Source organism: Providencia sp. PROV073 (assembly GCF_033688125.1).
Lineage (GTDB): Bacteria > Pseudomonadota > Gammaproteobacteria > Enterobacterales > Enterobacteriaceae > Providencia > Providencia hangzhouensis.
In genome coordinates, this window is sequence record NZ_CP096353.1 from 865,073 (window position 1) to 980,415 (window position 115,343).

109 protein-coding genes, 1 tRNA gene and 6 pseudogenes (1 of these 116 cut by a window edge) are annotated in these 115,343 nt (G+C 38.2%); 41 read left to right on the forward strand and 75 right to left on the reverse strand.

Translation table 11 applies throughout. The features are described 5' to 3' along the window. Both mltD and gloB read right to left on the reverse strand, forming a co-directional pair. A protein-coding gene (mltD, locus tag M1F17_RS03700) for a murein transglycosylase D (RefSeq protein ID WP_094962148.1) crosses the window boundary here: on the reverse strand, positions 1-1,116 show its 5' portion. It extends 255 nt beyond the left edge of the window; 1,116 of the gene's 1,371 nt are visible here — the first part of the coding sequence; its start codon is at positions 1,114-1,116; its stop codon lies off the left edge, out of view. Between the two features lie 81 nt (positions 1,117-1,197). Then, positions 1,198-1,953, reverse strand: a complete 756-nt coding sequence (gloB, locus tag M1F17_RS03705; RefSeq protein WP_318837240.1) for a hydroxyacylglutathione hydrolase — start codon at positions 1,951-1,953, stop codon at positions 1,198-1,200. 40 nt (positions 1,954-1,993) lie between these two features. Between gloB and M1F17_RS03710 the strand changes: the two genes are divergently transcribed. After that, positions 1,994-2,728, forward strand: coding sequence for a class I SAM-dependent methyltransferase (locus M1F17_RS03710; RefSeq protein WP_318837241.1), 735 nt, complete (start codon positions 1,994-1,996; stop codon positions 2,726-2,728). Here M1F17_RS03710 and rnhA read toward each other — a convergent pair. Further along, positions 2,725-3,195, reverse strand: a complete 471-nt coding sequence (gene rnhA, locus M1F17_RS03715) for a ribonuclease HI (protein ID WP_318837242.1) — start codon at positions 3,193-3,195, stop codon at positions 2,725-2,727. The two genes, M1F17_RS03710 and rnhA, sit on opposite strands and share 4 nt — an antisense overlap. Positions 3,196-3,249: 54 nt before the next feature. On the opposite strand from rnhA, the gene dnaQ reads away from it, so the two are divergent. Beyond that, positions 3,250-4,011 (forward strand): DNA polymerase III subunit epsilon, encoded by a 762-nt coding sequence (gene dnaQ, locus M1F17_RS03720; RefSeq protein WP_094962150.1) that lies wholly within the window; start codon positions 3,250-3,252, stop codon positions 4,009-4,011. 153 nt (positions 4,012-4,164) lie between these two features. Then, positions 4,165-4,241 (forward strand) — tRNA-Asp (locus M1F17_RS03725). A gap of 273 nt (positions 4,242-4,514) precedes the next feature. Here the strand turns inward: M1F17_RS03725 and M1F17_RS03730 are convergent. The 9 genes from M1F17_RS03730 to M1F17_RS03770 all read right to left on the reverse strand — a co-directional run bounded on the left by M1F17_RS03730 (position 4,515) and on the right by M1F17_RS03770 (position 13,813). Beyond that, positions 4,515-4,796: a helix-turn-helix domain-containing protein gene (locus M1F17_RS03730; protein ID WP_004905402.1), complete on the reverse strand. Its 282-nt coding sequence runs from the start codon at positions 4,794-4,796 to the stop codon at positions 4,515-4,517. 560 nt (positions 4,797-5,356) lie between these two features. Beyond that, entirely contained in the window at positions 5,357-5,851 is a 495-nt protein-coding gene (locus tag M1F17_RS03735; RefSeq protein ID WP_004905400.1) for a FidL-like protein, read from the reverse strand. Then, entirely contained in the window at positions 5,844-6,569 is a 726-nt protein-coding gene (locus M1F17_RS03740) for a winged helix-turn-helix domain-containing protein (protein WP_164564619.1), read from the reverse strand. The genes M1F17_RS03735 and M1F17_RS03740 overlap by 8 nt, the downstream gene beginning before the upstream one ends. 525 nt (positions 6,570-7,094) lie before the next feature. Then, on the reverse strand, positions 7,095-7,772 hold the full coding sequence (locus tag M1F17_RS03745; protein ID WP_094962152.1) for a fimbrial protein: 678 nt from the start codon (positions 7,770-7,772) through the stop codon (positions 7,095-7,097). 94 nt (positions 7,773-7,866) lie between these two features. After that, positions 7,867-9,483 carry a fimbrial protein gene (locus M1F17_RS03750; protein WP_318837243.1) on the reverse strand — a complete coding sequence of 539 codons (1,617 nt, stop codon included), beginning with the start codon at positions 9,481-9,483 and terminating at the stop codon, positions 7,867-7,869. A 25-nt stretch (positions 9,484-9,508) separates the two neighbouring features. Further along, positions 9,509-12,004, reverse strand: a complete 2,496-nt coding sequence (locus tag M1F17_RS03755) for a CS1-pili formation C-terminal domain-containing protein (RefSeq protein ID WP_094962154.1) — start codon at positions 12,002-12,004, stop codon at positions 9,509-9,511. A gap of 19 nt (positions 12,005-12,023) precedes the next feature. Next, positions 12,024-12,707 carry a hypothetical protein gene (locus M1F17_RS03760; RefSeq protein ID WP_094962155.1) on the reverse strand — a complete coding sequence of 228 codons (684 nt, stop codon included), beginning with the start codon at positions 12,705-12,707 and terminating at the stop codon, positions 12,024-12,026. Positions 12,708-12,801: 94 nt separating this feature from the next. Continuing rightward, positions 12,802-13,410 (reverse strand): common pilus major fimbrillin subunit EcpA, encoded by a 609-nt coding sequence (gene ecpA / locus M1F17_RS03765; protein WP_004905392.1) that lies wholly within the window; start codon positions 13,408-13,410, stop codon positions 12,802-12,804. Between the two features lie 97 nt (positions 13,411-13,507). Then, positions 13,508-13,813, reverse strand: a complete 306-nt coding sequence (locus M1F17_RS03770; protein WP_004905391.1) for a helix-turn-helix domain-containing protein — start codon at positions 13,811-13,813, stop codon at positions 13,508-13,510. Positions 13,814-15,530: 1,717 nt separating this feature from the next. Here M1F17_RS03770 and tkt point away from each other — a divergent pair. From tkt to fbaA, 4 genes are all read left to right on the forward strand, one after another. After that, positions 15,531-17,525: a transketolase gene (gene tkt, locus M1F17_RS03775; RefSeq protein ID WP_112307854.1), complete on the forward strand. Its 1,995-nt coding sequence runs from the start codon at positions 15,531-15,533 to the stop codon at positions 17,523-17,525. Positions 17,526-17,837: 312 nt separating this feature from the next. After that, the gene (gene epd / locus M1F17_RS03780) at positions 17,838-18,857 is read left to right on the forward strand and encodes an erythrose-4-phosphate dehydrogenase (RefSeq protein ID WP_004905387.1); all 1,020 of its coding nucleotides are present in this window, start codon (positions 17,838-17,840) and stop codon (positions 18,855-18,857) included. A 92-nt stretch (positions 18,858-18,949) separates the two neighbouring features. After that, on the forward strand, positions 18,950-20,113 hold the full coding sequence (pgk, locus tag M1F17_RS03785) for a phosphoglycerate kinase (protein WP_004905385.1): 1,164 nt from the start codon (positions 18,950-18,952) through the stop codon (positions 20,111-20,113). A 59-nt stretch (positions 20,114-20,172) separates the two neighbouring features. Beyond that, positions 20,173-21,249 (forward strand): class II fructose-bisphosphate aldolase, encoded by a 1,077-nt coding sequence (gene fbaA / locus M1F17_RS03790; protein WP_094962157.1) that lies wholly within the window; start codon positions 20,173-20,175, stop codon positions 21,247-21,249. A gap of 65 nt (positions 21,250-21,314) precedes the next feature. On the opposite strand, the gene M1F17_RS03795 is transcribed toward fbaA, so the two are convergent. Beyond that, a complete protein-coding gene (locus tag M1F17_RS03795; RefSeq protein ID WP_206277868.1) occupies positions 21,315-22,196 on the reverse strand; it encodes a LysR family transcriptional regulator in 882 nt (293 codons plus the stop codon). A gap of 317 nt (positions 22,197-22,513) precedes the next feature. Here M1F17_RS03795 and M1F17_RS03800 point away from each other — a divergent pair, with 317 nt between their 5' ends. Beyond that, on the forward strand, positions 22,514-23,698 hold the full coding sequence (locus tag M1F17_RS03800; RefSeq protein ID WP_257468751.1) for a sodium/glutamate symporter: 1,185 nt from the start codon (positions 22,514-22,516) through the stop codon (positions 23,696-23,698). A gap of 54 nt (positions 23,699-23,752) precedes the next feature. Beyond that, positions 23,753-24,718 (forward strand): agmatinase, encoded by a 966-nt coding sequence (locus M1F17_RS03805; RefSeq protein WP_094962160.1) that lies wholly within the window; start codon positions 23,753-23,755, stop codon positions 24,716-24,718. A 57-nt stretch (positions 24,719-24,775) separates the two neighbouring features. Here the strand turns inward: M1F17_RS03805 and M1F17_RS03810 are convergent, their stop codons facing one another. After that, positions 24,776-25,126 carry a DUF4440 domain-containing protein gene (locus M1F17_RS03810; RefSeq protein ID WP_165879170.1) on the reverse strand — a complete coding sequence of 117 codons (351 nt, stop codon included), beginning with the start codon at positions 25,124-25,126 and terminating at the stop codon, positions 24,776-24,778. Further along, entirely contained in the window at positions 25,126-25,983 is an 858-nt protein-coding gene (locus M1F17_RS03815) for a LysR substrate-binding domain-containing protein (protein ID WP_172766826.1), read from the reverse strand. The genes M1F17_RS03810 and M1F17_RS03815 overlap by 1 nt, the downstream gene beginning before the upstream one ends. 84 nt (positions 25,984-26,067) lie before the next feature. Between M1F17_RS03815 and M1F17_RS03820 the strand changes: the two genes are divergently transcribed. The 3 genes from M1F17_RS03820 to M1F17_RS03830 are packed head-to-tail and all read left to right on the forward strand — an operon-like array spanning position 26,068 to position 28,399. Next, positions 26,068-26,754 (forward strand): ankyrin repeat domain-containing protein, encoded by a 687-nt coding sequence (locus M1F17_RS03820; RefSeq protein ID WP_318837244.1) that lies wholly within the window; start codon positions 26,068-26,070, stop codon positions 26,752-26,754. Beyond that, a complete protein-coding gene (locus M1F17_RS03825) occupies positions 26,754-27,221 on the forward strand; it encodes a nucleoside deaminase (protein ID WP_004905373.1) in 468 nt (155 codons plus the stop codon). Before M1F17_RS03820 ends, M1F17_RS03825 begins: the two co-directional genes overlap by 1 nt. Then, positions 27,218-28,399 (forward strand): cyanate transporter, encoded by a 1,182-nt coding sequence (locus tag M1F17_RS03830; RefSeq protein ID WP_096864804.1) that lies wholly within the window; start codon positions 27,218-27,220, stop codon positions 28,397-28,399. The genes M1F17_RS03825 and M1F17_RS03830 overlap by 4 nt, the downstream gene beginning before the upstream one ends. A gap of 290 nt (positions 28,400-28,689) precedes the next feature. Here M1F17_RS03830 and M1F17_RS03835 read toward each other — a convergent pair whose 3' ends face one another. From M1F17_RS03835 to M1F17_RS03975, 29 genes are all read right to left on the reverse strand, one after another. Beyond that, positions 28,690-29,082 carry a hypothetical protein gene (locus M1F17_RS03835; protein ID WP_096864805.1) on the reverse strand — a complete coding sequence of 131 codons (393 nt, stop codon included), beginning with the start codon at positions 29,080-29,082 and terminating at the stop codon, positions 28,690-28,692. Beyond that, complete coding sequence (locus M1F17_RS03840; protein ID WP_153673735.1) at positions 29,079-29,621, reverse strand: LemA family protein; 543 nt, start codon at positions 29,619-29,621, stop codon at positions 29,079-29,081. Before M1F17_RS03840 ends, M1F17_RS03835 begins: the two co-directional genes overlap by 4 nt. A gap of 1 nt (position 29,622) precedes the next feature. Then, the gene (locus M1F17_RS03845; RefSeq protein WP_318837428.1) at positions 29,623-30,663 is read right to left on the reverse strand and encodes a hypothetical protein; all 1,041 of its coding nucleotides are present in this window, start codon (positions 30,661-30,663) and stop codon (positions 29,623-29,625) included. Positions 30,664-30,692: 29 nt separating this feature from the next. Beyond that, positions 30,693-31,250 carry a LemA family protein gene (locus tag M1F17_RS03850; RefSeq protein WP_094962168.1) on the reverse strand — a complete coding sequence of 186 codons (558 nt, stop codon included), beginning with the start codon at positions 31,248-31,250 and terminating at the stop codon, positions 30,693-30,695. A 151-nt stretch (positions 31,251-31,401) separates the two neighbouring features. Then, positions 31,402-31,665: a helix-turn-helix domain-containing protein gene (locus tag M1F17_RS03855; protein WP_004905357.1), complete on the reverse strand. Its 264-nt coding sequence runs from the start codon at positions 31,663-31,665 to the stop codon at positions 31,402-31,404. Positions 31,666-31,714: 49 nt separating this feature from the next. Further along, the gene (locus M1F17_RS03860; protein WP_226617044.1) at positions 31,715-33,175 is read right to left on the reverse strand and encodes an O-antigen ligase family protein; all 1,461 of its coding nucleotides are present in this window, start codon (positions 33,173-33,175) and stop codon (positions 31,715-31,717) included. 18 nt (positions 33,176-33,193) lie between these two features. Then, positions 33,194-34,246: an adhesin gene (locus tag M1F17_RS03865; RefSeq protein WP_094962169.1), complete on the reverse strand. Its 1,053-nt coding sequence runs from the start codon at positions 34,244-34,246 to the stop codon at positions 33,194-33,196. A gap of 15 nt (positions 34,247-34,261) precedes the next feature. Beyond that, the gene (locus M1F17_RS03870) at positions 34,262-34,771 is read right to left on the reverse strand and encodes a fimbrial protein (protein ID WP_004905345.1); all 510 of its coding nucleotides are present in this window, start codon (positions 34,769-34,771) and stop codon (positions 34,262-34,264) included. A gap of 11 nt (positions 34,772-34,782) precedes the next feature. After that, positions 34,783-35,310 carry a fimbrial protein gene (locus M1F17_RS03875; protein WP_094962170.1) on the reverse strand — a complete coding sequence of 176 codons (528 nt, stop codon included), beginning with the start codon at positions 35,308-35,310 and terminating at the stop codon, positions 34,783-34,785. Further along, entirely contained in the window at positions 35,303-35,653 is a 351-nt protein-coding gene (locus M1F17_RS03880) for a hypothetical protein (protein WP_094962171.1), read from the reverse strand. Before M1F17_RS03880 ends, M1F17_RS03875 begins: the two co-directional genes overlap by 8 nt. Before the next feature lie 28 nt (positions 35,654-35,681). Next, entirely contained in the window at positions 35,682-36,410 is a 729-nt protein-coding gene (locus tag M1F17_RS03885; RefSeq protein WP_144141138.1) for a fimbria/pilus periplasmic chaperone, read from the reverse strand. A 13-nt stretch (positions 36,411-36,423) separates the two neighbouring features. Then, the gene (locus M1F17_RS03890) at positions 36,424-38,913 is read right to left on the reverse strand and encodes a fimbria/pilus outer membrane usher protein (protein WP_004905341.1); all 2,490 of its coding nucleotides are present in this window, start codon (positions 38,911-38,913) and stop codon (positions 36,424-36,426) included. Positions 38,914-38,947: 34 nt separating this feature from the next. Then, a complete protein-coding gene (locus M1F17_RS03895; RefSeq protein WP_144141142.1) occupies positions 38,948-39,517 on the reverse strand; it encodes a fimbrial protein in 570 nt (189 codons plus the stop codon). A 42-nt stretch (positions 39,518-39,559) separates the two neighbouring features. Further along, positions 39,560-40,111, reverse strand: a complete 552-nt coding sequence (locus M1F17_RS03900) for a fimbrial protein (RefSeq protein ID WP_004905332.1) — start codon at positions 40,109-40,111, stop codon at positions 39,560-39,562. A gap of 401 nt (positions 40,112-40,512) precedes the next feature. Then, positions 40,513-40,995, reverse strand: a complete 483-nt coding sequence (locus M1F17_RS03905; RefSeq protein ID WP_110592374.1) for a FidL-like protein — start codon at positions 40,993-40,995, stop codon at positions 40,513-40,515. Beyond that, the gene (locus tag M1F17_RS03910; protein ID WP_110592373.1) at positions 40,985-41,803 is read right to left on the reverse strand and encodes a winged helix-turn-helix domain-containing protein; all 819 of its coding nucleotides are present in this window, start codon (positions 41,801-41,803) and stop codon (positions 40,985-40,987) included. The genes M1F17_RS03905 and M1F17_RS03910 overlap by 11 nt, the downstream gene beginning before the upstream one ends. A 363-nt stretch (positions 41,804-42,166) precedes the next feature. Further along, positions 42,167-42,685, reverse strand: a complete 519-nt coding sequence (gene hpaC / locus M1F17_RS03915) for a 4-hydroxyphenylacetate 3-monooxygenase, reductase component (RefSeq protein WP_004905327.1) — start codon at positions 42,683-42,685, stop codon at positions 42,167-42,169. A gap of 19 nt (positions 42,686-42,704) precedes the next feature. Next, positions 42,705-44,267 carry a 4-hydroxyphenylacetate 3-monooxygenase, oxygenase component gene (hpaB, locus tag M1F17_RS03920; RefSeq protein WP_004905326.1) on the reverse strand — a complete coding sequence of 521 codons (1,563 nt, stop codon included), beginning with the start codon at positions 44,265-44,267 and terminating at the stop codon, positions 42,705-42,707. Positions 44,268-44,785: 518 nt separating this feature from the next. Further along, on the reverse strand, positions 44,786-45,676 hold the full coding sequence (gene hpaA / locus M1F17_RS03925) for a 4-hydroxyphenylacetate catabolism regulatory protein HpaA (protein ID WP_004905325.1): 891 nt from the start codon (positions 45,674-45,676) through the stop codon (positions 44,786-44,788). A 198-nt stretch (positions 45,677-45,874) separates the two neighbouring features. Beyond that, entirely contained in the window at positions 45,875-47,242 is a 1,368-nt protein-coding gene (hpaX, locus tag M1F17_RS03930) for a 4-hydroxyphenylacetate permease (protein WP_094962172.1), read from the reverse strand. A gap of 164 nt (positions 47,243-47,406) precedes the next feature. Further along, positions 47,407-48,213 carry a 4-hydroxy-2-oxoheptanedioate aldolase gene (gene hpaI, locus M1F17_RS03935; RefSeq protein ID WP_004905322.1) on the reverse strand — a complete coding sequence of 269 codons (807 nt, stop codon included), beginning with the start codon at positions 48,211-48,213 and terminating at the stop codon, positions 47,407-47,409. A gap of 10 nt (positions 48,214-48,223) precedes the next feature. After that, positions 48,224-49,027 (reverse strand): 2-oxo-hept-4-ene-1,7-dioate hydratase, encoded by an 804-nt coding sequence (hpaH, locus tag M1F17_RS03940; protein WP_004914311.1) that lies wholly within the window; start codon positions 49,025-49,027, stop codon positions 48,224-48,226. 120 nt (positions 49,028-49,147) lie between these two features. After that, the gene (locus M1F17_RS03945) at positions 49,148-50,611 is read right to left on the reverse strand and encodes an NAD-dependent succinate-semialdehyde dehydrogenase (RefSeq protein ID WP_094962173.1); all 1,464 of its coding nucleotides are present in this window, start codon (positions 50,609-50,611) and stop codon (positions 49,148-49,150) included. Beyond that, entirely contained in the window at positions 50,608-51,834 is a 1,227-nt protein-coding gene (locus M1F17_RS03950) for a Bcr/CflA family multidrug efflux MFS transporter (RefSeq protein ID WP_004905316.1), read from the reverse strand. The genes M1F17_RS03945 and M1F17_RS03950 overlap by 4 nt, the downstream gene beginning before the upstream one ends. A gap of 40 nt (positions 51,835-51,874) precedes the next feature. Beyond that, entirely contained in the window at positions 51,875-52,258 is a 384-nt protein-coding gene (locus M1F17_RS03955; RefSeq protein ID WP_004905302.1) for a 5-carboxymethyl-2-hydroxymuconate Delta-isomerase, read from the reverse strand. Positions 52,259-52,267: 9 nt separating this feature from the next. Continuing rightward, complete coding sequence (hpaD, locus tag M1F17_RS03960; RefSeq protein ID WP_164455016.1) at positions 52,268-53,149, reverse strand: 3,4-dihydroxyphenylacetate 2,3-dioxygenase; 882 nt, start codon at positions 53,147-53,149, stop codon at positions 52,268-52,270. A gap of 240 nt (positions 53,150-53,389) precedes the next feature. Next, complete coding sequence (gene hpaE / locus M1F17_RS03965) at positions 53,390-54,856, reverse strand: 5-carboxymethyl-2-hydroxymuconate semialdehyde dehydrogenase (RefSeq protein WP_094962174.1); 1,467 nt, start codon at positions 54,854-54,856, stop codon at positions 53,390-53,392. Then, the gene (locus M1F17_RS03970) at positions 54,856-55,635 is read right to left on the reverse strand and encodes a fumarylacetoacetate hydrolase family protein (RefSeq protein ID WP_318837245.1); all 780 of its coding nucleotides are present in this window, start codon (positions 55,633-55,635) and stop codon (positions 54,856-54,858) included. The genes hpaE and M1F17_RS03970 overlap by 1 nt, the downstream gene beginning before the upstream one ends. Next, a complete protein-coding gene (locus M1F17_RS03975) occupies positions 55,635-56,264 on the reverse strand; it encodes a fumarylacetoacetate hydrolase family protein (protein WP_112307868.1) in 630 nt (209 codons plus the stop codon). The genes M1F17_RS03970 and M1F17_RS03975 overlap by 1 nt, the downstream gene beginning before the upstream one ends. Before the next feature lie 431 nt (positions 56,265-56,695). On the opposite strand from M1F17_RS03975, the gene hpaR reads away from it, so the two are divergent. The 4 genes from hpaR to M1F17_RS03995 all read left to right on the forward strand — a co-directional run bounded on the left by hpaR (position 56,696) and on the right by M1F17_RS03995 (position 65,379). Further along, a complete protein-coding gene (hpaR, locus tag M1F17_RS03980) occupies positions 56,696-57,151 on the forward strand; it encodes a homoprotocatechuate degradation operon regulator HpaR (protein WP_004905292.1) in 456 nt (151 codons plus the stop codon). A gap of 522 nt (positions 57,152-57,673) precedes the next feature. Continuing rightward, positions 57,674-59,455: a ShlB/FhaC/HecB family hemolysin secretion/activation protein gene (locus M1F17_RS03985; RefSeq protein WP_318837246.1), complete on the forward strand. Its 1,782-nt coding sequence runs from the start codon at positions 57,674-57,676 to the stop codon at positions 59,453-59,455. A 24-nt stretch (positions 59,456-59,479) separates the two neighbouring features. Continuing rightward, the gene (locus tag M1F17_RS03990; protein ID WP_318837247.1) at positions 59,480-64,777 is read left to right on the forward strand and encodes a DUF637 domain-containing protein; all 5,298 of its coding nucleotides are present in this window, start codon (positions 59,480-59,482) and stop codon (positions 64,775-64,777) included. Beyond that, entirely contained in the window at positions 64,774-65,379 is a 606-nt protein-coding gene (locus M1F17_RS03995) for a hypothetical protein (RefSeq protein ID WP_094962178.1), read from the forward strand. Before M1F17_RS03990 ends, M1F17_RS03995 begins: the two co-directional genes overlap by 4 nt. A gap of 136 nt (positions 65,380-65,515) precedes the next feature. On the opposite strand, the pseudogene M1F17_RS04000 reads toward M1F17_RS03995, so the two are convergent. The 3 genes and pseudogenes from M1F17_RS04000 to M1F17_RS04010 form a co-directional block, all read right to left on the reverse strand. Beyond that, positions 65,516-65,782 (reverse strand): annotated as a pseudogene (locus tag M1F17_RS04000) (choline transporter); the annotation flags it as partial. 555 nt (positions 65,783-66,337) lie between these two features. Then, entirely contained in the window at positions 66,338-67,261 is a 924-nt protein-coding gene (locus tag M1F17_RS04005) for a tetratricopeptide repeat protein (RefSeq protein WP_094962179.1), read from the reverse strand. Between the two features lie 13 nt (positions 67,262-67,274). Beyond that, complete coding sequence (locus tag M1F17_RS04010; protein ID WP_004905280.1) at positions 67,275-67,580, reverse strand: hypothetical protein; 306 nt, start codon at positions 67,578-67,580, stop codon at positions 67,275-67,277. Between the two features lie 720 nt (positions 67,581-68,300). On the opposite strand from M1F17_RS04010, the gene M1F17_RS04015 reads away from it, so the two are divergent. From M1F17_RS04015 to M1F17_RS04025, 3 genes are all read left to right on the forward strand, one after another. Continuing rightward, positions 68,301-68,516: a hypothetical protein gene (locus M1F17_RS04015; protein ID WP_004905277.1), complete on the forward strand. Its 216-nt coding sequence runs from the start codon at positions 68,301-68,303 to the stop codon at positions 68,514-68,516. 9 nt (positions 68,517-68,525) lie between these two features. Next, the gene (locus M1F17_RS04020; RefSeq protein WP_112307870.1) at positions 68,526-68,921 is read left to right on the forward strand and encodes a hypothetical protein; all 396 of its coding nucleotides are present in this window, start codon (positions 68,526-68,528) and stop codon (positions 68,919-68,921) included. A gap of 109 nt (positions 68,922-69,030) precedes the next feature. Then, the gene (locus M1F17_RS04025; protein WP_094962182.1) at positions 69,031-69,360 is read left to right on the forward strand and encodes a hypothetical protein; all 330 of its coding nucleotides are present in this window, start codon (positions 69,031-69,033) and stop codon (positions 69,358-69,360) included. Between the two features lie 24 nt (positions 69,361-69,384). Here the strand turns inward: M1F17_RS04025 and M1F17_RS04030 are convergent, their stop codons facing one another. Further along, on the reverse strand, positions 69,385-70,344 hold the full coding sequence (locus M1F17_RS04030) for a hypothetical protein (RefSeq protein WP_036958546.1): 960 nt from the start codon (positions 70,342-70,344) through the stop codon (positions 69,385-69,387). Further along, positions 70,344-70,823 carry an Hcp family type VI secretion system effector gene (locus M1F17_RS04035; RefSeq protein WP_094962184.1) on the reverse strand — a complete coding sequence of 160 codons (480 nt, stop codon included), beginning with the start codon at positions 70,821-70,823 and terminating at the stop codon, positions 70,344-70,346. Before M1F17_RS04035 ends, M1F17_RS04030 begins: the two co-directional genes overlap by 1 nt. 484 nt (positions 70,824-71,307) lie before the next feature. Between M1F17_RS04035 and cdiI the strand changes: the two genes are divergently transcribed. Continuing rightward, a complete protein-coding gene (gene cdiI, locus M1F17_RS04040) occupies positions 71,308-71,430 on the forward strand; it encodes a ribonuclease toxin immunity protein CdiI (RefSeq protein ID WP_231665161.1) in 123 nt (40 codons plus the stop codon). A gap of 115 nt (positions 71,431-71,545) precedes the next feature. Here the strand turns inward: cdiI and M1F17_RS04045 are convergent, their stop codons facing one another. The 4 genes from M1F17_RS04045 to M1F17_RS04060 all read right to left on the reverse strand — a co-directional run bounded on the left by M1F17_RS04045 (position 71,546) and on the right by M1F17_RS04060 (position 75,222). Further along, positions 71,546-73,552, reverse strand: coding sequence for a BCCT family transporter (locus tag M1F17_RS04045; protein WP_094963056.1), 2,007 nt, complete (start codon positions 73,550-73,552; stop codon positions 71,546-71,548). Positions 73,553-73,975: 423 nt separating this feature from the next. Further along, on the reverse strand, positions 73,976-74,242 hold the full coding sequence (locus tag M1F17_RS04050) for a DksA/TraR family C4-type zinc finger protein (protein ID WP_036958544.1): 267 nt from the start codon (positions 74,240-74,242) through the stop codon (positions 73,976-73,978). A 75-nt stretch (positions 74,243-74,317) separates the two neighbouring features. Next, the gene (locus tag M1F17_RS04055; RefSeq protein WP_004905264.1) at positions 74,318-74,755 is read right to left on the reverse strand and encodes a GNAT family N-acetyltransferase; all 438 of its coding nucleotides are present in this window, start codon (positions 74,753-74,755) and stop codon (positions 74,318-74,320) included. 143 nt (positions 74,756-74,898) lie between these two features. Next, the gene (locus tag M1F17_RS04060) at positions 74,899-75,222 is read right to left on the reverse strand and encodes a hypothetical protein (protein WP_036958543.1); all 324 of its coding nucleotides are present in this window, start codon (positions 75,220-75,222) and stop codon (positions 74,899-74,901) included. A gap of 301 nt (positions 75,223-75,523) precedes the next feature. Between M1F17_RS04060 and M1F17_RS04065 the strand changes: the two genes are divergently transcribed. Continuing rightward, positions 75,524-76,210, forward strand: a complete 687-nt coding sequence (locus M1F17_RS04065) for a DUF421 domain-containing protein (RefSeq protein WP_004905262.1) — start codon at positions 75,524-75,526, stop codon at positions 76,208-76,210. Positions 76,211-76,259: 49 nt separating this feature from the next. Here the strand turns inward: M1F17_RS04065 and cptA are convergent, their stop codons facing one another. Beyond that, complete coding sequence (cptA, locus tag M1F17_RS04070) at positions 76,260-77,969, reverse strand: phosphoethanolamine transferase CptA (RefSeq protein WP_094963057.1); 1,710 nt, start codon at positions 77,967-77,969, stop codon at positions 76,260-76,262. 360 nt (positions 77,970-78,329) lie between these two features. On the opposite strand from cptA, the gene M1F17_RS04075 reads away from it, so the two are divergent. The 7 genes from M1F17_RS04075 (at position 78,330) to M1F17_RS04105 (ending at position 84,361) form a co-directional block, all read left to right on the forward strand. After that, complete coding sequence (locus M1F17_RS04075) at positions 78,330-79,508, forward strand: ion channel (protein ID WP_096864750.1); 1,179 nt, start codon at positions 78,330-78,332, stop codon at positions 79,506-79,508. Between the two features lie 32 nt (positions 79,509-79,540). Then, the gene (gene ccmA / locus M1F17_RS04080) at positions 79,541-80,173 is read left to right on the forward strand and encodes a cytochrome c biogenesis heme-transporting ATPase CcmA (RefSeq protein WP_004914240.1); all 633 of its coding nucleotides are present in this window, start codon (positions 79,541-79,543) and stop codon (positions 80,171-80,173) included. After that, a complete protein-coding gene (gene ccmB, locus M1F17_RS04085; RefSeq protein WP_272536619.1) occupies positions 80,158-80,823 on the forward strand; it encodes a heme exporter protein CcmB in 666 nt (221 codons plus the stop codon). Before ccmA ends, ccmB begins: the two co-directional genes overlap by 16 nt. Positions 80,824-81,270: 447 nt before the next feature. Then, complete coding sequence (locus M1F17_RS04090) at positions 81,271-81,555, forward strand: hypothetical protein (RefSeq protein WP_004905253.1); 285 nt, start codon at positions 81,271-81,273, stop codon at positions 81,553-81,555. 391 nt (positions 81,556-81,946) lie between these two features. After that, entirely contained in the window at positions 81,947-82,294 is a 348-nt protein-coding gene (locus M1F17_RS04095) for a thioredoxin family protein (protein ID WP_096864752.1), read from the forward strand. A 42-nt stretch (positions 82,295-82,336) separates the two neighbouring features. Further along, positions 82,337-83,131 carry a sulfite exporter TauE/SafE family protein gene (locus tag M1F17_RS04100; protein ID WP_004905249.1) on the forward strand — a complete coding sequence of 265 codons (795 nt, stop codon included), beginning with the start codon at positions 82,337-82,339 and terminating at the stop codon, positions 83,129-83,131. Positions 83,132-83,353: 222 nt separating this feature from the next. Beyond that, positions 83,354-84,361 (forward strand): LacI family DNA-binding transcriptional regulator, encoded by a 1,008-nt coding sequence (locus M1F17_RS04105; protein WP_004905247.1) that lies wholly within the window; start codon positions 83,354-83,356, stop codon positions 84,359-84,361. Positions 84,362-84,517: 156 nt separating this feature from the next. Here M1F17_RS04105 and M1F17_RS04110 read toward each other — a convergent pair whose 3' ends face one another. From M1F17_RS04110 to M1F17_RS04135, 6 genes are all read right to left on the reverse strand, one after another. After that, a complete protein-coding gene (locus M1F17_RS04110; RefSeq protein WP_004905244.1) occupies positions 84,518-85,489 on the reverse strand; it encodes an ABC transporter permease in 972 nt (323 codons plus the stop codon). A gap of 10 nt (positions 85,490-85,499) precedes the next feature. Next, positions 85,500-86,984: a sugar ABC transporter ATP-binding protein gene (locus tag M1F17_RS04115; protein ID WP_094963062.1), complete on the reverse strand. Its 1,485-nt coding sequence runs from the start codon at positions 86,982-86,984 to the stop codon at positions 85,500-85,502. 156 nt (positions 86,985-87,140) lie between these two features. Further along, positions 87,141-88,001 (reverse strand): ABC transporter substrate-binding protein, encoded by an 861-nt coding sequence (locus M1F17_RS04120; RefSeq protein WP_370661211.1) that lies wholly within the window; start codon positions 87,999-88,001, stop codon positions 87,141-87,143. 151 nt (positions 88,002-88,152) lie between these two features. Continuing rightward, the gene (locus M1F17_RS04125) at positions 88,153-89,226 is read right to left on the reverse strand and encodes an erythritol/L-threitol dehydrogenase (RefSeq protein WP_004905239.1); all 1,074 of its coding nucleotides are present in this window, start codon (positions 89,224-89,226) and stop codon (positions 88,153-88,155) included. Positions 89,227-89,960: 734 nt separating this feature from the next. Further along, positions 89,961-91,262 carry an anaerobic C4-dicarboxylate transporter gene (locus tag M1F17_RS04130; protein ID WP_094963063.1) on the reverse strand — a complete coding sequence of 434 codons (1,302 nt, stop codon included), beginning with the start codon at positions 91,260-91,262 and terminating at the stop codon, positions 89,961-89,963. A gap of 70 nt (positions 91,263-91,332) precedes the next feature. Further along, complete coding sequence (locus tag M1F17_RS04135; RefSeq protein WP_164455024.1) at positions 91,333-92,061, reverse strand: aspartate/glutamate racemase family protein; 729 nt, start codon at positions 92,059-92,061, stop codon at positions 91,333-91,335. A gap of 460 nt (positions 92,062-92,521) precedes the next feature. Here M1F17_RS04135 and hypT point away from each other — a divergent pair, with 460 nt between their 5' ends. Then, positions 92,522-93,430: a hypochlorite stress DNA-binding transcriptional regulator HypT gene (hypT, locus tag M1F17_RS04140; protein ID WP_004905229.1), complete on the forward strand. Its 909-nt coding sequence runs from the start codon at positions 92,522-92,524 to the stop codon at positions 93,428-93,430. 104 nt (positions 93,431-93,534) lie between these two features. Here the strand turns inward: hypT and M1F17_RS04145 are convergent, their stop codons facing one another. The 3 genes from M1F17_RS04145 to M1F17_RS04155 all read right to left on the reverse strand — a co-directional run bounded on the left by M1F17_RS04145 (position 93,535) and on the right by M1F17_RS04155 (position 96,494). Further along, entirely contained in the window at positions 93,535-94,248 is a 714-nt protein-coding gene (locus tag M1F17_RS04145; RefSeq protein WP_004905226.1) for an MgtC/SapB family protein, read from the reverse strand. A gap of 159 nt (positions 94,249-94,407) precedes the next feature. Then, positions 94,408-95,658 carry an MFS transporter gene (locus tag M1F17_RS04150; RefSeq protein WP_004905224.1) on the reverse strand — a complete coding sequence of 417 codons (1,251 nt, stop codon included), beginning with the start codon at positions 95,656-95,658 and terminating at the stop codon, positions 94,408-94,410. A gap of 14 nt (positions 95,659-95,672) precedes the next feature. Next, positions 95,673-96,494, reverse strand: a complete 822-nt coding sequence (locus M1F17_RS04155; RefSeq protein ID WP_206277949.1) for an MBL fold metallo-hydrolase — start codon at positions 96,492-96,494, stop codon at positions 95,673-95,675. Between the two features lie 342 nt (positions 96,495-96,836). Between M1F17_RS04155 and M1F17_RS04160 the strand changes: the two genes are divergently transcribed. Then, entirely contained in the window at positions 96,837-99,044 is a 2,208-nt protein-coding gene (locus tag M1F17_RS04160; protein WP_094963068.1) for an extracellular solute-binding protein, read from the forward strand. A gap of 625 nt (positions 99,045-99,669) precedes the next feature. Here M1F17_RS04160 and M1F17_RS04165 read toward each other — a convergent pair. The 6 genes from M1F17_RS04165 to M1F17_RS04190 form a co-directional block, all read right to left on the reverse strand. Further along, positions 99,670-99,891 carry a DUF987 family protein gene (locus M1F17_RS04165; protein WP_004917300.1) on the reverse strand — a complete coding sequence of 74 codons (222 nt, stop codon included), beginning with the start codon at positions 99,889-99,891 and terminating at the stop codon, positions 99,670-99,672. An 8-nt stretch (positions 99,892-99,899) separates the two neighbouring features. Continuing rightward, entirely contained in the window at positions 99,900-100,382 is a 483-nt protein-coding gene (locus M1F17_RS04170; RefSeq protein ID WP_014656726.1) for a JAB domain-containing protein, read from the reverse strand. A gap of 17 nt (positions 100,383-100,399) precedes the next feature. After that, complete coding sequence (locus tag M1F17_RS04175) at positions 100,400-101,221, reverse strand: DUF932 domain-containing protein (protein WP_318837248.1); 822 nt, start codon at positions 101,219-101,221, stop codon at positions 100,400-100,402. Between the two features lie 95 nt (positions 101,222-101,316). Beyond that, the gene (locus tag M1F17_RS04180) at positions 101,317-101,751 is read right to left on the reverse strand and encodes an antirestriction protein (RefSeq protein WP_004917455.1); all 435 of its coding nucleotides are present in this window, start codon (positions 101,749-101,751) and stop codon (positions 101,317-101,319) included. A gap of 378 nt (positions 101,752-102,129) precedes the next feature. Further along, positions 102,130-102,399 (reverse strand): GTPase, encoded by a 270-nt coding sequence (locus tag M1F17_RS04185; protein ID WP_413242984.1) that lies wholly within the window; start codon positions 102,397-102,399, stop codon positions 102,130-102,132. Positions 102,400-102,493: 94 nt separating this feature from the next. Further along, positions 102,494-103,651 (reverse strand): hypothetical protein, encoded by a 1,158-nt coding sequence (locus M1F17_RS04190; RefSeq protein WP_318837249.1) that lies wholly within the window; start codon positions 103,649-103,651, stop codon positions 102,494-102,496. 1,363 nt (positions 103,652-105,014) lie between these two features. Between M1F17_RS04190 and M1F17_RS04195 the strand changes: the two genes are divergently transcribed. Continuing rightward, positions 105,015-105,614 (forward strand): inovirus Gp2 family protein, encoded by a 600-nt coding sequence (locus M1F17_RS04195; protein WP_318837250.1) that lies wholly within the window; start codon positions 105,015-105,017, stop codon positions 105,612-105,614. A 102-nt stretch (positions 105,615-105,716) separates the two neighbouring features. Beyond that, complete coding sequence (locus tag M1F17_RS04200; RefSeq protein WP_240773144.1) at positions 105,717-105,929, forward strand: helix-turn-helix transcriptional regulator; 213 nt, start codon at positions 105,717-105,719, stop codon at positions 105,927-105,929. Between the two features lie 132 nt (positions 105,930-106,061). Here M1F17_RS04200 and M1F17_RS04205 read toward each other — a convergent pair. Beyond that, a pseudogene (locus tag M1F17_RS04205) lies at positions 106,062-106,205 on the reverse strand (transcriptional regulator); the annotation flags it as partial. Positions 106,206-106,286: 81 nt separating this feature from the next. On the opposite strand from M1F17_RS04205, the gene M1F17_RS04210 reads away from it, so the two are divergent. Next, positions 106,287-106,424, forward strand: coding sequence for a hypothetical protein (locus M1F17_RS04210; protein WP_181468800.1), 138 nt, complete (start codon positions 106,287-106,289; stop codon positions 106,422-106,424). A gap of 147 nt (positions 106,425-106,571) precedes the next feature. Here M1F17_RS04210 and M1F17_RS04215 read toward each other — a convergent pair whose 3' ends face one another. Continuing rightward, positions 106,572-106,787 (reverse strand): hypothetical protein, encoded by a 216-nt coding sequence (locus tag M1F17_RS04215; protein WP_080025647.1) that lies wholly within the window; start codon positions 106,785-106,787, stop codon positions 106,572-106,574. Positions 106,788-106,808: 21 nt separating this feature from the next. On the opposite strand from M1F17_RS04215, the gene M1F17_RS04220 reads away from it, so the two are divergent. The 5 genes from M1F17_RS04220 (at position 106,809) to M1F17_RS04235 (ending at position 110,369) form a co-directional block, all read left to right on the forward strand. Then, a complete protein-coding gene (locus M1F17_RS04220) occupies positions 106,809-107,342 on the forward strand; it encodes a hypothetical protein (RefSeq protein ID WP_156262353.1) in 534 nt (177 codons plus the stop codon). Positions 107,343-107,438: 96 nt separating this feature from the next. Beyond that, complete coding sequence (locus M1F17_RS04225) at positions 107,439-107,678, forward strand: AlpA family transcriptional regulator (RefSeq protein ID WP_318837251.1); 240 nt, start codon at positions 107,439-107,441, stop codon at positions 107,676-107,678. A gap of 276 nt (positions 107,679-107,954) precedes the next feature. Then, on the forward strand, positions 107,955-108,344 hold the full coding sequence (locus M1F17_RS22550) for a putative zinc ribbon protein (RefSeq protein ID WP_372843078.1): 390 nt from the start codon (positions 107,955-107,957) through the stop codon (positions 108,342-108,344). Positions 108,345-108,739: 395 nt separating this feature from the next. Then, complete coding sequence (locus M1F17_RS04230; RefSeq protein ID WP_272513598.1) at positions 108,740-109,030, forward strand: helix-turn-helix domain-containing protein; 291 nt, start codon at positions 108,740-108,742, stop codon at positions 109,028-109,030. After that, on the forward strand, positions 109,020-110,369 hold the full coding sequence (locus M1F17_RS04235) for a type II toxin-antitoxin system HipA family toxin (protein ID WP_318837252.1): 1,350 nt from the start codon (positions 109,020-109,022) through the stop codon (positions 110,367-110,369). Before M1F17_RS04230 ends, M1F17_RS04235 begins: the two co-directional genes overlap by 11 nt. Here M1F17_RS04235 and M1F17_RS04240 read toward each other — a convergent pair. Continuing rightward, positions 110,368-110,484 (reverse strand): annotated as a pseudogene (locus M1F17_RS04240) (hypothetical protein); the annotation flags it as partial. The gene M1F17_RS04235 and the pseudogene M1F17_RS04240 sit on opposite strands and share 2 nt — an antisense overlap. Before the next feature lie 181 nt (positions 110,485-110,665). Here M1F17_RS04240 and M1F17_RS04245 point away from each other — a divergent pair. Together M1F17_RS04245 and M1F17_RS22555 are read left to right on the forward strand one after the other, a co-directional pair. Beyond that, on the forward strand, positions 110,666-111,577 hold the full coding sequence (locus tag M1F17_RS04245; protein ID WP_220699181.1) for a hypothetical protein: 912 nt from the start codon (positions 110,666-110,668) through the stop codon (positions 111,575-111,577). A gap of 371 nt (positions 111,578-111,948) precedes the next feature. Then, positions 111,949-112,946, forward strand: a protein-coding gene (locus tag M1F17_RS22555; RefSeq protein WP_372843076.1) for a transposase whose coding sequence is annotated in 2 segments (ribosomal slippage) — positions 111,949-112,201 and positions 112,201-112,946 — 999 coding nt in all. Because the reading frame shifts where the segments join, the coding sequence is not laid out codon by codon here. Positions 112,947-113,012: 66 nt separating this feature from the next. Here M1F17_RS22555 and M1F17_RS22560 read toward each other — a convergent pair. Further along, positions 113,013-113,138 (reverse strand): annotated as a pseudogene (locus tag M1F17_RS22560) (integrase); the annotation flags it as partial. A 362-nt stretch (positions 113,139-113,500) separates the two neighbouring features. Then, entirely contained in the window at positions 113,501-114,253 is a 753-nt protein-coding gene (locus tag M1F17_RS04255) for an IS5 family transposase (protein WP_220699178.1), read from the reverse strand. Between the two features lie 286 nt (positions 114,254-114,539). Here M1F17_RS04255 and M1F17_RS04260 point away from each other — a divergent pair. Continuing rightward, positions 114,540-114,674 (forward strand): annotated as a pseudogene (locus M1F17_RS04260) (dTDP-glucose 4,6-dehydratase); the annotation flags it as partial. On the opposite strand, the pseudogene M1F17_RS04265 reads toward M1F17_RS04260, so the two are convergent. Further along, a pseudogene (locus M1F17_RS04265) lies at positions 114,670-115,142 on the reverse strand (transposase). The pseudogenes M1F17_RS04260 and M1F17_RS04265 overlap by 5 nt on opposite strands. Between the last annotated feature and the right edge of the window lie 201 nt (positions 115,143-115,343).

Genomic DNA, 115,343 nt, shown 5'->3' on the forward strand with positions numbered 1-115,343 from the left:
AGTATTGAATTTTTTTGCAATACTTGCGACGGATTCGCCTTTGCGTACTTTATATGTCGCTATTTTAGCTCGATTTTGACGCGCACTAGAAATTGCAGTAGGTTGTGCTGTTTTTATCTGCTGATTTTGTTGCGCTGCTAAGCGAATCGTGTTTAAAACGTCTTGGTCTGAAAGAGATGTTTTGAATTGTTCGGCTTTAGCCGTAGGTAGCATAATATAATGAGGGCCACTTGGTGATGTTATACCGCGAGTGTAACCAGAATTATATGTTTTTACCGATTCAACTGTTAACCCAGCCAACTCAGCAGCTTGAGATAACGTGATTTGTTGGCCAACATCAATTTGAGTGAGTGCTCTATTTTTATTACTTGTTGGCAAATTAACTTGATACCTTTCAGGATTTTTTAATACTTGGCTAAGCGCTAAGATTTTTGGTACATATTGTTTGGTTTCTTTCGGTAAAGAGAGTGACCAGAAATCAGTTGGTAACCCGGCAGCCTCATTTTTCTTGATAGCATTTTGTACACAGCCTTCACCACAGTTATAGGCAGCTAGAGTGAGCTCCCAGTCATGGCCGAACATAACATTTAAGTTTTCGAGAAGATCGAAGGCCGCTTTAGTTGAAGAAACAACATCTCTGCGTTCATCAACCCATTGTGTTTGTTTTAGGCCATATGAGCGAGCCGTGATAGGGACGATTTGCCATAGGCCTGCAGCTTGTGCCGGAGAAGTTGCTTTAGGATTAAACGAGCTTTCAATAATAGGAATTAAAGCTAACTCCATTGGTAAATTGCGCTCATTAATTTCGTCTACGATGAGGTACATGTATGGCTCAGCTCTTAATGCCACATCGTAGACAAAACGTTGTTTATTTAAATAACTATTTGCTAACTCCCTAATTTGAGGTTTATCAGGGACATCCATTTTTAGTTCATCACTAATATAACCCCATAGGTCATAATCAGATTTAGGTAATTGTCTACTGGCGGCTTGGTTATGTGGTGCAACAGTTTCAATTGTATGATTACTAGGAGTTTTGTTCTGCTTAATTTTTTTCGGGGCAGTTTGGCATCCGGCCAACAGAACAATGGCGATAAGCGTCGCGATTATCTTCATTCTTTTCTATTGTTCTTCATTTTAATGTTTAAAAGTCGAACAATAATACTTATCCCACCCCGATATGACAATCATTAAACTTTAATATTGGTCTTTTAATTGACGCAGTAGGGTAAAAATTGCTCTTAAAGGTGGGTTTTGTAGATTAATATTGAGTTTTTTCTGTAGTTGAGGGTTGTCACATTGCAGAAAAATATTTATTTTTTTCTCTATTTTCAATGTAGTAGGTACTGTTGGTTGATGTTTGTCACGTATTTGCGTTATTTTTTGTAAATATTGTGTAATCGCTTCATTTTCAGGCCATATATGGTGTGCAAATTTGAGATTAGATAAAGTATATTCATGAGCACAACAAATTAAGGTTTCATCAGGGAGTGCTGCAATTTTTTGGATAGATTCAAACAGTTGCTCGGGCGTTCCTTCAAATATCCGCCCACAACCCGCAGAGAATAGGGTGTCACCACAGAATAAATAAGGTGCTTGGTAAAAGCCAATATGCTCAGATGTATGGCCTGATAATGAAATAACCTGTAGGTTGAACTCGTCAATTATGACTTTATCACCATTTTCGACTATTTCTGTTGCTCCTTTAGATTGAGTTTCTTTTGGGCCAAAAACGGGAAGAGTTGTAAATTTGCTTAAAATCCCTTTTACGCCACCCGTATGGTCATTATGGTGGTGAGTTAATAGGATTGCGACTGGGGTCAATCGCTTGGCTGTAATTATTTCAAGCACAGGCTCTGCCTCTGCAGGGTCAACGATGATACACTGTTGGTGGCTATCAGCTAAAACCCAAATGTAGTTATCGTTTAAGGCTGGTACTCGAATTAACTCCATAATGACCTCGATACTTGTTAATAGTTAATAGGGGAATTTCATGAAGCCTGCGCGTATTGATAAAAAAATTCAAATGCCTGTTAGTTGGTCTGACATTCCTTTTGGAGAACAATACCGTCAAGCCATAGAAAATCAACTTAGCCCTTGGTGGCCAAAGATATTTGGCTTTCATCTGCTTAAGTTAGGTCATTTAAGTACTGAAATCCAGACCGAAGGCTGTCTTATCTCTCACCAATTTAATGTTGGTACCGGCGATCCGCGTTTTAACCTTGTTGCCAAACCCGAAGCTTTACCATTAACCCAAAAATCTATAGATGCCTGCCTAATGACTCACTGTTTGGCTTATAGCCATGATCCTCATTGGCTCTTACGGGAGGTTGACCGGGTATTAATCGACGATGGTTGGTTAATTATTTCAGGTTTTAACCCTTTCAGTCTTCTTGGAATGGCGAAACTCGTGCCTGTTTTACGTAAACGACAGCCTTATTGTAGCCGTTTTTTTCCATCCGTTAGGGTATTTGATTGGCTCAGCTTATTAAATTATGAAGTTTTGTATCATCGCAATTGCCAAATAATCCCTTGGTTGGGGGCGAATAGACGAGTGAATAAAAGCTATGGAGGCGTTGGTGTTTTAAGCGTGATTGTGGCGCGGAAACGGACTTACCCACTAACTCCGACACCACTAAAATTTAAGCAACCAAAAGTTAAGATTGGAACAGCACTCGGTACGGCAAAGGAGATCAGTAAATCAATGAAGATAAACGACCCTTCTTAGTTTTGTGCGGGTTGGTAACCCGTGTCTTCTTTAGTTGGTGCTGAAGCCGCAGCTCGAGCTAATTCATCACATTTCTCGTTTTCGGGGTGGCCAGCATGGCCTTTAACCCAACGCCAATCAATAGTATGTCGTTGGATGGCATCATCGAGGCGTTTCCATAAATCGACATTAACGACAGGGGATTTATCCGCTTTTCGCCATTGTTTACGCTTCCAGCCGTGGATCCATTGTGTTATTCCTTGTCGGACGTACTGGCTATCAGTGGTTAAAATGATATCACAAGGTCTTGTTAGCGATTCTAATGCTTTGATGGCCGCAAGTAGTTCCATTCGGTTATTTGTGGTTAAAAAATAACCTTCACTCAACGTTTTTTCATACTGTTGGTAGCGTAAAACAACGCCATATCCACCAGGGCCAGGATTGCCCAAACAGGAACCATCCGTGAAAATTTCTACCTGCTTTGTCATTTCTGTTACACTCTATATTATTCGTTCCCCTCTAGTTTGACACAAAAAAACATTATGAGCACGGTGATAACCAGACAAATTGTCCTTGATACTGAAACAACCGGTATGAATAAACTCGGTGTTCATTATGAAGGGCACAACATTATAGAGATTGGTGCGGTTGAAGTGATTAACCGCCGACTAACAGGGCGTAATTTTCATGTGTACATTAAACCTGACCGTTTAGTGGATCCTGAAGCATTCGAAGTGCATGGGATAAGTGATGAATTTTTACAAGATAAACCTGTTTTTGCAGAAATTGCGGATGAGTTCCTTGAATTTATTCGAGGTGCAGAGCTTGTTATTCATAATGCTCCCTTTGATATCGGTTTCATGGATTATGAATTCCGTAAACTTAATAAAGGAATTCCACCCACGCAAGATTTTTGTACCATCACTGATAGCTTAGTATTGGCTCGCAAACTTTTCCCGGGTAAACGGAATAACTTGGATGCGCTATGTGACCGCTATTTAATTGATAACTCTAAGCGAACACTGCACGGGGCTTTACTCGATGCTGAGATTCTGTCAGATGTCTATTTGGCAATGACAGGTGGGCAAACTTCATTATCATTTTCGATGGATTCGGAATCGGCTAATAATGAGCAAGAGTATGAAATTCAAAGAATTGAACGTCCCCAAACTGGCCTTAGGGTGATTTTTGCTTCCGATGAAGAGCTTATTGCTCATGAAGCACGGCTGGATATTGTTGATAAGAAGGGTGGCAAACCCTGCCTTTGGCGGCAATCTTCCGATGAGGCTGAAAATTTACACTAATGATTGGTGTTATCATTAATGGTTGCTTAGGAAAATGCATAGAAAAGCCTCTCAAGGCTAAAAACTGTTCAACTGCGCGATTTAACAAGAAAAAGTGTTGACGGGGTCCTTAAGTATTCGTAATATGCATGGCGTTCCCAGTAGGGAACATCAGGAGCGGTAGTTCAGTTGGTTAGAATACCTGCCTGTCACGCAGGGGGTCGCGGGTTCGAGTCCCGTCCGTTCCGCCAAATTATAACGCCACGCTAATTTATTAGCGTGGCGTTTTTTTTATCATGACTGTATTTAACTGCATTAAGAGTTCCTTTCTTTTTGTATCACTTTTTTGTTGAATAATACATTTTTTGCTTCTAATGACTTCTTTGAGTTAATTTTTGATATAATGAAATCTATAAATAATAGATTTATGAGAATAATTCACATTCTTTTTAATCATATTAACTATTCTTAGGTTTTGTCGCGATTTTATCGAAATGTATAAGTTTGAGTTTTTTATGACTGTATTAATAATAATTCGCATGAACTCTAACTAAGATAACAGATCTGAAATAATCTAACCAATCTTTACCTAATGCTTTAAGGTATATATGAAGGCTATCAATAGAAATAGCAGATTGGCCATTCTCATACCTTGATATTTGTTGTTGGCTCAAATTTAATAATTTTCCTAATTCTGTTCCTGTTAATGATTTTTCAATACGTGCGGATTTCAAGTATTTTGCGGTAGCCATAACAATATCTAGGTCATTACTTTTATTCAATTCTTTAGTATTGATATATTTCATTTCATATTCTCTCTATTAGGAACTTATTATTTTAAAGTTAGCTATTAAAGATGGCATTACTTTAAATTTTTTGATTTTCTCTATGAGGAATAGATTATATTTTTTAGTTACCAATGTGAAATTGTTTTAATGAATCAAAAATAGTTTATTTGATAGCTTTTGTCTATTGATATAGGTATAAATAATGAATATAGACTATTGAATCAAAATATAGGTTTTTATAATTCAATAAAAACAATGCATTATGTCAATCTTAGGGATTGGCTTAAAAGTGAGAATATAATAAATAATAAATGAAAAAAATGCATTTATAGTCATATAAAAGTAAGTATTTATATTTTTACATAAAATTACAAAAAAATATTTATAGATTAAGTTGAAATAGTGATTTATTTAGGGTTGATTTGGTACTTATCGGTAGGTAGCATATAAATTTAATTATAGGTAAAAGTATAATCAAGCCTGCTTAGTTGGAGAAAAAATGAAAAGGTTAATAGGAATCAGAGATGTAATATTAGCGATTACCTGAGCGAACTACTTTATAAGTAGAACGCTATGTGTTAAATTGTATTTAATTTATCTTGCCTGCTACAGACAAAATAAGGGCCAAACGAACTGGAAAAAAGGTACCAATCAGAAGTTATCTCATCAATTTCTACATATGCAATTGAGTTTAGATTGAATGCTTTAAAATATTTTTCGAATATATCATCAGGAACATTGTCATTTGAAGATTTTCTATCATAACTTATGGTTAACTTTAAATCTTTTATATACTTTCTTGATGATTGATTGAAATGAACAACTCGATTAACAGTATATGTCTTATCAGTTGTAATTGTTCCTAATAATTTAATATATCCACTGTTATCATTGTTTTTTACTAATTTCATATTTAGTGTATATGATGATTTATTATTAGCTAATATGAAATTAGAGGAAACAGTTGCTTCACAATATTGTGTTTTACTTTTTTCTAAATTTAAGTTAAATAACAAGAAAACGATAATTAATGAAAATAATAGTATCAATGAATATAGTGTTTTATTAGTCATTTTTATCCTGCCAATTTACTCTTGTTGAAATGCATTCTTTATTTTTTTTGCATTTTACTAATAAGCTATGTTTGTTTTTCCCTAAGTTTTGTATATTGTTATAATAATAAAAAACATCAGAATCTTCACAGGTTAAGTTAAAATCAATTGCTTGTTTACTTATTGTGTCACTCATATTTTTTTCATAGTTATCTTTAAACCCATAAACAGGGCAATCTCCAATTGTGCTAATTTTATATGACTGTATTGATGCATATGGAAATTTTATTGCATGAATTTGATTTATAAGGTAAATAATCACCAAAAGTAAAAAAACACTAATTATCAATAATGTTTTTTTAATAATATGATTTTTATCACTAAGTAATAGTGATTTGTTAGATTTATTGCTTGAAGTGGGAGGGGGGACTAGGCTTTTCTCTATTTTATTATTGAATTTGGCAATCGATTCTTCAATTTGAATTTCAGAAGAGATAACAAGGCCTTTTTTTGATATGCTTAGAATTGCATTTTCAACTAAAAGCTGTTGATGTAATACTTTTCTTAATGTACTAATGTATTGGTTAAGGGTGTTTATCGAAACTTTTAGGTCATATTTATTTAGTATTTTTTTTAGTATCTCTTCACGAGTGATAGTCGTTTTATTATTCTGAATTAGTATTATAAAAATATAATTCAACACGGGTGTTAATTTCATTACACTGAGTTCTGTGTCCACCCTAAATATTTCACCTAAGTCAGAGTTATATTTTATTATGTTGTTCAGTATATATATCATACATGACTCTTATTTAGTTATTAAAATATGTGCTTAGTTTGATCACTTTAGCTAACATGATAGTCATTGATTTTAAAGTAATTATATCAGTGTAATATACTACTCTTTTTTTGAGAAGAAAATATGAAAATAAATTTTTGTTTATAACGATTGGTTATATATGTAATGACAAAAATTTCAGTGTATTGTATTAATGAAACTGACATTTTTTGTTTTGATGTTTTATATACAGATAAAAAGCAGTATTAACCACTATTTCAAGTCATGGAAACCTAAATTAATTTGCTATTTTTAATAGGCGGAAATGATTTTTTAGAACTGAATTTTATGAATTTGTAATGCTTTAAGGTAATTATAGATACAGAGTACCTGTCGAATTATGATTAAGTAATTCAATGTTTATTTTAATAGTAGTATAGCCAAATTTGTCATTTTATTTTTTTAATTAATTGATATGATTGAATTTTAGGTGCAGTTGCCAATTGGGTAATATTTATCAAATATTACAATATATTTACGGCTTTTCTTTTTAAGACGCTCATCTTTAGATTCTTGGCCGGGTAATAAGTAAAATATATAAGGCTCTGAATCATCATTAGCATCACAGTTTTCATGTAAGAGCACTCTAAAATAGGTATTACCCGTATTTTTTAGAATACTAGTGCTTGGATTAAGCTCATATTTAAAATCTGGTTTTTTAGGTCTCACAACAAAATAGGTTTCTAGGCTAACCGTTGGATAAAATAAAGGTCGCTTTTTTTGTTCATTATCACTACGCATATCAAGAGGGGTTTCGCTAATGATAATCTTATAATAGCGCTCGGTCTCATCGGCTTCTCCTCGATAAAAAATCTTAAAAAATTCTTGTTCCCCAGGTAATAAAATTTTCTTCAATGGAGTAAAAATAATCTCGCCGTTATGGAGAGGTGCCCCATGTTCTTGGTTACCTGGTTTATCAATTTTGTAGGCACTAAAATTATATAAATTAGTTTTATCTGTGTCGTTGATGTATGGCTTAGAAAAAAACTCTTGCCCTGACTCCATCGAAGAAATATCTGCATTGATATATAAAGCAATAGCATTATTGCAAGACACTGATAGCAATACCAATAATAGGATTTTAAGTAAATAAAATGGTTTCATATTAAAAAATTCAACTAAAATTTAAGAGTATATGGGGTTCAATAAAAGGGCCACTTGAACTTTTACAAGTAGCCCCAAAAGTAGTCATTAGATATTATTGAATATCGGGCCCAGTCCAAATTGCTTTGACAGTTATTGTGCCACTTGCAGAAACGGTTCCTAACCAATCAATACCATCCAATGTAAAAAATGATTCAGAGTCATTCATTGGGAATGATAAATCTAAGTTAGTTCGATAAAAAGATCCTAAATCCTCATTAGGTCTATCCCATGGTGTTTCAGACCATAATGCATTTTTTAATGAAATTTCATTATTATCACAACTTGCTCGGTGTGATTCTTTAGTGCCACTTTCATTTTTAAATGAAAGATAAGCGGAAAAAGGGGCATTAAGTTTATTATCGCTCGAGGTAAATAAGCAGTATGACTGTCCTTTTAATGTTGTGTTTGGTCCTTCAACTTTTGCTGTAATAGAATCCGCTTGCCTTGGCCCGCTAGTCGTGACGATATAATTAAATTCTATCGGTGGTTCATCATTGCCGACTTTTCCTGTTTTGGATTGGTTTGGATTAAAATCTGCAGGAATAATGCTAATTCCATAATCTCTCGGCTTAATTATTAAGAAATTTGAAGGTGTAAATTCGTAAAATCCAGATTGAGGAAGTGGTGATTGAAAACCAAAAGTATATACACTATCAGCAAGTGTGACTGTTGAATTAGGTGAAGCGTCAACAATTGATTTTAAATATTCATTTGAGAGAAAAACTTCAATATTTTGTGAACCATTATTAAAGATCTCTGACATGTTTGTTGTTGATGACCAATTTGTCCAGCGCGTGCTGTTACTTCCTTTATATTGAATAAGTGCAGCACGGGGGTCCCTAGCTAAACCTAACTTTGCACTATCAATATACATACGAACTGTAAATGTTCCGCCGATAGATTGTCCTTGGGTTTCTAATTCAACCAACTTACAAATAATTCCAGAAGTATTTCCAACAATCCCTGTCGAGCAAAAATTAGAACCGAGTCCAATAGTTGGATTGCCATTGCTATCCACAAAGACTTCTTGTAAGGCGCCCGTTCCTTTTAGAATAATATTGCCTTTTTTATTGGTTGGAATGTAGTGTTGTTGTGTTGTCGTTCTTCCTCCACTCGTCATACAGGTCGTATTACTTAAATCATAATCGTCGCGGCTTGTGCAGGTTCTTAAATCAAAAGTATATTCTGTTCCTGGTGGTATTTCGGCTAACCAGCGATAAAAAGATTCAGAAAATATCGGTCTTGAATATCCAGACTCACCCGGTGTTCCTGTTTGTTGGATTTTATATGCACCATTATCTCGTAACTGCTGAGCTGACCAATAAGACGTTGCCGGGCAATTTCGGTTATTTGTCATGCAACGATTTCCGATAAAAGGTTGGCTTACGGGAGAATTTTCTAACCAGATATCACCTGTATTATATGTTGAGCTAAAAGGTGTTCCTGTATATCCCATATAGCCTAAACTATATTGTCTATTGCGCTGGTATTTTGTGAATACATTTGAGCCCGAGAAGCGAGGGTCAACTCTATTCGCAACAATAAAGAATTCGTTATCAACTTGGTTTTCAACAATGACATACTCTTGTAATGGTGCTGTTGCAGAAAACGAATTCGGTATTAGAACCGAAAATGAAATAAAAAGTGCTGTTATCGATAATAATCGCATATTAAATTAGCCTTTAAAGTGATAATTAACGTTTAGCAAATGCTTCTTGAGGTTCACATGTCACCTCACCGACCCACAATGCACCACGTGCACCTTGAAGGTTTAAATCTGCTTCGCAAATTGTTTGCTGATCATCTTGTAATAACGATATCACTGGATATCGGACGTCAACATCCATGGAAAACTCACCATTTTGGTCCGTTTTTGTTCGACCAATATGATTTCGAATTGAGGCATATTTTATGTATTCACCATTTGGTGATTTCAGACGGCCAAATACCGTGACTAATTGCCTTACCTCTGGTTGATAAAGAGCAATGTTTCCTGGGTATAATGTGACGGATTTATTTCGCCCTGAGACAATATCAAAGCTGTCTTTTGATTTTCCGTCATTCATTAACTGAATGTCATAATCCGAATAAGGGGATAATGGAATAAAGGTATTTTTTCCGCTAATTGGGTAATTTTGCCCATTTACTTTTGCGACCATGCTGCCGCTACCTTTTATATCGGAATTAATAATGACGCCTGATTTACCTTGCTGCCCACTTGGCATGATCATGCCGTTGCTATATGCCACAGAGCCACGAGAGGTTAAATTGCCATTAAGTCTGTTATTATCGGGGCGATTAATCGTTACGGTACCTGAATTATATTTAGTATCATAAGAAGCATAGCCTAATGTTGAAAAATTGGATTCACCATTATCTTTATCTCGGACTAATTTGGAGACAGAAACCCCTGCATTGGTAATCACCGAATTTTCAAAATTTTTATTCGCATAAATATTTGCTTTCACATTACCATTTGTTGAGGAAACACCCGTACTCAACCATGTTGATAAAGGTAAGGAAAAATCGAGGTTAATATATTTTTCGTTGGTACTATTTTGGTTATCATAATGATAGCGCTGTACACCCGCTCTTAGCCCCACCGTTCCATAACGGCCAGAGAATAATGTATTCGCATATTCATAGTTAATTGAATCACTGCCAATACGGCGATCTTTAGTATTACTAATAGTCAGTGACCCAGTTCTATCAATTATTTTGTCAAAATTAATGGTTCCGCCATAAGAATAACTGTCAGCATCATAAAGTGGTAAATCACCACTCACTACAGTTTTTTCTTTAGATGCCCATAAAGAACCGTAACCTTCAGGTATATTGATAGAAAGAGTCGCAATGTTCCGATAACTACCATGGTTTTCTAGCATCCCTTGCCAGTTAACTGAGATATAGTTATTTAAAGCCGCGTTGATACTCGTTTCTTGTACAACAAATTTATCAAACCCATAATTTGACATTTGAAAACGCACGCCAGACAACACTGGGAAGTTATAAGCGAAAGAGGCTCCGATTAAATGGCTTTTACTCGGAGTTTGACTCGTTGAGCCTTCATTTCTTACATAATGGCGCTTATCAAAGTCAATATAACCACCATAAATTTCCCAATTGAGTTTATCAAAACCGCCTGTTATCGCACCGAAGGATTTATTAATTGTTTGGTGCTGTGTTGTGACAATTTTGCCATCGATAACCGTCTCAATAGTGACGTCGTAAATACCATAGGGTAGTACACTGGTATCAACTTCAAAATTACCCATTGGAAAATTTTGAATATTTAATAATTTACCTTGCCGATAAATGCGTACTTCGCCTGGACTATTTAAAAAAGCATAAATCGGCGTAAGTGATTGCTGCTTATTTGTCACCATACTTGAGGAATTGTTTCCTATTGATGCCGCATAAATTTTACTGCTGCTAAGGGTAGTTAAGCTGGCAATAGACTGTAAATTCCACGTACTCATGAGCCCAAGTGCAAAACGAAATCCGTTGAAATCACGCTCATACATTGCACGATACAGCTCAACATTAGAATTAGATTTTCCAATGCTATATGCTGATGCATTTACATTAAAGTGATGTTCCGCAGCTGCGAATAATGTATCTAAATTGAAATAGCTGCTGGATGTATCTTTTGAATCTTTAACACGGCTCTGGAATACCCCTAAATCATAGTTAGCTACCGCTGAAAATGAATTAACTGAAGAATTTCCTAGTACAGATTGCCGCGCATGTTCTTTTGGCGAAAAAGCAGCTTTATCAACATCTAATGATAAATTAAAAGAAGAAATGTTTAATTGAAGGGTTGCATTATTATCAATAATAATACCATTACTTTCATTAAAAATGGCATCCTTTTTTTCTTCAAGTTTATCAACTAGTAAATTATTTAATTTCGCACCTTGCTCATTTTCAATGAGATGAATACTTGATAATTTAATATTACCATGATCGATTACAATAACTGCATCTGCAATTTTACTTTCGCTCTGATTGGTTGCTGCATCATCATTTAGTCGTAAAAAAACAGGTACAGACATTCCTTCTTCCAATGCACTAACAAATGCAGGAGGAATAATATATCCACCGATCTTAACGCTTTTCATTTCATTGGCATTAATTGTATTCGAAAAAATAATACTTAATATTGATAAAGCAATAGCACTCTTACGCATAATTTAAGTCCATTCTTAATTATTTGACAACAATGAACTCTCCTTTGTGCCAAATACCTACGCTTGATTTTTTATTTGTGACATCGACAAATTGTAATTTGACGGCTAAGTTTGGCATGAGGTAATAACGCTCGCGACAAATGCCATCCACTCCGTATTTTTGTTTTTCTGCTAAACAAGGGCCTGAAGCCACTACACGGAAGGTGCTATTTCCAGTATTTGAAATTTGGGAATTAGTATATTTATAATTAAAGTTTTCAATTCTTGGTGCGACAACAAGAATTGTGCTAATGGTTGCTGATGTTGTTGCTGATGCCGATTTCGCACTTTGTGTAACACCACTCTCGCCAATAGGATCATCTTTCCAATTTAATCGATAGTAACGTTCTTTATTATCTTTTGGGCCTTGATAAATTATCTTAAATATATCTTTTGCATGCCCTGGAAGAATTAAATTAGCGGGTGTTGATAATATTTCATTAGGATCAGTAACTGTAATTACTTTTCCAGTATCAAGTGGTGAATCTATTTTTTCTATCGTTAAATTTACCAATCTTGCTGTATCTACTGTATTTTCAATTTCTTTAGATAAGGTGTCTTCATTCGATGATATTATTTCAGTAATATTTCCCACGTTGACAGCAAAACTGCTTTTTAATGGTAACCATGATAATAAAATTAATGCTAATGTTATCTTTTTCATAATCGCAAATTTCAAAAATGAATGACGATAAAGATATTATTTCCCTATAGTATCTTTATCGTAATATTTAGTTATCTAATAAGGGGATATTGAATTAAGGAGCTGGCGTGAAATCACCGTCCCAAGTTGCAGTAAATTGAACTTTAACATCACCATCCCATGTACCATCAGTCAGTGCTTTAAAGTCAGTCGCTGCACCATCAGCTTCAGCGCCAGCAATAACAAAGGTGAATTCACCGCGATCTGCTGCACGCTCAGAGCCATTATAGATGCCATCAGCCGCTAAATTGTCTAAACCAGAAGTTAAACCGGTTGATGTATCAATTAATACTAAATCATTATTTTTAGTCAAATCTTCGCCATTCCATTTAACCCCAACAGTTAATTTAGAATCGTCAGTTGTTCTTGCTAATGTATTAGCAATAATTTTTGACGCTAATTTAAAATCTGTTGCACCAGCTTGGCCTTGAATAGCGATATCAAATGCTCCATTCTGTTGGTTAAAGCTTTTTTGGCCTTCGGCATAATTAAAAGTTAAACTTCTTAATGGAGTCACAACTAACATACTTGTCGTGTCTTTAATTGCAGTCGCTTGCCATGTTGCTGTTGCTTGAGCGGTACGTGTATCTGCATTTGCAGCTGTAGCAAAAGAAGCTGCGATAATTGTTGATAACAATACAGAAGCCATTTTTTTATTTAACATACTAATCTCTCTTTTTATATTGATAGAAAACAATAGTAAAATTAGTTATTTAATTTTTACATATTGATATGGTTTTATTGAATTTAAAATGGAATATTTAAATATCTTTCATGCTGTTTAGTAATATTTCGATTGTTTTTTTACTTAAATTTATATTGTTTCTTTTATTTTCTTCAGAGAAACAATCAATATAGTAAATCATTTCAATCCATCTTTTGTCTAAAACGGTTAATATTTCATTTAATTGATCTAGCGATAATGAACTGCTACCAGTTTCATAGCGAGACACCTGTTGTTGGCTAATGTTAATTAATTCAGCCAACTGTTTTCCTGTCATGTTTTTTTCTTTGCGTGATTTTCGTAAATAATTTCCTACATGACTACTAATTATATTAGCTTTCATTTTTTCAGCCTCTAATATTAATAGATCTATTTATATGATATTCGTTAGCTCACTCGCTTGCTTAATTGAGTGTTATAATAAATACATTAAAAAAAGAGTAAATGGCAGGATTTCTATTAAAGATTTACTTTTAATAGGTTTTTTCTATTAACTCTGTTTTTTTTAGCATTATCTAATTAAAAAATATCTTCTCACCAGTTTAATTGGTTAAAAATACACTTAATAGTGTTGAAATCAGGGGGATTAATAAAAAAATACACCAAATAGGCGTAAAATTATTATAATTGTTAACAAATGTATATTTAATTAAGAAGCATAAAGAATCTACATTGAAAGTTACAATTTATTACAATTAAAGGGTGGGAAGAATTTAGAATAAAGGCAGGAAACCAGTTATATTGGTAAAATTATAATTTGTAATGTGTTTTTAGCCCTCTTATTTATTAATAACTCAACTAACTAGTTTAATGTGTATGATGCTAAAATTACACTTTGCTAACTAGATATATGATATGACATCAGTGTCTAGTAGGTTGATACTATAGTATCAACTTTTTAATATCATGACCCTATTGTGGCACATGGGGTTTAGACCTGAAATTTCGTCTTACAGGCCAATTTATTTTCTATAGTCTCATCAGGTATTTTACCAGTGAAAATAGAATCAGCGATAGGTTACTACGTTCTCTAGTGCCCCTTATTTTAATTTCAGCAATATCAATTATGATGTCTTTATCTGTGGATGTCGTGTGCTATAGAAATAATAATGGGAAAGCTTCCTCTTTGTAATTAGGTCACTAAATGAATATAGGTTTTGCAGTGCCTAATACTATACACGTTTGTTCTAAAAGCAATTCTTCACTTAGAGATTCGCTAATTATTACTTAATAAGTTAGATATACCGATTTACCTAACCGCTAATTAAGATTGCACTGCGGGCTTTTGAAAGCCACTTTTATTCAAAACTATACATATAAGAACTGTGATCTGTATAGGAATTTCTGTTGTAAAAACGTTGGTTGTTAGAAGTGCACGCACTATCTATATATGATGAGCAATCTAGATAAGCTTTGCAGAATAGCTTATCTAGATTATTTTGAACGATTCTTATTTTCTCCTTGTTAGGTGTGGAGATAGACCATTCTATAGGCTATAGGCAACTGCGATTAGCCAGTAATATTTATTGCTACTGTTTTTTCAATTCATGTTACTTCTATTTATTTCTAATCATTGGAAGGGTTGGGTATTTGACTTAATCTAAACAAAAATATTCGGGCATATTGAGGCTTTTTTTTGTCTAAAACTTTGCCAATTATCACTAATGTGGCAGCTAAATGCGCTAGATGCATAAATCACCTTGATCCCAGACACTGAACTCAGGTTTAATAAGGTTAGTCACTTGCGCAAAAATGTAAGCATTAAGGGATATTTTGCGCAATGGAATGGATTCAGCTTTGCGGCAGTTCAATTTATTAGCGATCTGCTGCCATGAACATAGCAAATATTGCGGTATGGGTAGAATTGGGTTACTTTCAATCGCTCTATTCGTGAAATGCTCAATTTGTTGTCGATGTGCTATGGCTCCTTAAAGTAGGGAACATATGGGATACATCGCTAAATTGATGTTTTCATGTTACAGCGAAATTAAAGTAGCACTATCCGTATTGCGTTGTAAAAATTGGTTTAAGTACGTTTTTATCCTACCTGGAGTATACTGATGACGACTCGTAAAACCCTTGCTAATGCTATCCGCTTTCTAAGTATGGATGCGGTTCAAAAAGCAAAATCAGGGCATCCTGGCGCGCCAATGGGCATGGCTGATATTGCTGAAGTACTGTGGCGTGACCATATGAATCATAACCCAGCTGACCCACACTGGGCAGATCGTGACCGTTTTGTACTGTCAAACGGCCATGGCTCAATGTTGATTTATAGCTTACTGCACCTCACTGGTTATGACTTATCTATTGAAGAGTTAAAAAATTTCCGCCAATTACACTCTAAAACACCGGGCCACCCAGAATATGGCTATACTCCAGGTGTTGAAACAACAACCGGTCCTTTAGGTCAAGGCATTGCAAATGCAGTGGGTTTTGCGATTGCAGAACGTACATTAGCAGCGCAATTTAACCGCCCTAACCATAACGTTGTTGACCACCACACTTATGTGTTCATGGGTGATGGTTGTATGATGGAAGGTATCTCGCACGAAGCGTGTTCTTTAGCGGGTACACTGAAATTAAATAAACTGATCGCATTCTATGATGACAACGGTATCTCTATTGATGGTGAAGTTGAAGGTTGGTTTACTGACGATACCGCTGCACGTTTCGAATCTTACGGTTGGCATGTTATCCGTGATATCGACGGCCATGATGCATCACAGATCAACGCGGCAGTGAATGAAGCGAAAAGCCAAACTGATAAACCAACACTGATTATGTGTAAAACTATTATTGGTTTTGGTTCACCAAACAAAGCGGGTTCTGAGTCTGTTCACGGTGCGCCTTTAGGTGATGCTGAAATTGCAGCAACTCGTGAAGCTCTGGGGTGGAGCTACGGCCCATTCGAAATTCCTAAAGATATCTATGAAGCTTGGGATGCTCGTACTGCAGGTAAAGAAAAACAAAGCGCATGGGATAAAAAATTCGCCGCGTATGCAGCGCAATTCCCTGAACTAGCTGCGGAATTCACTCGTCGTATGAATGGTGAATTACCTGCTAACTTTGACGCGGATGCAAAACAATTTGTTGAAAATCTGCAACAAAACCCAGCAAATATCGCAAGCCGTAAAGCATCACAAAATGCATTAGAAGCATTTGGTAAAGTATTACCTGAATTTATGGGCGGTTCTGCGGACTTAGCGCCAAGTAACTTAACCATGTGGTCAGGCTCCAAAGCACTGAACGTAGACCCAGCGGGCAACTACATTCACTACGGTGTTCGTGAATTTGGTATGTCAGCTATCATGAACGGTATCGCGTTACATGGTGGTTTCATTCCTTACGGTGCGACATTCCTGATGTTCGTTGAATACGCACGTAATGCGGTTCGTATGGCAGCACTGATGAAAGTGCGTAGCATCTTTGTTTATACTCACGACTCTATTGGTCTGGGTGAAGATGGCCCAACTCACCAACCGGTTGAGCAACTGGCAAGTCTGCGTGTGACACCAAATGTCAGCACATGGCGCCCTTGTGACCAAGTTGAATCTGCTGTGGCGTGGAAATATGCTATCGAACGTAAAGATGGCCCAAGCGCATTAATCTTCTCTCGTCAAAATTTAGAGCAACAACCTCGTACTGCTGAGCAATTAGCCAATATTGAGAAAGGGGCTTACATTCTGAAAGATTGCGCAGGCACGCCTGAGTTAATCTTTATTGCGACAGGTTCTGAAGTGGAACTGGCCGTTAAAGCGGCTGAGCAATTAACATCAGAAGGCCGTAAGGTCCGTGTTGTTTCTATGCCATCAACCGATGCATTTGATAAACAAGATGCGGCATACCGCGAAGCTGTTTTACCTGCCAATGTGACAGCACGTGTTGCTATCGAAGCGGGTATTGCAGATTACTGGTTCAAGTACACTGGTTTAAACGGTGCCATCATCGGTATGCATACCTTTGGTGAATCTGCTCCAGCCGAAGTTCTGTTTAAAGAATTCGGTATTACAGTAGAGAAAGCGGTTGAAGCTGCAAAATCTTTACTGAAATAAAATAAGAAGGAATGAGCCCCGAATTTTGGTTCTCATTTCTAATTATCTTGCTGAACAACGCCTAGTGATAAGCTAGGCGTTGTTTTTTTGTGCACCAATATAGGATTTTCTATTGCGTTCTGTAAATATATCCCTTAATCTAACCTTAGATAAGCTGAACCGTTTCAGTTGTGTGTTGCTGAATGAAAATATTTTTTAAAAATGTCGGTTGAAGCACACTTTTGATGTTTGACAGCTAAAATGAGCAGTAGAGTTGGTGTGAGTCAGTTATCCTTAGCAACCGTGTGATTTTGCTCAGATACAAGGTGTAGAATGGCAATCAGGGTAGCAATAAACGGCTTTGGCCGCATTGGTCGAAGTGTTCTAAGAGCGTTGTATGAATCTGGCCGTCGGGCAGAGATTATCGTGGTGGCGGTTAACGAACTTGCTGAACCTGAAGGTATTGCGCATTTGCTGAAGTATGATTCCAGCCATGGGCGTTTTGCTTGGGATGTACGGCTTAACGGAACACTTTTACAAGTTGGTGATGATAATATTCGTTTATTTCATCAACGTGAGCTGCATGAGTTGCCTTGGAAAGAGCTGGGTATTGATGTCGTTTTAGATTGCAGTGGGGCTTATGGCTCACGGGATGATGGGTTACTGCATTTAGCGGCAGGGGCGAAAAAAGTGTTATTTTCTCACCCGGGTACTGACGACCTTGATGCCACTATCGTTTATGGTGTTAACCATGAAAGCCTAACCGCTCAAGACAAGATTGTTTCCAATGCTTCTTGTACCACCAATTGTATTATTCCAATTATTAAATTACTTGATGAGGCATTTTCGATTGAATCGGGGACAGTGACGACGATTCACGCGTCAATGAATGACCAACCCGTTATCGATGCCTATCATAAAGATTTACGCAGAACTCGCGCAGCGAGTCAGTCTATCATTCCTGTTGATACCAAATTAGCCGCAGGAATTACACGAATTTTTCCGAAATTTAAAGACCACTTTGAAGCCATTTCTGTTCGTGTACCGACGACGAATGTGACAGCGATTGATTTGAGTGTTACCGTACATGACGATGTTTGTGTTGAAAAAGTCAACCAACTACTGCGAAGCGCTGCACAAGGGCATTTTCGTGGTATAGTGGACTACACAGAATTACCGCTAGTCTCGATGGATTTCAATCATGATCCACACAGTGCTATTATTGATGGTACACAAACGCGAGTCAGTGGTAAGCATTTAATTAAAACCCTGGTTTGGTGTGATAACGAATGGGGGTTTGCTAACCGGATGCTAGATACAACATTAGCAATGGCAGCGACAGGTTTAAACTAATTGGCGACTGACAGACAGCAGGGCATGATAACTTTATTGTTTTGCACAGTCGCTGATGGAAACTTTATAGAGAATCAACGAGAGGATTCACCATGTCTGTAATTAAGATGACCGATTTAGACTTAGCGGGTAAACGCGTATTCATCCGTTCTGACTTAAACGTTCCTGTAAAAGATGGCAAAGTTACTTCTGATGCGCGTATTCGTGCTTCATTACCAACAATTGAAGCTGCTCTGAAACAAGGCGCTAAAGTCATGGTCACTTCTCACCTTGGTCGCCCGACCGAAGGCGAGTACAACGAAGAGTTTTCACTGCAACCTGTTGTTGACTATCTGGCCGATAAAATGGATTACCCAGTCCGTTTAGTTAAAGACTACCTTAACGGTGTTGATATCGAAGCTGGCGAGTTAGTTGTGCTGGAAAACGTTCGCTTTAATAAAGGCGAGAAAAAAGACGACGAAACGCTGTCAAAACAATATGCGGCATTGTGTGATGTTTATGTGATGGATGCGTTTGGTACGGCTCACCGTGCACAAGCGTCAACACATGGTGTTGCTAAATTCTCTCCAGTGGCTTGTGCTGGCCCACTACTGAGTGGTGAGTTAGAAGCATTAGGTAAAGCATTAGATAACCCAGCTCGCCCAATGGTTGCGATTGTTGGTGGTTCTAAAGTGTCAACTAAACTGACTGTATTAGATTCTCTATCTAAAATTGCAGACCAGTTAATTGTTGGTGGCGGTATTGCGAATACCTTTATCGCAGCGGAAGGTAACAATGTTGGTCGCTCATTATATGAAGCAGACTTAATCCCTGAAGCGAAAAAATTACTGGCAAACTGCCAAATTCCAGTACCGACTGATGTTCGCGTTGCAACTGAGTTCTCCGAAACTGCACCTGCAACTCTGAAAGCAAGCACTGAAATTAAAGACGACGAACAAATTCTGGATTTAGGTGACGAATCTGCACAGCGTTTGGCTGAGATCCTGAAAAATGCCAAAACCATTCTTTGGAATGGCCCAGTAGGCGTGTTTGAGTTCCCTAACTTCCGTAAAGGTACTGAGATCGTTGCAAAAGCGATTGCTGATAGCGACGCATTCTCTATCGCTGGTGGTGGTGACACCCTAGCGGCTATCGATTTATTCGACATTGCTGACAAAATTTCATATATCTCTACTGGTGGCGGTGCTTTCCTTGAGTTCGTTGAAGGCAAAAAGCTCCCTGCCGTTGTGATGCTAGAAGAACGTGCTAAAGCGTAATTAATTGTTCATACACAACAGGCAGCGTAGGCTGCCTGTTTACCACAGGACCTTTTCACATGTCTAAAATTTTTGATTTTGTTAAACCGGGTGTTCTTACTGGTGATGATGTACAGAAAGTTTTCGCAGTTGCTAAAGAAAATAACTTTGCATTGCCAGCGGTGAACTGTGTTGGTACGGATTCAATTAACGCCGTACTTGAAGCGGCCGCTAAAGTTCGTGCTCCAGTTATTGTTCAGTTTTCTAATGGCGGTGCTGCATTTATCGCAGGTAAAGGCCTGAAAGCTGAAGGCCAACAAGCTGCAATTTTAGGTGCGATCTCTGGTGCTTATCATGTACACCAAATGGCTGAGCACTATGGTGTTCCTGTTATTCTGCATACTGACCACTGTGCGAAGAAATTACTGCCATGGATCGATGGTCTGTTAGATGCAGGTGAAAAACACTACGCAAAAACCGGTAAACCACTGTTCTCTTCTCACATGATTGACCTGTCAGAAGAAACACTGGAAGAAAACATCGAAATCTGTGCTAAATATTTAGCGCGTATGGCTAAAATCGATATGACTCTGGAAATCGAACTAGGCTGTACTGGTGGTGAAGAAGACGGTGTTGATAACACAGGTATGGACAGTTCTGAGCTGTATACTCAACCAGAAGATGTTGCATATGCATACGAAAAACTGAATGCAGTAAGCCCGCGTTTCACTATCGCGGCTTCTTTCGGTAACGTTCACGGTGTTTATAAACCAGGTAACGTTCAGTTAACGCCAAAAATCCTGCGTAATTCACAAGACTACGTTTCAGAAAAATATAACCTGCCACACAACAGCTTAGACTTCGTATTCCACGGTGGTTCTGGCTCAAGTGCTGCTGAAATCAAAGAAGCAGTTAGCTACGGTGTTATCAAAATGAACATCGATACTGATACTCAGTGGGCAACTTGGGATGGTATTTTACAGTACTACAAAAAGAACGAAGGCTATCTGCAAGGTCAGTTAGGTAACCCAGAAGGTGCGGATAAACCTAACAAAAAATACTATGACCCACGTGTGTGGCTGCGTAAAGCACAAGATTCAATGGTTGTTCGTTTAGAACAAGCATTCAAAGAACTGAACTGTGTTGATGTACTGTAATTAACGCGCATTAAGTTTTTTGTGATTAATCCCCTAGTAAGGTAACTTGCTGGGGGATTTTTTGATCATGTAGATACTGGTGCTTTACTTAATTGTGAAAGTAGTTTTAAAAACAGCGCTTCACTTTGTGTTAGCGGTTTACTCGCCTCGGTGATTGCACATATGTGGTTATGAAAGACAGGGGAGTCGCTCATTTCTATGAGTGAATGGCGGAAATTAATATGTGAGGCATAGTTTTCCGGTAAAATACCCACATAGTGGCCTGAAGCGATAAAGGTAGCTACAGCCTCAAGGCCAGCGGCTTCAGGGCCTCGGCTAAATTCACCCGATGCTAAAATACTTTCAGTGAATGGGTGTGGCCGATAAACTAATGCTAGATTATGTTTGTTGTTGGCGGTATTGGCAGAAACATAAAGTTTATGGTTTTCTATAAATAAGAATTGATAATTATAACGGTTATTTTCGTGATATTGCCCGCGAATACCGATTTGAATTGTTCTGTCACTAAGCGCTTTATTTAATTGATTATGGTTGAGGATGCTTAGCTCTAATTTAACATTAGGCGCCTCTTGGGTAAATTGAGCAATAGTGGCTGATAGATGACAGAGTGGATCCGTTAATATATGTTCAATAACACCAATAACTAATGTTCCAGATAAAATCCCATGGCGTTCATCGACTTCAGTTTTGATATTATCTAATGCTTTCAAAGCAGTATTGGCTTTTTCGATAACAAATAAACCTGACTCAGTTAGCTTAAAACCAGAAGGGCCTCTTTCACACAATTGGACACCGAGTTTTTCTTCAATTTCACGGATATGGCGGCTTATTGATGCTTTTGACATATTTAGTTTTTTTTCTGCAATGGTAAAGCCACCAGCTTCTGCAACGGAAGTAAAAACACGTAATGATTTTAAGTCTTTTTCAGTTAATTTTTTATTATGCATATTTATACCTATTACGTGAAATCAATCACTAAATGCTAATCTATCTTATTTTTTATTGGGATACAAATAGCATAATTAATACTATTTTATTTTAATTATTAAAATTGTTTTTATTTATATAAAAGGTTTAATTTTATGAAACCATAGGATCAAAAATATCACTTTTATTCCTAGCGGATACGTATATCTTAAAGTTGTAGTTGTTAATAGATTGTTACCAAAGTGGCGCCACAAAATAATAATTAATCCAAATATATATAAATACAAAAGGATTCTAATTTATGGTCACAGATGAATTGTTAACAATAAAATTAGATATGATTACATTTACAGCATTAGGGGCCTTATTATTAATTGCTAGTAATGTAATCATAAAGAAATTTCCATTTTTTATGAAATATTCAATTCCTAGTCCGGTGATCGGCGGGTTTATGTTTTCTATTGTAATGTGGTTAGCTTATCAATTTAATATTGTTGAGCTTAATTTTGATAACACATTATATGACTTATCGATGTATATATTTTTCGTCACAATAGGTTTAATGACAGGTGTTAAATTATTAGTGAGTGGTGGAAAAATATTGCTAATTTATATGGTGATTTGCTGGGGGCTGGCATTTATGCAAAATGGCGTCAGCATTGGTTTATCATATGTTTTAGATATTGAGCCACTAGTTGCTATGATGGCAGGCCAAGCCTCGATGCAAGGTGGTCATGGTATGGCGGCATCTTTAGCACCGCTGATTGAGTCCTTTGGTCACGACCAAGCCCTGAATGTTGGGTTAGCGGCTTCGACTTTTGGTTTGATTGCAGGGTCAATTCTAGGAGGGCCTGTTGGGAACTGGTTGATCCAAAGAAATAAATTAAAAATTGAAACTGACCATGTTGATTTGGACAATTTAGCGGAAAGTAACGATACCGAAGATAAAATTACGGCTCAACAATGTATTATTACAGGAGCAGTTATTTTAAGTATACTCGCTATCGGAATGCCGACAGCAAAATGGATAAGTACAGTAACAGGGTTTACTATTCCTGGACATATTTTTAGTTTGTTTGTTGGTGTTATATTTCATTCAATCAATGAAAGAAAACCAATAATTAAAATATCTCGCAATACAGTAGTATTAATTTCTACTTTATCACTAGAAATGTTTTTAGTGATGGCTATGATGAAGTTAAAACTTTGGGAATTATATGAGTTAGCGTTACCTCTAACTATCATATTAATATCACAAGTTATTACAACAATATTAGTTGCCATATTTGTTGTTTATCGCGCATTAGGTAAAAACTATGATGCTGCTGTTATGTCCGCTGGTTTTATTGGACATGGTTTAGGTGCAACACCAAATGGCTTAGTGGTTATGGACGCTATTTGTAATAAATATGGTTTATTCTCACGAAAGGCATTCATTATTATACCAATCGCCGGAACAGTATTAACGGATATTGTTGGTGTCCCTCTATTTGTATTCCTAGCTAACACATTTGGTGGCTAAGAAATAAAAAAACAACAAAAGAAAGAAAACTAAATCTAAGAAGGAATAGTTTGTATGAAAAAATTAACGACACCCCCACATGTTGGCCATAAAACATTTTTATATTCAGAATTAGTGACTGAATTGACCAACATTGAAGCGGATATTGCCATACTAGGGATGCCATTTAGTTCAGCTTATAGTGCTCATGCATTTACCAACGACCAATCTCGTGCTCCACAATATTTACGTGATATGAGTGACCGAATTGTTAGGCATCCAGATCATTATGATTTTGATATTGATGGGCCACTACTCCAAGGCCGTAAAGATATTAAATTTGTTGACTGTGGTGATGTTATTCCTGATTTATCAAAGCCTTTGGGGGAGCACCATCAGCGTGCAGCTGAGGCAATTCGACAGTTATTAAGAGCTAAAGCACTTCCCATTGTTTTAGGGGGCGATCATGGGATCACAACGCCTATTTTGCAGGGATTTGATGAAGTAGGGCCAATTACACTTGTGCATATTGATGCACATTTAGATTGGCGTGAAGAGGTTAATGGGGTGGATACCGGCCTTTCAAGCCCGATCCGCCGCGCTTCTGAAATGAAGCATATAGGTGAAATTTTCCAAATTGGTTTACGTGCACAAGGTAGCGGACGCCCTGCGGATTACCAAGCGGCTAAAGACCATGGTGCGCATGTTATTCCGGCCTATGAACTGCATGAGGTTGGCATGCAAGCCATTTTAGACCGCATTCCAGATAATTCGAACTACTATATTAGTATTGATGCCGATGGTATTGACCCGAGTATCATGCCTGGAGTTGATGGCCCGGCTCCTGGTGGGGTGACTTATTTGCAAGCTCGTAGCCTAATTCACGGTTTAGTGAAAAAAGGTCGCGTTGTTGGTATGGATATCGTTGAAATTACACCCGCAAAAGATATTCCCTCTAAGCTAACTGGGGTGACTGCTGGGCGTTTTGTTGTGAATTTAATTGGAGCATCCATTCGCGCAGGCTATTTTAATAAGAAATAACGCAGCCAATTAATGTTGTGCTAACAATAAAGTGGGAGATACATTTCCACTTTATTGTTAATTTGCAGGTGTCCCTTGATGAAACCTTAATTGCCATTGGTTTGCTGAATTTTTTAGCCAAATAGATGAGCGGTTAGTTAGCTTGGTTTTATCCCCATCTTGCTGTTCAAAACTGATATAAGTCATCAACACCGTATTATCACTCAATTGCGAACAGTGGAAATTTTCGGCGTAAATCGTTTTAGCTGTTTCATTAGCCAATGACGCTAAGGTATCGAGTTTATCGGTTGAAAAGCCAGAACGACCAAATTCAAAAAAATCCTCATGTAATATCTCGCGAAGAAAATCGCTATTCTGTCGGTTAGTACTGTTATGTAATTTTTTTTCTAATTCAATCAGTTTATTCATCACTCGCGTGCCCCCAATTGTTGTGCCAGTTTCTCAGCGAGTTGAGTCACCGTATCCGAAGTATTTGCTTGGAAATGCATCGCAATTTCCATTTCTTGAGCAGCAGGGAAACCTTCTTCTTCTGTTAAAATTCGATGTTGAGGAAGTTTTGCTCGTAAAGGTAATAAACTAACACCTAACCCATCTGCGATAGCACTTTGAATACCTGCAAGGCTAGAACAAGTATAAGTTATGTGCCAAGGGCGCTGTTCACTATCTAATAATTTGAACATATCATTACGGTAGAGACCGTTTTCAGGAAAAACCACCAAAGGTACTGAATCATTACTTAAACGTTTATATTGGTTGCTTGTTAGCCAGCACAAAGGCTCCGGCCAATGGTAATCACTTTTAAATTCCCCTTTTTTCTGTTTCACAATAATTAAATCTAATTCGCCATGTTGGTAGCGCTGATGAAGTTGTCGGCTTAGGCCACTCGTGACTTCTAACCGCAGATTGGGGTTAGCTTGCATAAATGCGGCCAGTGTCGGCGTGACTTGGCCAGAAGCGAGGTCTTCAGGAAAACCGAGCCGAATAGTTTGAATGACGGCATTGCCAGTGATTTTCATAAAGAAGGTATCATTGAGCGCCAATATATTTTTTGCATAACTCAACAAAACTTCACCAGTTTCGGTTAAGGTTAGTATGCGGTGCCCTCGGACAAATAAAGGCTGACCGACTAAAGCTTCTAGCCGTTGAATTTGCTGGCTCAATGTTGATTGTGTTGAATTTAAATGCTGTGAAGCCACGGTGAAATTCCCTGTTTCAGCAACAGTGACAAAGGTTTTTAACAAAACAAGATTGAGCAATGGATTCATTTTATAAATACCAGTCATTTAGTTATTTAATTTTTAAATAGCATACTTTTTCAGTAGATTAAAGGGTCATAGGGGAGATTAATCATGAAAACATTCTTTTTACGTGCAAAATGGTTGGTTCACTTAGCTAGCATTCTTATGATTTCATTGATATTTATGGGGAAAGGTATGGCAAACCCACAAGCTAACTCTTTGGTATCATTGGCTGAGCAAGGTAACTTACAAGGTGTTAAGTCCTTAGTTGAGCAAGGTGTGGATATTGAACAGCGCGATTCACGCCAACGTACTGCGTTGATGGCGGCAACCCATGAAAACCATCTTGAAGTTGCCCGTTTTTTGATTGAGCAAGGTGCGGACGTTAATGCACGGGATAATATGCAAGATTCCCCTTATTTGTACGCAGGGGCGCGTGGTTTGCAAGAGATACTAATATTGACTCTACAACATGGCGCTGATTTAAAAAGTACCAATCGCTACGGGGGAACTGCTTTGATCCCTGCGGCAGAACGTGGACATGTTGCAACGGTTAAAACCTTGATTGATGCGGGTGTTGATGTCAATCATGTTAATCGATTGGGTTGGACGGCACTAATTGAAGCGATTATTTTGGGTGATGGTAGCGATAAGTATGCACAAATTGTCACTGAATTAATCAAAGGTGGCGCAGATGTTAACTTATCTGATGGTTCGGGGATATCACCGCTGACGTTGGCAAAAAGTAAAGGTTACCGTAACTTGATTGAAATTCTTGAGAATTCAGGAGCGAAATAATGTCGGATACGCAATTTTTACAACAAGCTATCAACTTAGCAATGGAAAACGTGCGAGCTGGCGGGCGGCCTTTTGGCGCAATTGTTGTCTGTGATGGGCAGGTTGTTGCGAGTGGCGTTAATCAAATGCTTGAGCTCAATGATCCAACCGCCCATGCGGAGCTGATGGCATTGCGTCAAGCAGGGCAAAAATTAAGCCGCGTGAAATTAGATGACTGTGTGGTTTATGCAAGTGGGCAGCCTTGCCCCATGTGCCTTGCAGCCATACGAATGGCAGGCATCTCTCGGGTTGTCTACGCCTATTCAAACGATGATGCCGCACCTTTTGGGCTTTCTACGGATGCGATTGCAAAAGCGCTGAGGGTCATTCCTGAGCAGCAATCAGGTTTACGGTTTGAGCAACTAAAACCCAATGATGAAACGCGCAGTACACTGTACCAACAGTGGTGGGAACGGCAATCTAAATGAGTAAAGCGGCACCATCTTCGCTGGCGTTAGTACTGACCATTGTTTTAGTCGGGGTGAACTTACGCCCCTTTATGACGGGCCCAGGGCCTGTTATCGACAATATCATTCAAACGACAGGGATGAGTTATCAAAGCATTTCGCTTTTAACATTGTTACCCATGTTATTGATGGGGGTTGGCGCATTGGTTGTACCAATGCTAAACCAACGAATAGGTGAACGTGCGGGTATCAGTAGCGCAATGCTATTACTGCTGGTCGGTTCACTCGCTCGTTACTTTGTGGTTGATGGTGCAGCTTTATTATTAACCGCTTTTTTATGTGGAGTGGGTGCGGCTTATATCCAGTCGGTATTTCCTGGGCTCATCAAAGCGAATTTCCCCCAAAAAATGGCGATGATGACAGGATTATATTCAGCCACGTTAATGGCAGGGGGAGCTATTGGCGCACAGATCACGCCTTTGGTTGAAGAAATGACAGGCCATTGGCAGAGTGCCTTAGCATGGCTTGCTTTCCCTGCTTTGTTGGCGCTGTTGGCTATTTGGGCGAATGTACACACGGAGCGGGGCTCAAAAGCAGAGCAGGTCTCAGTGTTGACGTTCTTACGAAGACCGAGAGCATGGTTGTTGATGGCAGGTTTTGGGCTGATTAATGCGGGTTATGGCACTGTAGTGACTTGGCTAGCGCCTTTTTTCCAAGAACAGGGAATGAGTGCTGCACAAAGTGGCACTTTTGTTGCCATATTAACGGTGTTTCAGGCGTTATCTGCACTCATGATCCCCGTGTTTGCTTCGCATAATATTGATCGTCGTTTTTGGCTGATTGTCACGCTCAGTTGCCAAGCTCTTGGTTTTTCTGGGTTGATGCTGTTTGCCAGCGATGTGCCACTTTTATGGGTCGCGTTATTAGGTATGGGGCTAGGCGGCTGCTTTGCATTAAGTATTATTACAGCTTTAGATCATTTGCCTCATCCCGTTAGCGCAGGCGCATTGACTTCGTTGATGCAGGCTGGAGGATTTATTATTGCAGCCTTTGGGCCATTATGCGCCGCGTGGATACAGCAATTGAGCCAAAGTTTTACATGGGTATGGGCAATGCATGTGATTTTTGTATTAGTAACATTGATTCTTTATTTGCGTTTGAACCCTAAAAGCTACAGTCAAATCTTCAATTTAAAATAATTAATTTTCTCTTTATTTATTGCGAATGATAATCATTGTTATCTTGGTGTTTTTTTGTCACTATCACTGTTTATTTATTCGTCTAGGTAAGAGCCCTATGCAGCAGCGTATCGAAGATAAATTCACACAAGCGCATTCAGCCCGTGAAGAGCACTCTGCTGGTGAGTTTATTCTGGCGGTTTTATATTGGGGGCGTTAATTGCCTTTATAGCGTTGCTAATGACATTCTCACATTACCGTTATGTGAAAAGATTAGAAGCAGAGCAAGTTTAACATAAATAGAGTAAGTGCTATTTTTTACGTTTCTTATTTTGTTTTTTGACTTCTTTATTCGCTTTCTTTTCAATGGAATTGAAGTAGATATCTAAATAATGTCGGTTGCTTAAAAATGAAATTAAGCAACTGGCAACAATCACCACCCAAACAAGTTGCAACTTAATTGAGTTTTCAATACTGAAAAGTAGTAATAGTGGGATCATGACCATCATGCTTATGAAAATGGAGCACAATAACGCGCCAGCAATATAGAGCGAGTACTTTTTTAACCCGAATATATTGAGGGTGGTAAGCACGACAAAAGTTAACAGTAGCGTACCAAATGTTGCAAACATAATGATAAGCCCTGCCTCTTGCTCAATAAGCCAATCCGTGAAACCAAACCAAGAAAAAGGGATACTTATCATTGTAAGCGCTCCTGTTTACTAAATAGTAGGGGGATATCTTTAAAACGAAATAACCTGGCAAAAATAACATTGGGGAAAACATGAATATCCGTATTGTAGAGTGTGACGGTTTGGTTGAAAAACTCACGTCGGTCTGCAATTTGGTCTTCAATATGTTTTACTTGGGTTTGCAATTCCAGTAACACCCCTTTACTTATCAGCGTTGGATAGTTTTCAGCGATAGCAATCAGCGGCTTTATTTTTGCTGGAAATTGGTTTGCAGTATCGACTTTGGTTTCAATTGCAGTACTGGATAAATAGTGCTGACGGCTGGCAATCAACTCCTTAAATAGCTGTTTTTCATGTGCCATCGCTTTATCTGCAACTTGAGTTAATACAGGAACTAATTCAACTTGCTTCTTTAATAGCACATCTATATTCGCAAATGCTTTATGGCAATTGTTTTTTAAGAATACAATATTGTTATAAATATTAATTATATAGCGTATAAAAATATAGCTAATAACAGCGATAATAATGAAAAAAATCAGCTTTTCCATGTTAGTTATCACCGAATAATGAGATCTGGTCGAAATGCATATTTAGCTGCCCGTTTTGATAATCCATCGGCGTAACTAAAATCACACCAATCAGAAAAAGTGCAATTATGGTGGTAATAGCTAAATTTCGACGTAATGGACCTGTTTTGTTCCAACGAACGACATAGTCTGAGGGGGAGACGCCTAATAGCATATGAGGTGCCTTACGTATAATAATCGATTCGCCTTTTTCATTGGCATCTGCTGTACCAATTAATAAATAACCGCGGTTTGCTTCAAGTAAATATTCTTTGTAACGGCGATTACCGCTTTCAATATCCATATGCGGTTCTAAGCCAGGGTAAACAAAATAATCTGGGTCGCACTCTACTTTTACCGAACCAGTATCATCCGTAAGAGTGAAGCTATGCATGTTGTATTTACTATTTTGTAAGGTATAGCTTTTTTTACCGTCTTTATCTTTTGATATGGAATATTCAAAATAAAATGAGCCGTAACAGGTTTTATTACCTAGTTGGCTTTTAATGGCTGTGCCCGCCGTGATTTTTCCTTCAATTTCCACAAGCCCCATTGCCATTGAGCGGATTTTGGAGGTGGCTAAATTTTTCTGAAATTTTAAAAAGCGCTTGGTTGGCGTATTTTCAATTGCTTTAAATACAAAAGCTAAGACAAATGCGATAAAAAATACACGCATGTCGATAAAGAACCCTGCAAATAGGCAAGTGGCGATCAGCATACCTATAAGGGTTTTAAGAAACGCACTAAACTTTGATGAGCCTTCATTTTGTAAACGTTGATAACGTTGATAGCCAACTTTACTAGCCTTGACAACATTACGGGTAATAAAAAAGGTGATGATGAGAACAACGACGTAATAAATGATACTGCCATAGTCGCCGATAGAAGGAGAGAGCGAGTACCACATACCACAAGCAACACTGATAAAAGGAATGATCCCCCAGTTTACTTTTTTATTTATCGAGAACTTGTTATCAATAAATAAAATTAAAGCACCAATAGCTGCTCCGAGTAAAAAATACATATTCACGCATTAATACCTTTAGGCTGACATTATTTAAACTGGACGCCCTGATATTTTTTTTCATCTTCAGAAATATCAAGTAATGGCAGTGCTGAAAAACGAAAGGCATTGGCAATTAGGCTGTCAGGGAACATTTGTATTGCAGTATTATACTCTGTTGTTGCATCGTTAAAGCCTTCACGTCGTTGGGCTAATTTATTTTCAACATCACTTAAGGCGATTTGTAATTGGGTAAATTGCTCACCAGAAATGAGAGTAGGGTAATTTTCTGCAATGGCAATAAGGTTACCCAGTGCACGGTTCATTTCATTCGATGCTGCGATTTTATCGTTCATGTTTTTGGCATTAAAGTAGTTCTGACGCGCATCACTTAGTGAAGTAAAAAGGCTTTCCTCATGTTCCATAGCCTTTTCTGTAATGGTAACGAGTTGTGGGATCTGATCGGCTCTTTGCTTTAAAATAACATCAATATTGGCAAATTGATTGCTGACTTGATTACGGGTGTTGATCAGGCGGTTATAGATAGAGATCCCCCAACCTATAGCCAATAAGAGTAAAACAAATACAACGATAAGTGTGATGGTCATATTGATGCCTTTTAACCCGTGATAAGTAATTTGGGTTAAAAGTATAAGAGCCTTACCACTTATGCAATCAGAAAAGAATGAAAGTAAGGTGAGAATAAAGAAAATCTGATCTTTTTGAGTGACAAGATCAGATTTTACTTTTGAATAGTGCTTAAAGATTTGTATTTACAAGAGAAAGGTTCTTATAGCTATTTTGTTCAAGAAAATAATCTAGGTCACACTGCAATACATTAGCAAATATACAGAGCCGATGAATCGTAAAATTCTGCGTACCGCGTTCATAACGGGAGATTTGCTGTTGGCTTAATCCCGACTTTTTCCCTAAAGTGTGTGCTGTCCATCCCATCTGTAAACGGCGTTTACGAACTTGTAGTCCTATATAGGCATTTGAAATTTCAGTTTGATATATTCTCATAATATTATCCTGATTAATATCACACTACTTAAGTGTAAATAAGGTTTAGTTATGTGTTCTTATATTGATACGTTGTTTTTTCGAAAGTAATTGAATCTGATAGTCTAATTGCTATGTTTTCATTTCGATAATTACCCTGAGTATAAAAAGATTTCTCTCCATTAAACAGAAATAACCCAATAATAAATACGCCTAATCCAATAATAAATACAATAAAGCTGAATAGATAAGATAGTTGCTTGTTAATATAAAATAGGGATTGTTCCTCTAATGCAAAAGCGGCATCTGAGAATGATAAAAATAATATGACGATCCCCCAGTGTAATACAGAAAGCAAAAAAGGGTATTCAACATGATTATGTATAATAATAGGGATTATTGATAGAATGATTGCCAATGGATAACCATTTCCATTAATTTTATATTTTATAAAAGATTGAAATACGACATAGATACCTCCGGTTAATAGTAAAGATAAAAATATCAAATTAATGAGTCCTCCAGTCATCAGCCAGAGTAGTATTTCATTGTGTGGGTGAGGAACAATATACATTTTAGGACTAAAAAAAGGAATTGCTGTTCTTTCATAACTATTTTCAAATAAAAATGATTGCTCCCATGCATCATACGGTTTTTCTAAGAATAAAGTAATAGAAAAACGTAGCATTTGTTTTAAATGGAATTGATTCATAACATCAGTTCCAATGTACTGTGGGCATAGTTTTATTAAATAAACTCCAATAAAGATTGCTACAGCAATAATAAAATAACTAGCACTAACACGTAGAGGGTTTTTCTTGTAAAAAAGACAAATGAAAATAAATGCACAAACAGTAAAGCTTAGCCAAGCAATAACAGATTGCAGAACGACTAAAGTTAATGTGAAAAATAAAATGCATGTTCCTAGTAATACAATCCTGATTTTTTCATGGCGTTTAGATAACAACGAAAATTGTGATAATACAAGAGTCATAAGAGATAATAAGCATGCAGTCGCCATGTTAACCGATAATATATTAACTTGCTGTGATAAGCCATTTGAACGCATGCCTGATGCAAGATAAAAAATATCAGTTTCAAATATATATTGATATGCAGTAATAAAGACTTGAGCTACATTAATAATGATATAACAGTAAATACAAAATGATTGTATTAACCATTTTTTTTTCACTTGTAACCCTGCAATATATAGTAATACGCCAACGGTAATACCAGAAAAATACCAAAAATCAACATTATTATTTTCTCCCTGATGAGATATTAACCCCATCATTAAAATAGCTAAAGAAAAACAGTAGCAAATAGCAGGTAATGTAATGATTATTTTAATTTTCCGATAGAAAACTGTAAATGCTATAATGGATATCGTCAAGGAAATAGATAACCAGCTAATAATGTTTTGTGGTAATGATTGTCTCAAGCTTCCTAGACTGTCAATATAAATAAGACTAGCAAGGTGCCAAACAATAAAGATACCAATAAATAGTGAGCGGGATATTATGATCATAGTACGCTTACCGCTATATTAAATAAATGTTGCTATTAACCAAGCATTGCCTTTGTAGTCTCCAGGTTCGGCGTCATAGCCTGAAACTTTACTTTCAATCGTAATGTTTTTTACTTTATCTATTGTTGTTTCGAGCGTTTTTCCACTTTGATTATTTTGTTCATCATAAAGTATAAGCTCAGAATAAATAGTATTATTTCCTGATTTTAAGGGAAGTCGTTTTTGTGGATCACTATCCGTGGCATAATCTAATGCTAATTTTACTTTAACTGGCTGTACTCTATCGCATGTATAAGTAACAGTACGCGTTTCTTTACTATTAAATTCATAAGCATCCAATGTTTTGTGATCAATGTTTAAATTATCAATATTAGAATGGCAATTTGACGGATAATTGATAACCGATGTAGTGAGATCTAATTTAACGGTGGCTTTATCAATAGGTACATAAATATCTGGTGTCCCATAGTCTTGGAATAATCGTGTGTAACCTGCAATCATTGCATTTGGAATAACAATTTTTCCATCAACAGGGATATCTTTGACATAAACTCTAACGGTAAAAGGAAAATGAACAGTAAAGAATGATGTTGCTAATGGCCCCATTTCTTCATTAGAGCATCCTCTCCCTGAAATATTCCGCCAGCCACTGGTTATTCCATTCTCAGAATAAAGTGTAAAAAATGTATTATTGTTTATTTTAAATGCGGTCAGCCCTCCAATAGTAAAGCCTGCTTCTGGCATATAGGCAAAAACACGGTGGTAGGCATAAGCCGGAACAAGGCCTGCTGAATAATTACCTTGTAAGAAATTCACAGTACAATATACAGACCCATAAGGCTGAGATGTGTTTTCATTAATAACAATACCGGAGCTATTTGCTGGGGCTATTAAAAAATATTTATTGTTATCACTTCCAATTGCTGGTGTATCAGAAACAACAGAATTGTTAGATACTAAACTCATTTTATAGCCACCACCACTTCCTGAATAGCGAGTCGCACTATAGGAATTTAAGTTAACTAATAGCAGCAACAAAAATAATGGTGAATACTTTTTTATATTTTTCATAAAGACTTCCCAATATTACAGATAATCAACCATCACTGATAAAGCGGCACTAAATGGCCCAGCAGTGAGATTTTCAATAGCTTGATTAGTGACTAATTGTGATTGGATAACAACTTTCCCTGTATCACCACTTACGGATGGAGCAATCCTTTCCCATTTATTAAGGTTGAGCGCATTACTTTTATTTTCTTCTGAGAAACGAATACCCAATCCATTAATAGAGGTTGCAAGTACGGTTTCATTGTTTATTGTCAAAGTGCTTCCTTCTCTTGGAGATAGGTAAACTTGTAAATTTTTTCGAAGTTCACATTGTTTAATGAGAATACCAAAGGACTGTTTTTCTTCAGTTAGTCTGTCTAGCGCTACCTCACGGAAATTAATGACTAATTCTTTTTCACCATTTTCTGCTGTAAGTACACATGGTGGTCGAACCAATTTTGCAGAAAGAGAAATTAGTACATCCGCTTGAGTGCCTAAGGAAACTAATAAACTAATTAAAGGGAATGAAAAACAAATAAATTTCATTTCAATTCTCCTTATTGATAATCAAGATTAAAAGTAACAGTTGAGGAGAACCCCCCTGTTTTTAAAAGAGAACTAAAGGGCTTCTGAGCATAAACACCGAATAAAAGTGTATTAACGGACCCTTTACCTGATTCAGTTACTGTACTGACATCAATTGTTGTATTCAGTTCTAGTTCCTTACCACGACTATCAGTCAGTGCTAATAACACATTAGATTCACCAGTGGTTTTTAAATAATTAATACCATTATGTGTTTCAATATTTTGGGTATTTAACGTTATTTTGATCGTTTTATTCAAAGCCATCGCTGAACAGTCCATGATATCCAATTTAAATGGTTGCATATCTGAACGTCCTAATGTTTCGATTGAAGAAAAACGTAGCCCAGAAAGATATATTTTTTTCTGTGTATCATCATCACTTAGCCGACAACCAAGCGGTACTAACACTCCTTCAAAGTAAACTGTTAGTGTATTGGCAAAGCTGGTATTCCATGTTAGGAATAAAAAACTAAATAATAATATTGAGCATCTAGTCATAATTTATCTCCACACGTTGCATCTTATTACTAGCAGGAATAGAGAATAAAATGGTGTTATTGCGTAGTGGTTGAGTTAGCACATACTGGTTACTGCCTAATTTCAGTCTTAACGGTATCCAAGCTTGCTTTTGTATTGGTTTGCTACAATGAGAAAAATGCATTTCCACACTATAGGTTGCTGCAATTAAAGTACTTTCATTTAATTTTAATGAGATATTAGGTAGACAAGGAGCAGTAACAATACGCGCATTAACATATATCGTGCCTGTTGTCACAGGCACCGCAGACTCAGCAAAAATAGGTATAGTAAAAGCCCATAGTGCTAGGTAATTCAATTTCATTGTTCTGCTCCTATCTATTTTTTACTCATTATTCCGTCACACTGCACGTTGAAGCTTGGCATTTGAAAGCAAGTGAGGGCTTTCCACCATAATCATTGATATATGTCAGGTAAGGTGTTGAAAATTTGGATGATTTAATCAGTTGATTAGATTTTGGCGGTATCATGACTGCGTCAAAATCACTTTCTTCAGATTGTTTTTGGCTGTTCCCTATACCAATTACAGTTAAATAAAATGGTGTTGGGTTATCTAACGTATAACCCGATGATGTTGCTGTTAATGTTATGTATTTCGTCCAATCGGTTTTGCTTTGTGCAACAATGCTTTCAGGGCGATAAAATAGTTTTACACGGCTCTGTAATGCAATTTGCAACACACCCGCTTCTGATGACTTAGGCGGGATTTCACGCAGGTTGTAATAAAACAGGGATTCCCTGTCTTGCGGTAACTTTGCAATGTCGGGTGCGGTGCTTAGGCGAACTAGGCTAGTGGATTTGGGTTCCATGCGCTGAATCGGCGGAGTGGCAATAATAGGGCCTATTTCCAGTTTTTGTTCTAACGCATTTTCTAACCACGACTGGGCCAAATAAGGCAATTCCGGGTTATCATTACGGATCGTAATATTAATAGACGACTGGTTTCCATCGAAAATTATACGAGTACGATCAAGTGTAACCGCGGCATTCGCAGCTGAAATTACACTTATAGTCAGCGTGAATACGCTAGTAAGTAACAAAAAAGGGGAATTCAATTTCATCTTAGTTCTCTTATTAACGACAAATAATAGTTGGGTAAATTTCTTGAGGATTAATCACGTCAGGCACATCGGCACTACACTGGTGTTTATTTCCCCAGTAGAGATTGAGTAAGTCTTTAGGCTGGATACCAATAATCCACGTAATACCTTGTTCGCCAACAATTCCGAGTTCAATATTGTTGCTATTACGTACGCTGGCGCCAAAAGGCGGATAAGTGTCATCAGCTAGTTTTAAGCGAGCAAACGTTTTTTCACCTTGAATTACGTTGAGGCGACGATATCCGATTGCCCCACGAGTCAGAGTCGTATCAGTGACGGTCTCTAATGCTTCAACATCTTTTGGTAATTTACTGGTATTAATTGATGCGCTGGTTTTCCGATAACTACTCACGTTTGGCAATACAGCGAGTCCAAAGTGATTAGTTTGATAAACGCCACCACTCAGAGGAACGTTAGCTGCACCAGGTGTTTCTATAACGAGTCGAGTACCACCATAAGCGGCTTGGTGCATGGCAATACCTTCTTTAATTAAGGTAATTCCACCATTAATTGATCCCCCAACGCTGTGATACTCGTTCGGGACATAACTCGCATTTCCTGAAATTGAGGCATAAGGAAGATTTTGGTTTAAATAACCACTAAAGCTGGTTTGGTCATTCTGATGACTTCCTGTTTGATAACCGACATTTAAGTTATAATTGCGCTGCTCACTATATCCGCTATAACCGATATTATGTGTTGAACTGCGTTGGCCATTTTGGTTTCGGGTATAACCTTCAGAAAAGCTGACGCTGCTTCCTTGACTTAAAGGAATAGTGAAATACAAGCTGATCGCATCATCTTGATATCCCGCTCTTTTTGAACGAGAAGCAGAAGCTGTCAGGTTAATATTTTTGAGCCCAATAGCCGCCCAATTTAAAAGAGTACTTAGGTATAAGCTGTATTGTTCTTCTGTTTCACTATTCCAATACGTATTGTATTGATAGTTTCCACCCAATGAGAAATCATCAAAATATTTATTAATATTAATTTGATAGCTTTCTTTTTGAGCTTGGCTTTCATTACCTGTACGTCGTTCATCCAACGTTTGTTGCAAAGAGCGATAGGTTTCATCAGAGAAACGATACCCTGCGAATGTAATGTCAGTTCTGGCTTCATCAAATGATTTTGAATAACTAAGTCGATAACTTCGGCCAGTTAACGTTTTATCAAGTAATTGAGCATGTGACTGAGTCGCATCGAACGAAAGGCTACCGAATGAAAACAGGTCACGACCAAAGCCTGCTGAAAATGCCTGATAATTTTTTGATAAAACGGAGCCCCCATAGATAGACCAAAGGTTATTTAACCCGTAAGAGAGTTCTCCCGAAGCAGTTAAATCACCTTCGAGCTGGCGGCCATTAAAACGTGGTTTACCCGCTGCAAATTTATAGCGGATTTGCCCTGGTCTCGTTAAGTAGGGTAATGCTGCTGTGGTAATGCTAAATTGTTGTTCTTCACCATTTTCTTCTCGCACAGTCACATCTAATGTTCCACGAATAGAGCTATCTAGTGTCTGGATACGAAAGGGACCAGCAGGTACGGTTGTTTCTAAAACTATACGGTTATGGCTTTTGACAATAACAGTGGCATTAGTTTGAGCAATACCAATAATCTCTGGTGCATAACCTGTTAATTTAGGGGGCATCATATTTTCATCGGTTTCAAGAGATACCCCGGTGTACTGCCAAGAATCAAAAATAGCAGAGTAAAAGTAGTTCTCACCTAACGTTAAAATAGACGCAATGGATTTTATTGAGCGGTATGCAAATAATCGGCTAAATGTGGCATCACTATATTGGTTTTCGAAGCTTCCTGTCGATTTTCGATAGTTTGCTTGGTAATCACCGCGTAAACGCCATGCACCAAAATTAAGCCCTGTTGTTCCGTTAGCAGAAAGGTACGATTCTCGTGAACCTGAATTTTGATGCGTTAAAGAACCTGTTAGGTTGTAATCTAATAAAAATCCATTTACACCTTCCTCCCAACGTGAAGGAGGAACCCAACTTGGATCTGTATATTCTAAATAGCTTTGTGGGATTAAAATGGATAGCGTTAATGTCGATAAATCTACACTTAATGAAGCACCTTCAAGCGGAGATAAATCAAGGCATTTACCCTCATCACGATATTTAATTAATTTAATTGCGTCCGGAGTAAGCCCTAAACGATCAAGAATATTAACGGGAACACAAACGGTATCGAATAAATTATTGTTTTGGGATTGTGGCGCTATCACAGTGATATCTTGCGCACTACCCATGCCCTCATTATTGACTTTGAGATTTAAATGATAAATACCAGGCATAATAAATCCAGCCTGAGAAAATTGGCTAAAGTCAATATTTTGAGTGTCTTCTGTATCTAACATATCGGTATTGAATTCGACAGCATAGGCTAACGAAGAGATTGAAGATAAAAAAGAAGTCACAATGATGTAAGAGTAAATATTAAATTTAACCATGATTTTTTCATCAAATTAATTATGAGTTTATTTACTAGTCGTAAGTAACGTTGAATTTAATTGTGGTAAAGTAATCACCAGGTGTAATTTCGTTATTACTTGTGCCTAATTCTGTTTCATATTTTAAAAAGCTCTCTTTACTTTTGTTATCAAAATAAACGTAATTATTAGAAATAGAGTAGAGCTTATTTGGTATTAATAAATTATTGTTAACGTCGTATATATATAGAACAACTCCAGGCTTAGGGCCTGATAGTTTTATTGCATTAGTATACGTATCTTGCAGCGCAAAAAAACGAATTTTAATACCTTTATGATTACTACTGTCATATTCACTAATACAGTTATTTAATTTTATATAGAAAGGTCTTCGCATTAATTTTTCATCATCTATATTATTTATACTGTAATTAGAAATGTAATTATAGTTTATATATTGATACTGACTATCAGTTTCAATTGAACAAGGTGCCGCAACGATATAACCTTGCATTACTGTTTCGCCTCGGAGGCCATCTTGAATATGTCCAAGGTTAGAGCTAGTCGCATTAGAGTTAATAGGGTTAAATAATAAGGCAATCCATAGATAAGTATTTTTTTTCATAATGAGCCTTTTATGGGGAGAGAATTCTCTCCCCTAAAAAAATTACTCGTATGTGATTTTAAAGTCAGCGATAGAACTAAATTCACCTTCAGTAACTGGTGTTGCACCATCAACACGTTTAGCTAATGCAGTAAATTCTAAAACGTTTTCACCTTGGCGGTTACGAATTTGGCTTAGGATAGATTTAGCTTCATCAAATTTAAAATCTTTGATTTGAATACCGATATTCGAAGCGGTACCAGTAGTACCTAAGAATTCTTTATCAGTACCGACATAGTTTTTACCACCAAAGGTAATTTTAATATCTTTAACAGCAACCCACTTACCTTCAGTGTCTTTGCTAAACTCATCAAAATTACATTCTTTTAATTTGATAGCGATATCTTTTTCTGCTGCATTACCCGCTTCTAAAGATGCACGAGAAAGTTGACCAAATGGAACTTCTTGTTTTGTACTTTCTGATTCAATATTACATGGAGCATTAACAACTTGGCCGCTGAAATGTAATTCACCGCTATTACCACTAGCAAAGATAGAAGTTGAAATAGCAGAAGACGCGAATAAAACAGCAATAGAAAGTTTATTTAATTTCATATCTTACATCCTTAAAAATAAGTAAATATTTGATCCCTAGTGAGCCTTTATATAAGTACTGCCATAGGAATAAAGTTCAGTATCCATAAATGGATTTTCAAATGTCCTAATCACAGAACGCTTAACGTAATCGTTTTTAGCGTGGGTCATTTCGACGGAAGGAATCTTATCCCTATCAGGTGTAAAATGGAATAAAACTCTTTGATTTTAATTAAATTTGAATTATTTAACTTATATTTAGTTTTTTTTAATATGTATCAATGTTTTTATGCTAATTTAATTGTCTGTGAAATGTTTAATGTTTGTGCTTTTAAGGTGTTTTAAGGTTGGGGGTGTTTAGAAATAAAAAAAATGCATCAAAATATCAATATTTGATGCATTTCTTATGATTTTTTTTGGTGCTACAGAGTGCAAATAAAAAGTGGAGAGAAATTTTCTTCAAAAATATAACTTGTGTCGGTTAATTTTTTTATTTTTAAAAAATAAAGTTGGTTAATTTCAGGAACACCTCGAATATTGATTTTGTCTTGAGCCTGATCAGCTGGGTCTATAAATATATTTTCAACGCGTAAAAAAAAATGGTCACCTAAGTATTCATGTTTCATCAGAAATTTTCGTGAAATAGTATAGTTTTTACCATTATCACTAATGCTTCCATTCATGATGAATGTGTGTTGGTCAGGTTTATTTTCGTTAGGGATAACACTTAGCAGGTAAAATCCTTTTAAGGTAGAACGATGGTCAGAGATATTTATTTTTAAGGTTGTTTGGCAATCAGGAATAATAGGAGTGTTAATTATGTGATGAACATATAAGCTAATGAAAACCAAAATTATAGATATAAAGGACAAAAAAAACATTCTTGTTGATATTTTATTTGACATAAAAATTCTCACAGCTCACAGTTGCACTTTCTTTCGGTACTGTTGGGCAATAGGACAAAAATAGGAAGTTGTCATATAAATTTTTATCATTTGCTACGATACCAACATTATAATAAAAAACAGTTGCTGGCTTTTTACAATCTAGGTTTAATTTCGTGAGTTCATTTTGAATTGTCGCAAAGCTGATGGTTGTTGTATCGGGTTTATGGTAACTATTAATGTAGCGGATACTGCATTGATCGATACGACCAACTTCAGGGTATTCTGTTCGGCTTGCAAAGAAATAACTTTTAAAAAGGTATAATAAGCAAAAAATAATGAGTCCAATAAGTGAAATTTCAACATATCGGTTATTCAACATGTAGCTTTTTTTATTTTCGACTGCTTGGGGGGAAGTCCCTTCGGGTACTTTTGATGAAGAGTCTAGTTCTTCCTCACTAGTGAATAAAGCTTTGTGATTATTATCACTAATTTCCTGTTGCTCATTTTCAATTTTCAGATCAGCAGAAAATTTAATCCCAACTTTAGGTACAGTCGTGATAATTTCATCATCAGAAAAAGATGATAAATGGCGTCTGAGTACAGAGACACTACTATTAAGGTTATTATCGGAGACAACTTGGTTATGTTCCTCCCAAACCCGACGTAATATGGTTTCTCGGTCAACAATATCATGATTATTTTGCACTAAGACTAATAACAAACGGTTTAAGGTGGTTGTTAGTTTTAATGCATTATTAACATCGTCGATATATAACAGCCCCTGATGACTGTCATAATTAATATGATTATTAATCAAATAGTTCATTTTTAGATTGATTTTATTTATAGGAAAAATATTTATATTATTTGAGTTTATACCTGTTATTTATGTTATGTCAATTAAGCATATTTGGTGTAATTTTGAAAGTTATTGAAAATCATATAGTTAAGTTTTTATTTACGCATGTTATGTTTAAGGCGGGAGGTTGAAGAGGTATTTATTTTTTTTAGAAAAACACTATTTTTTTAACATTATACAAAATAACTAATAGTTATTATGCGTAAAAAATTTTAGGCTGAAACATTTTATGAGGAGTAAGTCTGTTGCTAGCTATTATTTTGGCTAAACGATGATATATAAAAAATAGCCTCAAATATAAGAGGCTATTTCATATAAATACTTTACCAATTAAGCCGTTGGCTCAAGGATTTGGTGCATAACAGGATGGAATTTACGTTTAAAGTAAACGAGACCATGCCCAGTATCGTTAACAATGATTTGTTTCATTTCAACCATGTAGACAGAGTGCGTACCGATATCTTGAACTTGAGTTATTTCACCTTCAAGGTTGGCAAGCGCGTTTTTTAACATTGGTTGCTGTAAAATACCGCTTTCCCATACACTCCAGCCAAAACGTTCTTCCATCGTTGAACCTTTCATACCTGCGAAATGGCATGCAAGTTCTTCTTGTTCATGGCTTAGCACGTTGACACACAGGCGGCCATTCTTTTGAAATACCGCATTCATAGCGCTATTGCGGTTAACACAGACCATCAAAGTGGGTGGCGTATCTGTAACTGAACAGACTGCAGTGGCTGTAATTCCACAGCGACCCTCAGTCCCATCCGTGGTGACGATATTGACTGCTGCACCAAGACTTGCCATCGCATCTCTGAAACGCAGGCGATGTTCATTTTCTAAAGACATTTTGACCTCCTGCTGCCGACTATTTCAGCAGCGAATCTAACTGATTAATATCATTGTTGTTATGCAGGTGTGGACGTTTCCATCCGTGTTGATCGTAGTCTGATAAACAGCGATCAACCATATCTGTCATGGCTTTCATATTGCCAGAACCGTATGCATGACGCAGACATTGCAGACGAATTTCATCTTGGCTTCCTGCGTAGTTAATTTCATACAGTTCATGGCGACCACCAAATTCACTACCGATTGCATCCCACATGAGTTTAAGGATCTTAATACGTTCAACGTGATCCATACCATTAGAGCCGCGAACATATTTAGCTAAATACTTATCAATTTCTGGATTATTCATATCACGAACGCTTGATGGTAGGTAAATCAGGCCACTTGTCACGTTACTTTCAATGATATTCTTGATTTTGGTGTAAGCCATTGGTGCCATAACACGGTAAGTTTGTATAGCTTGAGTATCGGGTAGATAAGCGCCGCCTTCCCATGCTTGTGCTTCAGAGGTCATTGCATCGGTTAATGACCAGAACAGATTACGCCACGCAACCACTTCACCCAGATCAGCTTGTACACCACGGAAATCAATAACACCTGTACATTCTAAACTTTTTTGTAACAATCCGGTAATGAAGTCTAATTTAACGGCTAAGCGGACACAAGCTTGTAATGGGAATAAACGTGCAAAACCACCTTGAACTGCCCAATTACGTGCACGGTCGAAATCACGATAAATTAATACGTTTTCCCATGGAATTAACACATGGTCCATCACCAAAATGGCATCATTTTCATCGAAACGGCTTGATAATGGGTAATCAAATGGTGCGCCAGTTGCACCAGCAACTAATTCATAAGATGCACGTGAGATTAATTTCACGCCATCTGCGTCCATTGGTGCAACAAACATCAATGCGAAATCAGGGTTATCGCCCATGACTTGTGCGGAACCAAAACCAATAAAGTTATAGTGTGTTAACGCTGAGTTGGTCGCAACAACTTTAGCACCACTGACGATAATCCCCGCATCTGTTTCTTTTTCGAGTTTGATATAAACATCTTTAACTTCATCAGCTGGCTTGTGACGGTCGATTGGTGGGTTAACAATGGCATGGTTAAAGTACAGGCCACTTTCTTGAATACGTTTATACCAGTGACGTGCGTTGTCTGCAAACTGACCATAATATTCTGGGTTAGCGCCTAAACAGCTGGCGAATGCCGCCTTATAGTCTGGAGTGCGTCCCATCCATCCGTAGCTCTGACGTGACCAATCTGCGATAGCGTCACGCTGTTGGCGTAGTTCATCGGCACTTTTAGCGAAACGGAAGAATTTGTGAGTGTATCCGCCGTTTCCTGTGTCGGTGTTCCAGCAAAGTTGGTCATGAGTCGTTTTATCATGAAGCGCATCATATAATTGTCCTATAGAAGCGGCTGAATTACGAAAAGCGGGGTGAGTGGTGACGTCTTTTACACGCTCGCCATAAATATAGATTTCGCGGCCATCTTGTAAGCTTTTTAAATATTCTTGGCCATTAAAAGGGCGTTTAGCATCTGAACGAAAATCTTCTGGTTTCATGTCTACCTCGTTATCTCACAATGAGGGCTTGCATTGATAGGGTACAAAGGTTGCAAGCGAAATATGTTAATTTTATGTTTGTTTTGTGTTTCTTAATTGAATCGCTTTACGAGGGAGTTTTAAAGAGACTTTCTAAAGGTTTGCTGGTACTTTTCGTTGGGAGCTGTGTTTTGTGAAAGAAATGTGATCATCTCGATGTTTTGATATTAATATAAATTTTTATTTATCTTACAGTGCATTGATTATTAATCATTAATTAAATGGTTATTATATTAATATTAATATTTTTTCTTGGGTTGTTTGTTCTTTTTTTAATCTTCACATTCACTTTTTGTTAAGCATTATTAGCATCTTTATAAAGTTAAAACAAAATTTATAAGATATCAAAAATGTTTTTAAAATGTAAAATTATTTGAAGAGTGGTTTGTAGAGATAGGTTAGAAGTAGGTATGATATAGCGTTCAGGAGGCATTGATGATTTTTACCTAAAAATACGGATAAAATCACTAAGCCTCTCTTTAATGAATGTTTTGTTCTCGCCATAGGCTAGGAGAGCACCCGACTAACCGGTTAAAAAATCGCGCAAAATAGGCGGGGTCTTTGAAACCGAGCTGGTAGGCAATTTCTGAAACGGGGCTGTCGGAAAACAGTAACATCCGCTTAGCTTCACGCAATATTCGGTCAAAAATCAACCTTTTCGGTGGCCGGTTAGCAAACCGCCGGCACATATCTTTAAGGCGTGACTCTGTGACATCAAGTTTTTTGGCATATTCAGGTACCGCAAGGTGTTCATGATAATGTAAGTCAATGAGCTGATTAAAACGTTGGAATAGGCGGTGTTCGCCTCTAACCCCCGTTGTAGGGTGCTCATCAAGTGGAATAGAGCGCAGTAGAAAGGTAAACAGCGCTTGGGCTAAAGAGGCGAGGGCTTGGTCTTTGCCAATATAGTTATTCGCCGATTCGCGAGCCATCAATGCCCAATAATGATTAAAGGTATCGATATCATCAGGCTTATCGGCAACAGATAAGCAAATAGCAGGGATATCGACCAAATCTGGATTCGCTGGGTACAATGAGCTAAGAAGAGGCGTGATCAGGTCTTGCCGTACGGTGAGTACGTGGCCATCAGTGTCTTCTTGAGTGAAAAATGCATGTGCAACCGAAGGGGGCGTAAGAATAAAGAGCGGCGCTTGAACAGAATAGCGCGACTCATCGAGCTGCAAAGTAATATGGCCCGTAACCAAATAGTGCAACTGGAAGAAACCATCATGGCGATGAGCTTGCATGTCGCGACCAAAGAAGGCGGCCATGTTGCCAAAGGTTTGGTAGTGGACGTCGTCGGTGCCTTGGGTTTCGTCGTAGTCTGTGCTGATGTCAATATTCGTAATTAAAGTTGAGTTACCCTTCATTCTTCGGCTCGCAGCGTTGTTGGCCTCACAAGCCAACCCTAGTCACATACTTCAGTATGCTCCTAGGGATTAACTTGCTTGCCGCCTAGCTGCAAACCAAATTATTTTGGGTAACACCCTTTAATAATTATTTGCAGCATAAGTTATTAAAACATTTAAAACATTTAAAACATTCAAAACATTCGAACCATCAAAATTTTAAGGTGTTGCCCTTGGTCTTGAGTTTTTCATTGGGATAGCAATGACTAACAGCGCACCGACCACCAATAGGCCTGCAACAAAATAGAGGCCAGAGTTAAAGCTACCGGTTTGGTCTTTCAGCCAACCGATAAGGAGTGGGCTGACAGCGGAACCTATATTACCTGTTGCGTTGATAACCGCAATACCGATGGCACGAGCACGTAAACTGATTGACTGGTCTGGGGTTGTCCAGAACACTGCCATCGCAGTAAATGAACCTGTTGAGGCCATAATAATACCAATCAACTGAATGACGGGATGGCTTGTCATCGCAGCGAGAACCCATCCTGCGGCCGCAAATAAATACGGTAGTGCAGTATGCATTTTCCGTTCTTGTAACCTATCAGAACGGCGACTCCAATAGATCATTCCTAAGATAGTACAAAACTGTGGGATTGCAGTTAATAGCCCAATCATGGCATTACTACTGCCTTCATTGAAGCTTTGCATGATCTGCGGGGTCCAAATATTAATCGCACTTAACGTATTGGTTAAACAGAAATAAGCGACGGTATACATTAAGATCACAGGGGTGAAAATTTCTTTCCATAAGCTTTTGTTCTGCAATGCGGTATGGCTTTTGGAACCATGCGGCTGGACGAGTTCCAGCTGGTCTTGGTCCATCATTTCTTGCAGTGTGTCTTTGTCTTCTTGGGTCAACCATTTGGCTTTCTTTGGCGAATCATCAAGATAGAACCAAACTAGCACACCGAGGATCACGGATGGGAAACCTTCTAGTAGGAACAGCCATTGCCAACCTTTTAGGTCTAAAATGCCATCCATACCTAGAATATAACCGGATGCGAGTGAGCCGAATGCCATGGTGACTGGCATCGCAATCATAAATAAGGCATTAGCACGAGCGCGGAAATAGGCAGGGAACCAGTAAGTCAAATAAACTAAAATCCCGGGTAAGAAGCCCGCTTCAGCGATACCCACTAACATCCGTAGGACGTATAAACTGGTTGGCCCTGTGGCAAACATGGTGGCTGTAGAAGCAATACCCCAAAGCACCATGATGGTGGCTATCCAGCGGCGAGCACCAACAATCCCCAACATGATGTTACTTGGAATACCAAAGATTACATAAGTGGCATAGAACAAGGTCGCGGCTAAGCCGAACATGGTGGAAGTTAGGCCAATGTCTTTCCCCATGGTTAGACCCGCAAAGCCAATATTAATACGGTCTAAGAAGGAAAAAACAAATAGCACAAATAAAAATACAATGAGACGTTTAAATAACTTATTAATCACCCGCTGCTGCGGTTCGGTTAAATTTTTATGTTGTTCAGCAGGGTTAGTGCTTGCAAGTTGTTGATTACTCATATTGTAGGGCCCTCAATTCTTTCTTTTACAGATTATTATAGGTACAAGGGACGAGTAGGCAGTCATGGTGCTGTCTGCCCAATGTTGCGATATTGATTTCTTAATTTATCTAATTAAGTTATTTGTCTGTAGGGTTAAAATTAACTTATTTAGAGACAGTTTAATTAATAAACGCTTGGTGCACTCGAGGCCACCTCTGAGACGGTTTTACCAAATTTTGCTGCTAGCGCTTCTGCGGTACGTGCTAGTAGCGTGGTATCAACCCCGACGGCAACAAATAGTGCGCCGAGTTTAAGATAATGTTCAGCGACATCTGGGGCTGCCATTAAAATACCGGGTGCCAAGCCAGCCTCACGAATTTGTACAATCGCTTTTTCGATTGTGGCTTTGACTTCAGGGTGGTTAGGGTTCCCTGAGAAGCCCATATCTGCGCTAAGATCCGCAGGGCCGATAAACACACCGTCGACACCTTCAACTTTTAGGATCTCGGGAAGGTTATTCATGGCTTCACGGGTTTCAACCTGTACTATCACACACATTTCATCATTGGCACGGGTTAAATAATTAGGTACTCGGTTCCAACGAGAAGCACGTGCCAAAGCACTGCCGACACCGCGTATCCCAGCTGGCGGGTAACGTGTTGCGCGCACCGCTTGCTTGGCTTGCTCTGCATTTTGTACCATCGGTAGCAAAAGGGTTTGTGCGCCAATATCCAGTAATTGCTTAATGATCACCGGATCATTCCACGGTGGGCGTACCACGGGCTGTGACGGATAAGGGGCGATCGCTTGTAATTGAGATAATGTCGTTTGCACATTATTTGGTGCATGTTCACCATCAATTAATAACCAGTCGAAGCCTGCACCAGCAAGTAATTCAGCACTATATGGGCTGCACAAGCCAAGCCATAAACCGATTTGCGGTTGACCACTTTTTAGTGCTTTCTTAAATTTATTTTCTAAAATATCCATGCCATTTTCCTTACACGAAGCGGCAGCTAATTGAACCCATATTGCCGTAATCAACGTGGAACACATCACCTTTACGAGCCGGAACAGGGCGTGTAAATGAGCCACCTAAGATAATTTGACCAGGCTCAAGTTGCACATTATGCGGTGCTAATTTATTTGCTAACCATGCCACGCCATTTGCTGGGTGATTGAGTACAGCGGCTGCCACGCCAGATTCTTCAATGACGCCATTACGATATAACAGGGCGCTAATCCAACGCATATCCAAATCGCGTGGTTTGATTGGGCGACCACCTAAAATTACCGCGCCATTTGCTGCGTTATCCGAAATGGTGTCGAACACTTTGCGTGGGCGGTTGGTTTCAGGGTCAACGTTATGACAACGCGCATCGATCAGCTCAAGGGCTGGGATCACATAATCAGTCGCGTTATACACATCAAAGATGGTGCAATTTGGCCCACGTAATGGTTTCGCCAGTACGAATGCTAATTCAACCTCAATACGCGGTACGATAAAGCGGTCTGTTGGAATATCACAGCCGTCATCAAAAAACATATCGTCAAGAAGCGCACCGTAATCAGGTTCATCAATCTGTGAACTTGCCTGCATGGCTTTGGATGTTAGCCCAATTTTATGGCCTTTTAGCACACGTCCTTCAGCAATTTTCACGCCAACCCACTCTTTTTGGATAGCGTAAGCATCGTCGATCGTCATTTCTGGGTGATCGAGTGAGATCTGACGGATTTGCTCACGTGATTTTTCAGCCTGATTTAGGCGCTGCGCGATTTGTGATATGACATCTTTTTGTAACATGCTGTTAATACTCCTATTCACCTATTCTATTTCGAGAGCAGCGCTGCACTAAAGCGCTTTGCTGCCACTCGGACTATTCAAGGTGTAAATTGAATGCGTACCCAGCGGTACTCAATTTAACTAATTGGAAAGACCACCAAAGCAGAGGTATTTCACTTCCAAGTAATCTTCGATTCCGTAGCGTGAACCTTCACGCCCCAGACCTGACTGCTTAATGCCACCAAATGGGGCCACTTCATTTGAAATAATGCCTTCATTAATACCCACCATGCCGCTTTCTAATGCCTCAGCAACACGGTAGATACGCCCGATATCTTTTGAATAGAAATAAGATGCCAAGCCAAATTCAGTATCATTGGCAAGATCAATCGCTTCTTGCTCATCGCGGAATTTAAATAAAGGTGCCAGTGGGCCGAATGTTTCTTCTTTAGCGACTTTCATGGCTTCAGTGACGCCAGTGATAACGGTCGGTTCAAAGAACAAGCCACCTAATTCTGCCGATTTACCACCAGCGATGACTTTTGCACCGTGGGAAACGGCATCAGCAATATGTTCAGTGACTTTATCGACTGCGGCTTGATTAATCAGAGGACCCTGCTGGGAGTCTGCTTGTGTGGCAGGGCCGATTTTCAGTTCATTCACGGCTTTTGCTAAACGAGCCGCAAATTCATCGTAAACGCCTTCTTGGACTAAAATACGGTTAGCACACACACAAGTTTGCCCGCTATTACGGAATTTAGCCGCTAATGCACCTTGTACTGCTGCATCTAAATCGGCATCATCAAACACGATAAATGGCGCGTTACCACCGAGTTCCAGAGACATTTTTTTCACGGTGTTAGCGCACTGTTCCATCAGCAATTTACCAACTCGTGTTGAACCCGTGAACGTGAGCTTACGAACGATAGGGCTAGAGGTCATCACGCCGCCAATGGCTTTAGCATCCGTACCTGGGACAATGTTAAATACACCAGCAGGAATACCGGCTTCTTCCCCTAACGCTGCCAACGCTAATGCAGATAATGGTGTTTCTGCCGCGGGTTTTAATACCATCGTACAGCCTGCTGCTAGCGCAGGGCCGACTTTGCGGGTGATCATGGCGTTTGGGAAGTTCCACGGTGTGATAGCCGCAACCACCCCCACGGGTTGTTTTATCGTCACAAGGCGACGCCCCGGTAAAGGTGATGGAATGGTTTCCCCATACACACGTTTACCTTCTTCAGCAAACCACTCAATAAAGCTGGCACCGTAGGCAATTTCTCCCATCGATTCAGTGATCGACTTACCTTGCTCAGCACTGAGTAATTCGGCCAATTCCTTTTGGTTATCCATCATTAAACGGAACCATTTGTTTAAAATTTGGCTGCGCTCTTTGGCGGTTTTAGCACGCCATGCCGGCAGGGCTTTTTCTGCGGCTTCGATAGCTTGTTGAGTTTCTAAAGCACCGACATTGCTGACGTTAGCGATAACTTCGTTATTGGCTGGGTTAGTGACCTCAAACACACTTTTATTTTGGGCATCAACCCATTGGCCGTTGATATAAGCTTGTTGGCGAAATAATGTAGAATTGGTATTTATGCTCATTTTTCGTTGTTCTCCGAAGACACTGATTGGACTTGTGGGCGGATATTTTTAGCTGATAGCTGTTGGCTAACAAAACTTAACCCGGCACACAGCGCCATAACAAGTGCCATAGCGAATGGGGATTCATCTTGTAATACAGAAACTGCAACGCTGGCGACAGCCGCTAAGGCAAACTGAATAGAAATAGCAAGTGCACTGGCACTTCCTGCAATTTTCCCGCGATGTTGCAGTAATAGTGACAAACTGTTGGTGCCGATAGCATTGACCATCGATAAGAACAGCACGACTAGAATAACAATTATGGGCAAACTTTGTTGGTAAAATATGAGTAACAGCAGACCAAATGCTAATTGAAACCCACTTTGCATAGTCAGTATGCGCGTTAAACTATAGGTTTTTAGCAGTTTAACGTTCAACAACAACATGACAATCATCCCCAAGATGTTACAACCGAACAGCAAACCATAATGTTGTTCAGAAACACCGAAATAATTGATGTACACAAACGGTGAACCACTGATAAAGGCAAACATACCGGCAAAAGAGAATGCCATGGTGCCAATAATACTCAGTGCTTCTCGGTCTGTGAGCACCTGTGCATAATTCTTAAAAGCGACACAAAGTATATTTTCAGAACCGCGCTGGTGGGTTAACGTTTCAGGGAGCAAGAAAAAAATCGCACACACCGAAGCCAAGCCAATTACTGCCAGCAAATAGAAAATTACTTGCCACTGAAAATGAACGAGTAAAAAACCACCTAAAAGTGGTGCCAGTAATGGCGCTATCATGGTCACAAGTGTCATTAATGACAGCACTTTAGGTAGTTCATGAGCAGGGTAAACATCCCTTGCAATCGCCCTCGCCATGACAATGGCCGCTCCACTACCAAAAGCTTGCAGCGCTCGGAATACAATCAAGGTATTTGCGTTGGTGGCTTGTGCGCATAACAAACTGGCAATAGTGAAAATGGCAAGGCCACTTAACAACATTTTCCGCCGGCCAAGAAGGTCACTTAATGGGCCATAAAACAGCATTCCCACGCAGAAACCAGCAAAAAAAGCCCCAAGGGTGTACTGCATTTGCCCTTGAGTGGCCTGTAATGCAATTCCCATTTGAGGGAGGGCAGGGAGGTACATATCGATAGACAATGGACCGAATGCCACTAATGACCCCAGTAATGGAATCAAGTAGTGCGGTATGTGTTTATCGAAATTTTTAACCATCTTGCCCTCTCAATAAAACGAAGAATAAAGCTTTAAACTCTTAGCCCTTAAACAAGGCATGAACATTGTTCTGTTTATAATTTAAAACAGGATCAAGCTCTTCCATGGTAAAAGACAGCGCGAGGTAACGTTTTGCCATTAAATCGGCAAAGTGGGTTTTGATCAGGTCGAAAATCATTTCTCCCGTTTTTTGCCTATCTTCAAGAGAGCGCCCAGCACCGATCTTCAACGTCATATGGACAAAAGCATAATCGTGCTTGCCATCAGCCATTTGCCAAGTATCCAGCCAAATAGCACGACTACGAATGCCACCTAATGGGAAGATACCTGTTCCCGCGAGGGCTTCATTCACTTTGGCGAAGAGCTCAGGTAGTTGAGCTTCATCACGAATATTTTCTGTACATTCTGCATAAAAATGAGGCATAACAATTCCTTATGCGGTGACTGCTTGTTTATCAGTAATATAGCTTGGCAGTGGGAACACGGCATTGATTTGCCCTGTACCTGAGCTTGCAAACAAGTCAGTTAAAACTTCCACTTTCTCAGCGTATTTATCCCAACCTAACATACCTAACAGCATCACGGTGTCGTGCATATGGCCTTCGCCATAGCAGTAATCTGCGTATTCAGGCAACATTTTGCAGAATTCTTCAAAACGACCTTCACGCCAAAGTTTGACGACACGTTTATCCATTTGCTCATCAAATTCACGCGTGTAGCTGTTCATGCCATCTTCGGCTTTTTGGTCATCAATAAAGCGGTGTGATAATGAGCCACTCGCTAATACAGCGACGGTGCCATTGTATTTTTCAATCGCGGTTAGTACGGCTTCACCTAATTTGCGGCTGTCTTCAAAACTATGAGAAGTACAGAATGCTGAGATTGAGATAACTTTAAAGTGACGGTCACTATTCATATAGCGCATAGGAACTAATGTCGCATACTCAAGGGTTAAGCTTGGGATTTCATGAGCTTGAGCACGAACACCTAACTTACGCGCTTCCTCACCAATCATTTGGCCTAATACCGAGTTCCCATCGTATTCATATTCCATATCGCGAATAAAATGTGGAAGTTCATTACTGGTGTAAATACCTTTAAAGTGGTCAGCACAGTTAATGTGATAGGCGCTGTTGACTAACCAGTGCGTATCAAAAACGATGATGGTATCAACGCCTAATTCACGGCAGCGGCGGCTGATTTCTTTATGCCCATCGATAGCGGCTTGGCGGCATCCAAAGTTTTTACCTGGTAGTTCTGATAGGTACATGGATGGGACGTGTGTTATTTTTGCGGCGAGTGCCAACTTACCCATTTCATCCTCTCTTACCCGTTATATTTTGAGCTGTAGCGGTGTTGGCCGCACAAAACCACCCTAATCACATACTCATGTATGCTCATAGGGATGATTTCGCTTGCCGCCTAGCTACAACTCAAACTATTTAGGGTAAGGAACGAGTTTACCCATAATTTGTTGTAGCTATTATTTATCATGAATCATTTACAGTTCAAATTTTCATGGGTATCTAATTGATAAATAAAATAAATTTATGAATCACACACCCCAGCGAGGGATGTTGTGGTCTCCGTAGGAGATACACACGTTCTTCATTTCTGCGAACACTTCGAAGCTGTACTCGCCACCTTCACGACCTACACCGGAGGCTTTGACACCACCGAATGGTTGGCGCAGGTCACGCACGTTTTGGGTGTTAACAAACACCATTCCAGCTTCAATACTGCGTGATAAACGTAAAATCTTGCTGACATCTTGCGTCCAAATATACGAAGCAAGGCCGTACTCAATATCATTTGCCATGCGTAAACCGTCTTCTTCAGATTTAAACGGAATTAAACAAGCCACAGGCCCAAAGATCTCTTCTTGGGCGACACGCATGCGGTTATCGACATCAGCCAGTACGGTAGGACGTAAGAAATTACCGCCTTTGAGGTGGTCAGGTAGGTCAGTCGGTTTGTCTGGGCCACCCGCTAACAAGGTTGCGCCTTCTTCCATACCTAAACGAATATAACCCGAAACCTTGTTCCAGTGCTGCTGGCTGATCAATGCACCCACTTGGGTTTTCGGATCGTTCGGGTCACCGACGATCAAGCGGTTTGCACGTTCCGCAAAGCGTTTAACAAACTCAGGATAGATACTTTCTTGGATGAAAATACGTGAGCCAGCCGTACAGCGTTCGCCATTAATGGAGAAAATCGTAAACAGGGCAGCGTCTAGTGCACGCTCAATATCCGCGTCTTCAAAGACCAGTACCGGTGATTTACCCCCTAATTCCATGGAATACTTTTTCAAGCCTGCATTTTGCATAATAGTGCGGCCAGTAGCCGTGCCCCCAGTAAAGGAAACCGCACGGACATCATGGTGTTTGACTAAAGCATCCCCAGCAGTGCTACCATAGCCTTGAACCACGTTCAAAACGCCCGCTGGAATACCGGCTTCCAGAGCCAGTTCACCAAGGCGATTCGCTGATAATGGTGATAACTCAGACATTTTCAGAACCGCAGTATTACCCAGTGCTAAACAAGGGGCGGTTTTCCATGTTGCGGTCATAAATGGCACGTTCCATGGGGAAATCAGCGCACAGACACCCACAGGTTGAACCAAGGTGTAGTTCATCATCTTGTCATCAACAGGGTAAGTACGGCCATTCATTTGCTGGCAAATTTCAGCAAAGAATTCAAAGTTGTGTGAAGCGCGTGGGATCAACACGTTTTTAGTTTGGTGAATAGGCAAACCAGTGTCTTTGGTTTCCATTTCTGCAATTTGCGGGACATTTTCGTCGATCAATTCACCAAGGCGACGCATTAAGCGAGCGCGCTCTTTCATCGGGGTATTGGACCATTTTGGAAATGCGTCTTTTGCTGCGGCAACGGCTTGGTTGATTTCGTCTTGTCCACCCGCTGCGACTTCAGCGAGTACTTCACCCGTTGCAGGGTTGGTGGTTTCAAAATAGTCTTTGCTAGCAACGTTTTTACCGTTGATCCAATGATTAATCTTAGTCATTACACACGTTCCTCATAGTCTTTTTCGCTGATAATGGTGTTGACCAGTTTGCCAACACCTTCAACTTCAACAATGACTTCGTCACCCGGCACGACATCAGACAACCCTTTTGGTGTCCCTGTCGCAATCATGTCTCCCGGTTGCAGTGTCATAAAGTCACTGAGGTAAGCAATTAAAAATGGAATATCGAAAATTAGACCGGCAGTGGTGCCTTTTTGACGTAATTCACCATTAACATAGGTGTATAAAGCTAAGTTATGTGGATCTTTAATGGCGTCTTTATCGACGATCCAAGGGCCGATCGGCGTTAAGGTATCGCGGCTCTTAACACGTAAATTTGGGCGATAATAGTTCTCTAAATAGTCACGGATCGCATAGTCATTACACACGGTATAACCTGCGACATAATCCATGGCATCTTCTCTTGAGACCTTGTGAGCCGTTTTTCCAATCACCACCACTAACTCAGACTCATAATGCATATATTCAACATTATCAGGGCGAACAGAAACTTGGCGGTGGCCCGTTAAGCTGCTTTCTGCTTTTAAGAAAATTAAAGGTTCTTCAGGTGGCTTAAATTCTAATTCGGCAGCATGGTCCGCATAGTTCAAACCAAGGGCAAATAACGTTCCTTGAGCAGGGGGTAACCATTCAACATCAGGAGAATCACCCGTGACTACATCCCCATTAGGTAACGTAATGGCTTCGTTATCACCAACGGTGACGGAATATTCAGTGCCTTTAAAAAGGATTTTGGCGCGTTTTGTTATCGTAGACATTATTTTCCTCCTGCTGCCACAACGGTATTTTTCAGGCTAGGAAAGCCTTCCGCTTGGATAACCACGTCATCACCGGGTTTGATGGTGACGCGTTGCTGTGGCGTTCCGAGCAGGATCACATCCCCTTGCTTTAAGGTGGCAAAGTCACTTAATGCAGCCACTAACTCGCTAGCATCGCGGATCAGATCTTTTGTTGACCAGCGATCCACTTCTTTGCCATTCACTAGGGTGATGATATCGACAGGAGTATTTAGCGAAGTAGCCACCATTTCACCGATTGGGCAGAAAGTATCACGGCATTTTGCTTTAATTGCAGGGCGATAGAAGGTGTCTTCTGGCAAGCTCACTTCATTTGCCAGCGCAAACCCAGCAATAAATTGATGAGCATCCTCTTTACTGACTTTGCGTGCATTTTTACCGATCACCAAAGCAAGCGTAGCGCCACTTTGCACTTCTTCACCTATAGGGTGCAAAATTTGCTCACCTGAATTGATACGCGTATTACGCGGCTTAATAAACCACACAGGGGTTTTTGGTGGGGTCTTATAAGGGGCTTGCTGGAATGCCTCAAGCCAATGGCTAAGCTGGCTTTGGTGATTGAGGGCAACGGCAAATACAGTGCCTTTCATTGACAACTCCTTAATGAAAAGAATTCAACTTTCGAGTAATTATTAATATATTAATAAAGTATAATTTTTAAATTAGCAATAGGTTTATGTAAATGTTAATTTTAATTGTGATCTCATTAACATAATTGAGTCACCTTTCTGTAATATGCTGTTATAAATGGATTTATTATTTTTTCAATTTTTTTTGATTTACAAAAAATTAACTTTAAAGTTGAATTTTAAATTATTTACTCATTAATATTTTAGGGTTTTTCTTTGAGATTGTTATTTGACCGTGCTACTCTTGAATAAGGCAAATTGGTGATGTGGAAATTCATGGTGATAACCAAAGGGTTTCACTAAAGCATTGCGCCAATAAAGCACTGTGGCAGCCGCCATAAAATACCTAAATTGGGCTAAATAACGTTAATTAAGTGGTGAGTTTTAAGCTTATGCATGAATCATTGACAATTGCATTATTGCAGGCAAGGGAAACCGCAATGGGTTTTTTCCGGCCGATATTAAAGTCGTATAATTTGACTGAACAGCAATGGCGTATTATTCGCGTTTTAGCTGATAAGCGTTCAATTGATTTTCATGAATTATCAGTCCAAACCTGTATTCTGCGCCCAAGTTTAACGGGGATCCTAACCCGTATGGAGCGCGAAGGTTTAATTTTCCGCTTAAAACCGTTGAATGATCAGCGCAAGTTATATGTCTCTTTGACACCTGCAGGGCAAGAGCTGTATGACAAAGCGCGGCAGGAAGTGGAAGAAGGTTATCAAAAAATTGAGCTGGCTTTTTCGCCAGAGAAAATGCAGCAATTAACCGCGTTGTTGGATGAGTTAATTGCTTTAGAGAGCCCAGATTATAGTAATATCGCTGCTGATAAGAGAAAGAGCGCCTAAATTTTCGTCATATTTCGAGCTCTAGCTGTGTTGGCTTCTTTCGGCTATTTGGGTCACATACTGATGTATGCTCCCCAAACTATCCTCAATTGCCGCCTTGCTAGAGTTCGAACTATTTAGAAAATTAATTTGTCTTCGTCATATTTCACATTGTGACATTGTTGCTGGCGCTGGCTACTGGGTCACATATTGGTGTGTTTTCATCGGACTTTCTTCAATTGTCGCCTTCTTATAATTCGAATTATTTAGAATATAGTTATTACTTAAATAATTCACTTTTCCGTTTAGATTCACTGAAGTTGAACTTCATTTATACTTTTAGTTGAGTAGCCAATCCCTCACTATCATATCTTATTTGTAATTGTGAAATTACCTATAGGTTACTTGTGACAAACTCTTCAGAAAAATCATTCCTAATAAAATCAAATGATTGATTTTCAGTATATGGCATTAAATTTTATTATTAATTGCGGTTTGGTTAGATTAATATAATAAAATGGCGCAAAAAAAATCATATTAAGAATGAAAGTATTAATTTTTAGTCATGGTGGATTTTTTTATCTAAAAACAGTTAATGAGAATAAGTTACATTACGGTAAATTTACTGTTCGTAACGAAAATTTAGATAACATGACAAAATATCAAATTATATGGCGTTTATTATACTTATCGTTGTTTATGATTTCGCCTTATGGCTACACGGAAAATCAATTATTCCCTTCCACGAATGAAAGTATTCAATTTGAACAGAAACAACGGTTAGAATCGGAGTTAACCCAACGTAATCTATTGGAAAAACACAATGTAATCACTGTTGATGATACTTTTTCCAAACACGGTCAAGATGAAATTTGTTTCCCGGTCGATAAGATCCAATTTGTCGGTGCCACACAACTCACCAGTAAAACTCAGACTAAGTTAACCTCACCTTACTTAAAACACTGCCTCACGCTAGGTGAAATACATAAGCTCACCAAGCATGTGACTAATTACTATATAGAACAGGGGTTTATTACCTCTCAAGCCATCATTCCTGAGCAAGATTTATCGTCACATCATCTCGCTTTACAAATGATTGAAGGAAAGATTGAAACTATCGAGATTGATAACTCCCCAGAGCGCCTAGTTCATCAAATATTTCCTTATCAACAAGGTAAAATATTAAATCTACGGGATATTGAACAGGGGTTGGAGCAACTCAACCGGTTATCGTCCGCTAAGTACACTATCGATATCCAGCCAGGAAGCCAAAATGGCTACTCTCGGATTATTATTCATCAGCAAGGGAAAAAATGGCCTATTACGGGCCAATTGAACTTCGATAATTCAGGGATGAAAGCAACAGGAAAACAGCTGATTACAGGCGGTTTGACGGTAGATTCCCCATTAGGGTTTGGTGAGCAGTGGTCAGTCTCGGCCAATACCGATATGGATGGAAGTACATCCCATCATAATCGTTATATCGTTGCGAATGTGAATGTGCCTTATGGTTATTGGTCATACCGTTATCAATTTTACCGTAACAGTACGTTACAACCGTTTTATGCATCGGGGCAGCAATACCGTTATGAAGGCAAAAATACCAACCAACAATTTGATATCAGCCGCTTAATTTATCGCGATGGCAAACAGCGTCTAACCTTACAAGGCAGTTTGAAACATAAAAATGCCCGCACTCAGTTAGCTTCCCAAACCCTGAGTATCAGCAGCCCAACTTTAACCTCGCTCTCATTTACCCCACAATACAGTACCGCGCTGGGACAAGGCTACTTCACGTTAAACCCTGCTGCTGAATGGGGAATATCCGCCTTTGGCGCCTCACCGGACACCCTCGCGAAAGATTCACCACGAAGCCATTACCGCAAATTCAGTCTAAGTAGCAGTTATCAGTATTTTTTCGCTAATGGTTTGACCTATTTAACGTCATTTTACAGTCAATACTCCCCCGATAATTTATACGGCATTGAACGTATAAGTATTGGAGGCCAGTATTCTGTCCGTGGTTACCATGAGCAATCTTTGAGTGGTAACCGAGGTGGCTATTGGCGTAATGAAATCAATAAAGACATCGCCAATACGGCAATTGGGCAACTGCGTTTTATCGGAGCGTTAGATTATGGATTTATTGCCTCTGATACGTACCACGTTGAACATGACACCCTAGCGGGAGGAGCTGTTGGTCTCTCTTTTACAGGCAATAGCCCAATTTATTCTCAGTTTCTACTCAGTAAACCTTTGCATTATCCCTCACAACTTAAACCAGACAATTGGTCGGCTTATTGGTCGGTCTCATTCTCTCTGTAGCTTTACGTTTTTAAAGGATTATTTATGCTAAATGAACAATTACCTTCTCGCTCTAAGCGGATATTAAGTTACACCATTATTTTCTTAACCGCAGTCTACCCCTTACATCCCGCTTGGGGAGCAGCCATGACGGCGGCAGATAAAAACACCCAAATCAGCCAACAAAATAACGTCCCGATTATTAATATCGCCACGCCGAATGGGGCAGGAATATCCCACAATAAATTCCAACAATTTAATGTCGATAAACAAGGTGCGGTACTCAACAACGCCACCACTAATGTGAATTCCCAAATTGCAGGGCAAATCAAAGCCAATACGAATTTAAAGGGAAATGCCGCTAATCTGATTATCAACGAAGTTACCGGCAGTAGCCGCTCAGAATTACAAGGTAAGTTGGAAGTAGCAGGCAAAGGGGCGAATGTCTTAATTGCTAACCCGAATGGGATTACCTGCAATGGCTGTAGCTTTGTGAATACCCCTGCGATTACCTTAACCACGGGAAAACCTATTCTGGATAACAAGGGGGTTTTGTCTGCGGTTGAGGTGAAAAAAGGCAGTGTGGTTATCGGCGCCAATGGCATGAATGCCGAAGCGCAAACTTATGCCGATATTATCAGCCGTGCCACCGAATTGAATGGGCAAATCAAAGCCAAGAACCTGACCCTGATGCAAGGCACCAACCGTGTTGATTTTCAAAAAGGCACCGTAACACCGATTGCGGGTGAAGGGGCAAAACCCAGTATTTCCGTAGATACCAAAGCACTGGGTGGGATGTATGCCAATCAAGTGAAATTGGTGAGTACGGAATCAGGGGTGGGGATTAACCTCAGTAATGTGCAAGCCAACCAACATGACCTGACGTTAACTGTCGATGGCAAAATTACCCTTGCCGGCAATATTCAAGGGAAAAAAGACATCAATGTCAGCACCAAAAACCTGCAGATTAACGCCAATGCCAACGTGAATGCCACCAAAGACATCACATTAGCCACCAACACCCTCGCCAATAACGGCAAAGTTACCGCAGGCAAGGATATGCGTGTCTTTGCCGATTCAATAAGCAATACGGGCAATAGTGCACTTATTCAGGCACAAGATAATTTGTGGATGCAAAAAAATGCCAAGGGGGATTTGAGTACGCTGATTGAGAATAAATCGGGGACGATAAAGACCAATGCAGGGGATTTGGTGGTTCGTACGAAGCAATTGACCAACATGTCGTTAAATACCCACTACAAGGAAAATACGATACAACCGACCTCCACAAGTAAGAACTTATTAATAGACCGAGTTAGAGAAGGAGGCGGGAATTATGATGTGGTCATGAATGCAAAGTTGGTTAACCCTCTTCCTAATAAGTGGTTCGGTGTAGCTGATTTTTCAAATGCATTTTATAAAGAGGGTGTTTTAGTCAATACAGGTCAAAGTATTTACTCTGATGATTCAGTTCGGCTCGGAGAAATAGTTAGCGGTGGAAATGCTTATCTTAATGGTAATCAAATCACTAATGATAACGGTATCATTTCTGCTAAGAAAAATTTAATTTTAACCGGTAATACTTTAGATAATAGTCAAAATATTGGCTGGAAAAAATACACCTATAAAAATTATGTCATCGATCCTTCGAACAGTGGAAGTGGAATAGTTAATATTAGAAATATCAAAGAATTAATTTTAGAAACGCATTATAAAATACAAGGTGATGTGTTCATTTTGGAATTGATTGATAATGTAAAAACAAAGAAAGGGTTACATTCAGGTGCGAATCTCATCCTCGATTTTAAACATTCGATCAGCAGTGAGAACAAACTACCTATTACCTCATCACTGATCTCAAAAATAAATCACATCGATTCCCCCGCTTATTTAATGTCAGCAAAAAATATTATTTTAAATTCTAATAATATAAATATTTCCACCAACTTACAGTCTGAAAATGATCTGTCTATCATTGCAGGTCAAAACATTAATATTAATCATGCACAGCTCGTTGCAAAACAATCACAAAGCCTAATTGCCAATAACGACCTTAACCTTAAACAGGTTAATTTAACGGCTAAAGACAGCACCTTAATTGCGAAAAATGGCGATCTTCAATACAGTTTAAACCCCGTTTCTGCCTTTAAAGACAATGTATTATCGCCCCCGGTTATCAACGCCGCAAACTCGTTACATATCCAAGCCGGTAAAAATATCACTTTTGATAATGCGCAGTTAGCCAAAACGAATAAACTTACCCTCAGTGCCAATGACAATATTGTTATTCATCGCGATGAATCCGATTTAATGAAACTCGCGGTTTCAGAGCCTGTCACCAATATTAATGCGTTACTCACAAAAACAGGAAATTGGACAAGTTCAGGGGAAATAAACCTCACCGCCGGTAAAAATATTGAAGCGCGTGGCATTGCTTTCAACAGTGGTAAATTACTGACGTTCAATGCAGGCCAAGATATTTTATTAGGCTCAAAAGCCATAAAAGATGTCGATAATGTATTTAAAACCAATCGCTATCCAGAGTTGCGTTCTCAGCTCATCGCGAATGGCAATATCACGTTAAATGCCGCTCGTGATATTGACTTGCAGTCGGCTAACCTTCAATCCACAGACAAGGTCATAGCGCTTTCAGGTCGTGATATTAAATTAACGGCTACCGCTTACTCTGCGATTCCCAACCCCAGTGAAGATAACCAAGATGTACGTTATGTGACTTCGACACTTTCCGGTGACAAAGGCGTCACTCTGGCCTCCAATGGCGCACTCACTGCACAAGGTAGCACAATCAAATCCCTAGGTGACATCACATTATCAAGTGGGGGAAATGTACGTTTAGAGTCAGTCAAAACGAACTATCGAAAACAATCAGGGAAAAAATTTGAAGAGTTATATCGTCAAATTGGCACTGAAATTAACAGCGGTAAAACGCTGACCATTTTGTCAGAGGGGAGCATTCTTTTCCAAGCCTCACGTCTCGTTGCCAAAGGTGCGATGGATATTGCGGCAAAAGGCGGGTATCTCTACGCCCAAGCCATGGAAGAAAGCAGTTACTTCGAAGAGTATAAAAAGAAATGCAATAGATGGACGCTTTGTATTACGAAAAAGGAAGTGAGAAAAACACGCAGTGATAAAACCAATAAAGTCACTGAGTTTACTGCTGGTGGCGATATTAATCTGTATGCCAAGGATGATGTCACATTAGAAGCGACCAAAATTAATGCGGGCAAGAATGCCAAAATCACCAGCCAAACGGGCAAGGTCAATTTTAAAGCGGTCAAAAACTCGCAATTTGAACAGGTGATTACAAATTCTAACGGTTTTTATATCACCCAACGTAATAAAGGCTATACCTCAGATAAATGGGTTTTACCTGCATTGCATATTGGTGGAAAACTGACTGTTGATGCGAATAAAGGGATCACTGCAGATGTTAAATCGAAAAATGGTCAGAGCTTAGAAAATGCCTTAGAGGCTCTTGGTAAAACAGAAGGTACACAGTGGCTTGCAGGCTTAAAAGACCGTGAAGATGTTCAGTGGAACTTAGTTAAAGACGCCTATGACAGTTGGGATTATAAAAGCCAGAGTTTAAACCCGGTTGCTGCTGCGCTGATTATGATAACTGTTGCAGCGATGACGTCAGGTACAGCAACGAAATTTGCGGCTTGGGCAGCATCCGGTAGCAGTGGTACGAGTGCTGCGGTGATATCAGGCGCGGCTTACTCTGGTATGACAGCTCTTTCAACACAAGCAGCGATCGCACTGGCTGAAAACCAAGGAAACCTATCGAAAGCGCTTAATTCACTAGGTAAAAGCGAAACAGTTAAATCTATTGTTGCTCAAATGGTGATCTCCGGGGCGCTTAATGGTTTAGATGTCAAAATGGGATGGACAAAAGGGAATCCGGGGAATGCTAAGTTACCTTTATTAAGTAATGGGGATTGGAATAAGGTTGCTCAGCGTGTTGCCGCGCAATCTGTGATTAGTTCAACCGTGAATACTACAATCCAAGGTGGCAGTTTTACCGATAACTTTAAGAGTGCCTTACTCAGTAATATTGGCAATCAGGTGAATGCGGAAGGTGCAAAGTTAATCGGTGATAACGGAGAAATTTTAGGGCATACAGGCAAATTATTAAGTCACTCAGTTGTTGCAGGAGTGAGTGCCGAAATAGCTGGGGGAGATGCGAAAGGTGCAGTTGTTGGTGCATTAGCAGCAGAGTTAGCTGCAATTTCATTGAACAGTAAATTGTTTGAGCCCAAATATATCAATGAGCAAGAAAGACAACTCGCATTGCTACAAGATGCTATCAAGGGTAATGACGCCAAAACTCAATTCACTAAAGTATTAGGTGGATTTGCAGGGGCATTAATTACCCATAAGCCAGAAGGCGCTTTTTCTGCCGCTAATTCTGCCGAGTTGGTTTATACGTATAATTATACAGAGCATCAGTTACAGCAAATCATTATAGAGAACAATCTGGATATGATGGCGGCGGCTAAAGGAGATAAAGCTGCTGCACGACGTGTTGCCGCAAGAGAACAAGCTGCAGGAGTGGTGGGCTTAGTTGCCGTTGGGGGGGGTGTCATCATACTCGGAGGTGAAATAGTTGTTGCAGCAACTCCAGAAATTGCGGAAGGGCTAAAATTAGGCTTCGCTGGATGTAAAGCCAGCGTCAGTTTTTGCGCTACTAAGCTAGGCTTAGTAGCGGCCGATATAGCCGCACCTGAAGCTGCTATATCGACAGCCGCAATTGGGGGAGCTGGCATTAAGGTTGTAGCGAACTCTGAGGAGGCCCTTAAATCATTAAAAAATGCAATACCAACCACCTCAAAAGAGTTATTAACATCTGGTAAGCTTAATATCTCAAAATTAACCCCCATCATAGAAAAAGAGCAGTTACATGCCTCTGCGACTAATAAACTGATTGCGGAGATAAATAGAATTCCGTCTAAGACGCAGGCTGCAAATACAGCCACTATGATAGGTGCGTATGATTCTGTAACGGGTAAGATCGCTATTGGATACAGTGATGGTAAAATTTCAGCTGAAATGCTGAACAAGAACACCGTAATTTATGTTGAGAAACAACTTGGTGTTAAAATAGGTGAATATACAACATTTTGTAAAAATAAAGTTGGTGCTTGTGCTGAGGTATCAGCAGCAGACTCGTTGATCCGTCAAGGAGTTAAGCCAGAAAATATCCGGTTTACCCAAGCGGTCAGGCCTCGAGAGGTTTGGGGAAAAGAAACAATTCCGCTAAAAGCAATAAAAGAAACATGTGACAATTGCCTAGTTACATGGCCAACAGGAGTAGATAAATGAGTATGTTAGATATTAACTGGGAACCTAGCTTTGGTTCGGTTTTTACTTGGTTTGCCATGGATAAAAACGGAAAAATCGCTGTCATGATTAATAATGGTTTTGGTGATTTACCTAAATCGTTACTGGCAATTAGTAATGTTACAGAACTATTGAATAATTTAAATGAATACATGTGGGAAGAATCAGCAACCTTTGTAAACTATCCCCTCAATAAAGGCGGCTCAGTTATTTTAGATTTATATTCATCATGTCTTTATCGACATCTACCTTCGCGAAAAGAAGTTGAAGAGTGCATAGAAAACGAGTTAATTACTTCGGGGCATTACAGTGATACTAATCTGTCAGTCAATAAAGGTTTTTTTATTTATCAAGCTATAGAAGGCAATAACCCTGGAGATGATTATCCTGTCGGCTATGAAGGTGAAACTAAGATGGGGGATTATTTTCGTTATTTGATGCCGACTATTTATGCTTCGATTGAAGACTTTCCTGAGGAATTGCGCCATGGAATTGCGGTATCTGATACCATTGATTTCACTGTAGACCAGTTATTTGATAATGACAAAATTAGTGAGTATTTTCCTCGTATGTACCATGGTTAAGATTATGGGCTATACGAAAAAATAAAACATGGCGAAAGTTTGGAATGTATCATAAATAACCGCCATCTTTATATAAAGATGGCGGTTATTACTGTATAGACTTCAGTCTTTAATGTTCACTCGCACTCTTTTGGGGTTACTTACTCAATAAGTTCAAGAAATGAATATGTTTTTCATATTGGTCTAGGATATCGTGAATGATCTGCTCTTTTTCCCAGCCCATCACGTTATAATCTTGCCCACCTTCTTTTAAGTGAATTTCAGCACGATAGTAGCGTTGCACCTCGCTCTTTTCATCATCACTTTCTGTCCCCATACCTGCTAAAGCAAAGGCTGGTTGAATATAGTAACGGAGGAGAAATTCATAGAAAAAGTTCATATCGTCGCCTAAATCGACTTCAAAGCTAAATTACCAGTCCTTCCCACATGATTTAAATAACAGAGCAGTCGGTTTCTATATCACAATCAGCAACAACGGCAATAATGCGAGGCTCAAGTTGCGTTTTAAACTCATCGCAAATGGTAATATTACGTTAAATGCGGCCCGTGATATTGACTTGCAGTCGGCCAACCTTAAATCCACAGACAAGGTCATAGCGCTTTCAGGTCGTGATACTAAACTATCCTCAATTGCCGCCGTGCTAGAGCTCGAATTATTTTGAATACCAATTTGTTTTCGTCATATTTCGCATTGTGACATTGTTGCTGGCACTGGCGTGCGGATATACTTAATCGTTATGCAGCCATTTTGGTCGGCAGGCGTTGGTCTATCACATCTTGAATCACATTTAGCCGTTTCACATCTTCCAATGTAAAAAATTCCGCTCTATAAGCAGTCATGTGCCCCCCTTAATAGTTAGCTTACGTGACGGACACCTTAACTTAGCCCAGAGCGGACATTACAATTTTGCTATTACAGCGTTTGATCGCTTAAGCTCCTTTATGTTAACACTATGTATTAATTACTTTTTTTATGCATTTTTTTATCTAAGTAGTCAATCCGTGATTGAATATCGGTGTAACCTAGTTGATAAGCTCTCTTGTATAAGTTGATCGCCTTCTCATAACTTTGAGGAACACCTAGTCCCTCCTCATACATTAAGCCCAAATTAATTAACCCGCCAAGCCCTTCTTTATTTGAAGCATCTTGATAGAGCTTTACTGCTTTATTGATATCGACTTGAACACCAAAGCCATGCTGATAAAGCAACCCCATTGAATTCATTGCCGCGGGATCTCCGTTTGCAATGCCTATTTCATAGCATTTTATTGCCTCATCATAATTTTCTAAATCACCGTACAAATAACCTAATCGAGTAATCGCAAAATCATTACCGAATTTAATCGATTCTTTATACCATTTTTCAGCCAACTTAGTGTTTTTCTCTCCTCCTCGACCATCTCTATATAAATCACCTAAACTCATCATAGCGCTGCTTGATTTATGCTTTTTAATTGCTATTTCAAACATTTCTTTAGCTTTGATGTAGTTATTTTCGTATTTATATAATATACCTAAATTGTAGTCTGCGGAGGATGACCCAAGTTCAGCGGCTTTTTGATAAAGTAAAATGGCCTCATCTTTTCTCCCTTGGTCTTCTGTTAGCATTGCTAAACGATTCATCCCGTTTGCATCATTCTTATCTGACAGTCTCTGATAAATTTCCTCTGCCTTTTCGAGATTTTTTGCGACACCAGTACCCGTTTCATAAAAACGCCCGACGATTAATAAAGCCTCATCATCCCCTTGTTTTGCTAAAGCCTCACACGCAAGAAAATTATTCTCTTCAGGAATACATTTAATCGCAGGTTCAGAATAAGACAATACGGGATTGCATAAGAGTAGGAATACTGTGACTATTGTAATTTTATTGTTTAACATAATCAAAATTCACCTAAGAAAAGTTTTCATAGGGGTCATAAACAAACCGCAGTAAATAGATAACCTCAACATTTTCTTGCATGACACGAGGATTTCGAGATACCCGAGATTTTAGAATAAAATCCATCCCTCGTAGAGTCGGAGGGATTACACCAAGTTCTGCTGCTGTATCTATTGTTCGTTTAACACCTTTTACTGATGTTACGCCAAAATCCTCTGTTCCTTTTACCCAGGGATTACTGAGTGCCGTTTTAACCGAAGGTTCATCACCATCACACCGATAATAAATTGATTCATCTAACCCGTTAGGGGTAAACATTCATTGGAGCGATTATGTGCGCTTTTAAGGTTTTTCAAAATTCGACGATAAATAGCCAACCTTTTTTCCATAGCTTCATTAGCATCCATGATTTCACCGTTTTTGCAGTAAAACCACTCTAAATCCCCACACTGCATACAATCCCCCACCTTATCCTTAAGTTAAACTTAAATCATAAATGAAAGAGAATTAAATGAATACATTTAACTTTGTGTTTATTGATTACCATAAGACCCATTATGCTAAACGAGCAAGTTTAGAGAATAAAACAGCCCGTTAGACATCATAAAACCGCCTCAGCGCGTTTTTAGCAACGTTGAGATTGAATGCGAAAACACACTGAAATCGTCGAAAAACATAAACCTGTTTTGTGGTGATTAACGATTTAACCAACCGAGTCAACGAGGGTTGTAGCCGAATCAATTAGGTAAAAGACACGTGGTCATGTCTGTCTATTTGAGGGATAAAACTTTCTTCTACTACGCCAGATTAGCTTGTGAAAAATATTTAAAAGTTCATTCGGAAGACTTAGCTAGCGTAAGTAATTTATTATCAAAAATGCAAATGTCATAAAATAGGCTTCTATTACATTAATAGACAATTGAATAAACATAGTCGGCTAACTTACTATCAAAAGGTAAGATCATTACGCTTTCAGACCATGATATTAAATTAGGCTTAATATCTCAAAATTAACCCCCCATCATAGAAAAAGATCAGTTGCATGCCTCTGCGACTAATAAATTGGTTGAGGAAATTAATAAATTAAATTCTAAATCACAAGCCGAGAAGTTTGCAGTTGGGATTGGTGCTTATGATCCTTCTATGGAGAAAACAGCATTTGGGTTTAGTAATGGTAAAGTCAGTGCGGAACTCGTTATGTTTTTATTGCTTTATGTGAAAAAAAATGGCTTACTAAAGCCAAATGCTACATAAGGAAATCGCATGAAACACCAAATAATCATGAGAATAATTGGATCTGAACAGGGGTTAATCACGAAAGACCTTTCAAATTCAAAAAATGATGCGATCCTAATTAATTCAATTAGTTATTCTAGAGAAAAAGATGAAAATGGCACTCCAATTCTACGATTGACGATTGATAAAGATTTGGGGCACTCAACCAAATTTATCTTTGATGCTATCAAAAACGATGAAAAAATAGATATTACTCTTAAATATTTTATTGATGGGGAAGAACCTTCTATTATCAATTATAACAATGTCATTATTGATAGTATACAATCGTTATTTTGTGCTGAAGGATTCAATTTCGATGATAACCTTGCGATAAGACAAGGTAAACCGTATGAATTAATTCAAGTGATTTCATATAATTAAGTATTATAACCTTGATGGTGATTATTATAAATCACCACCATCAAAATGAAAAACAAGACTATTTACACCAATTAAGATAAAAAGCTATATATTAGTATCAGAGGTCATAGTGAAAATAAGAAATATAGATAAGTTAAATAAAAATGACTTTATCAAACTTAGTTCAATTCATTCATCCATTGGAAAAGGGGATGATTTTGATTCATGGTTTGAAGAATCAGTATCAAGTAAAAAGATTCCCAAAATATTGTATTTGATTTATATTATTAACTATTTAACTCTTGTTTTTTTTATGGGGGCACCATTAATTCTATCACTAATACCTTTAACAATCGCATATTTAATCCCTGTATTAATGGTTTTATTTATAGACTCAGTAAATAGTAAAATACCTTTTTTATTTTATCTATCCATAAAATTTAAACTTTTAATTCACTAATGAAAATAAAAAAATTATAAAATACTAATTTTCGTCACTATGTAATTCAAGAATCAATTTCAATTTTATTGCTGATGCTGTTAATGAATATAATAACATTGGCTTATTTCCTATAGCTAATTTTCTTTTATAATTTTCACTAGTCCATCTTTCTATTCTAAACCCGACGTTATCTGGAAAATAGCGTTCAAAAAAACCTAATTTTCTTAATCCTTTAGAAGTTTTTGTTGGTAATTGTCTTATTTCAGTTCTTTTCTTTGGATCAATAATTTTAAATGCTCCAAAACCGATATAAAGATTATTTACAAAATCAACATCATAATAAATTTTCTTAGCTGTGATGCTATCTCCACCTAATGCTATAGTACCTTGTTCTATTAAAAATTTAACTGGATCTTGTCTAAAGTTTATTTCACCATCAGTTAACTCATACGTAATATCAGAAATACCTTGATATACACGACCTCCACCATAGGCCATGCTTATCGCACCGGACGTTTTCATTCCGTGACTTCCAATTGTTTTACCTATTCTATAACTAAAAATACCAACTGCTGTTTGAATTGCACCACCTAATATATCAAGGCTCTTGTCACCATAAAAAAGCCAGCCTTCACCAAAATAAGACCTAGTTGCATTATATAGTTCTTTACTTGCCTTTCTTAATTGGGAATACGCTAATTTTTCTGATTCATATTCGAGTTTAATTTCCTCAGTGTATTTATATATATCGGGCCAATTCCCCGTTGAACCTATATTCTCTCTAAACCAATCCCGAGTGCTATCTACTCGTTGATGCCTAGCATTATTATTATACAGTGCTATATTAAAATCAGCTCGGATCAACCTTATAACTTCATTTATTTCACTTCTGTAACCTTGTTTACAGTAGGGGTCGTCAAGAAAATACCTTGCAGATAACTCAGATATTTTTCTTAATTCATTTGCATACCATTCAAAGGTCTCTTCTGGGCTAGAGAACATTAAAAGCTCCTTTCTTCCCATATACTGTATGTACTAGTACCAGCAATAACATGCTCCCAGGTAACCGATTTAAATCGAAACGATACAGACTCTTCTGGTTGGGCTTGATTGTGAGTAACAGAATTAGGATAAAAACAATTTAGGTCAACAATTGAGGCATCTGTCAGTTTTATTTTATAATACAGCTCTAACCCACCATTCATTGATGTTCTATAAAAAGTAAAGTCGCACGTTAATATCTCACTCGATGTTAATGCTTGAGAAAGTAGTGGGGAAGACTTATCAATTGGCTTACGAATACTAATAGGCTGAAAACTGACATTTTGATGCATCGATAAATTAGAAGACAACTCATTAATAAGAATTTCGTTTTCGTGTCCCTTTTGATACTTGTTTCCGATAGAATCTATCGATGAGCATCCTTTCGAGATTAAACCTTGTTTATTTCCTTTTAGCGTAAGATAAATTATATTCGCCATTTTAAGCATTCCCTTTGTCATTAAAAACCAATATAGATAGTTCACAATACCATATACATTACTTAAGTTAAATATCATGATTTAGCATAGATTGCGTTTACCTTGATTTTAAAATTTCCATAAGACCTATTATGTTAAACTGGCGAACTTAGTGTCTAAAACACCCGTTAGGCATCATAAAACCGCCTCAGCGCGTTTTTAGCAACGTTGAGATTGAATGCGAAAACACACTGAAATCGTCGAAAAACATAAACCTGTTTTGTGGTGATAGACGATTTAACCAACCAAGTTAACGAGGGTCGTAGCCGAATCAATTAGGAAAAAGACACGTGGTCATGTCTGTCTATTTGAGGGATAAAACTTACATGAGGGGAGAAAATAAGAGTGCTAATTTTGCTTGTGAGTATGATGGATTTTTAGATGATATGATTTTTAAAGAGGGTGTTTTTTTGCAATAAGTTATCCTCCAGAAAAAGAAGATGAAATAGTCGTCAGTGAAGAAACTTGCTTTTACTATGCCAGATTAGCTTGTGAAAAATATTTAAAAGTTCATCCTGAAGACTTAGCTAGCGTAAGTACTTTATTATCAAAAATTCAAATGTCATAAAATAGGATTCTATTGCATTAATAGATAATCGAATAAACACAGGCGGAGGCGGCTATAATTTTAGCCGCCTGTGAATTCTTATCGACACATTTTAGGTAATGTTTCTTTTTTGGGGCTACTTACCCAGTAAGTGTAAGAAATGGATATGTTTTTCGTATTGGTCTAGGATATCGTGAATGATCTGCTCTTTTGCCCAGCCCATCACGTCATAATCTTGCCCACCTTCTTTTAAGTGAATTTCAGCGCGATAGTAGCGTTGCTCCTCGCTCTTTTCATCATCACTTTCTGTCCCCATACCCGATAACGCAAATGACGGTTGAATATAGTAACGGAGGCGAACTTCGTATAAAAAGTTCATATCTTCGCCTAAATCCACTTCAAAACCTATTCGGTCATCTTTATCAGTATGGATATGGCATACAGTACCTTGCTTAGCCAGTTCTTCAGATACCATTTCCATTGATGGCTTCACAGATTCTTCCATAAAGCGTTTAACATGCGCGCGTTTAGGGAAATATACGATGTTACGCAAGCGTCGCTGCCACGGAATAGGGTTACGGCTGGCAGTTGGTGCAATGGTCGCTAACTGTTGGCTATCGCGCTTATAGGCATCGACTCTTAAGGCTTTGAACAAGCCATAAATGGAGGCGAGCAAAACGACAGCAAAGGGAAGAGCACTCGCAATTGTCAGTGTTTGTAACGCTTGGAGACCACCTGCGAGTAACATTGTTATCGCAACGATACCCATTAAACCCGCCCAAAAGATACGTTGCCAAACAGGGGTATTAGAATCGCCGCCTGAAGCTAAAGTATCAACCACCATTGCTCCTGAATCCGCTGAAGTCACGAAAAACACAATGACCATTAGCATAGCAAAGAAAGATAAAACCGAAGAGAATGGAAAATAATTAAGGAATTCAAACAAAGCGAGAGATACGTCTGCCTGAACAGTTTCGGCTAATAAGGTTGCGCCTTTATTTTTAATTAAATCAATCGCTGTGTTACCGAAGAATGTCATCCACATTAAAGTGAAGCCAGCAGGGACAAATAATACCCCCATGACAAATTCACGAATACTACGACCGCGAGAGATACGGGCAATAAACATACCGACAAATGGCGACCAAGATAACCACCATCCCCAATACAGTAGTGTCCAGCCGCCTAACCAATTACTTGATTTGGGTTCATAGGCATAGAGATTGAAGGTTTTATTGACGATCTCTGAAAGGTAGCCACCTGTATTCTCAACGAAAGATTTTAAAAGAAGCACAGTTGGCCCTAAAGCAACGATTAATACGAGCAATAGAAATGCGAGGCCAAGATTGAGTTCCGATAAGATACGGATACCTTTATCTAGCCCTGAAACAACGGAAATTGTTGCAAGCCCTGTAAAAATGATGATCAAAGCCACCTGTACGGTTTCGCTGACTGGTAAACCAAATAAATGGTTCATCCCAGCGTTAACTTGCAGTACACCGAAGCCTAAAGATGTTGCAACACCAAATACCGTCCCTACTACTGCAAATACATCAACTGCATGGCCTATTGGGCCATAAATACGCTCACCAATAATGGGGTAAAGGGCAGAGCGTAATGTGAGAGGGAGACCGTGGCGATAGCTAAAAAACGCTAAAATTAATGCGACAATGGCATAGATAGCCCAAGCATGTAACCCCCAGTGGAAGAACGTTAAGCGCATGGCTTCTTTTGCGGCTTCAACGGTTTGCGGTTCACCTACAGGTGGGTTGAGGTAGTGCATTACGGGTTCTGCAACCCCAAAAAACATTAGCCCAATTCCCATACCTGCTGAGAAAAGCATGGCAAACCACGAGACATAGCTAAAATTGGGTTGGGCGTGGTCAGGGCCTAATTTTATTTGCCCATAACGGGAGAGTCCCAGATAAGTCACACTCAAAAGAATAATAGCGACGGCTAGAATGTAAAACCAGCTAGCATTATTGAATAAGTTTTGCTGAAGATGACTTAGATGAGATTCTGCGACTTCTGGCATCAAAGCGGCAAAGCCAACGATAACCAAAATAATAACGGCAGAGCTATAAAATACAGGGGGACTAATTTTAGAACGAATTTTTTTAGAATCAGTATCAATTTGACTCATAACAACCTTCTTTTGTTTTGTTTTATTTTATTTTTGGCATACCGATATCGACAAATATGCAGCGAGCTGTCCTTCTTAATGAAACAATGAATAATTGCGAAAAATTTCCCCTAAGGAAACGAGATAGAAAGAACAATAATATGGTGTTGAGGGCAGGCTAAACTGCCAAAAATAGCGATGAAACCCGGGTCTTTATCACCTTCATAAGTTAAAAAATAGGCGGTTATACTGCCATGATACGAGTGAATGATCAACAATATCGGGAAATAACATTAAATAGAGGATAAAAATATCATGTTAATTATCATTAAATTAATAATTAACAGTGCAGTATTTACATGTTTTACCAATAAGTTAACGCAAATGAGTGAAAGTAAGTACTAGATAAGTAAAAACCTTAGATAAATGGAGGTGGAAATGTGATTAGCGTAATTGGCTATCCTTACTGCCACGCCGATTATAGCCACTAAATGTAGATTGTTTTTTATCTAATTCATTTTGGCAGTTGATACAGAATTTAACGCCGGGTAATGCTAAACGGCGAGCCTCAGGAATTGCCTCACCACACTCTTCACAAAACTCGGCACTTTCACCTGAGTGCAATTGGCGACGAGCTTTCGCTACCGCATCATCAAGAGTGGCATCAATTTGTTCTTGAACAGCATCTTCATTTGCCCAACCATTTGCCATCATTCACCTCTGTTTGATTAAATATTGACCTATATACCAATATAGAGGCGAGAAAATTTAATTCAAGGGCAATTATTACTCTAAAGATAATGTCATATAAATGTGGTCCATTCCCTCTTCATCATACATTTCTCCCTCAGTTTGGTACCCCAGAGTATGGTAAAAATCAATGGCAGTATATTGCGCTGAAAGAGCTATTTTATGGTAATGATGAGAACGGCCATATTGCTCTACAAATTTCATTAATTCACGTCCTAGCCCTTTACTTCGGTGTGATTTTTGTACTGCGACACGGCCAACTTTGATAAGATTGTCTTCAAGTAGTACACAACGTAATACTGCAGCTGGCTGCCCATCTAAATACAAAACGACATGTAATGCGGACTCATCATATTCATCGACATCGATATCAGCGGGAAACCCCTGTTCTTGAGTAAAAACTTGTTGGCGCAGGTTGAAAGCATCAGTAAGGAGTTCTGGGTTTGTGTACCCCATGCTATGTTTAATTTGCATTAGTTTTCCTGGTAGCTAGCGAATAAGAAACATAATTATATCGTGGAATGGCGAAAGAGTTAGGTGGGTTTTGTTGTTTTTTTGCACCAAATAAGAATGCAGGCATTTAAAGCCCACATTCTTGAAGGGAACTGAGCGGAAAATTATTTTTTATTGGTTTCTGCGTCATTTTCTGCTTTGAGCGATTCCGTTTTTTCTTTCATATCGGTTGCGACTTCGTCAGCTTTATTAATCGCATCTGTTTTAACTTCTTGGCTCAGTTCTGACGCATTTTGTTTTAACTCTTCAGCTTTATTTTGCGCATCTTTCGTTAATTCATCAGCTTTTTGTTCACCATCTTCTTTTAATTGCTGGGCTTTTTCTTCAGCTTGTTTAACGGTGTCACTTGGTTTGGATGAGTCATCACAACCTACGATAACTGTAACAATTCCCGCGAAAAGAAGTGAAGTGATGAGTTTTATATTCATAAACATATCCTTAGCACGATGCTGGTAAAAATGTTATTAAAGCTCGATATTGGCATAATCGCCAATGTGTATATTTAACTATAGTTGAAATTAAGTGAGTTATAAAATAATTAGGTAAAAAACTGAAATCGTTATATTTTTTTTGATTGTAAACTCAAGTGAATGCTTTTTTTTGGAAAGTCATCTCTTGTTCCATGCTATAGAGTTATAAAATATAGAAAACCAAGCTAAACTGTTCGAACTTATTATTAAATAAATAATGAAAACAAATGTATGGCTTAGATAACAAAGGAATAGCATTATGGCGTACTATTATTCGTTGATTATTTTAAAATTTATTATCGGTTTTGCCATTGTTATCACTCATATGAATCTATCGGGAAAAACGCAGCTTTCCCAAATGACTCCTATTGATTTTATTGGTAATTTTGTTTTAGGAGGTATTATTGGTGGGGTGATTTACAGTGATACTATCCCATTGTACCAGTATGTGACTATTTTAATTATTGGTGTTTTGTTTATAAGCTTTTTGAACTTTTTAACAAAAAGATTTAATTTTTTTCGTAATGTGGCCATTGGTAATCCCATACCTATCATTAAAAAAGGCCAATTTATAATGGAAAACATCTTAGAAAAAGCCAATAAGATAGATCTCATCAATATTTCATCTAGAATTCATGCACAAGGCATTCATTCCTTTCAAGAAATTTATTATGCACAAATAGAACCTGATGGGCAGCTAACCATTATTTGTGATGAAAAAAATATGCCATCAGTGATCCTGATAAAAGAAGGGGTTATTAGAAGCTATGGTTTGGAATCTATCGAAAGAGATGAAGCTTGGTTAATGCAGCAAATTGAATTACAAGATATTGAATCAATAAACGATATTTTCTTAGCTGAATTTTGGCGTGGTGAAGTCACGTTTATTTTGCGGGATGGTAAAATAAACCGCAAGGGAGCACAGCATCTGAAAGTTATAGCTTAAATGAATAGGTCGGTGAAATGCAGATAACATTTCACCGACAGAGACCTAATTATTGTTTTAAATCATCATAAAGCATTAATGAGGATTTATTATCTGGGTCACCAATATAACGAGGTTGAGGTTTAAATGCCTCATTAAACAGGCTTTTTTCGGGCTCAAACCCAGTATAGTTTAAACCTGCTAAATCAGACCACGCGTAGATAAAGTCCATATTACTGAATGGTCGGGTTGTTTTATCATTCAAATCAAATTGATGAGTTGATAGCCACTCAGGTGATTGCCAAACTAGGAAAGGCACATTATAAATGACTTTACTTGGCTTACCTTCACTACGCCCTAACATTTTATGAGGCGGGGTATCATAAACATCTTCACCATGGTCTGAGAAAAACACCAGAAAACCATTTTCTTTTGAAGAATCAAAGTCCTTGATTAATGTTGAAACAACATAATCGTTATAATGTTGTGCGTTATCGTAAGCATTATAATCTTTCACTTCATCATCATTTAGGTTAGCGGGAACCACGCTGTCTTTATCTTTGAAAATGGCTTTATCTTCTGGATAGCGGAACTCATAGCGCATATGTGTTCCTAACAGATGGACCACGATAAATTTCTTTTCTGCTGGGTCTGCAAGCGCTTCTTTGAATGGTGCAAAAACCACGTCATCATAGATACGTGAGCTTTGAGCCATATCATTATTCAAATAATATTGCTTATCTGTTTGGCGAGAGAATGCCGTTAATAAGGTGTTGCGTTCAGTCATCGTCTGCTGGTTAGTGATCCAAAACGTTTTAAAGCCCGCTTGCTTCATCATGTTCATCATAGAAGGGCGCGAATTGAATAGTTCAGGCTCAGTTTGTGTCGCAAACGTCAGAATTTGTTGTAGTGCTTCAATAGTATAAGGTCGCGACGTCACAACATCATTGAATACGGATAAATTAGCAGGATAATCCCTTGCAAGTTCATCTAACTCAGGTGTCGTTGGGCGTGAATAGCCATATAGGCTCATTCTATCGCGGCTGGTGGACTCACCTATTACTAATACAAATGTGCGGGGTGTATCACCGTTTGCATCGACAAAGTTTTCTAATGGTGGAATTTTACTGTTGTCGCGGATTAATTCTTCCATGTTTGCTAGCTGGTTTTTATATAAAAAGTAACCACTCACAAACTGCCATGGGGCAGCGTAGGCGAGTTTACTATTTAAATATGATGCGACATTGGCCATTGGTCGGTCTTGTTTAATGCCTTTGTTATAATAAGGAATACCGAACAAAATAACTAAAATTAACAATGAAATACCGATTCGCCCTGATTTTGGCAGTGTTACCGGTTTTAGACGTGTCCATAGAAAAATTGCGACTACAGTATAGGCGAGTATGACACCTAAGACTTTGAAGCTAAAATATTGTTTAAGGAATTCGCCTGCTTCATTAGTATTGGTTTCAAACATCACAAACATGACACTTTGGGATATTTGATGCCCATAAACCACAAAGTAGGCGAGGGCAACTACCGAAGAAAGCCATAAAACAATACCAATTAGTCCCGCAACTAACTTAACTTTTTTAGGAAACAGTAGGGCAGGAACCAGCCAAAGAGAGCTATAGAGTAGTGAATCTCTTAGGCCAATAGAATTACTTTGCCCTGTTACGAGCACATACAGTTGTAATAGTGATGAAAAATACCAAAAGTAGATTAGTAACCAGAACAGTGAGGTCCAGCTAAATTTTTCCGAGTGTGTAGTGTTACTCATAGGTTTTTAAACTCTTGTTTTCTATTATTGTTAAATCGAATTGAAAAATAATTGAGAAATCGGTTTTTAGATATAAAGACGTAGTTTAAGTTCCAAAATATATTATCTATAAATAATATTTCCTTAATAATCATATAACCGTTTGTTTACTAGAGTTTTTTAAAAGCTGTTTTGTTCGCTTGGAATTGGGCAGCTATCGTGATATTCAATTATAGACGATGTTTTGCTAGCCATTGTTAAAATAGTAAAATGTCCAATTAGCATTTGTCATCGTCTTTACGCCATTGGTACTATCCTTTGATATATTTATGGTATATAAGAAAATTTGACGAATGCATCAATGAAGGGTGAGAGCAATACATGTTAGATAATTCATTTGTGGCTTTTTTAAAATCACCTCTATCAATCAGGGTGTTGCTTTCATTGCTAATAATTATTGATGGCGCAATGATTTTAAAGCCTGTATTAAGTGCTTATACCGACTACATTGATTGGCGCGAGTCAGGGCTAACACAGTGGTTAAAATCACTCGGCTTTATGAAGTTACTGGATATTCCTCGTTTTTTATTGGGAATTTCACTGATTTTCCTATCGTTATTTATGGTTAACGGAGCCCGTATTGCTTGGGTGTTCTCCTTATTTTTACTTGGGATTATTTCATTTGTTGACCTGCGGTTAACACAAGAAAACATACATCAAGGTTATTTTTCCCTCTTTTTATTGGTTGCTTTGTGCCTTTTTTGGAAGTTGTATCATCACCATAGCTTAACCAGTGCTGGCTTTGTGGCAATAACCTGTATTATTGCATTATTGCTGTATTCCATTTTTGGTACTTTATATATTGGTGATGAATTTTCACCAGTGGTTAAAGACGGCACAACGGCCTTTTATTTTGCTTTAGTCTGCATGACAACGGTCGGGTTTGGTGACATTGTTCCGGTTACAGTGGATGCGCGTGTATTCACGGTGACGGTGATTATTTTAGGAATTACAATTTTTACCACTTCAGTGGTTTATATTGTTGGGGTGTTAGCGAAAGGTACGAAAGAAATCGTGCGTAAGAGGTTTTCTTATATGAAAAATCATTATGTGGTGATTGGTAGCACACCAATGGCTGTCAATGTCTATCAAGGGCTGAAAAAACGAGAGCTGCCGGTGGCTGTGATTTGCCAAGAAAACCATCGCAGTCATTATCCCGAAAAAGATAATATTGTGACCGGTGACCCAACCAGTTCCGAATTGCTCGCCGCTGCTAATGTTAAACACGCAAAGTGTGTGTTAGTGATGACAGATAGCGATTCGCTCAGTACTTTCGCTTTATTGGGAGTGAAAGAGCAAGCAGGGGAAGGTAGCTCGGTAAAAACCGTGGTGCTAATTAACCAAGAGAGCAATATGGATAAAGTTCGCTTACTTAAACCTGATATGTTGTTTTCATTATCTACGCTAGGTTCAGAGGTTTTGATGCAAGTGCTTTGCGGTGAAGCAATATCGAGCGACTCTATTAGTGATATGCTGTTGAACAAAGTTGCAAAAAGCTAACCTTAAAATAAAAATAACGGGAATTGTGCTTCATGCTAAGTGCTCAACAAGTGAGTTGCCATCGGCAAAATAGGGTGTTATTCCATCAACTTGATTTTATAGTGCAACCTAGTGAAATCTTGCAAGTTGAAGGGCCAAATGGAGCGGGGAAAACAACCTTGCTACGAATGATGGCTGGGTTATTAAAACCTGATGAAGGGGCTGTCTGTTGGAATAATCAATCGATTGATAAACTAAAAGAAGAATTTACTCGTCATTTACTTTATTTAGGCCACAAACCAGCGGTTAAATCATTATTAACACCTTATGAAAACCTCAAATTTTATTACCAAATGCACCATAAAGGGCATGAAGGTGAGCGTATTTGGTCTGCTTTAGAAGAAGTTTCGTTAATTGGTTATGAAGATATTCCTGTTAGCCAACTTTCTGCTGGGCAACAACGGCGTGTTAATTTAGCGAGGTTATGGCTAAGCGAAGCTCCTCTGTGGATACTTGATGAGCCTTTTACCGCAATTGACGTGGCGGGGGTCGCTCGTTTAACAGAACGTTTTCATCAGCATGCAGAGCAAGGGGGGATTATTTTGTTTACCTCCCACCAAGCGATGTCAGGGCAATTTGGTTCACTAAAACTGACGGGTGGGGTTGAATCATGTTTTGGTTATTAATTAAAAGAGAGCTTAAAATTGCGTTTCGAGGTTTTTCTGAGCTCGTTAATCCGCTATGGTTTTTCTTAATTGTTATCACACTATTTCCCTTGAGTATTGGTCCTGAACCTCAATTATTAGCGCGCATTGCGGTTGGGGTGTTTTGGGTTGCGGCCATTTTATCTTCACTATTATCACTAGAGCGTTTATTTAAGGATGACTACCTTGATGGCTCCCTTGAGCAACTGTTACTCGCACCGCATCCTTTATTTATCACTGTATTTGCGAAAGTGATTGCCCACTGGTTAGTCACAGGGCTGCCCTTGATCTTGTTATCCCCTGTTGCGGCATTAATGTTGTCTTTTAGCGCAGACACACTATTTGTATTAGTAGGGACATTATTATTGGGCACACCTGTATTGAGTTTTATTGGGGCGATTGGTGCAGCATTAACCGTTTCCTTAAAAAAAGGCGGTGTCTTGGTGAGCTTGCTTGTTTTACCGCTGTATATTCCTGTGCTGATTTATGCAACAGGTACGATGGAAGCCCACAGCTTTAAAATGCCTCTCGATGGCTATTTTGCCATTCTTGCCGCGTTATTTGCCGCCAGCATCACCTTTTCGCCACTCGCTATCGCCGCTGCGTTGAAGCTTAATATTAGCAATAGCTAATTATTTTTCTCTCGTCAAAATAGATAACAAGAGCAAATTAATTTTTGCCTTGTTATCTATTGTCGATTCAGAATTGAAATATAATAATTACTTATACATTTAACGGGTGTTTTTTCTTAAGATTTCATTTTATTCAACTAGTTAATGGGCTTTATTTGTGTTTTTGATACAAATAAAGGTAAGTTTTATAAAAAATCGCATTGAACTCAAATAATTTATTTAAATTGCTACCGTTTTATATTGTTTATTACAAAAAATATTTTTATGTTAAATTATAATTATAATATATGAAGTTAGATGAGTTATAAAAAAGCTTAAATGAGTGTGATTGTAATTTGACTTAAGGTGTGTGATGTTTCGTATATTACTTTATCTCAAACCAATACAATTAATAATTCTAATGATTTTAAAACGTAATTTTAGCTATAGATCGATTTTGCTTACCTTTTGTCTCCCTATGGTAGCCAAGCGGGCGGTGGTTCACTGAGTCTCAATGCCAGCAAAACCGAGATGCACAGCGATTACCAATCGGTGGATAAACAAACTGGCATCAATGCAGGCAAAGCCAGCAACACCACTCATACAGCGGTATCGGAAGGTGAGATTGTTATTTGCGATAAGGCAAATCAGAAACAAGATGTTACTGATTTAAGTCGATATACAGACAATGCCCATGAGAAGCTGAATATGATTTTTGATAAAGAAAAAGAACAGAAACGGATACCCATCTAAATGGGCTAAAATTGAATGGCTAATAAAGAATAAGAGTAAAAAAATAGTTTATTATTTAATGATAAACATCTTTAAATTATATTAAATAATCTAGGCTCATCAATGCTGATAATATTCAGGAATAAAAATCCAATGTATAATAAAAAGCTAAAAGTGGTTTATATATCGTATGATTTTTTAAAGTTAATATAGCGAGTTTGTTTTTACTATTTATTATGAATCATATTTTTATGCTTTATTGTGATAAAATGTTAAATTGGTTTATTGTTCTTAAATGAAAGTAATCAAATGCCAAATAATACTAAATAATTAATGGACAAAAGGTGACTTATTATCTAGTGTGTTGTTCCAATATGTTAGTTTAGGAAAAAATCACAAAAGGTAGCATATAATGTCGAATATTTTATCATTAGATAGTGATAATTTCTCGAGTACACTTTACCCTCTAGAGCAAGATGAGCAACAAACTGTAGTTGTTTATTTTTCGGCTTCTTGGTGTTTACCGTGTAAAAATATGTATCCTATTTTTACTAAGCTTTCTGAGTGTTTTCAAGAAAATAACATCGATTTTGGTATTGTTGATATTGCTCAATCGCCCACTTTAGCTCCTCGATACGGTATAAAATCAGTGCCGACAATTGCGGTTTTCCAAGATACTCGGTTAATCGATATTATTGCAGGAGAAGTACCATTTAATAGGGCATTAATGGTATTGGAGAAAACGCTCGGTAAGCGTTAATATTCAGCGAATATATTTAATAATAATGATAAGACATTCATAATGTTAATACTGATATTAGAAGGGCTATTGATAGGCTGTCTACTAGGTTTAACGGGAGCGGGAGGTGGAATTCTTGCTGTTCCTGCTTTAATGGCAAGCCAAAATTGGAGTGTAGCATTAGCAGCACCTGTAGGGCTTTTAGCTATTACAATAGCGGCTTTTATTAGTGTTATTCAAGGGCTTATAAAAAAGAATATTCGCTATAAAGCAGCTATTTGGATAGCACTATTGAGTATTCCTTCTGCTAAGTATGGTATTTACCTTGCCCATATTGTCCCTCCAGTTTGGTTAACGCTTATTTTTAGCCTTGTTATGCTTTATGTCGGGGGACGTATATTTTTCAATCGGGGTGATGAGCAAAATGATGCACATTGTTTAATTAATACAGAAACTGGGAAATTTATTTGGAACACTAAAACAGCGTTAATCTTTGGGGGAATTGGTGTCATTACAGGATTACTTACTGGCATGTTAGGTGTCGGTGGTGGCTTTATTATTGTTCCTGCATTGCGAAAATTCACTAATTTGAATATGAAGAGTATTATCGCAACATCATTAATGGTTATCTTCTGTATTGGTAGTATTAGTATTTTTATTAATGTCTGGAATGGGTTTCAATATCCTAAAGAAATTAGCATCGTTTTCATTGCTTCATGTGTTGTTGGCTTATTAATTGGTCGATTAATAATGCATTATATTTCTAATAAAGCCATTCAAATACTATTTTCAAGTGCTGTTATCTTTGTTGCCTTAGGGTTGATTTCATCAGTATTGATTGAATTTAATGTTATTTGAAATAGGTTTTAAATATCACTTATTAAATAAATTTTTATAATTCATGCAGTGTGTCACTATTTTGAATGTTCAATCATTTATTCTTCTTTAAAAAAGTAAATTTGATTTATCTTCAAGCTCAAAAAGGTATAATGAACCATCGCATTTTTCTACCCTGATAATAGTGAAATGGATTGCTAATATACTCTTCTGGGTAATCATTAAAGGTTGACTAGTATAATTATGACAAAACAAGATAGCTCAACAACGATAATTGATATAGCTAAACGTGCTAATGTAACTGATATTACAGTCTCTAGAGCATTTAATCATCCTGAGATGGTAAAGAAGGAAACTCGAGATAAAATATTAGCGATAGCACAAGAGCTCAATTATGTGCCAAATCTTTTTGCACGTAATCTGAAAAACAAAAATAGCCGCATAATAGGTGTGGTTACTGATAGCACATTTAACCCATTTTATATCGTACTAATTCAAACAGTCTCACGCTTAGCGAAAGAAAAAGGCTATCAAGTCATGATTTTTGATTCAGATAGTGATGAAAAAGCAGAAAAAACAGCAATCGAAACATTAGTCAGCTACAAAGCGAGCGGTATTTTACTATCGCCAGTTCGTGACGATAAAGACTATCAACCAAGTTACTTATCATTAATTGATCAACATAATGTGCCTTTAGTTTTTGTTGACCGTTCAATTTATGGTTATCAAAATAAGTATTCAGGACTGTTTTTGAAAAACTTTGAAATTGGCGCTTTAACAGGAAAATTTCTTAACCAGCAGAATAGTGAAAACACACTGATTGTTTCAGGGCCAGAAGGATCTGAAATTAGTTTGTCTCGTTTAGCGGGTATATATGAAAATTTTCCAAATAGAAAAAATATTAATGTCTTATACAGCAGTTATATGTTTAATAAGAATGATGAAGATTATCTAAGAAAAAAAGTTCAAGAGCTTTATACACCAAATATGTATATTGTTGGGTTGAATGGAATTATCACGGCAGGGATGTATAAAATTATTTTAGAGCTAGGCCTTTCTTGCCGTTATTTTTCTGTAGATTTACCACCCTATGCAGATACTTATCATTTATCTATTTCTGGTGTACATCACGATTCGGTATATCTTGGTGAATTAACAACTGAGTTATTGTTTTCTGAAATAGAGCGAGATTCACATAAAGACCATAAAACAAAACAGATATTTGTTGATGGGAAACTTGTTGTTTATTAATAAGAGTTAGAAAGAAAGTCCTTTGTGATTTATATACTCTAAAGAATTTTAGTTGTATATGAACACAGTCAACACCCATGCAACTTGAAGTATGGCGATTATAGATAGGCAGGTAATGATACCTGCCTATCTTAATGGCGATGAGGTATTATTAATTTAGCGTTTCATTGAGCTAATTAAGGTAGCGCCCCAAATAATTAAACCTTTTACAATATATTGAACATAAGGTGAAATACCTAATAAATTTAAACCATTATTAAGTACGCCTAAGATCATTGCGCCAATCAGTGTGCCAATGATCATACCACGGCCTCCTGCAATTGAAGCGCCGCCGAGTACGACCGCAGCAATAGCATCTAACTCAAATCCTACCCCTGCATTGGGTTGCCCACTCATTACTCGAGAGGTAAATATTAACCCAGCGAATGCAGCAGTAAAACCGCTAATAACGTAAACTAACATTTTATAACGTTCAACGCGGATACCACTGAGGCGTGCAGCTTCTTCATTACCGCCAATGGCGTAAATATAACGGCCAAAAGAGACATGATTTAGTACAACATAGAAAATAAGATAAAGGCCAAGCATTAATAAAATAGGAACTTGAATTCCCATTAATTCTTCGCGTCCCCAAAAAGCAAATTCTTGAGGTAACCCTGACACTGGGTAGCCACCGGTATAAATTAAGGCTAGCCCTTTAGCAATAATCATGGCGCCTAAAGTGACAATGATTGGTGGCATTTTACCATAAGCGGCTAAAATTCCATTAATGAAGCCAAAAGCAACACCGGATAATAAGCCCAGAGCAATTGCGGCGTAAGGGTCCATTCCATAATATTTCATTAAGCCAGCCATCAAGGTTCCAGAAAGCGCCATAACAGCACCAACGGACAAGTCAATTCCACCTGTTAAGATAGCAAATGTCATACCAATAGCGATGATGGCATTAATAGAAACCTGACGAGCAATGGTCGAAAGGTTATTTACAGTTAAAAAATGTTCATTAAAAATGGACATGCAGACAAATAAAAGAATTAAACCAACAAGTGGTAAAAATGCAGGTATTTTTGTTAGCTTAGAAAAACTAAATTTATTTTTAGTTAATGGAATTGCACTTTGATTAGACATAGTCGTTATCCTATATAATATTGCCGGCCGCATGTACCATGATCTGAGTTGAGTTTATTTCGTCTCCAGTTAACTCAGCAGCAATTTCACCATCTCGAAAAACCAAAACTCTATCACTGACACCAATAACTTCTGGTAGCTCCGATGAAATCATAATAATGGAAATTCCTTTTTCAGTTAGAGAGCGCATTAACTGATAAATTTCTGATTTTGCCCCAACATCAATACCTCGGGTGGGTTCGTCGAAAATAAGAATTTTGGCTTGTTTATTTAGCCAGCGAGCAATAACAACCTTTTGCTGATTTCCACCACTTAAAGTAGAAACCGCGGTGTGAGGTTCTGGTGTTTTAACTTTTACTTGGGAAATTAAATCAATAGATAAAGTGAGTTCTTTTTTATTTTGAATTAAAAATAATTTTTGAGCATGATTGTTTAACCATATATTTTCTTTAACGGAAAAGGGCAATACAAGGCCTTGAGTTTTTCGGCTTTCTGGTAATAAACCGATACCTAATTGCAATGCAGCCGCAGCCGATTTAACTTTAACTTCTTTGCCTTCTAAAATAACTTTCTTCTTATATGCTTTATCAGCACCGATCATGGCAAGAATAGTTTCTGTGCGACCCGATCCCACCAACCCCGCAAGCCCTAAAATTTCACCTCTCTTTAATTGAAGGTGGTTAGTTGGGCTATATGAGAAACGCTGAACTTCTGCATCTAAGATGACTTCTTGCTCGTTGAATTGGCGTTTATGAGGATAAATATTCTCAACTTCACGACCAACCATCATTTCGATAATAACGTCTAAATCTGTTTCATCGACCTTACGCGACCCTATATATTGTCCGTCACGTAGTACACTGATGGTGTCACAGATTTCATAAATTTCTTCTAGATGGTGGGAAATAAAAAACATTCCAACCCCTTTAGCTTTTAAATCACGCATTACATCGAATAAATGGTTTGCTTCATTGGGGGTTAATGTCGCAGTTGGCTCATCTAACACTAAAATTTTAGCATCCAAAGACAGAGCCTTTGCGATTTCAACAAACTGTTGCTCTGCGATACTTAAATGGCTAATAGGTTCATCAATATTGATGTTTACACCCAGCTCAGCTAGGATTTCCTGCGATTTTTTTCGCATTAATTTTCTATCTAATAAACCAAACTTATTTTTTAACTCTCGATTTAAAAATATATTTTCAAAAGCGTTTAAATAAGGAATAAGAGAAAATTCTTGGAAAATAATACCTACGCCAGCTTTGATGGCATCTCTGTAGTTATGAAAGGTGTGTTCTTTGCCTTCAATCAGAATTTGTCCGCTATCAGGTTTATGTATTCCACATAACACTTTCATTAGCGTTGATTTACCTGCGCCGTTTTCACCTAATAATGCGTGAACCTCCCCTTTTTCTAGGGAGAGATTAATATTATCTAACGCCTTAACCCCAGGGAAAGTTTTACTGACATCTTTTAATGCTAATAATTGCATCATATTGCTTCCCTATATTTCTCAACTGCTTAAAAATGGGTAACAAAGCCATTTGGAATTTTTATTCCAATATGCATTTAATAATTAATATTTATGAAAATGTATTGCACCGAACATCAGAAATACAGGTGCAATACATTGGTTATTGATAACTAACTATTACCAGTGAAAATCTTTAGCATTGGTTTTGTCGATCAATTTAACATCAATTGGGACTTCTTTAGGGACATTAGCGCCCCAGTATTTTGCTAAGCCCATAGCTAAACCAATACGAACTTGGTCACGAGGGAATTGCGCTGAAGTAGCAATAAATGGAGAGTTACCTTTGGCAATTTCAGCAACCGCTTCAGGAGAACCGTCAACACTTACTAATTTGACATCACGACCAGAGGACTCAATCGCTGCTAACGCACCTAAAGAACCGACATCGTTAACACTGAAAATCCCATTTAGCGTTGGGTTTGCTTGCAACATATTTTCTGTAACGTTCATTGCAGTATCACGTTCTTGTTTACCGTTCAATTTAGTTACGATTTTGATATTTGGATATTCTTTCATCGCTGCTTCAAAACCACGAACACGCTCAAGAATTGGCACAACAGGAATACCATCTAAAATTGCCACTTCGCCTTTGCCGCCTAGTGCTTCACCTAAACGTTTACCTGCCATTAAGCCAGCATCATAGTTTTTAGAACCAACGAAAGAGTCAATTGGGCCATTTGCTTGAGCATCAATGGCGATAACTACAACTCCCGCTTTTTTCGCTGCCAGTACAGCTGTTTCCGCACCAACGCTATCTGCCGGGTTTATTAACAGAATATCGATTTTTTTCTGTAACATATCTTCGATATCACTGGTTTGTTTTGATACATCATGAGCCGCATCAGAAATGTATAGTTGTGCGCCCATATCACCCGTTGCGCTCTCTAAGGCTTCCTTCATGGTGACAAAATATTCATTGTTTAATTCTTGAAATGACATACCCACTGAAACTGGCTTAGCGGTAGCGTTAAATGCCATACCTAAAGTCAGTACACTTGCAGCGACAGCTAACTTTTTAAATTTACTCAGCATAAGATGTTCTCCTAAAAGAGCGTTTAATTATATGTAGGGTTTTTACTTATTTAGTGTTTATTTGAATTATCAATTATTACTGCCAGTTAAAACATGTTTATGGCTTGATGACGACTTTAATTGAGTCTGCCGATTTCGCCATGACAAAGGCTTCTTCCCAATCATCGATGGAATAGAAGTGAGTAACGATATCATCAGCACTAACTAAGCCACGGCTAAATAGGTCAATAGCGACTTCATAACTATATGGCCCTAAGTGAGCACCGCGGATATCGAGTTCTTTGCGGTCACCAATGATTGACCAGTCAACTGTTGTTTCTTTACCAAACACGCTGAATTCCACGAAACGGCCAAGTTTGCGGATCATTTCTAGCCCTTGAGTAACACCGATTGGTGCACCCGTTGCTTCAATATAAACGTCACAGCCATAGCCTTCAGTCATATCTTTGACTAATTTAATCGCATCTTCTTTCAGTGGATTGATAACGACATCTGCACCAAATTTTTTTGCTAATTCAAGGCGCTCATCAATCGCATCAATGACAACCAATTTTTTCGGCGTTTTTAATTTTGCGACTTGGATCATGCACAGCCCTAGTGGGCCTGCACCTGCAATGACGACGACGTCATTTAAATCAATATCACCACGGCGTACAGTGTGGATAGCACAAGCCATTGGCTCAATTAATGCGGCATCTTTATCAGATAGTTCATCAGGGATTTTATGAATAATGGCGCGTTCTGAAAAACGCATATATTCAGCCATACCACCGTCGGCAACTTCTTTTTGGAAACCGTAAATATCATGGGTTTCACACATCCAGTATTTGCCAGACTTACAGAAACGGCACTCCCAGCAAGGGACTATCTGTTCTGCTAAGATGCGGTCACCGATTTTCAGTTTGAATTTTTCAGCGGAGCCTTCACCGAGCTCTGCAACGCGGCCATAAAACTCATGGCCAGGAACTACTGGGGCTTTGATCCATGGGTCATCTCCCCAAAACATTTGAGCACCATCGTTGGCTTTACAGTCGCCAGCACAGATCCCGCACCCATCAACTTTGATGACAACTTCTCTAAATCCTGGCGTTGGTCTTTTAATATTTTCAAAGCGATAATCATGTGGGCCATGACAAACAACTGCTTTCATTTTTTCAGGTAGGTTACTCATGTTCTAAGACCTCTTTCTAGTTGTTAACCCTAATGTTGACGTCAACATTAAGCGTTTTTTTATAACGCATTTGCTTTAGTTTTTTAACGCTTAACTATCAATATTGATATGTATGTAAGAAAAATGGTTGTTTAATGTTATAGATAAAATAAATTTTTTTTAATATGACGACGTCGTCATTTTTGAAAGTCAGTATCTTAAAAACTAAAATTTGTGATTTAAGCCCTAATTTTAGTCACTTAATTGAGTACTTTCATTGGGAAATGAGACTGCCGAAACTGACTTTGTAACATGATGAAAATCATAATAAAAATCTTAATTCATTCCTTATTCTGTTTTTTTAAGAAATGAATATGAAGCCGAGTATAATTATTTTAACTATTTTCAGAAGTGAATATTTCATGCAAAAACATTTCAGCTCACACTTTTGAATGAAAACAAATTTAAACTACATTTTATAAAGAGATATTGAGTGGTTAACAGGACATTATTTTTAATTTATAAAATTTAATTTAAAAAATTAAATAGAGTAATGAGTCATTTTGATACGCTGCTATAATATTTTCTTTGCAGATATACCTATAGGTATTAAAAAAATAGCTTTATACCTTGTAATTGTATTTTACCAATTAAGCAAAGTATAAAGCTAAATAGAGCCAAAGTTTAACTTCATTTTGTCAATAAAATCATTTTGTTATATTCTAAAGAGGGTGAGGAAACCTCACACCCTAGTGTTAGACAATCATTGGTGCAATGATAAAACCGAAGGCGACACCTGCAATAATTCCACCTAGCCCTGGTAGCATAAAGGGGTGATTTAAAATATATTTTCCAACCCGAGTAGACCCTGTAGAGTCGAACTCAATGGCAGCTAATGATGTTGGGTAAGTGGGTAAGACAAATACCCCGGTGACGGCGACAAAAGAGGCCAATATTGCCCATGTCGGGACATCCAAGGCGATGGCTAATGGAATAATTAACGGTGTTGTGGCACCTTGTGAATATAACAAGGCACAAGTTAAGAACAGAACTAAAGCCAATAAAATAGGATATGCAGATAACACATCTCCTGCGATGGCCTTGATTTGGTCCATATGGGCATCAACAAAAGTAGTGCCTAATGTCACAATTCCGAGGATCACCGCAAGAGAACTCATTCCTGAGCGGAATGTTGGTGCTAGTACAATGGAATCCGGTGATGTTTTACAGAAAACTACCATCAAACATGCTGCACTTAGCATACAAATGATGATGATATCTCGTGTTCCCATCGGCTTACCAATATCAAAACCAGGACGTAATTGTGGGAATGCAGCGAGGATCACGATAGCAATAGTGGCAATAATGAATAGAACAACAGAGAATTTTTCTCTCGTTGTGCTCTCGCCTTTTTTCTCTTCGTACTTATGCACTAAGCCTTTTTGTAAACGTTCTAAATAGACCTCATCGTTTTCAAGTTCGCAGCCTTGACGCGATGCAATAAAGGCGGCAACCATAGCAGCAACAAAAGAGGCGGGTAAACATACTGACATGACAACGATAAAAGTGATGCCGTTACCTTCCATAATTGTCAACATCGCAGCCATTGCTGCACTGATTGGAGAGCCAGAAATAGCAATTTGTGAGGCAACCACTGAGCCTGCTAATGTTCTTGATGGTCGGATACCCGAATCTTTCGCAATTTCCGCTATCACAGGCAGCATAGAAAACACAATGAAACCTGTACCAGCCATGATAGTCATCACCCAAGTGGTAATTGGTGCTATTATATTCAAATACTTAGGATTTTTACGCATAAATTTACTGGCTAGGCGTACTAGATAATCCATCCCACCAGCAGCTTGTAATGCCGAAGCTGCTACCACGACCGTCATAATAATTAAAATAACATCAACAGGTGGTGATCCAATGGGTAAACCAAACCCGATGGTTAATACAGCTAATCCTAATCCACCACAGAGTCCTATACCTATTCCGCCCATGCGAATGCCAAAGAATATTGCACCTAATACAACAATGATTTCTAGCCAAACCATAATCGTCTCCAATAGACAATATATTGTCATTAGTAATATTGAAAAATTAATTTTTGATAATTGATATAAGTTAAATATTTTTATTTATCATTAAATTTTGTTTTCCGACTCTGTTTTCATACCAGTGAATACTTGCTCTGACTAATGAGCTGGTTGAGTCGATATATTTATCTGGATAATTATTTATTTCATTTGCAAGAATGACGGGGACTTCAGTACAGCCAAGAACAATAACTTCAGCTCCTCGAGAAAATAATGTCTCAGCTTGTTTTTTCATAATGGACTCAGCCATCTTTTTATTTCCTGACTTTAATAAATAAATGCTTTCCATTACATTTTCTTGGCTTTTTTTATCAGGAGTAATGCAATTTAAATAATTTCTCTCTATATTTTTTTGGTATAACCCCATATACATGGTGGCATTTGTTGCAAGTAATCCGATATTTTTTTTCTTAGTTGCTAGTACCTCTTTCATTGTCGTTTCAACGATACTTAGCATATCGACGTGGCAAACCTCTTTCAGTTCACTAAACCAAAAATGTGCGGTATTACAAGGTATAACAATGCATTCGGCACCTGCATTTTCTAGCTTTTTCAAATAGTCAGTCATTAAAGGTAGAGGAGATTCACCATGGTTTAATAGTGCGTCCGTTCGGTCTGGTATATCAGGAATAGATGATATAATTAAAGGAATATGCTCTTGGTCTCTATTTACCACGGTATAATTTACGAATTTATTAAATAAATCGACAGTAGCGGCAGGCCCCATACCACCTAATACACCAATTAAGCCTTTCATTTTAATACCCCTGCATTTCATTAGTCTTTTTATAAAATAAAAAACAATAAGCACTTATCTTTATTAATTTATTTAACATATACTTTAATGTTAAAATGGTTATTAACTTATTTATAACTGCCTAGCCTGTGGTTAATATTTATCAATGTTTATCTAAAATGAGAAATGCAAGTAAGTATGGTTTGATGCAAGATATGCATTAAGAGTTTTTATTCAAAATAAAAGCATTTTTATAAATGGCTCTGAAAGCCTGAATAGACTGGGCTCTATGGATTAAAAAAATCAAATGAAATTAATTTTTGATTTTTGTTAATGTTTTAAATGGTAGGGCTATGCATAATACAAATAACGCCACTACAAATTTAGTTTGATTATTTAACCAGTCATTAACTTAAAATATCAATAAAAATACTTTTGATTTTTTATATTTTAACAGCAAGTCAATTTAAGGCTTAATAAGATGAAAAATATAGAAACAAAATGGCTATATGATTTTTTAACACTAGAATCGTGCCGACATTTTTCTCATGCAGCAGAACAGCGAAGTATTTCTCAGCCCGCATTTAGCCGTCGTATTAAAGCTTTAGAGGAAGCTATTGGCGTTGAATTATTTGATAGAACGACGTCCCCTTTACAGTTGTCTGAAGAGGGCAAAATTTTTCATTCTCAAGCGCGTAGTTTATTACAACAACTGGAATGTAACTTAAATGAATTATCCGGCCATAATGTATTGAGCCTACCGAATATTAAAATTGCTGCTGCTCATTCGTTGTCGTTAACATTGCTCCCAAAATTAGTTCACGGGCTGTCTGGTTACGGTGGAGAATTTGTTTACCATGTTGAGGCTATTGATGTCGTACAAGTTGTGAACACATTGAGAGAAGGGAAAAGTGATTTTATTATCTCATTTTATGATGAAGATTTAATGCAATCACCATTTTCCTCATTGAATGTATTTGAATCTGAATTATACCCAATTTGTGCAGCGGATGAGCAGGGTAAGCCGCTATTTGACATCTATCAACCTCAAGTGCCGCTGCTGAATTATACCAGTGCTTCATATATGGGAAGATTAGTTAATCGTCGGTTAAGTGAGTTTGGTGCGATCAATTCAAAAACACTTTTTATGTCATCAATGAGTGAGTTACTAAAAAATATGGCTTTGGATGGCCATGGTATAGCATGGTTACCCATTTATTCTGTAGTGAATGAATTGAAAGAAAAAAAACTTGTTTGTTTGGATACACCCGAATTAACGATACCTATCCAAGCGTATATCTACCGCATGGATACACGACTAAATAAAACTGCAGAGGATTTTTGGCGTATTTTGAAAAAAAATATTCCAGAGGATTTACGGAATTTATAGTGGGGAAAGGTAATTTATAAGTAAATAACCTGCGAATATAAGCAGGTTATTTAAGTAATTCGCCTTTTATTTAGCGGAAATATAACACCTTAAAAGTGAGAAAATTAATGATCTAGAGAAACAGAATGCACATATTCCAACTGTTTTAAAGAACAGTAAAATTCAGGTAAAGTGATTTTTTGGCGTACTAATAGCTTTAAATTTACCTCGACGCGCTCTTTCTTGATATCTCTGATAGTGAGATTCTCAATTAAGTCCTTATGGTTTTTTAGATACTCAATAAGTAAAGGTACACCTTTTTCATGAGTAAATAGCATACGAACTTTAATTTTTCCTAGTTTTTGGTTTTTCATCTGAAATAATGCAACTTGGGGGCTGAGTTGTATTGCTAAGAAAAAAAGAACTGTAACTATGACCGCATGCCAGTAGAACCCGGAACCGCATGCAATTCCAACACCGGCAGATGCCCAAACAATGGCTGCGGTTGTTAGGCCTGAAATTGCATCATCACGTCGATGTAATATAACGCCAGCACCTAGAAAGCCTACTCCACTAATTATTTGTGCAGCTAATCTCATTGGGTCGCTACGTATATTGTCAGAGATATTGGCGTAATACTCCGCTGACTGAATAGAAACTATGGTTAATAAACAGCTAGCAACGGCAATAATGACACAAGTTTTAAAACCAACAGGCTTTCCCTTTGATTCACGTTCTAGGCCAATTAAGCCGCCTAAAACAAAGGCGGCCAGCAGTTTAGAAATACTTGATAGTGATAAAGGGCCAATGGTGTCGACAAACTGTATAAATAAATCCATGGCTTGCTCCTGACGTAGCCTTAGCCTTTCCTCGATTTTTACTGTGTATACTCGTAATCCTTCAAGTTGCAGTGGTGTTGACTACGCTCAGCTAGCCGAGTCACATAGTTTATTTATGTTCCCCATCTATCTTCGCTTGTCGCCTACCTGCAACTCAAATTATTTGGGTATAGCAACGTTATTTACTACTTTTTCACCTTCGTTATTTTTCTTTTTAGATACGTCGTCTTTAAAGAAGAAGATAAAGAAAACGGTGACAACAGCGGCGACGATAGCCGGGTAATGCCAGAATGTTCCCCATTGTGGCAATGCTGCGCTACCTGTCTCTGTGACAGTTGAATTAAAGATTTCACCACAAATTGTTGAAGCAAATAATAAGCCAAAGCCATTTGAAACAATAAAGCGTAAACCCTGAGCTTGCGCTCTGATCTCAGGTTTGGCTTTACGGTCAACGTAGATATCACCTGCTGTAAAGAAGAAGTCCCAGCATAATCCTTGAAGCATCAACCCTATAATAATGAAGTAAAAACCGGAATCTACTGCGGCATAAGAGAATAGCATTGAGCGAATAATCCAACTTACCGCGCCAAGAAGTAAGGTAATTTTGAAACCGAACTTCATTAAGAAGAAGGACAGAACGAACATAAATAGGACTTCACATGCAATACCAATTTGCATGATAGATGCCGCATTATCGAATCCCAGTGTTTTAATAAATACAGGAATATAAGCGGAGTAAGCTGTTTTCGGTATCATTAATACAAAGATGCTAAACATTAAGATAGCGAAATAGCGGTCTTTGAATAATGAAAGTGCATCTAAGCATAGAATATCTCTAGCGGAGAAAGGTTTACCTTTCGCTTTTGGCGGTGTATTTGGCAAAGTAAAGCAGTAAAAGCCTAATAATACAGCAACAGCTGATGCGATATACCAAGTCATGGTACTACCTGAAAAGCCCATTTCTCCTAATATAAATCCGATAGCCATAAAACCGAATGTGCCAAATACACGAATAATAGGGAAATATTTCACGCCATTAATATGAGAGAAGCTGATGCTATTAGAGAGTGCAGTTGTTGGATAAAACAGTAGCCCAATAATGAAAATCATAAACAGGGTCATACCGCTATTTTGTGCCTCAATAAATTGAGGAACACATAGAATAACGGCCGCATTAATTAAATGCAGTGTTCCCATTACCTTTTGTGAGGCAAAGAAGCGGTCTGCAACCATACCAATAAATAAAGGAGAAATAATGGTTGCCACACCTAATAAAGCGTAGGCATTACCAATAATATTTGCCATCCCATAAGTACTTAACACGAGTCCCATTGTCATATTCCATGCCCCTTGCATGAAATATTGCACAAACATCATAATGAGTAAGCGAGAGGTTATTTTCATATCCATGATTAGTTTTCCTCTTAATGTGCTTCTAGCGTTAATCCGTCATAAGCAACACGGATATTATAAGGTGCACAAATCGCTTCTAATTCTTCATGAAGTAATTTGCCACTATGGGAAATATGTGAAACAGCAATTTGAGTTTCTGAATGCAGACAGCCTTGTTGTTGCAGTTTTTCTTTGGCTGCAAATACAGTTTCTAAGCTCATGTGGTTATCTGTACAGTTTTTCCCATTGAGTCCGTAAGTGCATTCAAATACGACAATATCAAGCTGTTTATTTTCCAACCATTTCCATGTTAATTCAGGGAACCAACCTGAATCATGTCCATAAAAAATAGCTTTCCCATCCTTTTCAATGTGATAGACGTAGCACAATTCCCATTTAGCATGGTTTGCGAGTAATGGCGTAATTTTATAACCATTTCTTTCTACAGTGACAAAAGGGATTAAGCAGTGGAAATCGAAACGTTCTTTGCTATAGCCAGGCAGAACATCAAGGCAGCCATTAATTGCTCGGTCATTACCAAAAATATGTAATGGATGGTAAATTTCAAAACCATAACCTTCCATGCGGCTAAATAAATCACCGACATTAAAATGGTCAGGGTGAGTATGGGTAAATAGCAGGCTTTCAAACTTGGTTGCATCCATTCCATCACGCATTAACTGATAGCTAAATGTCGGGGAAACATCGATCAGCATAAGATCATCTACAATAGCGGAAGAATGGGTTCTAATATCTTTCCCCCCGAGCTCTCTTGCTCTCTGGCAGTGCTCACAACGGCAGAAAGGATTTGGTATACCTTCAGAAGCCGCGGTGCCTAAGAAGTGAATTTTCATAATAATTACCTATATTTTATTGTTTTATATGTATTTTTTTAACCCTGATGTTGGCATTCAAATAAAAAACAAAGATATTTGAACGTTCCAATAATAATATTGGGGATTAATTTTGCCAATAAATGTTATTTTGATCAGTGATCTCATTCAAAGAATATTTTCAATGACATTGATTTTATTAGTTTTTATTTTCAAATTGGAAAATGGCAATAAAAAAAGTATTTATATTACTAGCTTGCTTTATAAACGAATTAATTATGGAACGTTCAAAGTAATTATCAGTAGTCGCGATAAATAATTCAGGTATGCTATTGGTAGCAACAACCAAGGTGAAAAAAACAGATGGCAACAATCAAAGATATCGCAAAATTAGCAGGTGTTTCTCATGGGACTGTTTCTAACGTATTGAATAAACGGGGAAATGTGAGTGTTGAAAAAATTGAAGCAGTCTATAAAGCAGCAAAGCAAATGGGGTATCAGCTAAATACACAAGCTCAATTATTGAGAACCAATAAGAGTCAGAAGATAGCAATACTATTACCGCAATTAGTGTCTGATAAGTATGCAATATTTTTTAATTCATTTAGGCAATCAATGGCTCAGTATCCAGAGATAACTTATGATCTATTCTTGACGGATGATCTGGAAACGACAGAACTAGATGCATTACAAAAAATTGCGGCAGGTGGTTATAGGCAAGTAGTGGCAGTCAGTTGTTTGCAGGATGCCACTATCTATTTTGATACCTTAAAATTAGCGGCGTCTCAAATTATTTTTATTTACCGTCAGCCCACAAATGCTTACCACTTTTTCACACTGGATTACTCTCAGGCAACTGATGCGATATGCCAACAAATAGCCACAAGTCGAAGTCAATTAGTAGGTATTTTTAGTGATGATCATGGAAATCTAGAGAACGCCACTTTTGTCAGTGAGTTACAAAATAACCTTAAACAGAAGGCTCCGAATAAAAAATTTATTATTATTCGTGCTTCTAATGATGAATCTTATAAGGCGGCTTTTGATTTTTTCTCTGGAGAGCAGATTCCTGATTTATTTGTTGCTGAAGACATTGAAAAAGCGAGTTTTTTAACCCAAGCAAGTTTTTTTGGTAGCGAAGGTGATTGCCCCGCAATTTTTGCTTTAAGCGGTAACATTCCTCCTATACTAAAAGGGTTACATTGCTTCCCAATGAACTATGCACAATTAGGGTTGGAAGTGGTCGATGAACTGATGAGAGAAGATCATGAAAAGAAAACTGCGGGGACAAATACTGCCTATGTTCGTAATCAAAGTGGTAACCTTTATACGGCAACATCGGCAATAATTACTGACAATAAATCTGATCCAACCCTGAATTTACTCATTTTACCGAGTCCTTCAACAAACGCACTTAAAAAACTACTGCCACATTTTTATAGACAAACAGGAATTAAGGTTAATTTAGCGGTTTATCCTTATGATGAAGTTTATCAGATATTAGGGCAACTCCATTTACACCCTTATTATGATTTACTACGTATCGATATGGCCTGTTTTCCCTGGTTTGCGGAGCGCATTCTACAACCATTAGATAAAGTAGGAAGAGGGGTGACTGATTTATTAAATAACTTTTCCTTACCGACTCAGCAAAAATATAGTTTGGTGAATGATACTGCTTATGCCATGCCATTTGATGCCAGTGCGCAAATGTTGTTTTATCGTAAAGATCTCTTTGAAGATCCTATTTTAAAAAGAATGTATTACGAGAAAACAGGGCAAGAACTAATAGTACCCACTTCTTTTACTGAATATGATCAGGTAACTCAATTTTTCACAGAGCTACATGAAGAAGGTGAGTTTTTACGGCCTATTGGTGCATCAACGACGTTAGGTAGTGCAGGGTTAATTGCCACTGAGTATTTATTAAGGTATTACGCCGCTGGCGGAAAATTGATAAGTAATGGCCATATTCCTAGGTTAGAAATGCCATTAGCGGGTCAAGTATTAAATGAATACCTTCATCAGGTTTCTATGACAGAAAATATTCATAATAAATGGTGGAGTGAATCCGTCGAGCAATTTGAGCAAGGAAAACTAGCCATGTTAATTGCTTATATGAACCTATTTAACGATGTCGCTTATAGTAATATTTTCCCTAAAATTGGCTTTGCTTCTGTACCTGGGGGAATTCCTCAATTGGGGGGGGGAGCATTAGGGGTTTCTCGCTATAGCCAAAAAACTCATTATGCAGAACAATTTTATCGTTGGCTCTATTCACCGATAGTAATGGATCACCTCATATTATTGGGTGGCAACAGTAATCACCAAGATTTCAGCCATAATCAAGAGATTTGCTATCGTTATCCATGGATGCCGCTGGCGTATCAAGAAATAAACCGAGGGATCCGTGAGTCTTCAATTCCAAACGGTAAGTTGTTTAATTTACGCCAAGCTGAAGTCATTATTGGGCAAGGTATTACTAACGTTGTGAACAAAATCATGACGATAGATGAAACGATTGAATATATTAACCAACGGTTATTAGTTGATACGCAAGGCGAGAGATAAATATCGGTTTAATTAGAGTTTTAAATCAGCGGATAAACATATGATAAGGCGTCATTACTTTTCAATTTTATCCGCACAAGCTATCTTCTTCGCAAAAGTAATTTGTGATGAAGAGCGTTTTGCTCAGTAATTTTATAGGTAGATACAAAGCAAAAACCCGCCTTTTGGGCGGGTTCTTTAAATAAGTGGTGCCGGACTCGGAATCGACTTTTCATTATAACTGGTTGTATTTAAATCTATTAATTGAATTTGATTTTATTTATACCCTCTTTTGTACCCTCGGTCCGTTTGGTGGGTTTTGTTGAGCACGGTTGGGGCGATAGAGCGCAGCAAATAGATTGGTTTTTTGCACAGATGACAGGTGTAATTATAACGTATTCGAATCCTTTTTAAGTATACATTTAATGGGGATCATGTTCATGTTAATTGTTTCTAGTATGAATCATGGTATTGCCAATTTGATATGCTTAATGATGTCTTATTGTGTCATTTTTGTTTAATTCCTCAATGTCTAATTCAGTTAAGATCCAACGGTTTGATATGTGCCATTGAATACTAATCAAAGTGGAAGTAGGCTTAATTTATCCATCCAATATAGGATAAACTCAAAGTGATCAGTACTTATTCAATTCAATGTCACACACATGACACACGCATAAGGGCCATCTCTGTCTTGGCGACGTTCAACATAAACAGCTAACACGCCACGACAATCTGGCACCTCCTTACCAATATAATGTTCGCTATTACCAACCCATTTATACTTTCCCCTACAATAACGAGCAAGGCGAGAGCCTAAATGTTGCTGATGGATCTTCATTGCTGCGGATTTACGGATGATATTCATGGTTCACCTCATACTAAGCCATGTTCAGCGAAAGAGAAGATTTGCTGACCACCGATGATCAGATGGTCAAGTACTCGTACTTCAATTAGCTGCAATGCTTTTATTAATTGTTGCGTGATAGATTTATCCGCTTGGCTTGGCGTGATATCGCCTGACGGATGGTTGTGTGCAAAGATAACGGCAGCAGCATTAAAATGAAGTGCTCGTTTGACGACTTCACGAGGATAAACCTGTGTGCTGCTAATCGAGCCAGCAAACAGGGTTTCACTGCTTATCAACTGATTTTGTTGATTCAAGTAGAGCACAATAAACGCTTCACGCTCTAATGCTGACATTTTTAGCCGTAACCAATCCCTCACATTTTGCGTTGATGTAAAAGCAATACCCGGTTCACGCAGATACTTATCCAGTATGGTCAACGCACGTTTGATAGTACGTTGTTCATTAGGAAGCAGTGTTAAGGTATTCGTATAAGTATTGATACTCTCCATCGTTAATATCTCCATTATTACGAGGCTAGTTGAAGCATATTTTCAGCCATCACCCACAAGGCTCGGTTAAGCTTCACATCACCATCAATCCCATTCACTGAACGCGTGCGAGCGCGTTTACCTTTGGCATTCCTGCCTGATAATCCTCCTTTAATTAAATTTTCTTGCAAACGTTGGTACACCGTCCAAAGATCGTCCTTCTTATCTTCTACACGGCGTGGCTGTAATACTTGCGCTTCGGTCACAGGTTGATGTGCTTCACCATAACGATATGTGAGAGCAGATTGAGCAAAGATGTGTTGGGCTGGTGGCGGTAATAATAGGGACTGCATGGCATCACGTTGCTCATCCATGCGTTCAAATAGCCCTAACACTTCATAAGCCCCTTCAATCACTTTTTCCACCACATCGCCCTTGTGCGGTACACGCACCTCACCAAAGGTTTGTCCGCAAATTAAGCCATTCTGACAAACGAATCGGAACATCCCCGGTAACATCTGATAACTCGATGAGCCATCATGACTATTGAGCAAGATAATCTCAGGCACTTGCTGACTGGTGATTTGACCTTCACGACGTAGACGTAACAGATGCTTAGTATGATCACGACGGCTGTCATCTCGTACACGAGTTTGACAGGCAAAGAACGGGTAAAAACCTTCTTTCTGTAAATTATCGAGTAAGGTAATAGTAGGAATATAAGTGTACTTTTCGCTACGAGATTCATGTTTTTCTTCTGAAAACACACTGGGTACGGTGCGAAATAACTCTTCGATGGTTAATGGGCGGTCACGACGAATAGAGCAAGCATTGCCAAAACGGGAAGCTAAACGAGACATAGGGGTTCTCCTTAGTAATTAAACTGATAAATAATTCGATAAATGGATTAAATGAAGATTGCTGGTGGGGGAAAGATAAAACCGTGACTGATAATTCAGTCTATAAGGCGAAAGATTTGAGCTTGCTCCGGATGCTGTATAGCGTAATCACGCAACAGGTAAAAATATTCCACCAGCACAGGGCTTTCGGTTTTAAATGACCAGATGCTATACACCAGTAAACAGACAGCAATACCAGCTGCCTCCGGGCTTAACTCAGCTTCATTTCCGTTATGCGGGTTAAACATTTGCAGGGAGGTTTCGAGCATATCAGGCCAGATAAATGCGCCGCCATTAGACAGCATACTGAACTCCCAGAAAGCACCTTGATAGCGATTACAAAGCTTCGCCATCATGTTAAAGATATCGCCTTCAATACGTTGCCAGTCTGGCACAGTACCAAAGTAAAAACGCCAGAAGGTACTACGACCACGGGAATTGACGAGGTTGGTTTTGATAACCGTTGATTCTTGCTCTTGTAAAGTAAACATAATAGAACTCCAATTCAGTCGATATTGATAGACAGTAATAAGCAAAAAAGCCCTACACCTTGCGGTGCAGAGCTTTCTCGAAATGATAGGTATATTGAGTATCATTTTTAGTGACTCATTCTGATGATTGATTCACTAAAATAATACAGATATAAAAATAAATGTAAGTTAATTAATGGGTTAGTCTGATGATGCTTTTATAATGGTATCACCATTACGTATAGTAAACACACTGATGCTATAAAACCGATGACTTTGACTAGCAAATGAAGTTATGTTTGCAGGTACAAAGAGTTCCATCTCTTTTTTTTCTACCCCCACTTTACCAAAAGAATAAGTGATACAGAAGGTGAAACAATGCAGATCTCAACTTCCTTCTTATAGTTCGCTGTTTGAGCGTAAAACACAGGTTGATCGTTGCTCTGAACGGGTACAACCACTGACAGCACTAATAGGGCATAAGGTAGACTGAAACAGCGCATTGCATAGACTGGATTTTCCGACACCAGTTTTTCCCATCAAACCGATTGTGGGCGAATAATGAATAAGCTCGCTCAGTTTATGTTGTAATTGATGTTTAATTGCCGTGGGGAGTGGCGAAAGCACCGCCTCAAAAGGTGAAGCGGTGGTGGAGAGATTTGTTTTCATAATGACTTCCTATGATAAATGAAAAGGCTCAATACCTGTATCTTTCAAGGAAGTAATATAGGTTTGAAAAAAATTACATTATGATAACTAGTGTTCAACGTGTTGCATTATTTTCTTTATTTTTATAACTAAATAGACCACTTGTTATATTATTAATCATTGGGATTTTTGTATATTGCTTAGCAACTTGTTCTAAATAGTATAAGTGATAGTTATTTTTTTGTTTAACTTCTTTAACAAATAAAGAAAACTCTTTTTCATGATAATAAGAAAGCTCTTCATAATGACGGGATAATAACGCTTTTGGAATTTGTTCTAGCTGTATTTGAGTACTTTTTCGATGACTTTTTATCGGGACGAGGTGAATAGGCTTCACCGTTCTAAAGAAAGGAAAAAGCACATGACTGGCACTAACACTAAAATGATATACTGAATTATCTTGATTTCGACAGAGACCTTGTTCCCATTCTTCTTGCTCATCATCATTGGCCATTTCAGCTAAAAGAGAATTAAATGCCATATAATTAACATGAACATTCTGTTTACACGCTTTACACCATTCTCTCGTCATATCTCTAATAAAACAATCGGATATATCCTTATCTTTCGTCTGATAATAAAAAATGATATGCAGATAAGGTCTATTGTTGGCATCCAATAGAATAACGCGAGAGTAACTGACAAAATACGAATATATTTGACGTCCTTTAAGTGTATTAAGCATCGCGCTAAATGCATTAACAAGCTCTTTTATATGTTCAGATATTAATTGAGTGTCTGAATAATCTTTTTCTATATAAAATGAAATAGGTAATAATTTGATATTTTTATGATTATTAATGCAGTGATTATAATTATTTACCAGTTTTTTATACGCATCTTGTTTCTCCTTTAACCACAATTTCATTCGACTTAATAACTCACCTTTTGGCTTTTTCGTGACACTATCTCTATGGGTTAAAGAGGTTGTTGTATTATTTTGGTAGTTAAAATAAATATAAACTTCATCAAATCTAGAACGGTCTTCACGCCATGGTATTGAATTTTTTCTGTCAGCTTTATTATTAGCCTCTTGAATACGTGCTTCTAAATATAAGTCATCAATAACATATTGCTCATCATTCTCTCTTTTATAAAAATCAGCAAAGGTATACTGATCGCGTAATATGTGTTCAGAAACAATATGAGGTGGTGTTATTTTATCTTGTTCTCTTAATCCAAGAAAACTTAACTCTTTAAATACCGTATTCATGCGTTATTCCCTCTAACATTTGTATAACTAAAACATTACTGTGAGTAATGATGGGTTAGTACAAAAATAGCACAAAATAGCCTCAAAGTCGATACCTACAAACCCTAAAAATAAGGGATATAAAGTAATAATTTTATATATTTTAAGTGGTTATATTATGGTGGTAAAGTGGGGTGTTTTTTGGGAGTTGTTCAAAGTTTATGGGCATTTCAGTATGACTAGACAGATTTCGAGCGACATTATTTATCATTATCACTGTCTTTTTTATCATCAAACTCACTCAGACCAGCGTTAACATTTCAACCCTAACACTATCTCATAAAAGACTCAGGGAATAGTTAGATTTTTTAGTCTTTAAATGTGATTAAGCGATTATAGCCTTGGAGTTTGTATATCATTACATCAGTTAAGTTTTCCACTGCAAATGATACACCTCAAGAAAGATAAAATATTTAGGTTATTAATATGATTATAAAGAAGTGAGAAAACATTATTTATATTTAACAGAAAGAAGAAAGCATTCTTATCCTATTGTCCTATAGATAAATAATGCTAACTCTCTACTGATTATTCGCTGTATTACGACTCAATGAAGGTCATAATGATAACAATCTAATATCATAGTCTTCTATTAACACTGTCATTAAAGCGAAAAGAATGACAAGCAGTAAAATCAAGATAAAGATAATGATAGGTCTAACCAAAAAATAAGAGGTCAATTTATTCATTAAAAAGTCTATCAACTCTTGATGCATAAAATATTTGGTGTCATGATATAATTATAGGTAACTAAGTTTACATTATGCTAATGATAAAAATTAAAATCAGAGCTATAATTTCATCATTAACCTAAGCCAACACATACTAACTTAATATTTTAGAAATTAATCCCTGTTGGTATAGTAGTATATTTATTTAATGTATTTATTTAATATATTTATTTAATATATTTATTTAATGTATTTATTTAATATATTTATTTAATGTATTTATTTAATAAATTAAAACTATCCATTAGACGTAAAGATGCAATATGTATCCATATAACGATAGAGTATATTACTCATAGTCTATCAATACCAAAGTAAAATATGAAAAAACTTATAATTTCAATTTATTTATTAGAATGAAAATAAATTTAGATGAAAAGTGTGATAAACCATATTAACAATATCGATTAATCGACTTCTAATCATACTAAAAAAATTTAATGACATCACTCTATTTAGCATTGAAATAAATGATAAAATAATCATTTATGACAAAGATCTATCTCTAGACTCGCTATATTACGATTATAGTTAAAATAAAAAAATACATCCTACTGAGTTGTTATGACATTCACTCAACTCAGGAAAATATCATGCATTACCCTATCGATAGCTATAATCTTAAATACTTCGATATTATTCATAATACCTTTATAAAGGCTCAAAGAAACTATACCCGATTATCTGTATTTCGTTTTGATTTACGCTTTCCAAGAACAATTAAAGTCATGAGAGATGACCGTAAAGTCATTACACGTTTCATTGAATCACTTAAAGCGAAAATAGCCGCCGATATAAAACGAAAAAGTACCACTTGGCACCGAAAGCTCACATTAGACTTACATTATGTTTGGGTAAAAGAAATTGGAGAGCGTAACCATAAGATTCACTACCACCTGATGATATTCCTAAACAAGGACATCTATCATTGCTGGGGCGATTTTAATCGTGACCATGGGTGTTTATCGGCAATGATACAACAAGCTTGGGCGAGTGCGTTACAGGCAGAATTATCAGCGGTAAAACAAAGTGTTCATTTTTGTAAGAATGGCGTGATGTACCTCAACCAAAATGCGAATGAATTAGAATACAAAAAACACTATGCCCAGATAATAGAACGTGCACAATATCTCTGTAAGCATCACACGAAACCATACCATCAAGGTGAGCGGCTTATTGGATACAGTCGCTGAAGAAAATAATTTACAGCTCCGCGTTATCGTTTGAAGGATTCACACCGCATTTCATTAACCCTTTCGGATCCTTCTCCTTTTCACTCTTAGGAGAAACAAACGATGACCAATACAACCAATTACCCCTTACTGAATGACCAATTTATCGACATGAAATTTATCACTCATCTGACAGGATTAACGGATAAGTGGTTTTATAAACTCATTCAAGAGGGTGAATTCCCCAAACCAATAAAGTTAGGACGTAGCTCACGTTGGTTAAAGAGTGAAGTAGAACAGTGGCTGAATGAACGTATCACCGCTTCTAGAGGCTAAGTATTATTAATTTAGTCAGTTACAGCGATTTTTTACAACTCACTAGTGAAATATTATATGAACGTCAAAAGAAGACGATCTTTAGGGTGCTAAGGAAGGTGCCGATTGATAGTTTTTTGTACAGCAACCATGAAAAGCATAACGAGATCTGCTATCATTAATAATGCCATAGGCGCCAGTCAGTGCGGGAATATTAAAAGACTTTGATGCTGATGTGAACAGAGCATAGGACTCACGGGAAATACTTGACCAAGGAATATGCGGGTCATTACCCCAACAAGTAGACGAACAGCCTGACATGAAAATAAATTACAGGCCGCGATTATCGATACGCTATACGCCGTCCGGTACACTTTGATGATTATGCTGGTCGTAAGGCAGGTGAACTATTTAGCCAAAGCCGAGCAGAAACCCTTTGACCCGATTTACCATATCTCCCGTCTACCTGATGTGAATGATAAGCCGATAGGTCGTCCTCGTTCCCGTCATCGTTAAGTCAGCCATAGGGAATGCTGTAGCAGCAAGGGGCTGTATGATGATCTCTATGGCCCTTATAGCCGTTTATTGTGGCGACACCGTGCAAGTTTATCCCCTGCCCGAATAAAACGCTCAGAATGGCGCTGAGCGCGTTATTCACACCCATTACTCCTCTTCAGCCGTCACTTTGCAGTTGCTGTAGACCGTAGCGTGGTCGGTGCCGACAACATAGGCAATGACAATTGGACTGTTGTTACTGGGATCGACTTCCTGACGCAGATTAACCCGTCCATCCTCCGACGTATGGTAATACCCGATACCGTCATATTCCGCTTCGCCATAACGGGTTTCAGACCCATTATTACTGTCCTGCTCAAACACACAACACACCGGAGAGAAACAATGAACATTTACAATCTGAATGAACTGGAGCTCGGTATCGCTGAATTACCTGATGGCCGCCTGACAAATGCCTTTAAAGAGCAGGAGCGCTGGCAACCGGCACTACCCATTCCCTTTTACTGTCCACACTGTCACTTACCGGTGTATCTGGACCGCCGTAAACGGCATTTTTTCTTTGCACACCCCGTTGATAAGAAATACCTCGATTGTCCTGAGGTAAACGCGGCTATCAGTTATCTGACGCGACAATCTCAACAAGCTGAACAGTTCTCCGAGCTTCATCCCATAAAGCCCATCACGGAATGGTATTGCGTCTGGTGTCGACGGTTTTACACCAGCCAGCAGCGACCAGTCAGAAAGTGCTGCCCGAAGTGCAGAGAGGGGATTTACAGCATACCTGCTTCTCAGGTCACCGAAAACCACAGCTATTTTCATTACGCGCTGAATAATCAGGGTATTGAATCGTTGGTACGCACTCCATTGCAGCGGTTGACGGACCTCACTGAACCGAATGTTATCGATGAGGCGCAATAAAAAAATACAGCAGTCCGTTATTGTCTGAAGGACGACTGACACCACGCATTCCCCACCTCAGTCGCCTTCTCCTTTTCATACTCAGGAGACAAGACAATGACGATTCAAACACCCCCAACCACCAGCCTGCTGAATGACCAGTTTGTTGATATGAAATTTATCACTCAGTTTACCGGGCTTACGGATAAATGGTTCTACAAGCTCATACAGGACGGTGAGTTTCCCAAACCGATTAAACTGGGACGCAGCTCAAGATGGCTGAAAAGCGAGGTTGAACAGTGGTTACAAGCGCGCATTGATGAATCGAGAGAGGGCAACTCCGCCCTTGGATTCTAAGGCACTAGCGCGAGTCGCCGTGCATTTTCCATAGCATACCCACCCATTAACCCACCAACTCAATTTCAACCACACCTGGTGCGATTGAATGCGCTCTAGGCAAAGCGACGCCCTAAACATACGAACCTGGCTCGATACGCATGTAGGCACAGCTCAGTGGTCTTCTAAGTTTCAAGGTGGGTTGCCGAGTGTGGATCCTGAATGTTGGGTACTCAGAACGTTTAGTTTAAATTTTACAGAAGGAGCACACCCATGCTTAAATTACATGAAGTCAAAATGTCGCTAGCCTTAACGCAGAACAATCGTTTCGCGGGAGCCACCCAAGAACCGAGTTATTCACGAGAAAACTATTACTGTGCTCACTGCGGTGAGCCCGTCACACTGCACAAGACGCCAACGGAGTCATGGTTTACCCATTCTGATCCTCAGAGCGCAGAGCACTGTCCGCGGGTCATCAGTAAGATCAAGAGCTTAGAAGACAAGGCACGACTGAGCACACAGGTTCGATCAGTGTCCCCTATTTTAAAGGTCACGAATTGGTTTTGCGTGCAGTGTCGTGAGTATTTTACAAACAATCAAAAATGTTGCCCGAAGTGCCATGAGGGGATTTGGTGTATTCCAGCGGAGAATGTTACAGAAGAACATCAGCCTAAAACAAATAGGTAATATCCATATAAGCGATTTAAATATTAATGGATTTTAATAATTATAATGCTATTCACTTTATAACCTAACTCCATCCTATATTCTGTGTTTGCTCATTGAGTAGCGGCCTAGACCTTAACAAACTCAATGATTTACCGAAAAGAAACCGCATCAAAAATGCCTGTTTGCCCACCACTTGCCTATGGCTTTTACTAAATCTTAGTGGTACTTCTTGGCTATGACTACGGAAAAACAGTGCCGTTTTTATGCTACTGTTAGAGCTAAAACATAGCAGTTTTGAAGGGCTTTATCGAGTGATTTTTTCAACACTCCATTTAATAATGGGATACAATAATATCCACTTTTTGTTTTATTTAGTTATAATGGATATAACTGTGTCCATTTGGTCTTTGCGGATGAAATTTACCTTACTTGATGATACCGATATAAGCCAAGCCTATGCGGCTTATTTACGTGAGTTACGAAAGCAGGCAAAGCTGTCACGAGCGGCGCTTGCTGAGCGAAGCTGTGTACCGGCGGCCACCATTAAGAAATTTGAGTTGACTGGGCAAATTTCATTTCGCCAATTGCTGTTGCTATGGCAGACCCTTGATTCGCTAGATAGGTTATACGAGCTCACACAACCTAGCAAAGAGCGTGCTGCTATACCCACGAGTATTGATGAGGTGTTAAAAGATGAGTTTTAAACCCATTCAAAAACTCGCCGTAACTCGCACGTTAAGCTCAGGTGAGCAGGTTGCAGTAGGGGTCTTGGCGCAGAATCGGCAAGGCGTTTTTTTTCAGTATGCAGACAGCTATTTGCAGCAGTTTGGCAATTTATCACCTTTTACCTTGCAGTCGAACGCGCAAGTTCAAGTCGCTCCTAAGCAGCCACACCAAGGTGTACATGGCGTATTTGGAGATTGTTTGCCCGATGGCTGGGGCATGCTGTTACAAGATCGTATTTTCCGGCAACAGGGCATCCTGCCTAATCAATTAACGGCGATGGATAGACTGGCCTTTGTCGGTGATAAAGGCATGGGAGCATTGTCTTTTTCTTCGGTGTCTGAGTTTTCAGCCACCACGCGCGCGGATATTGATTTAGCGACGTTAGGCTTAGAAGCACAAATTTTGTTCGATTCTTCGATGCCAGATTATATGGATGATAATCACGATGAGTTAGATGGGCATACGCAACAGGTGTTGGCCGCATTAGTCGCCGGAGGTAGTTCGGGTGGGGCAAGGCCTAAGGCGCAAATTTATATGCCTGCTGGGGAAACTCAGCATTGTCGAACCTTTGCAAAGCCTAGTGATGAGGCTTGGCTGATTAAGTTTACCTCTAAAAATCTCGCGCTCGGCCATGAAGAAGGTTTGTGTGAGGCGGTTTATTTACAAATGGCAGAAGTTGCTAAGTGTCAACCGCCGCAATGGCAACTCATTGAAGCACCACCTACAAGCGGTGCGTCTGCTTGGTTGGCGCTTAAGCGTTTTGATTATGTCACTGAACAGGCCGACTTAGGCAGCAAGCGCAGTGCAGGTCGCCTGCATATGCACAGCGCTTGCGGGCTGCTGGATGCAGACTTTCGAACGCCAAGTTTAGATTACATTGATTTAATTAAAGCCAGCCGTCAGTTGTGTAAATCGCCAGCCGCTGGGCAGCTGCAATTTCGCCGTGCCATTTTTAACCTGCTGTCGTCTAATCAAGACGACCACAGTAAAAACTGGGCGTTTTTGCAAGCGGATGACGGTCAATGGGATCCTGCCCCTTTTTACGATGTTACCTACAGCCCACATCCATTCAACGAACACGCTACTGCGTTCGGAGGTTATGGTAAAGCGCCACAGCTTAAGGTGATGCAAAAACTTGCTACCAGTGCTGGCTACGGGAGTTGGCATGAGGCAAGGCAAGTCATTGAAGAAGTCGCAGAAGCCATCAGCCAATTTACGTATCTGGCACAGCAGCAAGGGATCAGTAAAACGACAGCATCTGCGATTACTAAAACACTGGATCAGCGCAAACAGGAAAATGCAGCGCTTTTTCAATGAGAGTTTTACAGTCAAGTAATGCGTGGCAAGCCAACGTTAAGCTGTTGAGTCGTTTTAAGTGTAATTCGGGGCAGAATTGGTAAAGAGAGTCGTGTAAAATATCGAGTTCGCACATCTTGTTGTCCGATTATTGATTTTTCGCGAAATCATTTGAACATATGACAAGATGTGTATCTACCTTAACTTAATGATTTTTATCAAAATAATTAGGGGATTCATCAGGGCTATTCATTTGAGCATTAAATATATTTATATTAAAATATCGCTAACGGCTGGATTTTGAAAGGGCTTAAATTTTGGAAAACAATAATAACTTCTACCTTGCAACTGAAACCACTCTTTTTAATTATCTAAGTAAACTACTGCTTATTATCTCGGAAAGCGAACAGCCCCTTGAGGTTAAAAACAGGGTTAGATATGAGGTTTTAGTTTGCTTCGAACTTCATGGATTAGCTCATGTTAACACTGAGGGGAAATTGGTAGCCAGCCCCGAGATAAAGAACGTTATATTCAATATTTTTTATTATTCAAATTTAGGCCAACTTTTTGATAAGTACCCCAGCCTCACAAATGACCAAAATACTTTAAAGGGAAAAGAGTGTTTAAATGACTTCTTGGCAATCCTGATGCGATTCAGTGACATCGCTAAAGAACTGCATTCCGTTGTGCATGGTGAGATAATAAACAAGGACAGAATCCCTTTGGTTATTTTTAAGGATTTTTTTCCAGAAACAGATATAATCCCAACTGATATGCTAGTAAAAAATTGTTATATAAATAGCTTTCATGTCGAATCCCCAAACCAACTAAATAATCAATTTAGAAAACTGACGGCACTATCCGATAGTGACATGTTCCAATATATCCAATCGGAATATAATACCTTTTATATAATTTCAAACTTTGTTGATAAAATCATTCTGAATTATAAAGCGAATGAATTTAAGCCTTCCCGCATTGATTACAACAGACCAAGTGATATCGCCCCCACCAAAAAGACATCATGGGACTTTAACGAAGAAGAAAATGATTTGAATTACAGGTTATATGAAGAAGAGAAAAAATCAGAAAATAACAAGCTCGTAATTATAACTATAGCTGTTTTCTGTGCGCCTATTATCTTAGGTGGGGTATATAACCAGAACATTTTTTTCACTCTAATGGGTATCGCTTTAGGTGTATTTATCTATTCTAAATGGCATGTTTAGTATTCTTAGTTTTAAGATCTAAATACGAAGATGCCGCAGGGTTAGTGCGGCATTTTGCTGGTGGATTTATAGACCCCGCTCTGGGGGAACCCCTCGCGCCGCGCGTCCCCTCAGACACGCTCGCAACTCCAGTTACCATCAGCATATCATACCGATCGCCGATTTCAGCTTTTTTATACCTTTCCTTTATGCTTTAGTTTTTCGTACAGGGCAATATGCCACTGGTAAGAATCCGTTCCAACATGCTCGATGACCTCGTGACATTTCAGTTTGTTCATTCTGCCGAACTGAGTCGGTATGCCCATGTCCACTTCCCCTAAAATAAGACAGCTATAATTAGATTTTCTGCCCTAAAATTTGCAGAGGTCATGATGAAAAAAGTCCGTTTTACTGAAACTCAAATCGTTAATATCTTAAAGCTGACTGATTCTGGTATGAAAGTGGACGATATTTGCCGTCAAAATGGGATTAGCAATGCCACTTATTATAATTGGAAATCAAAGTATGGTGGTATGGAAGCTAATGATGTTAAACGATTAAAAGAACTAGAAGACGAAAATACTAAGCTCAAAAAAATGTTTGCAGAAGTTAGCCTTGAAAATCATGCGATGAAGGAACTTTTTGCAAAAAAGGGTTGGTAGTGGCTGAGAAAAAGTCCTGCGCTCAATCGTTAAAACAGGCAGGTTTATCAGTCATTAAGGCTTGTCAGTTAACGTCGTTATCCCGAACAACGTTTTACCGTCAACCCGTTGATTGGCGTAAAAAAGACGGTGTGGTGATTGATGCCATACAAACTGTTTTAGCAAAATCGCCTCAGTCAGGTTTCTGGAAATGCTATTTCCGGTTAAGATTTCAAGGCTATCCCTTTAATCATAAACGAGTTTATCGTGTTTATTGTCGTTTAGCTGAACAAGATGCAGACCGCTTTGCATCCGCATTCTTAATGCCTGAACGTAGCATATTAGCCTCCATACCAAGAATGCCAAAATTAGATCACCTCATTTTATTGAAGAAAAATTGGAAAGTTTCATTGGCTGCCTTAGTGCGCCGTACCTTTGATGTAGGCTTGTCTACAGAATGGCATTATCGACAACTATCAATAGAACTTAATCGTCGAGGCTTTCGTACTGGAGAACCCCAAGGAATGCCTGAGCGTGAAAAATCATTAATCTTGGAAAAAGTTTTTTCAACATTACGTACTCAAGGCATAAAACGAACCGAGATTCTCGAACAATTAAGATTCCCTCCTGATGAAGTAAACGCACTAACATTTAACAATCCTTTCTTTATGGAAGCAATTACTGGTGCTGGGTTCGAATCGGGTATTGAACGTAATAGGCACAAGCCCCAACTACAGCTTGTAAAATAGAGCGAACAGCATCACTTCACTATAAAAAATAGAAATTAGCCATCCTTCGGTAAAGATGGCTAATGATCACTTAAAATTCACACTAACCACATTTCCCAAACTCCCCTCTAACTCATCCGCATACCACTGCATCATTTCCTTACGTCCATCCATATACTGAGCATTGTTATAAGTGCTATGGATTGCCTGCTCGAGAAAGGTCATTTTCCCTATGAAGTGATTAACCAGACAATCGCAAATAGATGGCTTAAATATTGTGACGGGCAGCATTTAATGCATGGTAAAAGTTGGAGCGAAAGAAACAGAATATTATCAGTACCCTGATGAATAGCTGCCACTGTTTTACAATTTAGGTAATTCTAGTGATACAGGAAATTATGTAACATGTAACTCAACAATTAATCCAACAGGGGGATTGTTGAGTGTAATGATAATTTGAATAGCACTAAATAAAACCATAAGATGCTAATTTCCAAAATCCGGGCTATTTTTGGATGATTATTTTTAATTATTTTTAGAGCGTGTTTATCTTTGTAGTGCATATTTCAATCGACTCACATTGGGAGCCACATGATTGAAAATGCTAAAGCAACAACACTTTCATAATTTCGGGCTAATTTGTCATACCGAGTCGCCACTGCTCGGTATTTCTTTATTTTTAGGAAGGCATTTTCAACTAAATGACGATATCGATATAAGCACCAATCAATATCTTTATTCCCTTGTTTACTATTCCCTTTTCTTGGGATGACATGCTGACCCCGACGGCTTTTTATCAACTGTCGTAAGGCTTCACAGTCATAGCCTTTATCTGCAATAACAACTTCGGCTTCCGGTGAAGAGGTAACCAATGTTTCTGCATAACTCACATCATGGGCTTGCCCACCTGACAACTCAAAATGAACCGGAAGACCACTGCTATCTACCGCTAAATGTATTTTAGTTGAGTTGCCGCCTCGACTTTTGCCTATAGCCTGCTTTGAAGCATCTTTAACGTTGGCTCCATCTTGATGCGTTTTCACGATACTGGCATCAATAAATAGCCACTGAGGATCATTTAAGCGAGATAGAAATTGGAAAATTTCCATCATCACGCCTTTCTTTGACCAAAGGTTAAAACGTCTAAATACCGTATTCCATTCACCAAATTGACGAGGTAAATCGCGCCATGGAATGCCTGTTCTTATTCGGAATAAAATACCTTCAAGGGTCATTCTATGTGCTGGTTTGTTATAAATACGTCCGGTTAGGTGCATGATCTTTGATAGTAACTTCCAGCTATCATCTGTTAACATAAGTCTCGGCATTTGGGGGTGTTTTTTTGATTTTTGGCGAAACCATTATAACAGCCCCATTTGCTGTCTGCTTTTTATACCGAAAAGATCAACACGCTCTAGTCTGATTTATAGATAATTTGCTTAAAAACTATCTTTCTCAAGTTTATTTAGATATAATACCCCAAAATTATTAGAGTTAATTAAGAATAATCAGTGAACTGGTAGCTGTAAGCCCGGGGCGGTAGCGTACAAAAATTATGTGATAACTACTTCAGTGTCTGTTTTCTATGATTAAAATTCGATTCATTATTCCAAAATGAAAATATTAGTTACTGGTGGGGCAGGCTTTATTGGTTCAGCAGTTATTCGCTTTCGCTGAATTACTAATAACATCAATGACACCTTTATTAATGTTGATAAATTAACTTCTGTAGGAAGCTTAGACTCTATCTCAATAGGACTTTATTCCAGACGATGAGATCACAGGCAAAATGCAACATCGCCTCGTAATTTTCGATCTTTTTATCCTATCGGGCCAGTATTCGGCGAAAGCGATTCATCCAACAGTGCGTTTTTTCGACGACCCAACGATGGGCGTTGAAGTCCGTGTTTTTACTGGCATCAGACTCTTCTTTACGGGACTGAATATATGGCTCGTAACGACGGTTCTGTAGATAGGTTTTCAGCCAGCCTGCATCACGCCGCTCCGGTGTGCAGAACTCGTTGAACATATCCCAGTGGCGTTGAGCGCGTTACACTGGCAGCCAGTCTTGAGTACAAATAATATGGTATCCATGGTAGCACGGTTATCAACTCGTTTGCGGTGAGTGCCGAGCGGATGATTGGTTTTGTGTTCAGGGATAAGCGGTGCTAGTTTTTCCCAGAGTTCATAACTGATACGCCATCTGCTACCTGTCATATTTTCACCTTCAGAAATTACCTGTTACGACATTCTGATAATCCCTTTTAGGATAGGTTCTTAGGGTCACAGCTGATATTTGTAATATAAAAGTGATAAAAAATATATATGTTGTACTTGTAACTGAATTACATGTTGATTATTTTAATCAATCAGCATATATACAGAACTCAATCGCGCTCTGGGGTCCGACAACCCAGT

What these genes read in the sequence shown, in the direction of transcription:
- gloB (WP_318837240.1), bottom strand. Translation starts at nt 1,953, where the DNA reads ATGGAGTTAATTCGAGTACCAGCCTTAAACGATAACTACATTTGGGTT.
- M1F17_RS03710 (WP_318837241.1), top strand. Translation starts at nt 1,994, where the DNA reads ATGAAGCCTGCGCGTATTGATAAAAAAATTCAAATGCCTGTTAGTTGG.
- rnhA (WP_318837242.1), bottom strand. Translation starts at nt 3,195, where the DNA reads ATGACAAAGCAGGTAGAAATTTTCACGGATGGTTCCTGTTTGGGCAAT.
- dnaQ (WP_094962150.1), top strand. Translation starts at nt 3,250, where the DNA reads ATGAGCACGGTGATAACCAGACAAATTGTCCTTGATACTGAAACAACC.
- M1F17_RS03730 (WP_004905402.1), bottom strand. Translation starts at nt 4,796, where the DNA reads ATGAAATATATCAATACTAAAGAATTGAATAAAAGTAATGACCTAGAT.
- M1F17_RS03735 (WP_004905400.1), bottom strand. Translation starts at nt 5,851, where the DNA reads ATGACTAATAAAACACTATATTCATTGATACTATTATTTTCATTAATT.
- M1F17_RS03745 (WP_094962152.1), bottom strand. Translation starts at nt 7,772, where the DNA reads ATGAAACCATTTTATTTACTTAAAATCCTATTATTGGTATTGCTATCA.
- M1F17_RS03750 (WP_318837243.1), bottom strand. Translation starts at nt 9,483, where the DNA reads ATGCGATTATTATCGATAACAGCACTTTTTATTTCATTTTCGGTTCTA.
- M1F17_RS03755 (WP_094962154.1), bottom strand. Translation starts at nt 12,004, where the DNA reads ATGCGTAAGAGTGCTATTGCTTTATCAATATTAAGTATTATTTTTTCG.
- M1F17_RS03760 (WP_094962155.1), bottom strand. Translation starts at nt 12,707, where the DNA reads ATGAAAAAGATAACATTAGCATTAATTTTATTATCATGGTTACCATTA.
- ecpA (WP_004905392.1), bottom strand. Translation starts at nt 13,410, where the DNA reads ATGTTAAATAAAAAAATGGCTTCTGTATTGTTATCAACAATTATCGCA.
- M1F17_RS03770 (WP_004905391.1), bottom strand. Translation starts at nt 13,813, where the DNA reads ATGAAAGCTAATATAATTAGTAGTCATGTAGGAAATTATTTACGAAAA.
- tkt (WP_112307854.1), top strand. Translation starts at nt 15,531, where the DNA reads ATGACGACTCGTAAAACCCTTGCTAATGCTATCCGCTTTCTAAGTATG.
- epd (WP_004905387.1), top strand. Translation starts at nt 17,838, where the DNA reads ATGGCAATCAGGGTAGCAATAAACGGCTTTGGCCGCATTGGTCGAAGT.
- pgk (WP_004905385.1), top strand. Translation starts at nt 18,950, where the DNA reads ATGTCTGTAATTAAGATGACCGATTTAGACTTAGCGGGTAAACGCGTA.
- fbaA (WP_094962157.1), top strand. Translation starts at nt 20,173, where the DNA reads ATGTCTAAAATTTTTGATTTTGTTAAACCGGGTGTTCTTACTGGTGAT.
- M1F17_RS03795 (WP_206277868.1), bottom strand. Translation starts at nt 22,196, where the DNA reads ATGCATAATAAAAAATTAACTGAAAAAGACTTAAAATCATTACGTGTT.
- M1F17_RS03800 (WP_257468751.1), top strand. Translation starts at nt 22,514, where the DNA reads ATGATTACATTTACAGCATTAGGGGCCTTATTATTAATTGCTAGTAAT.
- M1F17_RS03805 (WP_094962160.1), top strand. Translation starts at nt 23,753, where the DNA reads ATGAAAAAATTAACGACACCCCCACATGTTGGCCATAAAACATTTTTA.
- M1F17_RS03810 (WP_165879170.1), bottom strand. Translation starts at nt 25,126, where the DNA reads ATGAATAAACTGATTGAATTAGAAAAAAAATTACATAACAGTACTAAC.
- M1F17_RS03815 (WP_172766826.1), bottom strand. Translation starts at nt 25,983, where the DNA reads ATGAATCCATTGCTCAATCTTGTTTTGTTAAAAACCTTTGTCACTGTT.
- M1F17_RS03820 (WP_318837244.1), top strand. Translation starts at nt 26,068, where the DNA reads ATGAAAACATTCTTTTTACGTGCAAAATGGTTGGTTCACTTAGCTAGC.
- M1F17_RS03825 (WP_004905373.1), top strand. Translation starts at nt 26,754, where the DNA reads ATGTCGGATACGCAATTTTTACAACAAGCTATCAACTTAGCAATGGAA.
- M1F17_RS03830 (WP_096864804.1), top strand. Translation starts at nt 27,218, where the DNA reads ATGAGTAAAGCGGCACCATCTTCGCTGGCGTTAGTACTGACCATTGTT.
- M1F17_RS03835 (WP_096864805.1), bottom strand. Translation starts at nt 29,082, where the DNA reads ATGATAAGTATCCCTTTTTCTTGGTTTGGTTTCACGGATTGGCTTATT.
- M1F17_RS03840 (WP_153673735.1), bottom strand. Translation starts at nt 29,621, where the DNA reads ATGGAAAAGCTGATTTTTTTCATTATTATCGCTGTTATTAGCTATATT.
- M1F17_RS03845 (WP_318837428.1), bottom strand. Translation starts at nt 30,663, where the DNA reads ATGTATTTTTTACTCGGAGCAGCTATTGGTGCTTTAATTTTATTTATT.
- M1F17_RS03850 (WP_094962168.1), bottom strand. Translation starts at nt 31,250, where the DNA reads ATGACCATCACACTTATCGTTGTATTTGTTTTACTCTTATTGGCTATA.
- M1F17_RS03855 (WP_004905357.1), bottom strand. Translation starts at nt 31,665, where the DNA reads ATGAGAATATATCAAACTGAAATTTCAAATGCCTATATAGGACTACAA.
- M1F17_RS03860 (WP_226617044.1), bottom strand. Translation starts at nt 33,175, where the DNA reads ATGATCATAATATCCCGCTCACTATTTATTGGTATCTTTATTGTTTGG.
- M1F17_RS03865 (WP_094962169.1), bottom strand. Translation starts at nt 34,246, where the DNA reads ATGAAAAATATAAAAAAGTATTCACCATTATTTTTGTTGCTGCTATTA.
- M1F17_RS03870 (WP_004905345.1), bottom strand. Translation starts at nt 34,771, where the DNA reads ATGAAATTTATTTGTTTTTCATTCCCTTTAATTAGTTTATTAGTTTCC.
- M1F17_RS03875 (WP_094962170.1), bottom strand. Translation starts at nt 35,310, where the DNA reads ATGACTAGATGCTCAATATTATTATTTAGTTTTTTATTCCTAACATGG.
- M1F17_RS03880 (WP_094962171.1), bottom strand. Translation starts at nt 35,653, where the DNA reads ATGAAATTGAATTACCTAGCACTATGGGCTTTTACTATACCTATTTTT.
- M1F17_RS03885 (WP_144141138.1), bottom strand. Translation starts at nt 36,410, where the DNA reads ATGAAATTGAATTCCCCTTTTTTGTTACTTACTAGCGTATTCACGCTG.
- M1F17_RS03890 (WP_004905341.1), bottom strand. Translation starts at nt 38,913, where the DNA reads ATGGTTAAATTTAATATTTACTCTTACATCATTGTGACTTCTTTTTTA.
- M1F17_RS03895 (WP_144141142.1), bottom strand. Translation starts at nt 39,517, where the DNA reads ATGAAAAAAAATACTTATCTATGGATTGCCTTATTATTTAACCCTATT.
- M1F17_RS03900 (WP_004905332.1), bottom strand. Translation starts at nt 40,111, where the DNA reads ATGAAATTAAATAAACTTTCTATTGCTGTTTTATTCGCGTCTTCTGCT.
- M1F17_RS03905 (WP_110592374.1), bottom strand. Translation starts at nt 40,995, where the DNA reads ATGTCAAATAAAATATCAACAAGAATGTTTTTTTTGTCCTTTATATCT.
- M1F17_RS03910 (WP_110592373.1), bottom strand. Translation starts at nt 41,803, where the DNA reads ATGAACTATTTGATTAATAATCATATTAATTATGACAGTCATCAGGGG.
- hpaC (WP_004905327.1), bottom strand. Translation starts at nt 42,685, where the DNA reads ATGTCTTTAGAAAATGAACATCGCCTGCGTTTCAGAGATGCGATGGCA.
- hpaB (WP_004905326.1), bottom strand. Translation starts at nt 44,267, where the DNA reads ATGAAACCAGAAGATTTTCGTTCAGATGCTAAACGCCCTTTTAATGGC.
- hpaA (WP_004905325.1), bottom strand. Translation starts at nt 45,676, where the DNA reads ATGAAGGGTAACTCAACTTTAATTACGAATATTGACATCAGCACAGAC.
- hpaX (WP_094962172.1), bottom strand. Translation starts at nt 47,242, where the DNA reads ATGAGTAATCAACAACTTGCAAGCACTAACCCTGCTGAACAACATAAA.
- hpaI (WP_004905322.1), bottom strand. Translation starts at nt 48,213, where the DNA reads ATGGATATTTTAGAAAATAAATTTAAGAAAGCACTAAAAAGTGGTCAA.
- hpaH (WP_004914311.1), bottom strand. Translation starts at nt 49,027, where the DNA reads ATGTTACAAAAAGATGTCATATCACAAATCGCGCAGCGCCTAAATCAG.
- M1F17_RS03945 (WP_094962173.1), bottom strand. Translation starts at nt 50,611, where the DNA reads ATGAGCATAAATACCAATTCTACATTATTTCGCCAACAAGCTTATATC.
- M1F17_RS03950 (WP_004905316.1), bottom strand. Translation starts at nt 51,834, where the DNA reads ATGGTTAAAAATTTCGATAAACACATACCGCACTACTTGATTCCATTA.
- M1F17_RS03955 (WP_004905302.1), bottom strand. Translation starts at nt 52,258, where the DNA reads ATGCCTCATTTTTATGCAGAATGTACAGAAAATATTCGTGATGAAGCT.
- hpaD (WP_164455016.1), bottom strand. Translation starts at nt 53,149, where the DNA reads ATGGGTAAGTTGGCACTCGCCGCAAAAATAACACACGTCCCATCCATG.
- hpaE (WP_094962174.1), bottom strand. Translation starts at nt 54,856, where the DNA reads ATGACTAAGATTAATCATTGGATCAACGGTAAAAACGTTGCTAGCAAA.
- M1F17_RS03970 (WP_318837245.1), bottom strand. Translation starts at nt 55,635, where the DNA reads ATGTCTACGATAACAAAACGCGCCAAAATCCTTTTTAAAGGCACTGAA.
- M1F17_RS03975 (WP_112307868.1), bottom strand. Translation starts at nt 56,264, where the DNA reads ATGAAAGGCACTGTATTTGCCGTTGCCCTCAATCACCAAAGCCAGCTT.
- hpaR (WP_004905292.1), top strand. Translation starts at nt 56,696, where the DNA reads ATGCATGAATCATTGACAATTGCATTATTGCAGGCAAGGGAAACCGCA.
- M1F17_RS03985 (WP_318837246.1), top strand. Translation starts at nt 57,674, where the DNA reads ATGAAAGTATTAATTTTTAGTCATGGTGGATTTTTTTATCTAAAAACA.
- M1F17_RS03990 (WP_318837247.1), top strand. Translation starts at nt 59,480, where the DNA reads ATGCTAAATGAACAATTACCTTCTCGCTCTAAGCGGATATTAAGTTAC.
- M1F17_RS03995 (WP_094962178.1), top strand. Translation starts at nt 64,774, where the DNA reads ATGAGTATGTTAGATATTAACTGGGAACCTAGCTTTGGTTCGGTTTTT.
- M1F17_RS04005 (WP_094962179.1), bottom strand. Translation starts at nt 67,261, where the DNA reads ATGTTAAACAATAAAATTACAATAGTCACAGTATTCCTACTCTTATGC.
- M1F17_RS04010 (WP_004905280.1), bottom strand. Translation starts at nt 67,580, where the DNA reads ATGTTTACCCCTAACGGGTTAGATGAATCAATTTATTATCGGTGTGAT.
- M1F17_RS04020 (WP_112307870.1), top strand. Translation starts at nt 68,526, where the DNA reads ATGAAACACCAAATAATCATGAGAATAATTGGATCTGAACAGGGGTTA.
- M1F17_RS04030 (WP_036958546.1), bottom strand. Translation starts at nt 70,344, where the DNA reads ATGTTCTCTAGCCCAGAAGAGACCTTTGAATGGTATGCAAATGAATTA.
- M1F17_RS04035 (WP_094962184.1), bottom strand. Translation starts at nt 70,823, where the DNA reads ATGGCGAATATAATTTATCTTACGCTAAAAGGAAATAAACAAGGTTTA.
- M1F17_RS04045 (WP_094963056.1), bottom strand. Translation starts at nt 73,552, where the DNA reads ATGAGTCAAATTGATACTGATTCTAAAAAAATTCGTTCTAAAATTAGT.
- M1F17_RS04050 (WP_036958544.1), bottom strand. Translation starts at nt 74,242, where the DNA reads ATGGCAAATGGTTGGGCAAATGAAGATGCTGTTCAAGAACAAATTGAT.
- M1F17_RS04055 (WP_004905264.1), bottom strand. Translation starts at nt 74,755, where the DNA reads ATGCAAATTAAACATAGCATGGGGTACACAAACCCAGAACTCCTTACT.
- M1F17_RS04060 (WP_036958543.1), bottom strand. Translation starts at nt 75,222, where the DNA reads ATGAATATAAAACTCATCACTTCACTTCTTTTCGCGGGAATTGTTACA.
- M1F17_RS04065 (WP_004905262.1), top strand. Translation starts at nt 75,524, where the DNA reads ATGGCGTACTATTATTCGTTGATTATTTTAAAATTTATTATCGGTTTT.
- cptA (WP_094963057.1), bottom strand. Translation starts at nt 77,969, where the DNA reads ATGAGTAACACTACACACTCGGAAAAATTTAGCTGGACCTCACTGTTC.
- M1F17_RS04075 (WP_096864750.1), top strand. Translation starts at nt 78,330, where the DNA reads ATGTTAGATAATTCATTTGTGGCTTTTTTAAAATCACCTCTATCAATC.
- ccmA (WP_004914240.1), top strand. Translation starts at nt 79,541, where the DNA reads ATGCTAAGTGCTCAACAAGTGAGTTGCCATCGGCAAAATAGGGTGTTA.
- ccmB (WP_272536619.1), top strand. Translation starts at nt 80,158, where the DNA reads ATGTTTTGGTTATTAATTAAAAGAGAGCTTAAAATTGCGTTTCGAGGT.
- M1F17_RS04095 (WP_096864752.1), top strand. Translation starts at nt 81,947, where the DNA reads ATGTCGAATATTTTATCATTAGATAGTGATAATTTCTCGAGTACACTT.
- M1F17_RS04100 (WP_004905249.1), top strand. Translation starts at nt 82,337, where the DNA reads ATGTTAATACTGATATTAGAAGGGCTATTGATAGGCTGTCTACTAGGT.
- M1F17_RS04105 (WP_004905247.1), top strand. Translation starts at nt 83,354, where the DNA reads ATGACAAAACAAGATAGCTCAACAACGATAATTGATATAGCTAAACGT.
- M1F17_RS04110 (WP_004905244.1), bottom strand. Translation starts at nt 85,489, where the DNA reads ATGTCTAATCAAAGTGCAATTCCATTAACTAAAAATAAATTTAGTTTT.
- M1F17_RS04115 (WP_094963062.1), bottom strand. Translation starts at nt 86,984, where the DNA reads ATGATGCAATTATTAGCATTAAAAGATGTCAGTAAAACTTTCCCTGGG.
- M1F17_RS04120 (WP_370661211.1), bottom strand. Translation starts at nt 88,001, where the DNA reads ATGGCATTTAACGCTACCGCTAAGCCAGTTTCAGTGGGTATGTCATTT.
- M1F17_RS04125 (WP_004905239.1), bottom strand. Translation starts at nt 89,226, where the DNA reads ATGAGTAACCTACCTGAAAAAATGAAAGCAGTTGTTTGTCATGGCCCA.
- M1F17_RS04130 (WP_094963063.1), bottom strand. Translation starts at nt 91,262, where the DNA reads ATGGTTTGGCTAGAAATCATTGTTGTATTAGGTGCAATATTCTTTGGC.
- M1F17_RS04135 (WP_164455024.1), bottom strand. Translation starts at nt 92,061, where the DNA reads ATGAAAGGCTTAATTGGTGTATTAGGTGGTATGGGGCCTGCCGCTACT.
- hypT (WP_004905229.1), top strand. Translation starts at nt 92,522, where the DNA reads ATGAAAAATATAGAAACAAAATGGCTATATGATTTTTTAACACTAGAA.
- M1F17_RS04145 (WP_004905226.1), bottom strand. Translation starts at nt 94,248, where the DNA reads ATGGATTTATTTATACAGTTTGTCGACACCATTGGCCCTTTATCACTA.
- M1F17_RS04150 (WP_004905224.1), bottom strand. Translation starts at nt 95,658, where the DNA reads ATGGATATGAAAATAACCTCTCGCTTACTCATTATGATGTTTGTGCAA.
- M1F17_RS04155 (WP_206277949.1), bottom strand. Translation starts at nt 96,494, where the DNA reads ATGAAAATTCACTTCTTAGGCACCGCGGCTTCTGAAGGTATACCAAAT.
- M1F17_RS04160 (WP_094963068.1), top strand. Translation starts at nt 96,837, where the DNA reads ATGGCAACAATCAAAGATATCGCAAAATTAGCAGGTGTTTCTCATGGG.
- M1F17_RS04165 (WP_004917300.1), bottom strand. Translation starts at nt 99,891, where the DNA reads ATGAATATCATCCGTAAATCCGCAGCAATGAAGATCCATCAGCAACAT.
- M1F17_RS04170 (WP_014656726.1), bottom strand. Translation starts at nt 100,382, where the DNA reads ATGGAGAGTATCAATACTTATACGAATACCTTAACACTGCTTCCTAAT.
- M1F17_RS04175 (WP_318837248.1), bottom strand. Translation starts at nt 101,221, where the DNA reads ATGTCTCGTTTAGCTTCCCGTTTTGGCAATGCTTGCTCTATTCGTCGT.
- M1F17_RS04180 (WP_004917455.1), bottom strand. Translation starts at nt 101,751, where the DNA reads ATGTTTACTTTACAAGAGCAAGAATCAACGGTTATCAAAACCAACCTC.
- M1F17_RS04185 (WP_413242984.1), bottom strand. Translation starts at nt 102,399, where the DNA reads ATGAAAACAAATCTCTCCACCACCGCTTCACCTTTTGAGGCGGTGCTT.
- M1F17_RS04190 (WP_318837249.1), bottom strand. Translation starts at nt 103,651, where the DNA reads ATGAATACGGTATTTAAAGAGTTAAGTTTTCTTGGATTAAGAGAACAA.
- M1F17_RS04195 (WP_318837250.1), top strand. Translation starts at nt 105,015, where the DNA reads ATGCATTACCCTATCGATAGCTATAATCTTAAATACTTCGATATTATT.
- M1F17_RS04200 (WP_240773144.1), top strand. Translation starts at nt 105,717, where the DNA reads ATGACCAATACAACCAATTACCCCTTACTGAATGACCAATTTATCGAC.
- M1F17_RS04210 (WP_181468800.1), top strand. Translation starts at nt 106,287, where the DNA reads ATGATTATGCTGGTCGTAAGGCAGGTGAACTATTTAGCCAAAGCCGAG.
- M1F17_RS04220 (WP_156262353.1), top strand. Translation starts at nt 106,809, where the DNA reads ATGAACATTTACAATCTGAATGAACTGGAGCTCGGTATCGCTGAATTA.
- M1F17_RS04225 (WP_318837251.1), top strand. Translation starts at nt 107,439, where the DNA reads ATGACGATTCAAACACCCCCAACCACCAGCCTGCTGAATGACCAGTTT.
- M1F17_RS22550 (WP_372843078.1), top strand. Translation starts at nt 107,955, where the DNA reads ATGTCGCTAGCCTTAACGCAGAACAATCGTTTCGCGGGAGCCACCCAA.
- M1F17_RS04230 (WP_272513598.1), top strand. Translation starts at nt 108,740, where the DNA reads ATGAAATTTACCTTACTTGATGATACCGATATAAGCCAAGCCTATGCG.
- M1F17_RS04235 (WP_318837252.1), top strand. Translation starts at nt 109,020, where the DNA reads ATGAGTTTTAAACCCATTCAAAAACTCGCCGTAACTCGCACGTTAAGC.
- M1F17_RS04255 (WP_220699178.1), bottom strand. Translation starts at nt 114,253, where the DNA reads ATGCCGAGACTTATGTTAACAGATGATAGCTGGAAGTTACTATCAAAG.